Here is a 112,586-nt window from a genome sequence, read left to right as displayed (position 1 = left end):
TAGTGGCGATCCTGGTGATTGCCTACATGTACGGCAAGCGCGAACGTGCCCGCCTGGGTGAGCTGCACCTGCAAGGCGATGAAATCGACCACAGCGAGATCAGCGTGTCGCAATTCCCGGACGCCCGCCGTCCAAAGCTGATCTGGTTCAACGGCGCCCTGACCTTCGCCCTGATGTGCACCCTGATCGCCGGCCTGTTGCCGCTGCCAGTGCTGTTCATGGTGGCGTTCAGTATCGCGATGATCGTCAACTACCCGTGCCTGCAACAGCAGAAAGACCGCGTCGCCGCCCACGCCGGCAGCGTGCTGGCAGTCGTCGGGCTCATCTTCGCCGCGGGCATCTTCACCGGCATTCTGTCCGGTACCGGCATGGTTGATGCCATGTCCAAGAGCTTGCTGGCGGTTATCCCGGAAGCGCTGGGCCCGTACCTCGCAGTGATCACCGCGCTGGTAAGCATGCCGTTTACGTTCTTCATGTCCAACGACGCGTTCTACTACGGCGTACTGCCAGTACTCGCCGAAGCGGCCAGCCATTACGGCATCACCGCCGTTGAAATGGCCCGCGCCTCGATCGTTGGCCAACCCGTGCACTTGCTCAGCCCGCTGGTACCTTCGACCTACCTGTTGGTGGCCCTGGCCGGCATCGAATTCGGCGACCACCAACGCTTTACCCTCAAGTGGGCAGTACTGGTGTGCCTGTGCATAATGTTCGCGGCTCTGCTGATGGGGATTTTTCCGCTATTCAGCACTCTATAATCTTACCGACCTAACCGCGCGGCGCTGCAGCTTGCGCGGTTTCACACTAGCTCAAAGGAATACACATGGAATGGCTGACCAATCCGGAAATCTGGATTGCCTTCTTCACCCTGACGGCCCTCGAGATCGTCCTGGGCATCGATAACATCATCATGATTTCGATCCTGGTCAGCCGCATGCCCAAGCATATGCAGGCGCGCACCCGGATCTTCGGCCTGGCCCTGGCCATGGTGACGCGAATCCTGTTGCTGCTGTCGATTACGTGGGTCATGCAATTGACCGCCGACCTGTTCGTGGTCTTCGGCCAAGGCATTTCCGGGCGCGACCTGATTCTGTTCTTCGGCGGCCTGTTCCTGCTGTGGAAAAGCTCCCAGGAGATGTATCACGCACTGGAAGGTGAAGACGAAACCCACGATGAGCCGAAGGGCGCCGGTGGCAAGTTCATCTACACCATCATCCAGATCGCGATCATCGACATCGTGTTTTCCCTGGACTCGGTCATCACCGCGGTGGGCATGGTTTCCCATGTACCCGTCATGGTCGCCGCGATCATCGTCGCCGTACTGGTGATGATGCTGGCTGCCGGCACCATCAGCGAATTCATCGATAAGCACCCGTCGCTGAAAATGCTCGCGCTGTCGTTCCTGCTCGTAGTGGGTACCGTGCTCATCGCCGAATCCTTCGGCGTACACGTGCCAAAAGGCTACGTCTACTTCGCCATGGCGTTCTCGCTCGCGGTGGAAGCGGTCAACATCAAGATGCGCACCTCGATTGCGAAGAAGAAGAAACAACAGGACCCGGTGAAACTGCGCAAGGACATTCCGGGTCAATAAACCCGAGCCAGACAAAAAGGGGCTTCTATAAGCCCCTTTTTTTCATCCGCAAAAAGCTGATTTCATGACAGTTTTGTTTCAATACCTTCTTTAGCTATGCGATGCTGGCGCAGAGCGTATCCGCCAACTACAGCTTAAGTACAAGACGTAGAACGGCACGCGGAAACTTTCCTTCGCCCCAATTGGGCGCACCTACACGGGGGGGCCGAGCATGCTGACCTTGCTCAATCTGCTTTCCGCCGTGACCCTGCTTATCTGGGGCACGCACATTGTCCGTACCGGCATCTTGCGGGTTTACGGTTCCAACTTGCGCCAAGTCATCGGGCAGAACATGTCCAAGCGCTGGCTGGCTTTCGTCGCCGGTATTCTGGTGACGGCCATGGTGCAGAGCAGCAACGCCACGGCAATGCTGGTGACCTCGTTTGTCGGCCAGGGCCTGATGGGCCTCACGCCCGCGCTTGCGACCATGCTTGGCGCCGACGTCGGTACGGCATTGATGGCGCGGGTGCTGACCTTCGACTTGTCCTGGCTGTCACCGCTGCTGATCTTTCTGGGGGTGATTTTCTTCCTGTCGCGCAAACAGACGCGAGCGGGCCAGATGGGACGGGTCGGGATCGGCCTGGGCCTGATCATTCTCGCCCTGCAACTGATCGTCGAAGCCGCCGGGCCGATTACCCATGCCCAAGGCGTCAAAGTCATCTTCGCCTCGCTGACTGGCGACATCTTGCTGGACGCCTTGGTCGGCGCGTTGTTCGCAATGATTTCCTACTCCAGCCTGGCCGCCGTATTGCTGACGGCAACGTTGGCCGGCGCCGGAGTGATCGGCCTGCACGTGGCCATCGGCCTGGTGATCGGCGCCAACATCGGCAGTGGCGTGCTGGCCTTCCTCAGCACCAGCATGCAAAACGCCGCCGGTCGCCAGGTCGCGCTGGGCAGCCTGCTGTACAAACTGATCGGCCTGCTGCTGATCATCCCCGTACTCGACCCGCTCGTGCGCTGGATGGACGGTCTGGACTACAGCGCCCAAGGCATGGTCATCACCTTCCATCTGCTCTACAACACCATCCGCTGCCTGATCCTGCTGCCGAGCATCAGCCCGATGGCACGCCTGTGCGCCTGGTTACTGCCGGAACAAGCAGAGGTCAACGGCAAAGCCAAGCCGCGCCACCTGGACTTGGCCTCACTTGCCACGCCAAGCCTTGCGTTGGCCAACGCCGCCCGCGAAACCCTGCGTTTGGGCGACCTGATCGACAACATGCTCACCGCCATGCTCGAAGTGCTGCGCGGCAAGCAAACGGCTATTACCCAGGAAATGCGCAGCCTCAGCGATGACGTCGAGGCACTCTACAGCGCGATCAAGCTCTACCTCGCGCAAATGCCCCGCGAAGACCTCAGTGAACAAGACAGCCGCCGTTGGGCCGAGATCATCGAGCTATCAATCAACCTGAAACTGGCTGGCGACCTGATCGAGCGCATGCTGCGCAAGGTCCAGCAGCAGAAAACGTCACAGCGTCGCCAGTTTTCTGAAGTGGGCCTGGAAGAACTGGCCGGCCTGCATACACAGTTGATTGCCAACCTGCGCCTGGGCCTGTCGGTGTTCCTCAGCGCCGACCCCGAAAGCGCCCGCCAATTGCTGCGCGAGAAGCGCCGCTTTCGCGCCCAGGAACGCCGCCTGGCGCATGCTCACGTCAGCCGTCTGCAACGCAAAATCGTACAGAGCCTGGAGACCAGCTCCTTGCATCTTGAGCTGATTGCCGACATGAAACGTCTCAACTCACTGTTCTGCAGCAGCGCCTATGTGGTGCTCGAAACCTCCGATACCGGCGCACTCTCCGCTGAAGATATTGCTGACATCACCCATTCGCCCTGAACGTACGGGCGACTGCACAGTCAGTAAAAAATGGACTTAAAACCAAACCGGCAATGTGGGAGCGGGCTTACTCGCGAAAAAAGCCGTGTGTCAGTCTACGATTCAGCCGACTGAACCACCGCCTTCACGAGCAAGCCCGCTCCCACAGTCATTCGCCAGGAAGCTTGTTATGCGTCGCCTGTTATTCGCCTGCCTGCTGTGGGGCTCTGCACACGCCTTTGCCTTTGATCGTCTGCAAGTCGAGGGTTACACCCTGCCCAACGGCCTGCAATTACTGCTCAAACCGGGCACCGAGCGCGGGCACGTGGCTATCCGCCTGGTCGTAGGCGTAGGCCTGGATGACTTCCGTTGTGAAGAAAAGGAGTTGCCGCACCTGCTCGAACACCTGTTGTTCAGCGGCATCGACGGCGGCGGTGAAGGCGACCTGGAAGACCGCATGCAAGCCCTCGGCGGTGAGTGGAACGCCTACACCAGCAACGCCGACACGACCTTTGTGATCGAAGCGCCCGCGCAGAACCAACGCAAGGTACTCGACTTGCTGCTGGCAATCGTCACCCGCACTGAACTGACCGATGCCAACATCAACGCAGCCAAGCAGGTGGTCGAACGCGAAGATGGCGGCCACTACTCACACCTGCAACGCCTGCTCGACCGCCAGGACCTTGGCCACACCGCCAGCAACCAACTGGCCGTCGAACTGGGGCTCAAATGCGCCGAACGTGCGCAAGTCGACCACCTGACCCGCGATCAATTGGAGTCCCTGCGCAAGCATTGGTATGCGCCCAACAACATGACCCTGATTATCGTCGGCGACCTCGACAAACTGCTGCCGGCGTACCTGGAGCGCACCTACGGCCAACTCGACCCGGTCGAGCCGAGCGAGCATTTGCCGCTACCGGAAATCCAGCATGCCGCGGCCAGTTACCGTGATCTCGTCCACGGCTGGGTCGGTGACAGCGCCAAGCTGCACTGGCTGTTCCCGGAACCGGTACTCGACGACCAACATGATGAAACCTACGACTTGCTCAAGGACTACCTGGACTGGGCGCTCTACCGTCAACTGCGCCTCAAGCACGGTTTGTCCTACGGCCCATGGAGCGAGCGTGAAGTGCTCGGCGGCGTGGGTTTCCTGAGCCTGAATGCCGACCTTGAGCGAGACAAGCTGCCTGAAGCCGAACAGGTGCTGCAAAATCTCAAGGCGCACCTGCTTAAAGACGGCCTCGACCCGGCGACATTCGCCCGCCTGCAGCAAGCTGCCATCGCCCGCCAAGCCTGGGCAGTGCAAGGCAACAGCGCCCTGGCCGACTATTACTGGAGTGCCTCCGGCGACTACAACGACGGCCATTTCAGTGACCCGGTGAAGCGGATCAAGGCCGTGACCCTGGCACAGACCAACCAGGCCATGCGCCAGGTGTTCGACCAACCGGGCTATTGGCGCGTGGAAAAACCGCTGCTCAGCTATGACACGCTGGCCTGGATCGGCGTCGGTGCGCTTGGGCTGATTGCCAGCGGGTTGATCGGCGTTCGTCTTTATCGCAAACGGATCGCGTAATGAAGCACCGAGCCCAGGACTAAGACGTTATTCTGTCGGGGTTTTTTCCTACATACACTGTGAACTGCCCATGCCAAACCTGCCGCCCCTCATCCAGCGCATCCTCGTACTGATCAAGCGCTACCCAGGGGTGATCGCACTCGGCGGTTTTATCTCGGGTGTGTCCAGCTTCATTCTGGTGGATCGCCAGCAAGGCATGGCCAGCTGGATCGCCGTGATTATGCTGGTGAGCTGGCTGTGGCTGATGCTGGAAAACAGCTTTACCCAGCTGTTCGCCAAAGTCTTCAAGCGGGAAATCCCGGAACCGCTGCTGCGCTATGCCACCCAGATGATCCACCAGGAAAGTCTGTTTTTTGTATTACCGTTCTTTTTCATCACAACCACCTGGAACAGTGGCCAATCGATTTTCACTGGCCTGCTCGGTGCGGCGGCGCTTGTGTCGATTACCGACCCGCTGTACTACAAATGGCTGGCTCCCAAGCGCTCATTGTTCCTGGCGCTGCACACCCTGACCCTGTTCGCGGCGCTGCTCACCGCGCTGCCGATTATCCTGCACCTGACCACCGCCGAAAGTTACAAGCTCGCGCTGGGCGTCGCCATGGCATTGTCGATCCCGAGCCTGGCCACAAGCCTGCCGCTGCGCAGTATCAAAGGCTGGGCGATGCTGCTGGGAGTCACCGCCGCCATTGGTTGCGCCGGTTGGTTCCTGCGCAGCTGGGTACCGCCGGCCACGTTATGGATGACCGAAGTCGCGATCAGCACCCAGTTGCAAGACCGCACGCCAGGCGACGACCTCAAGGAAGTCAGCGCCGCCCAACTGCGCAGTGGCGGGCTGTACGCCTATACCGCGATCAATGCCCCGCGCGGGCTGGATGAGCGGATTTACCATGTGTGGAAATTCAACGGCCAAGAGGTCGACCGCATCGCCCTGGATATCCACGGTGGGCGCAAGGAAGGCTACCGCGCCTGGACCCACAAACAGAATTTCCCAGCCGATGCGGTTGGGCGCTGGCAGGTGCGGGTGTTGACGGAAGACGGGCAGGTCATCGGCGTACTGCGCTTCAAAGTCACTGACACAGCACAAACGGACACGCCAAAGTAGGCCGGATCGTGCTATTACGTAGGGATTGTGGATAGCCAAACAAGCTCGGAGCTTATGACCACTCGTACGACGGCCGGCGCAGCCCACCTCGATTCGTCTACTGTTCCCCCGTTACTCAGGATTACAGGGGACTGGACGCTTGCCCACTATGCAAACCTGAAGAAGCTGTCGGACAAACTCGATGGCCAATACGACGCCGGTGCCCGCATTGACCTCAATGGCCTCGGCGCCCTGGACACTGCCGGCGCGTCGCTGTTGGTCGAGTTGCTGGGCCCCGACCGCATCGAGCAATCTGCCGAGCAAACCGACTGCAGCCTGTCCGCCCCCGACCGCGCGTTGCTCAAGACCGTCTACCGCTCCCTGAATGATTTTTGTGTGCCGGACAAGGCCCCCGAGGAAACCGCCGGCATCCAGGTGCTGGCACGCATCGGCCGGGCGGTGGACACCGTCTGGCAGGACAGTAATCAGCTGCTGGGCTTTATCGGGGTGATCCTCGAAACCTTCGCCCGCGGCATTTTCCGCCCCAAGCGCTGGCGTATCACGCCCATGGTCGCGCATATCGAACAAACCGGCCTCGACGCCGCGCCCATCGTGGCACTGCTGACGTTTCTGGTTGGCGCGGTCGTCGCGTTTCTCGGCGCCACGGTGCTCAAGAGTTTCGGCGCGACCATTTTCACCGTGGACTTGGTGGCGTTCTCTTTCCTGCGTGAATTTGGTGTATTGCTCACCGCCATCCTGATCGCCGGGCGCACCGCCAGCGCGTTTACAGCGCAAATCGGCTCAATGAAAGCCAACGAAGAAATCGACGCCATCCGTACCCTGGGCCTGGACCCGATGGAGTTGCTGGTTCTGCCGCGCGTAATGGCGCTGCTGGTGTCGCTGCCGATGCTGACCTTCCTGGCAATGCTCTCGGGGATTATCGGCGGCGGCGTGGTGTGCGCCGTCACGCTGGATATTTCGCCGGCAATGTTTCTCTCGCTGTTGCAATCGGACATCGGCGTACAGCATTTCCTGGTCGGCATGGTGAAAGCCCCCTTCTTCGCCTTCCTGATCGCGGCGATCGGCTGCCTCGAAGGCTTCAAAGTCAGCGGCAGTGCCGAGTCGGTCGGCGCCCACACCACCTCCAGCGTGGTGCAATCGATCTTTGTGGTCATTGTGCTGGATGCGGTCGCCGCGCTGTTCTTCATGGAGATGGGCTGGTGAGTCGTCTACGCCGTGCGCCCTCCGAGGCGGTGATCGAAGTGCGCGGCCTGTGCAACCGCTTTGGCAGCCAGAGCGTGCACGAGAACCTCGATCTGGATTTGTATAAAGGCGAGATCCTCGCAGTGGTCGGCGGCTCCGGCAGCGGCAAGTCCGTGCTGTTGCGCAGCATCGTCGGCTTGCGCCGCCCCAGCGAAGGCGACGTGCGGGTGTTCGGCAAGAACCTGCCGAGCCTGCCGGAACATGAACGCTCGCTGGTGGAACGGCGCTTTGGCGTGCTGTTTCAGAAGGGCGCGCTGTTTTCCTCACTGACTGTGACCGAAAACGTCGCCCTGCCATTGATAGAGCACGCGGGCCTCAGCCGTGCCGACGCCGAGCACCTGGCCGCGGTCAAACTGGCGTTGGCCGGGCTGCCTCTTTCAGCTGCCGACAAGTACCCGGCGTCACTCTCCGGCGGCATGATCAAGCGCGCGGCATTGGCACGCGCCTTGGCGTTGGACCCGGACATCCTGTTCCTCGATGAACCCACCGCCGGCCTCGATCCGATTGGCGCGGCGCAGTTCGACCAACTGATCCTGACCCTGCGTGATGCGCTGGGCCTGAGCGTGTTCCTGGTCACCCACGACCTCGACACGCTGTACACCATCACCGACCGCGTCGCCGTGCTGGCGCAGAAGAAAGTGCTGGTGGCCGGCGCCATCGATGTTGTCTCGGAAACGGACGACGCGTGGATTCACGAGTATTTCCACGGCCCCCGAGGCCGCGCGGCATTGACTGCCGCTCAATCGTTCAACGAGGTATGACATGGAAACCCGAGCCCATCATGTGATGATCGGTCTGTTCAGCGTGATCGTAGTGGTTGGCGCCATGCTGTTCGGCCTGTGGCTGGCCAAGTCCAGCGTGGACAGCGCCTTCCAGGAATACGAGGTGGTGTTCAACGAGGCGGTCAGCGGCCTGTCCCAGGGCAGCTCGGTGCAATACAGCGGGATCAAGGTAGGCGATGTCACCAGCCTGCGCCTGGACCCGAAAGACCCGCGCCGTGTGCTCGCACGTATCCGCCTGGCCGGGCAAACGCCGATCAAGGAAGACACCCAGGCCAAACTGGCACTGACCGGTATTACCGGCACTTCGATCATCCAGCTCAGCGGCGGTACCCCGCAAAGTCCTGAACTCAAGGGCAAGGACGGCAACCTGCCGGAAATCATCGCGTCACCATCGCCGATCGCACGCCTGCTCAATAACAGCAACGACCTGATGACCAGCATCAACCTGCTGCTGCACAACGCCAACCACATGTTCTCCCGGGAGAACGTCGAGCGCCTGAGCAATACGCTGGACAACCTGCAGCAGACCACCGGCGCCATCGCCGAACAGCGCGGCGATATCAAGGTGGTGATGCAGCAACTGATGCAAGTCAGCAAACAGGCGACTGCGGCACTGGAGCAAACCACTGTGCTGATGCGCAATGCCAACGGCCTGCTCAACGAGCAAGGCAAACAGGCCTTCGGCAGCGCCGAACAGGCAATGAAATCCCTGGAGCAAAGCACCGCGACCATCAACACCTTGCTGACCAACAACAAGGACTCGGTGAACAGCGGCATGCAGGGCCTCAACGAATTGGCGCCCGCCGTGCGCGAACTGCGCGAAACCTTGGGTTCGCTGCGCGCCATCTCCCGCCGCCTCGAAGCCAACCCCAGTGGTTACCTGCTGGGCAGCGACAAGAACAAGGAGTTCACGCCATGAAGCGTGCTTACCAAATGATCGCCCCTCTGGCCCTGGCCCTGATCAGCGCGTGCTCGATCTTGCCCAAGCCGGACCCGTCGGATGTCTACCGCCTGGCTTCAGCACACACCAGCACCCAAGGCACGCCGGTCAGTTGGTCACTGCGTGTGTCTAAGCCCCAGAGCAGCGAGTTTCTCGACAGCCCGCGCATTGCCGTGGTGCCCAACGGCGACCTGATCAGCAGCTACGCGAACTCACGCTGGAGCGACCCGAGCCCGGTGCTGCTGCGCAATCGGTTCATGGACGGTTTCCAGCGCGATGGGCGGGTAACGCTACTGAGCACCGACGAGACCAACTTGCAGGCCGACTATGAGCTGGGCGGCCAGTTGCAGGCTTTCCAGAGTGAATACCGGGGCAATCAGGTGGACGTGGTGATTCGACTTGACGCACGGTTGGTGCGCGCAAGTGATCAGCGGATTATTGCCAGCCGTCGGTTTGAGGTGAGGCAGGCTGCGGGCGATACCAAGGTGCCGGCGGTGGTCGCCGCGTTTGGGCAGGCCGGGGATCAGCTGAATAAGCAGGTGGTGGATTGGGTGGTGCAGCAGGGCAATGCCGTTGCGAAACGCTGACGGCCTCTTCGCGAGCAAGCCCGTTCCCACATTTTGAATGTATTCATCGTTCAAAATTGGAAGCGGGCTTGCTCGCGATAGCTATTCAAGCCTTAACCAAAGAACCAGTAGCACACCGCAATCGCCGCCACGACGCCGGCAAACTCCGCCAGCAACGCACACCCCACCGCATGCCGCGCCCGCTGTATTCCTACCGAACCGAAGTACACCGCCAACACATAAAAGGTAGTTTCCGTGCTGCCCTGAATGGTCGCTGCCACCAGCGCAGGGAAGCTGTCTACGCCCTTGGTTTGCATGGTCTCGATCAACAGCGCGCGTGCGGCACTGCCGGAAAACGGCTTGACCATCGCCGTCGGCAGCGCGTCGACAAAACGCGTGTCCATGCCGCTCCAGGCCACCACATGGCGAATGCCCTCCAGGCCGAAGTCCAACGCCCCGGAGGCGCGCAACACACCCACGGCACACAGCATCGCCACCAGGTACGGCAGCAGGTTCTTGGCAACGTCGAAGCCCTCTTTGGCACCTTCGACAAATGCCTCATAAACCTTCACCTTGCGCAGCGCGCCGATCACCAGGAACAGCATGATCAACCCAAACAGCGTGAGGTTACCGAGTATCGAAGAAAGGCCGGCCAGGGCCGTGGCGGACAGGGTCGCCAGCAGCGCCATAAAACCACCCAACACCAGTGCACCGGGAATCAGGTAGGCCAGCACCACCGGGTCCCACAGGCGCAAGCGTTGCATCACGGCCACCGAGAGCAGGCCGACCAGGGTCGAGGCACTGGTCGCCAGCAGGATCGGCAGGAACACCAACGTCGGGTCCGCGGCACCTTGCTGGGCGCGGTACATGAAGATCGTCACCGGCAACAGCGTCAGCGAAGAGGCGTTAAGCACCAGGAACAGAATCTGCGCGTTGCTCGCAACGTTCGGGATGGGGTTGAGTTCCTGCAACGCCTTCATGGCTTTCAGGCCGATAGGCGTCGCGGCGTTGTCCAGGCCCAGACCGTTGGCGGCGAAGTTGAGGGTGATCAAGCCGATAGCGGGATGGCCGGCGGGCACTTCCGGCATCAGCCGGCGAAACAGCGGCCCGAGCGCCTTGGCCAGCCAATCGACGATCCCGGCCTTTTCGGCGATGCGTAAAAAGCCCAGCCATAAGGTCAGGGTGCCGAACAGCAGCACCATCACTTCCACTGACAATTTGGCCATGGCGAAAATACTTTCGACCATCGCCGCAAAAATCCCGGCATTACCGCCAACCAGCCACTGCACCAGTGCTGACACCATTGCCACGACAAAGAAGCCAAGCCACAGGCCATTGAGCATCAGTTGAATCCCCCGAAAGATGGAGCGAATGATAACGGGGCTGGCAGAAACGACAAACCCCGGATTTCCCGGGGTTTGTTTCACATCACTCGCGCATCAGCCGCGGCTGGCCTCGCCGGCCGGCAGCGCTTCTTTACTGCGCCAGTGCGGCAGGGAATTCCAGTAGCGCTCGCCCTTGGCGTCGTCGTACATGCCTTCCCAACGGGAGATGACCAGTACGGCCAAGGCATTGCCGATCACGTTCAGTGCGGTACGTGCCATGTCCATCACACGGTCGACACCGGCGATGAACGCCAAGCCTTCCAGCGGAATGCCCACGCTGCCCAATGTGGCCAGCAGCACCACGAAGGACACGCCCGGCACGCCGGCGATACCTTTGGAGGTGACCATCAGGGTCAGCACCAGCATCAGTTGCTGGCCGATCGACAGGTCGATGCCATACAGCTGGGCGATAAAGATTGCAGCAATGCTCTGGTACAGGGTCGAACCGTCGAGGTTAAACGAGTAGCCGGTCGGCACCACGAAGCTGCAGATGGCCTTTGGCGCACCGTACGCCTCCATCTTCTCGATCACCCGAGGCAGCACGGTTTCCGAGCTGGCGGTCGAGTAGGCCAGTACCAATTCGTCCTTGAAGATACGCATCAACTTGAGGATCGAGAAGCCAAACAGGCGTGCGATCAGGCCCAGTACCGCAAAGGCGAAGAACAGGATGGCCACGTAAACCAGGATCACCAGCTTGGCCAGCGGCAGCAAGGAAGCGAAGCCGAAATTGGCAACGGTCACCGCGATCAGGGCAAAGACACCGATAGGGGCGTACTTCATGATCATGTGGGTGACTTTGAACATGCTCTCCGACACGCCCTGGAACATGGTCACCAGCGGCTCGCGCAGCTCAGGCTTGAGGCTCGACAAGCCCAGGCCGAACAGCACCGAGAAGAAGATGATCGGCAACATATCGCCGCGTGCGACCGCCGCGAAAATGTTCGACGGGATCAGGTTGAGGATCGTCTCGATGAACGCATGCTCATGCTGCACTTCGGCGGCGGTGGCGGTGTATTTGGAGATGTCGACGGTACCCAGGGTACTCATGTCGATGCCAGCGCCCGGGTGGAACAGGTTGGCAAGCAGCAGGCCGACCACAATGGCGATGGTGGTGACCACTTCGAAGTAAAGGATGGTTTTGACACCGATTCGGCCGAGCTTCTTCGCGTCCCCCACACCGGCGATGCCCACGATCAACGAGGAAATCACAATCGGGATCACGATCATCTTGATCAGACGGATAAAGATATCGCCCGCTGGCTGCAACACATTGCTGATCCACCAGGCTTTTTCAGCACTGAAATGGTTGAGCACTGCACCGATTGCGATCCCCAATACCAAACCGATGAGGATCTGCCAGGCGAGGCTTAGCTTTGCCTTCTTCATGTCATTACCCTTACTTCAAGTGGACTTAAGGCGGATGCGCCATCTGGAACGCTCGGAAGCGAAAAAGTGTGTGCATCTGCCTCCGTAGAAGGTCACCGCAGCGTGGCCGAAATGGCTTACTGGCAGGCGAAAAAAGGCGCAACTATTCCCATGCAAGGGAGCGACGTCTAATGCCGTAAACGCCTACCCTATGCCGAATCGGCATGGCTTTTTATGAAAATAACTGTCCGAACGGTCAGTTCAAATACGCCAATTCAGCAGGTGAATATGCCGTTAACCGGCCAATACAGGCTCGCTCAGAGATGTTGGACGACCTCAGGTCACTGGCAGAAATGCCTGGGATTTGATGAGCTTGGCGTCGGAGAAGTCCTATAGCGTGCGGAAAATTTTCTAGATAGAAGGTCGCTCCGACACACCAAGTAATGGTTGAGCGGAAGCACAAAAGAAAATAACGGCTATAGACGACATACAAGATGGGCAATGAGAGTCATAAGCCCGCCGCAAGTTCAGCAAGCTTGAGGACTTGTGAACTTGCGTCGCAGCTTTTCACCTGACCCGGCCCTTGCGCAGGCACTCCCTGTACCCGTAGGTCACGCCGATCTCGATTGATCAGAGCAACCCGGCCCCCTGGTCAAGCACCGCCTTTGGCGAGCGGTGCAAGTGGAAGGAAGCAAAGTGGCCTCTTTCCATGGACGCCGGCTCCGTAGACGGCAGATGCGTCAGACGGAACCTAGTACCAATTCGGATCTTTCTTGAGCTGCTCCATCAGCAGCTTCTGCATGCCTTCGTCCGGCTTACCGAGGAAACGGTAGTCAGCGTGCCGCGTCGGTGACTTGTCTGCCGGCAGACCTGCCGGGACCTGTACCAACATGGCGTAGGCATGTTTCTTGTTGTAGCTGAAGGCAACGACCAGACGCTTGTTCAGGCACGTGTCTGCTGTCTCGCAGAGCGGCCCGACCAGGTACTTGTCGCCATCTTCTTCCACGGCATTCATTTGTTCGGCCGTACCGGAGAGGTTCATCACCCATTCCGGCAGCCGCTCTTCTTTCTTCACAACGCCTTGCCAGGTCTCACGAAACTGTGGATCGGAGCTGAGCAGTTCGTTGGCCCGGGTCTGACCGTCATTGGCGGCCATTACCAGGCCGCTGCCGCCCAAGAGCAGGGCGGCAGCTAGCGCTTTGAGAGACAAAGTGGTCATTTTCAGCCTCGGCCGCGACGACCAAAGAAGAACGAAGCGATGAACATCACCAGGAAGACCACAAACAGAATTTTTGCGATACCCGTGGCAGTGCCCGCGATGCCGCCGAAGCCCAGGACTGCAGCCACAATGGCGATGATCAGAAATGTGATTGCCCAACTCAACATGGTGATTCTCCTTACGCTTTTATAGGGGTAACAGCGGTAGTGCGGTGCAGCCGCTCAACTCAGCGACGTTTTGTTGCCTAGAACACCCAACGCTCCTGAGTTGGCAATTCACCCAGGGTGGAATCCTGGTCAGCCACTCTCAATTGCGGGGCGGTTACGTCGGCGGTAGCGCTGCCAACGGAACGGAAATGGGTCTGGGTCATGAGCGGGCGTTCAAACTGCGGGGTTTGTTGCTGACTCTGTTGCCGATGCTGCAACTGCTGGCCGGCGATCAACGTGACCATCAAGGCCAGGCTGGCGAACAGACCTTGCTGCAAACGCACTGGCGATACACGCAATTGGCTGCTGAGGCTTTGGCGAGTCATGCTGCATTTCTCCCGCATTCTGGTTATTCGTTCATGACGCTGTCAGGAGAGGTATTGCAGGGTGCATGCCAGATTTTTTACAAAATAAATCCCAATAAAATCAGCATGTTATGAATTAGCGACGGTTATAGAGGCCAGCATCCTGCACGATGCCTCTGTCCAGGCCGTGCGAAATGCACGACGGCCAATGGTCGGATCAACGGATCGAAAGCAGCAGTTGAGTTGCCGAAGTGGCAAGAAGGGATGAAAACGCTATCAAACGGCGTGTTTGTAGGAGAGCGTGAAGATACCTGCGCGCGGACGCCGTTTATCAATCAGAATAAACCATGCAACTTGCCCGATTATTCCGGGACTAATCAGCATCATTTATAGTTAAGGAGCGCGGGACAGATGGAATCAGCCAAGGAACTTCAAGGCCGCATTCTTTTAGTGGATGACGAATCCGCGATCCTTCGCACCTTCCGCTACTGCCTGGAAGATGAAGGCTACAACGTAGCGACCGCCAACAGCGCCGCCCAAGCCGATGCCCTGATGCAACGCCAGGTGTTTGACCTGTGCTTCCTGGATTTGCGCCTGGGCGAAGATAACGGCCTGGATGTATTGGCGCAGATGCGTATCCAGGCGCCGTGGATGCGCGTGGTCATTGTTACCGCGCATTCCGCCGTAGACACCGCAGTCGATGCGATCCAGGCCGGCGCCGCCGACTACCTGGTCAAACCGTGCAGCCCTGACCAATTACGGCTGGCCACCGCCAAGCAGTTGGAAGTGCGCCAACTGTCCGCCCGCCTGGAAGCGCTGGAAGGCGAAGTACGCCAGCCCAAGGACGGGCTCGACTCCCACAGCCCGGCGATGATGGTGGTACTGGAAACCGCACGCCAAGTTGCCGGGACTGACGCCAATATCCTGATTCTGGGCGAGTCCGGCACCGGTAAAGGCGAGTTGGCGCGGGCCATTCACGGCTGGAGCAAACGTTCGAAAAAATCCTGCGTGACCATCAACTGCCCGTCACTGACCGCGGAACTGATGGAAAGCGAATTGTTCGGCCACAGCCGCGGCGCGTTTACCGGTGCCAGTGAGAGCACATTGGGCCGCGTCAACCAGGCCGACGGTGGCACGCTGTTTCTCGACGAAATCGGCGACTTCCCCCTCACTTTGCAACCCAAATTGCTGCGTTTTATCCAAGACAAGGAATATGAGCGCGTAGGCGACCCGGTCACCCGGCGCGCCGATGTGCGCATCCTGGCGGCCACCAACCTGAACCTGGAAGACATGGTGCGCGACGGCCGCTTCCGGGAAGACTTGCTCTACCGCCTCAATGTCATCACCTTGCACCTGCCGCCGCTGCGTGAACGCAGTGAGGACATCCTGACCCTTGCCGACCGCTTCCTGGCACGCTTCGTCAAGGAATACGCCCGACCGGCACGCGGTTTCAGCGACAGCGCGCGTGAAGCGCTGCTCAACTACCGATGGCCAGGCAATATCCGCGAACTGCGGAACGTGGTGGAACGCGCCAGCATCATCTGCCCACAGGAAAAGGTTGAAATCAGCCACCTCGGGATGGCCGAACAACCGACCAACAATGCCCCGCGCATCGGCGCAGCACTGAGCCTGGATGAGCTGGAGAAAGCGCATATCGGTGCAGTACTCGCCACCAGCGACACGTTGGATCAAGCGGCACGCACCCTCGGCATCGACGCATCGACCCTTTATCGCAAACGCAAACAGTACAATTTATGAGCTGTACTTTATGAAGCTTGCGATGAAACTGCGCACTCGGTTATTCCTGAGTATCTCAGCGCTGATTACCGTCGCCCTGCTGGGACTGATTCTGGGACTGGTCAGCGTCATGCAAATGGCCAAGAGCCAGGAGTCGCTGATTCGCAGCAACTTCATCACCCTGGACCTGGGCCTCAAGCTGCGCCAGAGCTTGGGCGATCAGTTGATCCTGATGCTGGAGGATCGACCGGACCCCGCAGCCCTGCAAACCTCCAAAGAGCAATATTTCGCCCTGCTGGATCAAGGTATCGCCCACGAACAGCAAGACGGCAGACTCAGCGGCTTCGCCCAGGCACGTGCCGACTACCTGAACTTCCTCAAGGCGTTTGACGAGGCCCAGCAAAGCTCGCAGGCGAACAATAAAAACCAGAAACTGACCGAAACCTTCAATGTATTGCGCAATGGCCTGATCGCCGAACACAAACAAGCGCTGGAGAATATCAACACCAGCGAATACAAATCGCGAGACCGAGCATTGCTGATTGCCGGCCTTTTAGGGTTGGTTGGCCTCGCGGTACTGATCATCGGCTTCGTCACTGCACACGGCATCGCACGGCGGTTTGGCGGGCCGATCGAAGCCTTGGCCAAAGCCGCTGACAAGATCGGGCAGGGTGATTTCGAAGTGACGCTGCCCCTCTCGTCGGCAGCGGAAATGAATCAACTGACGCGTCGCTTTGGCATCATGGCCGAAGCGCTGCGCCAGCATCAGGCGACCAATGTCGACGAATTGCTGGCCGGCCAGCAGCGCCTGCAAGCGGTGCTCGACAGCATCGACGATGGCTTGCTGATGATCGACCGCCAGGGCCGCCTGGAACACCTCAACCCAGTGGCGCAGCGCCAACTGGGCTGGGACGAGGCGCGTTTAGGCCAGGGCCTGGGCGAAGCACTGGGCCGCCCGGAAATGGATGAACAACTTCAGTTGGTACTGCGTGGCGGCAACCTGGAGCGCGCGCCGGAAGACCTGGAAGTGGAAGTCGAAGGCGAATTACGCCTGCTGACCTACAGCCTGACGCCCGTCAGCCATACCCAAGGGCATATTCTGGGCGCGGTGATGGTGCTGCATGACGTCACAGAACAACGCGCTTTCGAACGGGTGCGTAGCGAATTTGTGTTGCGCGCTTCCCACGAGTTACGCACACCGGTGACCGGCATGCACATGGCCTTCGGGCTGTTCCGTGAGCGGGCAAAGTTCCCTGCGGACTCGCGTGAAGCGGACCTGCTGGATACGGTCAATGAAGAAATGCAGCGCTTGATGCAGCTGATCAATGACCTGCTCAACTTTTCACGCTACCAGAATGGCCTGCAAAAGCTCACGCTCGGGCCGTGTAATGTCACCGACCTGCTGGAGCACGCACGGGCCCGATTCACTGAGCCAGCGAATGCACAGAACATCGAGTTATTGGTGGAGGCCCAAGCAGAGTTGCCCAGGCTGTATGCCGACCAGGCGCAGTTGGAGCGCGTGCTCGATAACCTATTAGGCAACGCGTTGCGGCACACTGCGCAAGGCGGCCAGATTCGTCTCCAGGCGCGCCGTCATGGCGAGCGGGTAATTATCAGCGTCGAAGATAACGGCGAAGGTATTGCTTACGGCCAACAAGGGCGGATCTTCGAACCCTTCGTCCAGGTGGGCCGCAAGAAAGGCGGCGCCGGCCTGGGGTTGGCACTTTGCAAAGAGATCGTGCAATTGCACGGCGGCCGCATGGGCGTGTATTCGCGGCCGGGGCAAGGCACGCAGTTCTACATGGCGCTGCCGCTGTAATCTGACTGCTCGGGTTGCCTTGTCACAGCGACAAGGACCTGAAAGCCCCCCCATCAAACTACCGACGCACAGGTGAAAACCCGAGAGCGGGTTTGCTCGCGAAGGCGCTTTCAAAGCCAACATTGCTGCCGCCGGACATTCCGCTTTCGCAAGCCAACCCTTGCGATACACGCTTAGCTGCGGTTCAACGCGCGCAAGATCGCAGCACTTTCGGCATCCGGCGTGCCATCGAACAGTGATGGACGGAAGTGCATCTGGAAGGCCGCGATCACATGCCGTGTGGCTACATCCAGCTCACCCGTCTGCGGCGTTTGGTAGCCGAGTCGTGCCAGCTCTTCCTGGAACCAGGTAATACTCGGCAGGGCAGCGCTGTATTGCTGCTGGAATCGGGCGACTGCCTGTGCATCCGGCCACATCCCCAAACCTTCAGCGGCTAAACGCTTCCACGGGAACAGGGGGCCCGGGTCGAGCTTGCGCAGCGGCGCGATGTCGCTGTGACCGATGATATTCCGGGGGTTGATGCCATTGCGCTTGCTGATGTCCTTGAGCAACACCACCAGCGACTGCACCTGTGCTTCGGAGTATGGGTACCACACACGGCCCGTTGGCGTGTCGCGATACCCTGGGTTGACGATCTCGATGCCAATGGAGCTGGAGTTGAGCCAGGTGCGGCCCATCCACTCGCTTTCCCCGGCGTGCCAGGCACGCTGGCTCTCATCCACCAGTTTGAAGATGGTGCCTGAAGCGTCGTCGCCGATCAGGTAATGGCTGCTGACCTGGCCGTGCGTCAACAGCGCCAGGGAGCGTTCAAGGCCGGTAGAGGTGTAATGAACAATGACGAACTGCACGCGGTTATCGTGGTTCATCGAAGGGTGATTGGTGTCCAGGCGCGGGCCGCTGGCGCAGCCGGCGAGGAGCAAAAACACAAAAGCGACGTACAAGGATTTCATGGCAAAGGCATTACACTGAAGACAATAATGCAATAGTGTAACGTAACGTTTGAGGCTCGGCGGTCAAATCCGGGCTTTTAAACAAAATGGAACATTTTTCAGGCCGCCTGTACCCGGTTACGCCCGGCAGCCTTGGCCCGGTATAACGCCTCATCGGCGCGCTTGAGCGCCAAGTCACTGCGCTCACCTGGCTGAAACTGCGCCAGGCCCATGGACATCGTGATCGTCACCGGCTCGCCCTTGAAGTGGAACGGGCACGCTTCAATCGCTGCACGCAGCCCTTCACCCACGGCCAAGGCCTCCTCCAAGGCGGAGTCAGGCATCAGCAACACAAACTCCTCACCGCCAAAGCGCGCGATAAAGTCGTTGGGGCGCAGGTATTTGCGCAACACGTTGGCGATGATTTTCAGCACCTTGTCACCGGCCAGGTGACCGTAGCCATCGTTGATCCGCTTGAAGTGGTCCAGATCCAGCATGGCCAGGGACAAGCTATTGCCGCGCTGGTGCCAGGTATTCACTTCATGATCCAGACGCTCACTCCACGCCGCACGATTGGGCAGGCCGGTGAGCGGGTCGATCAAGGCCTTCTGGCGTTGTACCTCCAAATGCTCGCGGTAACCCTGGGCTTCCTTTTCCATGTTTGCGACACGTTCAGCCAAGCCCTTCAGCCGCGCCGCTACCTCCTGCTCGCGCTGGTCACGCTGCTGCTGGTGTTCATCCATAGTGCCGAGCAGGCCTTCAAGATGGCTTTCCAGCACCTGCTTGAGGCTGTCCAGGTCAGCCGCTTCCTGCACACTGCTTTGCAGGCCGTCGACCTGCTCACGGATCTGTGTATCCAGTTCCCGCGCGGCCGAACGGCTGTCGGCGTGGCCGTCACTGGCTACCTGCAGATGACCCTGGAATGCCTCGAGGCGCTCGTTGAGCTGCTTGAGATAGGCTTCGAACTCGTGCTGGCCGCTGTCGGTGATCGCCAGCATCAGCACTGCAAGGTCATCAAGGATCGGTAGCAATTCGTACCAGTTCAAGCCGTGGGCCAGGCGTTCGCGCATGGCTTCGGCTTGGGGCCGGTGGCGCTCGGGCAGCGACAGATCATCCAGCAAGCCGAGCAAGGTGCCTTCGATATGGCTGGCGACCGAACTATAAGACGGCTCGGGCGAATCGGGCAGCGCGTAAACGCCGTCCGATTGCAGCATATCCGGGTCGGGCTCGGGGCTTTCCATCACAGGAGGTAGCGACAGGCTGCCGATGACGGTTTCATCCGGCGTAGCCACCTCAGCCTGCGGGACCTCGATAAACGCAGCGAGGGCGCTCTCGGGAACGGTTTCCTCTGCCTCGGGTTCAGACGTCGCGGCAGGCGCAGTGGTGGGCGTAGCGATCGGCGCCGCTGGCGCCGGGGCCTCAAAGACAAACGTTTCGGCGGCGACCTCTGTAGCTTGCACCGGCGTGATCGGCTCAGGCTGTGCCTCGACCGGGGTCTGCGGCAACGGCGCAAAGGCGCGCAAGGCGTGTGTCAGCTCTTCGGATTGCGCGGGCTCCTGAGGCTCGGGCTTGGGCGCGGCGGGGACGGGTTTCGGCGCAGCCAGCGCCGGTACAGGCAGTGGCGTCGATTGGGCCACCGGCACTTCATTCGAAACCTCTTTCGCGCCAAACAGACGTTGCAGCAGGCCCGGCCCAGTGCGCGTGGTTTCGCCATCCGGCTCCAGGTTACTCAACGCCTGCTCTTGCAGGCTGCTCAACTCACTGAGCAACAGCGGGATCTCACGCGCCTGCCCGACCCGGCCGTCCAGCTGCTTGGCGAAGGTTTTCAGCGGGCGGGCCACCTCACGCGGCAGTGGCAACTTCTGCAATTGCACGACCAGCGCGGTGAGCGCGGTGCTGATCTGGTCGACCCGGGTTTCGCGGCGCTGCTCCGAGTCGAGCACGGCTTTTTCCAGGCGAGGCAACAAGGCGGCGAGAGCGGCGTCCATGTCGTCCGTACGCACCACGTCGCGCATCTCTTTCATGCATTGATCAACCGCGCGGTCGGTCCCTTCAGCCGCCAGCGTGCTGCGCACCAGCCCTCGCCGCAACAGGTCAAGGCGGGCGGCCCAGCGACGTTCGAGCTTGTCTTGCTGCTCGACACTTTTCAGGTATTTCTCTTTCCAGCGCTGGGCGTCGTCGCTCATGCAAGGGGTCCGCGAGGGCCGGGGCTCAACGCGGGTAATGCATCAGCCGTGAGCGAACCCGGCAGACGAATCTCTACCGCGACCGGCAGGTGATCGGAGATGGGCTGCGCCAACACCTGCACGCTTTCGAGCGTAAGGGTCGGGCTAAGCAGGATATGGTCCAGGCAGCGCTGCGGGCGCCAACTGGGAAACGTGGCTTCGACTTGCGGCGCCAGTAACCCGAGGTCGCGCAACGGGGAATTCTGCAACAGGTCGTTGGCATGGGTATTCATGTCACCCATCAGTACCTGGTGCTTATAGTTGCTAATCATTTCACGCACATAGGCAAGCTGCAGGTTGCGCGCACGCCCCCCGAGCGCCAGGTGCATCATGACCACCACCAGGGCTTCCGGGCCTTCGCCGAATCGCACGAGGATCGCCCCACGCCCCTTGGGACCTGGCAAGGGGTGATCTTCGATGGCGGTGGGTTTCAAGCGACTGAGCACGCCATTGCTGTGCTGCGCCAGACGCCCCAGGTTGCGGTTGAGTTGCTGATACCAGTAGGGGAACGCGCCGAGTTGAGCCAGGTGTTCCACTTGGTTGATGTAGCCAGAGCGCATGCTGCCGCCATCAGCTTCCTGCAGGGCGACCAAATCGAAGTCGTTCAGCAGGTTGCCGATTTTTTGCAGGTTAACGGCCCGCCCGGTGTGCGGCAGCAGGTGCTGCCAGCCCCGGGTGAGGTAGTGCCGGTACTTCTCGGTGCTGATGCCCACCTGGATATTGAAGCTGAGCAGGCGCAAGCGGCTGTCTGCCGGCAGGCCCGTGGACTCCAGATGATGTTCGTTGACCTGCGGATCATGCAGGCCAACCACACGTTCAGTACCCCAGCGGCGCATGGTAGGCCCCTTACTTGGCTGCGCGCTCTTTGGCGATCAGTTGGTCGGCAACATTGAGAGTCTGCTCAGGACCACCGGTCGTGCCCAGGTCGAAACGGTATTTACCGTTGACGATCATGGTCGGTACGCCTTGCACGCCATACTTCTGGGCCAGCTCTTTGTATTGAGCCATTTTGCCCTTGACGGCGAACGAGTTGAAGGTCTCGAGGAACTTGGCTTTGTCGACGCCTTGGGTAGCAACGAAATCAGCCATGTCTTCCGGCTTGGTCAGACGCTTGCCTTCTTTTTGGATAGCGTTGAAGACGGCGTTATGAACCTTGTGCTCAACGCCCATGGTGTCCAGGGTGATGAAGAGCTGACCATGGGCATCCCATGGGCCACCGAACAGCGCAGGGATACGCTTGAAGTTCACGTCGGCCGGGAGTTTCTCAGCCCACGGATTGATGGTCGGCTCAAAGGCGTAGCAATGCGGGCAGCCATACCAGAACAGCTCCACCACTTCGATCTTGCCAGGCTCCGAAACGGGGACCGGGTTGGCCAGTTCTACGTAGGTTTTACCGGCTTCAAGCGGCACGTCGGCAGCTTGTGCGGTCATGCCGAAAAGACTGGCAGTGACGAGAGCGGCGCTGAGGATCAGATTACGCATGCTTTACTCCTGGACAAATAAAGTCGCCTCACGCGACCTTTAGGTGTGACAGGTCTGCGCGGGCATGAGTTCGTTAGTGTAACGGCACCGGCCACAAAAAAGGGCGGCCTAAGCCACCCTTTTTATGCTTGCATCGACGGATTAATCGAGCGTTAACGTACCGCCTGAATCAGTGCAGGCCCTGGATATACTGGGAAACCGCTTCGATATCCTTGTTGCTCAACTTGCCGGCAATACTTTGCATAATTTTGGTATCGCCATCGTTGGTGCGATTACCCTCACGGAAGTCCGTCAGTTGCTTGGTGATGTACTGGGCATGCTGGCCGCTCAGGTGCGGGAAACCGGCAGCAGCAAGGCCGGCGCCGTTAGGCGAATGGCAACCGAGGCAGGAAGGCATGCCTTTTTCCAGGTTTCCACCCCGGAACAGTTCTTCGCCGTGAGCCACCAGCTTTGGATCGGCAGCTCCCACACTGCCTCTCTGGCTGGCAAAATACGCAGCGATGTCTGCCAGGTCCTGATCGCTGAGATTAGTCAGCAAGCCGGTCATTTCGAGCACCGTGCGCTTGCCGTCCTTGATGTCGTGCATCTGCTTGGTCAGGTAACGTTCACCCTGGCCTGCCAGTTTAGGGAAGTTTGGCGCCGGGCTATTGCCGTCCGGTCCGTGGCAAGCACCACACACGGCGGCTTTCGCCTGGCCCGCTGTAGCGTCGCCTGCAGCATGGGCAACACCGGTGATGCCCAAGGTCAACAGCAGACTCACGATCAGTTTGTTCATCAGCTAATCCAACTACGGCTAAGGGTTTAAGAGTTATCTACCGGGTTTACTCACCATCAACTCAATGATGGCCTGGTAATCCTCAGTACTGCAGTCCATGCACAAACCACGCGGCGGCATTGCCTTGAAACCCTGGGTCACGTGTTGCACCAGCGTGTCCATACCTTGCGCCAGTCTGGGCGCCCAAGCTACCTGATCACCCCGTTTGGGGGCGTTGGGCAGTTGGCCGGCATGGCAAGCCACGCAAACTCGGTTGTACACCGCCTCCGGATCCTGTGTAGCCTGAGCGCCGTAAAGCGGAACCAGGACACCAAAAGCGAGCAACCATCGGGTCATACATCGACCTTTTCAGGGTTTGAGAGCGTTTTGCGTTCTAATGCGCAATGAAGGTCTTTCGCTCCCGTGAACTTCATCCTTCGCTGGGACAAAGCACACACAAAATCTGCGGCATTATATACTGGCGCTACTGAAACGGAAACGACACCGCTTGCCGCACCCTTTTTCGGCACCGCCCACATCGGAAATCTCATGCAACTCAAGAATCCCATCCTCGGTCTGTGCCAACAGTCCACATTCATGCTCAGCGCCGCCAAAGTTGACCAATGCCCCGATGACGAAGGCTTTGAAGTCGCCTTTGCCGGTCGTTCCAACGCTGGCAAATCCAGCGCACTGAACACCCTGACTCACGCCAGCCTGGCGCGCACCTCGAAAACCCCGGGCCGCACGCAACTTCTCAATTTCTTCAAGCTAGACGATGATCGGCGTCTGGTCGACCTGCCGGGCTACGGATATGCAAAAGTACCTATCCCGCTGAAGCTGCACTGGCAGCGTCACCTGGAGGCTTACCTGGGTGGCCGGGAGAGTTTGAAAGGGTTGATTCTGATGATGGACATCCGTCATCCAATGACCGACTTCGACCTGCTGATGCTTGATTGGGCTGTCGCCAGCGGCATGCCGATGCACATCCTGCTGACCAAGGCCGACAAGCTGACCTACGGTGCCGCCAAGAACACCCTGCTCAAAGTGCAGTCCGACATTCGCAAAGGCTGGGGGGATGCGATCACCATCCAGTTGTTCTCTGCACCGAAGCGGATGGGCCTGGAAGACGCCTACACCGTGCTGGCAGGCTGGATGGAATTGGCCGACAAGGGCACTGAAATCGCGGAATAACTTTTCTGCGGGCAAAAAAAACCCCGGACTTCGTATGGGGAGGGGAAGTTCGGGGTTCAAGTTCCGGACCGCTAGGGCGGGGTCCAGATATCTGCCAACACTTAACACAACATAGGAGCATTGAAGGGCTTCACCACCCATTCAGTAACTCTGAGTAGCAATTCACGGGTTAAGTTCCGGCAGGTTCAAAAAACTATTGGAAATAGCCGGCGGCGATTTTTGATCTAAAGCACTCTGCCACCGCCCTCGCAAGTGGCAGAGCCGCAAAATCAGTGCGCCTCGTCCCAGTTATCGCCCACACCCACATCCACCACCAGTGGCACGTCCAACTGAGCCGCCGCGCTCATGTGCTCGCGGATCTTCTCGCTGACTTGCGCCACCAGGTCCTCACGCACCTCGAGCACCAGTTCATCGTGCACCTGCAGGATGACCTTGGCATCCAGGCCCGATTCAGTCAGCCAGTTATCCACCAACACCATGGCTTTCTTGATGATGTCTGCCGCCGTGCCCTGCATGGGCGCGTTGATTGCCGTGCGCTCGGCCGCCGCTCGTTCCTGAGGCTTATTGGAATTGATATCCGGCAAATACAGCCGACGCCCGAAGAAGGTTTCTACATAGCCTTGATCAGCCGCCTGGGCACGCGTGCGCTCCATGTACTCGCGAACACCTGGGTAGCGCGCGAAGTACACATCGATGTACGCCTTGGCAGTCTTGGTATCGACGCCAATATCTTTGCCCAACTTCTGCGCGCCCATGCCGTAGATCAGGCCAAAGTTAATCGCCTTGGCACTGCGGCGCTGATTGGACGTGACCTCAGACAATTCAACCTTGAACACCTCGGCCGCCGTAGCGGTGTGCACGTCCAAGTCATTGCGAAACGCATTCATCAAGCCCTCGTCCTTGGACAAGTGCGCCATGATCCGCAGCTCGATCTGCGAATAGTCCGCCGCCAGCAGCTTGTAGCCCTTGGGCGCGATAAACGCCTGGCGGATCCGCCGCCCTTCGGCGGTGCGCACCGGGATGTTCTGCAGGTTCGGGTCGCTGGACGACAAGCGCCCGGTAGCTGCCACAGCCTGATGATAGGACGTGTGAATGCGCCCGGTGCGCGGGTTGATCTGCTCCGGCAGGCGGTCGGTGTAGGTGCTTTTCAATTTGCTCATGCTGCGGTACTGCATCAGCACCTTGGGCAACAGGAAGTCATCTTCGGCCAACTTGGCCAGCACTTCTTCGGCCGTGGACGCCTGCCCCTTGCCGGTCTTTTTCAGGACCGGCAGGCCCAGCTTCTCGTAGAGAATGGCTCCGAGCTGCTTGGGCGAGCCCAGGTTGAACGCCTCACCGGCGATCTCGAACGCCTGGCGTTCCAGCTCCACCATCTTGTTGCCCAGCTCGATGCTCTGGATACCCAACAGGTCCTTATCCACCAGCGCACCCTGGCGCTCAATACGCGCCAACACCGGCACCAAAGGTATTTCGATATCGGTCAGCACACTGGCCAGGCTCGGGATGGCCGCGAGTTGTGCGTGCAGTGCCTGATGCAGACGCAGCGTCACGTCGGCATCTTCGGCCGCGTAAGGGCCGGCTTGCTCAAGCGGGATCTGGTCGAACGTCAGCTGCTTGGCGCCCTTGCCGGCGATGTCCTGGAAGCTGACGGTGTCGTAGTCCAGGTACTTCTTCGCCAGGCTGTCCATGTCGTGCCGGGTGGCGGTGGAGTTCAGCACATAGGATTCGAGCATGGTGTCGAAGGCGATACCGCGCACGGTAATGCCCTGTTCAAAGTCACCACCGATGGCACAGTTGGCCAGGATGTTCATGTCGAACTTGGCGTGCTGGCCAACCTTGAGCTTGGTCGGGTCTTCCAGTAATGGCTTGAGGGCCAGCAACACGGTGTCACGATCCAGCTGCTGCGGCGCACCGATATAAGAGTGGGTCAGCGGTATGTAGGCCGCTTCGTGAGGCTGCACGGCAAAGGAAACCCCGACCAACTGCGCCTGTTGGGCGTCAATCCCAGTGGTTTCCGTGTCAAACGCGAACAACTTCGCGTCATTAAGCTTCTTCAGCCAACGGTCGAATGTCGCTTGGTCGAGGACAGTGGTGTAGGACGTCTCCACGGGCGCGGAGGCAATCACCTCAACCGCTTCTTCGGTGGCCGGAGCAGCTTGCGCCGAGGCCTTCAACTCGACACGCTTGGCGTCGCGCTGAATCTCATCGAACCAGCTCTTGAACTCCAGCAGCGTGTACAGCTCCAGCAGCTTTTCGCGATCCGGTTCGATCAGGTGCAAATCATCCAGGCCCACGTCCAGCGGCACGTCGATCTTGATCGTCGCCAGCTGATAGGACAGGAACGCCATTTCCTTATGCTCTTCCAGCTTGGCCGGCAGGTTCTTGGCGCCCCGAATCGGCAGGGTCGGCACAATATCCAACTGCTCATAAAGCTCTTTGAGGCCGCCGTTCACGCCCACCAACAGGCCGGAAGCAGTCTTCGGACCAATGCCCGGAACGCCCGGGATGTTGTCGGAGGAATCGCCCATCAACGCCAGGTAATCGATGATCTGCTCGGGAGCGACACCGAATTTCTCCTTCACGCCCTCGATGTCCATCGCGCTACCGGTCATGGTGTTGACCAAGGTAATGTGCCCGTCGACCAGTTGCGCCATGTCCTTGTCGCCCGTGGAAATCACCACCGGTCGGTCGGCGGCCGCACTGCTGCGGGCCAGGGTGCCGATCACGTCATCGGCCTCGACGCCTTCAACGCACAGCAGCGGGAAGCCCAGCGCGATCACGCTTTGGTGCAGCGGCTCGATCTGCAGGCGCATGTCATCAGGCATGCTGGGGCGGTTAGCCTTGTATTCAGCGTACATGTCATCGCGAAAGGTCCCACCCTTGGCGTCGAACACGACCGCGAACGGGCTGTCCGGGTACTGCTTGCGCAGGCTTTTGAGCATGTTCAACACGCCCTTGACCGCACCGGTCGGCAGGCCTTTGGACGTAGTCAGCGGTGGCAGCGCGTGAAAGGCGCGGTACAGGTAAGACGAACCGTCCACCAGGACGAGGGGGGCTTGGCTCATGAGCAGGATCAACCTTTTCGGCGGGTCAGGCGCTAGAATAGCCGGACCAATGACGACAAAGGGACAAGGTTATCATGCGTACAGTAAATCGCTTGTTGTTGACCGGCTTGATTGCACTCACTCCGATGGTGGCCATGGCGGCAGATAGTGCGCCTTCAGGCGACCCGGAAGTCACCATTCGCACGGAAGGCGACAAGACCATTCAGGAATACCGCCAAAATGGCTTCCTGTACGCGATCAAGGTGACCCAGAAAGGCTTTCCGCCGTATTTCCTGGTGCGCGCGGACGGAACCGATGCGAATTTCATCCGTTCTGACCAACCGGATATGCTGATCCCGTCATGGAAGATCTTCGAATGGAAATGATTTCTTAACTTAAATTGGCGCCGCGCACTGCGGCGCCCGTACTGGCAGTTTTAACCATGTCTGTGTTTACCCCCCTGGCTCGGCCCGAGCTGGAAACTTTTCTCGCCCCTTACGGGCTCGGCCGCCTGCTTGATTTCCAGGGGATTGCCGCCGGTAGCGAAAACACCAATTTCTTCATCAGCCTGGAACAGGGCGAGTTCGTCCTGACCCTGGTTGAGCGCGGCCCCGTTGCAGAAATGCCGTTCTTCATCGAACTGCTCGACGTGCTTCACGACGCCGACCTGCCGGTGCCTTACGCCCTGCGGACCACCGATGGCGTGGCCCTGCGCGAACTTGCCGGCAAACCCGCGCTGCTACAACCGCGCCTGGCCGGCAAGCACATCAAGGACGCCAATGCGCAGCATTGCGCCCAGGTCGGCGACCTGCTCGGCCACCTTCACTTGGCGACTCAAGGCGAGAAGGTGCTGGAACGCAAGACTGATCGCGGGCTGGATTGGATGCTCCGCGAAGGGGCGCAGCTGATTTCGCACCTGAACGACGCACAGCAGCGCCTGCTGCAAGATGCACTGGCCGAAATAGACGCTCACAAAGCCGAGATCCTCGCCCTGCCGCGCGCCAACGTTCACGCTGACTTGTTCCGCGACAACGCGATGTTCGAAGGCACCCACCTGACTGGGTTGATCGACTTCTACAACGCCTGCTCAGGCCCGATGCTGTACGACGTGGCGATCGCGCTGAATGACTGGTGCTCGGACGCCGATGGCGTGATCGATGGCCAACGCGCCCGCGCGCTGCTGGGCGCCTACGCAGGGCTGCGCCCGTTCACTGCCAAGGAAGCGCAATGGTGGCCGACAATGTTGCGCATAGCGTGCGTGCGCTTCTGGCTGTCACGCCTGATCGCCGCGGAGTCGTTTGCCGGGCAGGACGTGTTGATCCATGACCCGGCAGAGTTCGAGCACCGGCTCGCGCAGCGTCAACAGGTTAACGTGCACCTGCCGTTCGCACTCTAAAGACCTGCTCGGTAAATATGTGGGAGCTGGCTTGCCTGCGATAGCGGTGTCGACTGACACATCGCCATCGCGGGCAAGCCCGCTCCCACATGGGTTACGCGGCGGCGGTTAGAGCGATTCCAGGCACCCGGCCAGGTCATTTCCCAACTTCTCCAGCACCTGCTCATAACCCTGCGCCGTAGCCGGCGTGTAACCGCCCAACGCATCCAGCTCCGCCAATTTCACCGGCAAACCGGCGACCAGCGTCTCGGCCAGGCGCGGGCGCAAGGGCGGCTCGCTGAACACGCAGGTCTTACCCACTTCCTGCAACCGCGTACGCATCGCCGCCACATGCTGGGCGCCTGGCTGTACTTCGGCGGCGACGCTGAACACGCCAGTGTGCTTGAGCCCGTAAGCGTCTTCGAAGTAATCAAAGGCCTCGTGGAAGACGAAGTAAGGCTTGTCCCCCACACTCGCCAAACGAGCCTTCAGGCGCGCATCCAATGCATCCAGACGCTCATCGAACGCCTTCACGTTGCTCTGATAGCGCGCGGCATTGGCCGGGTCGGCCGTGCTGAGGTCAGCCGCCATGCGCGCCGCGATGACGCGAGCGTTCACGGTCGACAGCCACAAATGCGCATCCAGGCTGCCTGGGCGGTGATCGTGATCATGCTCGTCGGCATCCTCGGCATGCGAGTGGCTATCTTCGGCGAAACGGCGCAACTTCATGCCCGCAAGGTCCTGCACCGCCACGGTCGGCAGGCTACGCCCCTTGAGCACGCGCGGCAGGAAGCTCTCCATGTCCGGACCGATCCAATACAACAGGTCCACCGACTGCACACGCCGTACGTCGGATGGGCGCAAGGCATAGTTGTGCGGTGAAGCGCCGGGCGGCAATAACACCTCCGGAATGGCCACACCGTCCTGCACCGCCGCGGCGATCAACTGCAACGGCTTGATGCTGGTCAGCACCTTGACCTCGGCTTGAGCAGCCCCGGCGATGAACAAACTGGTGACAAATACGACAAAAACGGGAAAAAGTCGGGACACGATGACCACTCAATGGCGTAGGAACGGGTAACATAATAACGTCTCTATCAAATGTCTGTCGCCGCTCATGCCTATTACACCGCTTGCCAGCCGTCCCCACGACCACTCTCACTGCGTGCATACCGCGCTGTCGGAGGCTGATACCCTGTGCGCACGCCAAGGCCTGCGCCTGACTGCGCTGCGTCGCCGCGTGCTGGAGTTGGTGTGGCAGAGCCACAAGCCGCTGGGCGCCTACGACATTCTTGGCGTGCTCAGCGAGCAGGATGGCCGCCGCGCCGCGCCGCCGACGGTGTACCGCGCGCTGGATTTCCTGTTGGAAAACGGCCTGGTGCACCGCATCGCCTCACTCAACGCCTTTGTCGGCTGCAACCACCCGGAACACGCGCATCAGGGCCAGTTCCTGATCTGCCGCGAGTGCCACGCGGCCATCGAGCTTGAACAAAAAAGCATCAGCGACGCCATCATCAAGAGCTCTGCCGAGGTTGGCTTCAAAGTTGAAGGGCAAACGGTCGAAGTGGTCGGGCTTTGCTCGGGCTGCCAGGGGGCTTGATGAGCAACGCGTTAATCCGCCTGGAACAGGTCGGGGTCACGTTCGCCGGCCAAGCCGTGCTCGATAACATCGCACTGAGCGTGGAACCGGGGCAGATCGTCACCCTGATCGGCCCCAACGGCGCCGGCAAGACCACGCTGGTTCGCGCCGTGCTCGGCCTGCTCAAGCCCGACACCGGCAGCGTGTGGCGCAAGCCCAAGCTACGCGTCGGCTACATGCCGCAAAAACTGCACGTCGACCCAACACTGCCATTGTCGGTGCTGCGCTTCCTGCGCCTGGTGCCAGGCGTAGACCGCGCCCGCGCGCAGGAAGCGCTCAAAGAAGTCGGCGCCGAACAGGTCATCGACAGCCCGGTGCAAAGCATCTCGGGCGGCGAAATGCAGCGCGTCCTGCTGGCCCGCGCCTTGTTGCGCGAGCCGCAATTACTGGTGCTCGATGAGCCCGTGCAAGGCGTCGACGTGGCCGGCCAGGCCGAGCTGTACAGCCTGATCACCCGCCTGCGCGACCGGCATGGCTGCGGCGTGCTGATGGTCTCCCACGACCTGCACCTGGTCATGAGCACCACTGACCAAGTGGTGTGCCTCAACCGCCACGTCTGCTGCTCCGGCCACCCGGAACAGGTCAGTGGCGACCCGGCGTTCGTCGAGCTGTTCGGCAAAAACGCCCAAAGCCTGGCGATCTATCACCACCATCACGACCACGCCCACGATCTGCACGGCGCTGTCGTCGACGACCCCGCTACATCCCACACCCACGTTCATGGAGATAGCTGCAAGCATGGCTGATTTTCTGCTCTACGCCCTGCTGGCAGGCTTGGCTTTGGCACTGGTGGCGGGCCCATTGGGCTCGTTCGTGGTTTGGCGGCGCATGGCCTATTTTGGCGACACGTTGTCGCACGCCGCGCTGCTGGGCGTGGCCATGGGCTTTTTGCTGGATGTGAGCCCGACCATCGCCGTGACGGTGGGCTGCCTGCTGCTGGCGGTGCTGCTGGTGACCCTGCAACAGCGCCAGCCGCTGGCCTCCGACACCCTGCTCGGCATCCTCGCGCCGAGCACCTTGTCCCTGGGCCTGGTGGTGCTGAGCTTCATGCATGAAGTGCGCATCGACCTGATGGCCTACCTGTTCGGCGACCTGCTGGCGATCAGCCCGACTGACCTTGCCTGGATCCTCGGCGGCAGCGCCGCCGTGCTGGTGTTGCTGGTAGCGCTGTGGCGCCCATTGCTGGCGATTACCGTGCATGAAGAGCTGGCCACCGTGGAAGGTTTGCCCGTACCGGCCCTGCGCATGACCCTGATGCTATTGATCGCAGTGGTGATCGCTGTCGCGATGAAGATTGTCGGCGTATTGTTGATCACGTCGCTGCTGATCATTCCCGCAGCCGCTGCCCAGCGCCACGCTCGCTCACCCGAGCAGATGGCGATCGGCGCCAGCCTGCTGGGGATGCTTGCGGTGTGCGGGGGCCTGGCGCTGTCCTGGTTCAAGGACACGCCGGCCGGGCCGTCGATTGTAGTCACGGCGGCCGCCCTCTTTCTGCTGAGTTTTGTCCTGCCCCGTCGAGGGGTGTAGACTTGCTCGCTTTTTGCGCAAATAGAGAGTCGCAGGAATGAAGCCGTTCAACGTCCGTTATCTGCTCCTTGCCGCATTTTCCCTGCTGCTGGGCGCCTGTCAAAGCACACCGCCCGCTGCCACCGAGGTACCGGACACACGCGCTGCGGCAATCGCGCAGCTGGAGCAAAACCTGGCCAGCAGCGAACTGGCGACCGCCGAAGACGAGCTTGCCGCCTTGCAGGCCCAATCGCCTAACGACCCGACCCTGGAGCCTTACCAGCGCCAATTGGCCGAAGCCTACCTGCAGCGCAGCCAGATCGTGCTGCAAAAAGGTGACGTCAACGCTGCCGCGACCGCCCTGAGCCGTGCCCGCGCGCTGATGCCCAAGGCCCCGGCGCTCACCGGCGGCGTGAACAGTGCCATCAGCCACGCCCGCAAAGTCGAGCTGGATAAAGCCGAAGCCGCCCTGAAAGCGGCCGAAGCCAAGCCAGCGGCCAAGGTCATCGACCCTGCCGCGCAAAGCACCACCGTCGCGCTGAACCTCACTGACATCGAAGAACTTCGCCATCAGTTGGATGCGATCGCCACCGACGTGGTGAATTACCAGTGCGACGTGAGCATCCAGGCGCCGCGCACGCAGGATTACCCATGGCTGGCCACGTTGCTGACCAAACGGGTGAAGCGAATTGATTCGGGGTATGACCTGAAGATTCACCGGCAGATCTTGAAACGTATTCCGGCGCAGATTGTGCTGATACCGCGCAAGGCGCAATAAAGCTATCGGGAGCAAGCCCCCTCCCACATTTGAAATGCATTCCAAATGTGGGAGGGGGCTTGCTCCCGATAGAGGTCTAACAAACAACCAAAAGCTTAAGCCGGGATCGCCTTGGCCTTAGGCTCACGGTCCCAGACCCGGTGCTGCGCAATCGCCGCAAAGAATGCCTTGAACGCTTTGGCATCCGACCCCACGATCAACCCCGCATCCGCCTCAAGCTTGAGCTGATCCAGCAGCGGCTTGGCATCGCTGGCAACCGTGATCGCCTTCAGATGCTTGTACGCCTCCAACAGGAAGTGCAACGCCACGCCATCGCCGCTCAACGCCTTGATCGACTCCTTGCCACCCGGTACGAACACCGCGTCAAACGCAATCGACGGCATGCCTTCCATCGACGCATCCACCGCCAGGCTCTTGCCATCTGCGGTCTTCACCGGTGCCGACGTCGGCCCCAGCAGTTTGGCGTGCGCCCCTTCGGCTTCCAGCGCCTTCTTGATTGCATCAATCGCCGCACCGTCCACGCCATTCGCCGCAAGGATCGCGACTTTGCGTGTCTTGATATCGCCCGACAGCAAGTTCACCTGGCTCAACGCCGGCGACGCTTTCAGCGAGGTCTTACGCGGCGGTACGGTGCCTTTGGTCGGCGCCGGCAAGCCGAGGTTTTGCGCAACGCGCTTGGCCAGCTCCAGGTCGATATTGGCCAGGATCTCGTTGACCTGACGGGCGCGGATAAACTCGCGTTCCACCTTGCCCAACTCGAAGCTGTAGGCCGCGATGATGTGCTCTTTCTCGTGGTGGCTCATGCTGTGGAAAAACAGCGTGGCCTGGGAGAAGTGGTCCCCGAACGACTCACTGCGTTCACGCACCTTATTGGCATCGACACGCTCGTAGTAGGTCTCGAACCCGCCATCCTGAGCAGCCGGTGGCGTCTCTTTCGGCCAACCGCCGTCAATCGAGTTCGGCTCGTAGGCCGCACGGCCCTTGTCGATCACCGTGCGGTGCTGGGCGTCGCGCTGGCCGTTATGGAACGGCGTGACCGGCCGGTTGATCGGCAACTCATGAAAGTTAGGGCCACCGAGACGGCTGATCTGGGTATCGGTGTAGGAAAACAGGCGGCCTTGCAGCAAGGGGTCGTTGGTGAAATCGATACCCGGCACGATGTGGCCTGGGCAAAACGCGACCTGCTCGACTTCGGCGAAGAAGTTGTCCGGGTTACGGTTAAGCACCATCTTGCCCAACGGGGTAATCGGCACCAGTTCCTCGGGGATGATTTTGGTCGGGTCGAGCAGGTCGAAGTCGAACTTGTGCTCGTCTTCTTCGGCCACGATTTGCACACCCAATTCCCACTCAGGGTAGTCGCCGCTCTCAATCGCTTCCCACAGGTCACGACGGTGGTAATCGGTATCTTTACCGGCAAGCTTCTGCGCCTCGTCCCACACCAGGGAGCAGGTGCCGACTTTTGGGTGCCAGTGGAATTTGACGAAGCTCGACTTACCTTCGGTATTGATCAGGCGGAAGGTGTGGATGCCAAAGCCCTGCATGGCGCGCAGGCTTTTTGGGATGGCACGGTCGGACATCGCCCACAGCACCATGTGCGCCGATTCCGGCTGCAGCGAGACGAAATCCCAGAACGTGTCATGGGCCGAGCCGCCGGTAGGAATCTCGTTATGTGGCTCTGGTTTTACCGCGTGCACGAAGTCCGGAAACTTGATCGCGTCCTGAATGAAAAACACTGGCATGTTGTTGCCCACCAAGTCGAAGTTGCCTTCGTCGGTGAAAAACTTCACGGCAAAACCGCGCACGTCACGCACGGTATCGCCCGAACCACGCGGGCCCTGCACCGTAGAGAAGCGCACGAACACCGGGGTTTTATGCTCGGGGTTACGCAGGAAACCGGCCTTGCTCAGCGCCGAATGGTTCTCGTAAGTCTGGAAATAACCATGGGCGCCGGTACCACGGGCATGCACGATGCGCTCCGGAATACGCTCATGGTCAAAGTGCGTGATTTTTTCACGCATGATGAAGTCTTCCAGCAGCGAAGGGCCACGGGCACCGACTTTCAGGGTGTTCTGGTTATCGGCAATCTTGACGCCTTGGTTGGTGCGCAGCGCCTGGCCGGTTGCATCTGAGCGGAACTCCTCCAGGGCCTGCAACTTGGCGTTGGTGTTGCCACGGTCCAGGGTATCGGTGCCCGCGAGCTCACTCTTCGGCGGGGTAGCTGGCTTCTTGGTACTCATCAGACAAAACTCCTTATTCAAAGTAGCCAGAGCGGTCCCCGGCGCGTTTGAGCAAAAAACCCCAGGCACGGCACCTGGGAAATCGAGTTGCTTAAGTAGTGACTGACGCGGTTTTGCACCGTTCCTTTTTTATGACCTTTGATCGCGTTATTGCCAAATCGCTGGTTGAATGCGAAATAAATGCTAAGAAACGCTATACGGACAGGCTAAAATGCGCGCCCGGCTAACCGCTGATCCCTTTTCCATGCGCCCCACAAGGTTCGCTACGTGATCGAGTTTCATAACGTCCATAAAACCTACCGCGTCGCCGGTAAGGAAATCCCCGCGCTGCATCCCACCAGCCTGCGTGTCGAAAACGGCCAGGTGTTCGGCCTGATTGGCCACTCCGGCGCGGGAAAAAGTACCCTGCTGCGTCTGATCAACCGCCTGGAGCAACCCAGCGGTGGCCAGATCAACGTCGACGGCGAAGAAGTCACTGCCCTGGACGCCAATGGCCTGCGCCGTTTCCGCCAGCAAGTCGGGATGATCTTCCAGCACTTCAACCTGCTCGCGTCCAAGACCGTTGCCGACAACGTCGCACTGCCACTGACCCTGGCCGGCGAATTGTCGCGCAAGGAAATCGACGTACGCGTGGCTGAATTGCTCGCCCGTGTCGGCCTGTCGGACCACGCCAAGAAGTACCCGGCGCAGTTGTCCGGCGGCCAGAAGCAGCGCGTCGGCATCGCCCGCGCCCTGGCGACCAAGCCGAAGATCCTGCTGTGCGACGAAGCCACCAGCGCCCTCGACCCGCAGACCACCGCCTCGGTGTTGCAACTGTTGGCCGAGATCAACCGCGAGCTGAAGCTGACCATCGTGTTGATCACCCATGAGATGGACGTGATCCGCCGCGTCTGCGACCAAGTGGCCGTGATGGACGCAGGCGTGATTGTCGAGCAAGGCTCGGTGGCCGATGTGTTCCTGCACCCCAAGCACCCGACCACCAAGCGCTTCGTGCAAGAAGCCGATCAAATCGACGAAAGCGAACAGCGCGATGACTTCGCGCATGTGCCGGGCCGCATCGTGCGCCTGACTTTCCAGGGCGAAGCGACCTACGCGCCGCTGCTGGGCACCGTCGCCCGCGAAACGGGTGTGGACTACAGCATCCTCGCCGGTCGTATCGACCGCATTAAAGATATTCCTTACGGCCAACTGACCCTCGCCGTGACCGGTGGGGACATGGAAGCCGCCTTCGCCCGCTTTACCGCGGCAGACGTCCACATGGAGGTTCTGCGCTAATGGAAGTCCTGTTGAGTTTCTTCGCCAATATCGACTGGTCGGAAATCTGGCTCGCCACCGGCGACACCATGACCATGCTGTTCGGCTCGCTGTTCTTTACCGTACTGCTCGGCCTGCCGCTGGGCGTGCTGCTGTTCCTGTGCAGCCCGCGCCAACTGTTCGAACAAAAAGGCCTGTACGCGCTGCTGTCGCTGATCGTGAACATCCTGCGCTCGCTGCCGTTTATCATCCTGCTGATCGTGATGATTCCGTTCACCGTACTGATCACGGGCACCTCGCTGGGTGTCGCCGGTGCGATTCCGCCGCTGGTCGTGGGCGCAACACCGTTCTTCGCGCGCCTGGTGGAAACCGCCTTGCGTGAAGTGGACCGCGGCATCATCGAAGCCACGCAGTCCATGGGCGCGAGCACGCGCCAGATCATCACCAACGCCCTGTTGCCCGAAGCACGCCCCGGCATTTTCGCGGCGATTACGGTCACGGCGATTACACTGGTTTCCTACACGGCAATGGCCGGTGTCGTAGGCGCCGGTGGCCTGGGTGACCTGGCGATCCGTTTCGGTTACCAGCGTTTCCAGACCGATGTGATGGTGGTCACCGTGGTGATGCTGTTGATCCTGGTGCAAATTCTGCAAACCGTCGGCGACAAGCTGGTGGTGCACTTTTCTCGAAAATAACGGCCATTGCCGGCCAAAAAGCCGGCAAATGCCCGAACAAGGAGCTTGTTGGATGAAAAAACTACTGGTTGCTTTCGCCGCCGTTGCCGCGTTTTCCGCTCACGCCGCCGAGACCCTCAAGGTTGCCGCGTCGCCGGTGCCCCACGCCGAAATCCTGGAGTTCGTGAAGCCTGCACTCGCCAAAGAGGGCGTAGATCTGCAGGTTAAAGTCTTCACCGACTACGTACAGCCGAACGTACAGGTCGCCGAAAAGCGCCTGGACGCCAACTTCTTCCAGCACCAGCCGTACCTGGACGAGTTCAATAAAGCCAAGGGCACTCACCTGGTGAGCGTCGGCGCTGTGCACCTGGAGCCGCTGGGCGCCTACTCCAGCAAATACAAAAAACTTGAAGATCTGCCTGACGGCGCCAACGTGGTGATTCCAAACGACGCCACCAATGGCGGCCGCGCCCTGTTGCTGCTGGCCAAGCACAACCTGATCACCCTGAAGGACCCGACCAACACCCTGTCGACCATCAAGGACATCACCGGCAACCCTAAAAGCCTGAAATTCCGCGAACTGGAAGCCGCCACCCTGCCGCGCGTGCTGACCCAGGTCGACCTGGCACTGATCAACACCAACTACGCTCTGGAAGCCAAGCTGGACCCTTCCAAGGATGCCCTGGTGATCGAAGGCAACGACTCGCCTTACGTGAACATCCTGGTGACGCGCGACGACAACAAGGATTCGGACGCGGTGAAGAAGCTGGTTGCAGCCCTGCACACCCCGGAAGTGAAGAAATTCATCCAGGAGAAGTACAAAGGCGCGATTCTGCCGGCGTTCTGATCAAACCCGATCTTCACAACACCGAAGATCAAAAAATGTGGGAGCGGGCTTGCTCGCGAAGGCGGTGGTTCAGTCACTTATTAGTCGACTGACACTGCGCATTCGCGAGCAAGCCCGCTCCCACATTTGTTTCGTGTGGCTTTTGCTATCAGCGCAGGGCTGGCACCACCTCATGGGTCAGCCATTGGCGCAGGCACCGATTCTCCGGGTAGTAGTGGTAGATAAGCAGCGCGTAGACGCCAGACTCACTGACCATCAACGTCGGCGCACAGTGGCCATGAGTGATCAGGGGCCGGGTGTGTTGCTGGTCGGGATCGAGCTTGCGCAGTAGCGCAGGGTTCAGGTGCAAGCCCATCAGGTGGCCGATGTCGGAGGCGCTGAACCAAGGTTGGTTGTTTATCAGCACGGCGTGCAGCTGGTGATGGTGGCGGATGAAGACTTTGGGGGTGATCGGTGGATCAGGGGTAAGTGATTGCATTGGGACAACTCCGGGTATGAACAGGAGCTGCCAACAGCCTTCCTACGGGCTTGGGTGGCAGCCATACGCGGGGTAGGAACCGAGTACCCAGGGATCTCAGCCACGTCGAAACGTGCCCGCGCATAGCCGCCGCGACTGATATTACGGGCACAAAAAAAACGCCGCAATCAGACGGTGGCGTTATGACGCCGAGGGTACACAAAAGGGTTCCTACGCTCTGTCACTGAATTTGCAGCGACGGCACAAAGACTAGCCACCCCAACCGCACCCAACAAGTTCACGCACAGCGCCACAACGTGCAGGAAATGTCCGACGACTCGCTATTCAACCCGTGCACAAAACCCAATGTGGGAGCGGGCTTGCTCGCGAAAGCGGAGTGTCAGTCACCGAATCTGTCGACTGAACCACCGTCTTCGCGAGCCAGCCCGCTCCCACATTTGTTTTGTGTTGTTGGCTAGATCAGGCCAACACACCTGCCTGCTGTTTACCGCGCAAGGCCGGTACCACCGCATGGGTCAGCCATTGGCGCAGGCACCGATTCTCCGGGTAGTAGTGGTAGATAAGCAGCGCGTAGACGCCAGACTCACTGACCATCAACGTCGGCGCACAGTGGCCATGAGTGATCAGGGGCAGGGTGTGTTGCTGGTCGGGATCGAGTTTGCGCAGTAACGCCGGATTGAGGTGCAGGCCCATCAAGTGGCCGATGTCAGCGGCGCTGAACCAGGGTTGGCTGTCGATCAGCACGGCGTGCAGTTGGTGATGGTGGCGGGTGAAGACTTCGGGGGTGACGGGTGGGTCGGGGGTAAGTGTTTGCATAGTCTGGCTCCTAACGTATCAAGGGGACCGCCAAGCACTACTTCCACGTAATGGGTGGCGGCTGTACGCAGGTGTGGAAGACCGGGACGTTAGGCACCCGGCGCACTCGAAAGCGCCCCGCGCACAGCCACCATAAAACACAGACAAGAAAAAGCGCCTGACACATGGTGGCGCTTTGTGCGCCTAACGATATAAGGGCTTCCACACCCTGTCACTGAATTTGCAGCGACAGCACAAAGACTAGCCACCCCAACCGCACCCAACAAGTTCACGCACAGCGCCACAACGTGCAGGAAATGTCCGACGACTCGCTATTCAACCCGTGCACAAAACCCAATGTGGGAGCGGGCTGGCTCGCGAAAGCGGAGTGTCAGTCACCGAATCTGTCGACTGAACCACCGTCTTCGCGAGCAAGCCCGCTCCCACATTTGTTTTGTGTTGCCTGAAAGATCAGTGCAACACACTTGCGTTCAACCCTTGCACAACACCACTGTGGGAGCTGGCTTGCCTGCGATGGCGGTGGGTCAGCAAGTGGGATGCAAGCAGGCCCATCGCTATCGCAGGCAAGCCAGCTCCCACAGGTGATTTGTGTTGTTGGCTGGGTCGGTGACCGGCTTATTTACGCTGCAACAACCCCGGCAACTGTGCCACCAGCTTCTGGTTGTTCAACGGCGCACGGATAAACCCGCGCTGCGTGCCATCCGGGCCGATCAGCGCCAGGTTGCCGCTGTGGTCGACGGTGTAGTTGGGCTTGCTGGTGTCCGCTGGAATAAACGGAATGCTCACCGCATTCGACACCTTCTGCACATCCTCCACATTCGCGCCGGTCAGGCCTTCGAATTGCGGGTCGAAGTAGCCCAGGTATTGCTTGAGCTGAGTCGGCGTGTCGCGGTTCGGGTCAACGCTGACCAGGATCACCTGCAACTTATCCACCGCCTCTTTAGGCAGCTCGCTCTTGATCTGGCGCAGTTGGGCGAGCGTGGTCGGGCAGATGTCCGGGCAGAAGGTGTAGCCGAAGAACAGCAGGCTCCACTTGCCTTTCAACGCGTTGACCACCACCGGTTGGCCGTCTTGGTTGGTCATGGTCACCGGCGGCAACTGGCGGCTTTGCGGCAGCAGGATGATACCGGCGTCGATCAGCGCGGTAGGGTCGCCCTGGCCTTTGCCGCTGAGCACTTTGTTGACGGTCAGGCCCATGATCAACGCGACGATGGCCACCAGGATGAAGACGGTTTTTTGAGTTCGAGTCATAGGTTCAACAATAGGTAGTGGTCGACGAGCAGCGCGATAAACAGCAGCAGCAAGTACCAGATAGAGTACTTGAACGTGTTGATCGCCGCGTGCGGCTTGCTGCCACGGTACAGCACCCAGGCCCATTGCAGAAAGCGCCCGCCCAAGACCAGCGCACACGCCAGGTACAGCAGGCCGCTCATGTGGATCACATAGGGCATGAAGCTCACCGCCAGTAGGGCGAAGGTGTAAAGCAGGATATGCACCTTGGTGTAGTGCTCGCCGTGGGTAACCGGCAGCATCGGAATGTCGGCCTTGGCGTATTCCTCTTTGCGGTGAATGGCCAGGGCCCAGAAGTGCGGCGGGGTCCAGGCGAAGATGATCAACACCAGCAGCAGCGGCTCGGCGCTGACATGCCCGGTGACAGCAACCCACCCCAGCAGCGGCGGCGCGGCGCCCGCGAGGCCACCGATGACAATGTTTTGCGGGGTCGCACGCTTGAGAAAGCCGGTGTAGATCACCGCATAGCCGAGCAGCGAGGCCAGCGTGAGCCAGGCCGCCAGAGGGTTGGTGAACGCCAGTAACAAGGCCAACCCCGCAACGGCTAGAAACAATGCAAAGGCCAATGCCGCAATCGGCGATACCCGCCCTTCTGCCATCGGCCGTTTATGCGTGCGCGCCATCACCGCATCGATCCGCCTTTCCACCACATGGTTGACCGCCGCCGCGCCACCGGCACACAGGGCGATGCCCAGGTTGCCGAACACCAGCACCGTCCACGGCACCCCGGCGCGGGTCGCGAGGAACATGCCCACCAAGGACGTGATGAGCATCAGCACCACGACTTTCGGCTTGGTCAGCTCCAGGTAATCGCGCCAGATCGCCTGATCGCGACGTGCGCCGATCAAGGTCGCCATGGCATCTCTCCTTTAAGGGTGATAAGGCCCGATACGTGTTTGCGTGGGATAAAACGCCAGCCGAACGGCAGCTGATTACGCACCCGGACCAGGCTGGTGCGCGCGTGATAATTGACCAGCACCAGCGTCAGCAACAACGCCGCGCCACCGGCGTTATGGCCGACCGCAACCGGCAGCGGCAGATGGAAGTACACGTTGCTCAGGCCCAAGCCGATTTGCGCCGCCAGGGCGATCAGCAACAGGCCCGCAAGCCGGGTCATGCCGACTGCGCGTAACTGCCAGGCCAGGCCCAACAGCACCAGCGTGACCAGCATCGCACCCGCACGATGGGTGAGGTGAATGGCCGTGCGCGCCTCGCTATCAAGCTGGCCACCGAGGTAATTGGGGCCGATGTGCTGGGTGAGGTGAAAACCGTTGGCAAAGTCGGCTGCCGGCCACCACTCGCCATGGCAGGTGGGCAGGTCGATACAGGCCACCGCCGCGTAGTTGGAACTGACCCAGCCGCCCAGCGCAATTTGCCCGATCACCAGCACCAAACCGGCGGTCGCCCAATATTGCAGGCGTTTGGGCACGATCAACGCCGGCAGCACGCCGGACAGGCGCAACGTCAGCAAAAACAGCAGGCTCAAGGTGGCAAACCCACCGAGCAGATGGCCGGTCACCACTTGCGGCCACAGTTTCAACGTCACCGTCCACATGCCAAACGCCGCCTGGGCGAACACCACCGCCAACAGGAACAGCGGCAGCTTCACCGGCTGGCCAGGGTCACGCCGATGGCTCCACGAGCGCGCCGCCAGCAGCACGATCAACACGCCCAAGGTGCCGGCAAAATACCGATGCGTCATCTCGGCCCACCCTTTGTCGGCCTCCACTGGCGTGTCGGGAAAATGCAGCTCGGCATGGGCCAGTTGGGCTGCGCTTTGCGGCACGCTGATAAAGCCGTAGCAGCCCGGCCAGTCCGGGCAACCGAGGCCGGCATGGGTCAGCCGGGTGTAGGCGCCGAGCAGCACGACGATCAGCGCCAATAACGTGGCAAACAACGCGAGGCGAAATCCAGGTTTGGCCATGACGATGCCCTTATCCGATGTTCGACAGTTTCAGCAGCAGGCGCAGGTCGTTGAGCAGGTCCTTGCCCTTGACCTTGGCGTCGTAGCGCAGCACCAGGTTGCCGTGGGGGTCGACGATCCACAGTTGCGCATCACCGGGCACGGCGGCGTCCTTGGTGAAGGTCGACAGGTCCAACGGATAGCGTTGCAGTTGCGGGTACTCGGCGTTGAGCTTGGCGTCATACTCGGTGCTCACCGACTGTGCGCTGGCCAGCGCATGGCTGGCGCGGGAGGCATCGCGGCCCAGGCTGATTTGCAGCTGGCGCGCCAGGTACACCAGTTGCTGGCACTCGGCAGCGCAGGCGGTGGGTGCGGTGACCAACAGTTGCCAACGATCCTCGTCGGCCTGTACGCCAATGTCGGCGCGGGTCTGGCCGTTGCCGATCATCTCGCCGTGGTAGCTGCGGCTGTCGGGCACCCAGAACTGCAACTTGTACATGAAGGTGGCCAGCGCCATCGGGCCGATCACCATCATCAGGATCAGGATCAGCTGCCAGCGGCCTTTGCGTCGGTCGGGCGCCTCAGACGTGCTGGGTGGATTCATGGCCGCTCCCATGGGGTTTCTCCTTTTTGTTGTGCCATCCGAGGTAGAGGTAAAGCGCCAGCAGCGCCAACGACATGGCGAACCACTGCACGGCGTAGCCCAAGTGTTTTTCCGGGCCCATGGCGACGACCGGCCAGGTGGTGTCGTAGGTTCCGGGGCCGGGTTCGGCGCGCAACTCAAAGGCAAAACCGCTGCGACCCAACTCAGCCCACAGCGCGGCGGGATGCAGCGCAGTCAGCAAGCGCGGCCATTGCGTGGTGGCTGGGTCGGCGTGCAGCTGGAAGGTTTCGCCGGGCGCGACGTACACCCAGGCATCCAGATTCAATGGTTGTTCAGGCGTGGTGAACACGGGCGGTGTGCGCCGGTCCGGCCAGGGCAGCCAGCCGCGATTGAGCAACAGCCATTCGCCGCTGGCCTGGTCGTGAAAGGGCTGCAACAGTTCAACACCCGGCTTGCCTTCGCGCATGCGGTTGTCGAGCAGCACGCTGTGCTCGGCATCGAACTGGCCGCGCAGACGCACACGGCGGAAGGCCGGGTCCGCCATGCCCTGCAGCTGCACGCTGCTGATCGGCTCAGCCACGCGCCGTTCGGCATAGCTGTCCACCAGCAACTGTTTTTCATGCCCGCGAGCCAGTTGCCAGAACCCCAGGCCCACCATCAACGGCAGTAGCACCAGCACCACCAGCGTGGGTGCGAACCCTGGGCGAAAGTCTTTTATGGCGCTGGCTATACTTGTTTTCATTGCCCGCCCATCCGAATGGAACCTGACCATGCTCAAAGCAGCCATTGCCCTGATGCTGATCGCGACTGTCGTGAGCCTGTTCAGTGGCTTGTTCTTTCTGGTCAAGGACGAGGGCAACTCCAACCGCCTCGTCACTGCCTTGACCGTGCGTGTCGTACTGGCCGCGATCACCGTGGGGTTAATCGCCTGGGGCTTTTTCAGCGGCCAGCTGGTTTCTCATGCACCGTGGTAAGGCGCCTCACAGCACATAAACGAAGAAAAACAGGCCGATCCACACCACATCCACAAAGTGCCAGTACCAACTGGCCGCCTCGAAACCGAACTGGTGCTCGGCGTTGAAGTGCCCCTTGAGGATGCGCATCAGCATCACAAACAAAATGATGGTGCCGATGGTCACGTGGGCGCCGTGAAAGCCGGTGAGCATGAAGAAGGTCGCGCCGTACACGCCCGAGCCGAGGGTCAGGCCGAGCTCTTTGTAAGCGTGCATGTACTCCTCGGCCTGAAAGCCCAAAAAGGCCCAACCCAGCAGCACCGTCAGCGCCAACCAGATTTTCAGCGCGCCGCGATGGCCCTTGCGCAAGGCATGGTGAGCAAGGGTGATGGTCACGCTGGAGCTGACCAGCAAGATCGTATTGACCAGCGGCAAGCCCCACGGGCTGATGGTGCCTTCGGGCGGCGGGTACATTTTCGGGTCAGGGTTGTTGAGCAACGGCCAGGCAAATTCGAAGTTCGGCCACAGCATGTGCGCGACGCCCTTGGAGCCTTCACCCGCCAGCCACGGCGCGGACATATGCCGCACATAAAACAGCGCGCCGAAGAACGCGATAAAGAACATCACCTCGGAAAAGATGAACCAGGTCATGCCCCAGCGAAACGAGCGGTCCATCTGCGGGCTGTACAAACCCGCGCGGCTTTCCTTGATCACCGCACCGAACCAACCGAACAGCATGTAGGCCAGCAACAGGCCGCCGACAAAAAAGATCCACGGCCCGTGGGATTCCGGGCGCGCCGCCTTGAGGTCGTTGAACCACACGCCCAGGCCGTACACGGTGATCAACATGCCAAACGTGGCAATTATGGGCCATTTGCTTTGCGCTGGTACGTAGTACGTATCATGAGACGACATGTATTCGCTCTCCTGATTGAGGGGGCAAACAGTAGCTAGCCGCCGGTATGGACGGCCACCGGCGGTTGGCGCGCAGTGATGTCAAACAGCGTGTATGCCAGGGTCAAATGCTTCACATCCTTGGGCATGGCGCGATCGACGATAAAGCGCACCGGCATTTCAATGCGCTGACCTGGCTGCAGCACTTGCTGGGTGAAGCAAAAACATTCGGTCTTGTGGAAATACATCGCCGCTTCGGCCGGGGAAATACTCGGTACGGCCTGGGCGGTCATGGGTTTATCAGTGGGGTTGTAGGCCACGAACAGCATCTCGGTGACCGCACCGGGGTTGACCACCACCTCGTCAGCCTTGGAGTGGAATTCCCAGACCATGTCGATGGCATTGGTGGACATAAACTGCACGCGCACTTGGCGCGTGGGGTCGACCATCTGCTCACCCTCGTACTGCCCGGCGGTCTTGCCATTGATGCCGAACGCCTTGCACATCACGTCGTAGATCGGCACCAGGGCGAAGCCGAAGGCGAACATCGCCACCACCAGGATCAGCAGGCGGGTGACCAGGCGTTTGATGGGCACGGATTCAAGCATGGCGCTCACCCAAGGCGAATGCGGTCAATGTGGGAGCGGGCTTGCTCGCGAAGGCGGTAGGCCAGACAACTTTTGCGGCGACTGACACACCGCTTTCGCGAGCAAGCCCGCTCCCACACTGACGGTGTTCACCGCGCGACAAAGCGTTCACTTGACCTCCGGCGGCGTCGTAAACGTGTGATACGGCGCGGGCGAAGGAACGCTCCATTCCAGGCCTTCGGCGCCATCCCACGGCTTGGCCGGCGCCGGCGGGCCGCCACGGATGCACTTGATCACGATGAACAGGAAAAAGATCTGTGTAGCGCCGAACATGAACGCGCCAATCGAGGAGACCATGTTGAAGTCGGCGAACTGCAGGTTGTAGTCCGGCACCCGGCGCGGCATGCCGGCCAACCCCACGAAGTGCATCGGGAAGAACGCCATGTTCATGCCCACGAAAGACAGCCAGAAGTGCAGCTTGCCGAGGGTTTCGTCGTACATGTGGCCGGTCCATTTCGGCAGCCAGTAGTAGGCCGAGGCGAAGATGCCGAAGATCGCGCCGGGCACCAGTACGTAATGGAAGTGCGCCACCACAAAGTAGGTGTCGTGGTACTGGAAGTCCGCCGGGGCGATCGCCAGCATCAGCCCGGAGAAGCCGCCGATGGTGAACAGAATCACGAAGGCCACGGCAAACAGCATCGGCGTCTCGAAGGTCAGCGAGCCTTGCCACATCGTGCTGACCCAGTTGAATACCTTCACACCGGTCGGCACCGCGATCAGCAGCGTGGCGTACATGAAGAACAACTCGCCCACCAGCGGAATGCCGACCACAAACATGTGGTGCGCCCAGACGATGAACGACAGGAACGCGATGCTCGCGGTCGCGTAGACCATTGAGGTGTAGCCGAACAGCGGCTTGCGCGAGAAGGTCGGGATGATCGAGCTGACGGCGCCGAAGGCCGGCAGGATCATGATGTACACCTCGGGGTGTCCGAAAAACCAGAATACGTGCTGGAACAGCACCGGGTCACCGCCGCCGGCCGCACTGAAGAAGCTGGTGCCGAAGTGAATGTCCATCAGCATCATGGTCACGCACCCGGCCAGCACCGGCATCACCGCGATCAGCAGGAACGCGGTGATCAGCCAGGTCCAGACGAACAGCGGCATTTTCATCAGGGTCATGCCGGGTGCGCGCAGGTTGAGGATGGTGGCGACCACGTTGATCGCGCCCATGATCGAACTGATGCCCATCAGGTGAATGGCAAAGATGAAGAACGTCACGCTTTCCGGCGCGTAGGTGGTGGAAAGCGGGGCATAGAAGGTCCAGCCGAAATTCGGCCCGCCGCCCGGCGTGAACAGGGTCGAGACCAGCAGCAGGAACGCCGCCGGCAGCAGCCAGAAGCTGAAGTTGTTCATGCGCGGCAGGGCCATGTCCGGCGCGCCGATCATCAGCGGGATCATCCAGTTGGCCAGGCCGACGAAGGCCGGCATGACCGCACCGAACACCATGATCAGGCCGTGCATGGTGGTCATCTGGTTGAAGAACGCCGGTTGCACGATTTGCAGGCCGGGCTGGAACAGTTCGGCGCGGATCACCATGGCGAACGAGCCACCGAGCAGGAACATGGTGAAGGCGAACCACAGATACAGGGTGCCGATGTCTTTGTGGTTGGTGGTCAGCACCCAGCGCATCAGGCCTTTGGCGGGGCCGTGGGCATGGTCGGCATGACCATGGTCGATCACAGTGCTCATGGCCGTTCTCCTGCAAAGGAATGGGCTGTGCGGTTCAGGGCATACGCAGTTGAGGCCGTCATTTGCTTTCCGCCTGTTTCAGAGCCAGCACGTCTTTGGGCGTGACCATGTCGCCTTTGTTGTTGCCCCAGGCGTTGCGCTCGTAGGTGACCACCGCGGCGATATCGACTTCCGACAGCTGTTTGCCGAATGCCGCCATGGCGGTGCCGGGCTTGCCGAAGTACACGCGGTGCAGGTGGTCTTCTTTGGCGCCGGTGGCAATTGGCGAGCCTTTGAGTGCCGGGAACATCGGCGGCAGGCCCTGGCCCTCGGCCTGGTGACAGGCCACGCAGGCGGTGTGGTAGACCTTGTCGCCACGGGCCACCAGCTCTTCGAGCGTCCACTCTTTGGAAGTCAATTCCTTGAGCTTGGCGGCGTCTGCCTTGCGCTCGCCGAGCCAGGCGTCGTAGTCGGCCTTGGATTTGACCTCGACCACGATGGGCATGAACCCATGGTCCTTACCGCACAGCTCAGCGCACTGGCCACGGTAGATGCCAGGCTTCTCGACCCGGGTCCAGGCCTCGTTGACGAAACCGGGGATGGCGTCGCGTTTGACTGCAAAGGCCGGCACCCACCAGGAGTGGATCACATCAGCGGCCGTCACCAGGAAACGCACCTTGGCGCCCACCGGAAGCACCAGTGGCTGGTCGACTTCGAGCAAATAGTGCTCGCCCTTGGTGGCCTGGTTATGGATTTGCTCGGCGGGCGTGGCCAGGTTGCTGAAGAACTCCACGTCCTGACCCAGGTACTTGTAATGCCACTTCCACTGGTAGCCGGTGACCTGGATATCGATATCCGACTCAGTGCTGTCGTAGATATTGATCAGGGTCTTGGTCGCCGGAATGGCCATCGCCACCAGAATCAGCAGGGGCACCACGGTCCAGAGGATTTCCACGGTCGTGCTCTCGTGGAACTTGGCCGCCACCTGGCCCGTGGACCGGCGGTGCAGGATCATCGACCAGAACATCGCGCCAAACACGACAATGCCGATCACCACACAGATCCAGAAAATGGTCATGTGCAGGTCAAACACGGCGTGACTGACTTCAGTAGCCCCTGGCGCCATATTCGTTGTCCAGGCGGCTTGCGCCTGGCCGAATACTGACCACAACAGTAGGCCCATCCAAACATGTGGATGTCGCGTCATTGCGGGTTCCCCTTTATGTTTCTTGTTATCCCGCCGGTTTGCACCTGCGGCGAAGGGAGCGGCTTCCATACTGCTTACAACCGCCAAGCCTTGCCTGCTTCATGCAGTTGGGCGTCATCAGCTAATTGCGTACAAAACCGAGTATAGACAGCCGCACCAACCCCGCAATGTGTAGGGGCAAATGAGCAAAAACAGACGGGCGGGGCTAATAAAATCGGGGGCGGAAACGTTTATCCGACGAGCGATGGCAATTCAATATAACGCCTGCGCATAACCATGAAATAATTATGACAAATGCGTCTTAGGTGCTCGTATAAACGAGCTACCTTATCTTCTCCCTTTTCCTACGCCTGCTTCACTGGAGCTTTCATGAACACCGCCGCATTGCGCGAGCAGATTTCCCGTGCCCATCAACACGAAGCCAGCACTGGCCAGCTTGCCCAGCAACTGGAAAAACAATTGCCGCACCTGCATTCGGCCATCTCCCTGGCTGACGGTGATCGCAACATTGTCATGACCCGTTTTGTCACCGCCTACATCGAGCTCGTCCCGGACTTGCTGGAAGCTGCCAACGACGTGGCCCGCGAAGCCGGGATCGAAAGCCAGATCAAGCCGGTACTGAAGATCGCCGAGCATTTCTTCCTGCAACCGCCGGCGATTCTGGCCGGCCATGAAGGCCTCGACGGTCTGCTGGACGAGGCCTACCTGGCCCATCGTTTGGTGGAAGAGGTCAACGACCTGTATATCAAGCATTTCGGCCAACCGCTGATTCCGGCGGATACCACCGTGGCCAATTTGATCGCCCACCAACTGATCGGCGAGCAGTTTGCCAATCAGCTGGATGAAGCGGTGCATTTGGCGGTGGATGAAATGCTCAACGAAGAAAGCTTTGCGCTGGAGTCGGTCGAGGCGTATCGCGACCAGCTGAAAAGCCCGGAAACGGAAGCCGCGTGGAAGCGCTGGCCGTGCCTTTCGCGGCAGTTGGGCGTTGAGTTGGCGCTGGATCAGCCGGCTTAAACTGCCGACCTGATAACGATCCAATGTGGGAGCGGGCTTGCCCGGCTCCCACAGTGTTTTGTGGGGTTCAGGCAGGTGCCGAACCGATTCCCACCGTCGTGCGCACCCGGCCTTCCAACCGGCGCTTCAACCCGCGCGCCTCGATCACCAGCGTCGAGCCCTTGGCCGCATTCGCCCGGCCCCATTCCTCAAGCAACTCCAGGCACGAATGGTCGATGTAACTCAGGTTACTCAGCGGCACGTGCAAGGTGGTCCCCGCAGGCACCGTCGACAGCACCTGAGTCAGCGCCGGGACTTTCAAAAAGGTCGCCGCACCGGTCAAGCGCAACTCCATCTCACGGTCCTGGGGCAGGTCGATCAGGCTGACTTTCAGTCGCGAAGCCTTGAAGGCCAGCTTCAGCAATGTCAGCCCGAAGCCCACCAGCACGCCGGTGAGCAGGTCGGTAAAGATGATCGCCAGCGCCGTCGCGGCATAGGTGAACATCGGCATCCGCCCATAGCGGCCCAACGCCCGGAACGCCTTCACGTCCACCAGCTTGATCCCGGTGTACACCAGCACACCCGCCAGGCTCGCCACCGGAATGCTTTGCAGCACGCTCGACAGCAACAGCACGAACCCCAGCAGCCACAGGCCATGGAACATCGCCGACAACCGCGTGGTAGCGCCGGCCTGCACGTTGGCCGAGCTGCGCACGATCACGCCGGTCATCGGCAGGGCGCCCACCAAGCCGCAGAGCATGTTGCCCACACCTTGAGCAGACAATTCCTTGTCGAAATCAGAACGCTGACCGCTGTGCATACGGTCGACTGCAGCGGCAGACAGCAGGGTTTCCGCGCTGGCAATAAACGCCACGGCGAACGCGGCGATCAACAGCTGTGGATCAGCCAGGTTGAGGAGGTCACTGGGGCGCAACCAGTCGATCGCGTCAGCGAGGTTTTCCGGGACTTCCACGCGCTTGACCTGCAACGCCAGCACCAGGCTGGTGACGGTCGCCAGGCCCACGCCCAACAAGGCACCCGGCACGAACCGCAGTGCGTGGGGACGGAATTTGTCCCACAGGTACATCACCAGCATCGTCGACAGCCCCAGTAAACCGGCCTGCCAGCCAAGGCCACCGCCGAGGGTCGGAATGGCTTCAGCCACTGCGGCGGGGAAGCCTGCCAGGTTATCCAGCCCGGAAGGTTTGGGGGCGCCATCGAGCATCACATGCACCTGGGACAGCACAATCAGCACGCCGATCCCCGCCAGCATGCCGTACACCACGGCCGGGGCCGTGACCCGGAACCAGCAGCCCAGGCGCAAGCGCCCCGCCACCAATTGCAGGAAACCCGCCAGCAGCAGGATCGGTCCGAGCATCATCATGCCGTGCTGGCGCACCAACTCGAACACCAACACCGCCAGGCCCGCTGCCGGGCCGCTGACCTGCAGCGGCGAACCCGCCAACCAGCCCACTACCAGGCCACCGATAATCCCGGTGATCAGCCCTTTGGCCGGGGGCATACCGGAAGCAATCGCGATGCCCATGCACAAGGGCAGGGCGACCAGAAACACCACCACGGAGGCCAGCAGCTCCCGTGGCAAAACAGCTTTCAATTGAGCAGCACGCATGATGACTCTCCCGAGGCATTCGCCGGGCGCGGTAAAGCCTGGCTGCATCCATGGCAGCCACCGCTTTACCCGGCAGGGAAGTGTTTTAGAAGCGCGCTTTAGGCGTCGCGCAAGGGATTGGCCCGTCGCCGCCCAGCGGTCGGAACGCCGCCTGGTCTGCGTCGTATGCGCGAATTTCGCTGGTCTCGATGTTGTAGATCCAACCATGGATAAACAACTGACCATTGGCCATGCGCGAAGCCACGGAAGGGTGGGTGCGCAAATGTTGCAACTGGGCGATGACGTTTTCTTCGGTCAGCACCTTCATGCTTTCGCCTTCATTGGCGCAGTCGCAGTTGTCCTCGACCATGGACTTGGCGACCTCGGCATGGCGCAACCAGGCCCTTACCGTCGGCATCTTTTCCAGGCTCTGGGGGTTGAGCACTGCGCGCATGGCGCCGCAATCGGAATGCCCGCACACAATGATGTGCTGCACGCCCAGGGCCAATACCGCGTACTCGATGGCGGTGGAAACACCACCGTTCATCTGGCCGTAGGGCGGCACCACGTTACCTACGTTACGGGTCACGAACAGGTCGCCGGGCGAGCTTTGGGTAATCAGCTCGGGCACGATGCGTGAGTCGGCGCAGGTAATGAACATTGCGCGCGGGCTCTGGGCCGTGGCGAGTTTCTTGAAGAGCTCTTCCTGCTGAGGGAAGACGTCGTGATGGAAATGCAAAAAGCCGTCAACGATGTGCTTTAGCGCTGCATCGGCGGTTTCCGCCACCTGAGGGGCTGAAGCCGACGCAGCCAACGGCTGTTTATCCTTGTCACTCATGATTCATCCTCTTGATTAATGCAGGGTGAGTGTTCAGGTCTATTCGACGCCCAGGCTGTGAAATAGTTGGAAAACCACACAAACCGAGGCTCCGACTCATCAGTCACTCGCTGAACAAGGTAACCGTCGAAACTTAACTCAAACTGAATGAACCGCTCTAGATCGTGGGTTTCATTGATGTCAAAACGCGACTATTCCTACAGAAACAATGCGTTCTTCCTCGTCAGTCTACAACAATGCCATTTGCCTGCCAGGCGGGCAAAACGCCGAACAATCCAGGTTAAACCCCTCCCGGCGATTGAGCCCCAGCCGCTTGATCGCCTTGCTGAAGCGCTGCGCCAACAAATCAGCAAACGGCCCCTCGCCGCGCATGCGCACACCAAAGCGGCTGTCGTACACCTCACCCCCACGCACCTGGCGCACCAGGCTCATCACATGGGCCGCCCGCTGCGGGTAATGCGCCGCCAGCCACTCCTCGAATAACGGCGCCACTTCCAATGGCAAGCGCAGCATCATATACGCGGCGCTCTGCGCCCCGGCCGCGTGAGCTTCGGTCAGCAGGCTTTCCAGTTCACTGTCGTTGATCATCGGAATCATCGGCGAGCACAGCACCCCCACCGGGATACCGGCCTCACGCATCACTCGAATCGCCCGCAATCGCGCCTTGGGCGCCGCCGTGCGCGGTTCCAGGATGCGCTTGAGCTCGTCGTCCAGGCTGGTGAGGCTGATCATCACCGCCACCAGGCGTTGGCGCGCCAGTTCAGTGAGCACATCGAGATCGCGCAGGATCAGCGAACCCTTGGTGATGATCGTCACCGGGTGCCGATAACGCAGCAGCACTTCGAGGGTTTGCCGGGTGATTTTGTATTCGCGCTCGATAGGCTGGTACGGGTCGGTATTGGAGCCCAGATTGATCGGCGCGCACACATAGCCCGGCTTCGACAGCTGTTGTTCGAGCACGTCGGCGGCATTGGTTTTGGCGATCAGTTTGGTTTCGAAATCCAGCCCCGGCGACAGGTCCCAATAGGCATGGCTGGGCCGCGCATAGCAGTAGATGCAGCTATACTCACTTATAAGAACCAATGCAGGGTGAGCACAGTGTCAGGGAAAGTCTATTCATACATGCGGTGGAGTACAGACCGACAGTCAGACGGATCTACCGAAACCCGCCAGCGTGAGGCACAGGAAGCGTTCTGTAAGCATTACCACATGACATTAGTGGAAGAGATTGCTGACCCCGGCATGTCCAGCTTTCGCGGGAAGAACGCCCATGAAGGCAAGCTACGTGAATTCATCGACCGTGCAAAACGCAGCGAGATTCCACCCGGTAGCCTCCTCCTTTTTGAAAACGCAGACCGTATGTCACGGATGCAACTTGCCCACGCTGTGCCCCTGTTCTTTGAGATTCTTGGTGCTGGCTTGAGGATTGGTATTGCCGACCGCCTACAGGTGTATACGCCAGGAACACTCGACCTCGGTGGGCTCATGACCATTCTTGTCGATATGGAACGCGCCAACGCTGAGTCAAAACGGAAAAGTGATTTTGGTCGTGCTGGTTGGGCGAAGGCACATGCACGCATGGAAGCAGGTGATGTAACGACAGACAAGGTGGCTCAATGGCTTGAGGTTGAGCGGGTTGATAATGAACGCCGCTTCAAAGTGAAGGAGGACATTGCCACCCAGATACGGGCCTTGTTCACCGCGTCCCTTCAATACGGTGTGGCAGAGTCATGCCGAAGAATAAACGAACAATACGGCTCGAGCTGGAAGATTCACCAAGTGCAATACCTGTTGAAGAATCGTCGCCTGATCGGTGAACACACCATCACCAATTTCAACGAACAGGCAGGGAAGAACATCCCATCCGACCGTGTCTTGATCGACTATTACCCCGTGATCGTAGACAAAAATCTGTTCGCCGAGGTGCAAGCTGTCATTAGCCAGCGTAAGCCATTCGCCGGTAAGCAGGACGCCAGCAACCTCAACATCTACCGAGGCTTGGTGAAGTGTGCCGCTTGCGGTGGTAGCGTTCGATTCATGTTCAAAACACAGAAAGAATATTTCATGTGTACCAACAGTATGAGCAACAGTTGCACTGGAGTGGGCATCCGTTCCGTTCGAGGCGAGCACTTACGGCGCCTACTGTTCAAGTTTGAACACTGGACGAACCTCCGCACCTACTTCATGGAAGCCAGCGAAGACTTGAAAACCCTTCGTCGTGAGCGTGACGCGTTGGTAGCACTGATAGAGAAGATCGCCACACGGACCAGCCAGACACAGCAGCGGCTCATGGATGAAGACGATACAGACCGACAAACAGTGCTGCTAGACATGCTCACCAAGGCCAAGGGAGACGACAGGCATGCACGGGCCAATCTAGCAATAGCTGAGACGTCGCTGGTTGAGTTGGAGGACGCATTCACCATTGCCGGGTTGGACGTTGGCAATCGCGTGGAGTGGATGTTGAACGACCGTAGTGAGGCGGCAGCACTGGAGCGTGCGAGGATCAATCGCTACCTGTCTAACATCTTTGAAACGCTGGAAATTGACTTCGAGGGAAAGACTCTCAGCACGGTGGTTAAGCCAGTATTCAAGGGTAAAGTTACGGAGTTCCAAGCTACCATCACCAGTCCACCAGATAAACGCTTCAAAGTTGCTGAGGGGACTATCAGGATTGCAGGTAAGAGACGCAGAATTCAACCAACAATGCCCGACGTCTTTACTCCCGAAGAACTCGAAACACTCAAGGGAGTGCAGTGGAAAGCACCTATATCGCTGTTGTCGCCTGCGGTGAAGAAGCCTTTGCAGTGATGTGCCAATAACCTATCTGAAACGCTCATAAACCCATACAAAATATATGGTTTTTTTGACCGTAGCGAAGAGTGACGTCTTAAGGGAAGCCCTATTCCCGGGGCGATTGCTTGACCGGGGCTTGATTGCGATACGGTTTTGAATTTACCGCACTACTAATGCATAATCTCAGTCGATTCATGCTCGCGAAAGACTCTATCCGATCTCAACTTCAACCAATGCTGACAATGATTGCATTGTATATGGACCTGCTGGTTCCGGCGTTCTATCAACCAACCAGTATAGGAGGGGAACTCCAAGTATGTTCATCAATAGAGGAGGTGTAGCCGTATGAGTGAATCCAGCGAAGCTAAGACAAAAAGAAAATATCTTGTTGTACTCCGATCCAACCAATGGCCCTATCAACATTCCATCTTCTACGATGACCCCGAACAGAGTCATGCCCTACTCGAACACATGGTCAAATTCAAACAAACACTCCGTAGGCGCTGTCCTGACCAACCATTTCTCGTCAGGGTTCAAACACTTAAGAAAGGGGGCGACCCGTTACAAGCCTACCTGACCATCTTCACAACGAAGAAAGTCGAGGACCTTCGTGAGATCGCGAACAAAGTCTTTCCTACTGTCATGAATGCCTTGGGCAAGAGACTCTCCATCGAAAAGCTGGATCAGATTGCAAGGTCAATTGAGAAACAGAAACCACATGACCTTTCCAAGCTCTTTGGCAAGCAGGGAGTCAATCGGTGGTCTGTGCTTAACAAGCATTTGTTGCTCCCGCCTGGAACAGCTATCTGAAGTAGAAGAACAGGAACACTATGACCAGAATCACGAATATCACCCGCCCCTGAAGCACCTCGGAATTCAGTTCGTCGTTCTTTATCTGCTTGTAAGTCTCGGTATCGCTCAGACCTTGCGTTTTGTAGAGCATGATCTGATTGATTTGCTTGTCGAGCTTCCTGTTGTGGGCGTCATTGCTACGCATGGTGATACCCCATACCAACAACCAAAGACCTCCCGTCAGCACTGTCATGATGACGTGCAGGATGTGATTCGTTTTCTTCTTCTGGGTCGTCAGTACAAACAGTTTTTCGTTCATGGGGCTCCCTGTCAGGTGCTAGCTAGATGAGCGACGAGGATACCAATGTATCAGTTAGTGTGTCATCAAATGGTGTGTTCACGATTGGGGTTCATCCGACCATCATTCGCGAATGCAACCAAATCAGAATCTGAGAAAGGGTTTCGGCCAACGAATCCGAGAGCTACGCACCAGTCAGGGCTTCAGTCAGGAGGCTTTCGCTGATCGGTGCGGGTTCGTTCGAACGTATATGTCGCGAATTGAGACGGGCACAGCCAACCCCAGCCTAGATGCTGCAAAGGTGCTGGCTGATGGACTGGGAATGACCTTGTCAGAGCTGCTACAAGGGCTCTGACGACCTTCAAAGACAATCTCAAGGATGGACCGTGCCAGATAACACAGAAGCCCATGTAGCTACAGCAGACGTCCTAACCCTCCTCCTTCACAACCAGCACGCGCTTGCAGCAGCGATTGAAGAAGTGGCCCTGTGGGCTAAAACCTGTGGATCAAACGAAATCCATGAGAACGCCGTCACCGCATTGCAGACTCTCGATGCGAACGCATCTGCCATCACCGCTGGAATTCTTAAGCTTCGCCAATAGTCACGACCATGAAAGTCGAAGTGCTGCAAGAAATGGCGTCGACTCAAAAGGAAAAGTTGTTTTTTTCGTGCTCCTCAACGTCATGCTCATCGACCCGGACAGTTTCCAGGTAGAGACGGACGGGGGGCTTATGGTCATGCTCAAAAACGCTGTAGTTCTCGGTCCTCCACTCGGTAACATCAGTTTTTCGATAACCCTTGGCTATCAGATCTGCTTGTGCAGCAACGAGTGCGTGTGACCCCAGCTTGTATTCCAGCACATAGCAGCCCATGTCTCCGCTCATTTGCAGAGGCAGAGAATCGCCATCGCGCTTTCGCCAAGATTGCTGTTGGAGCTCTTGAAGCTCAAAAAGCGCAAGCTCGAGCAACTTCTTCAGATGCTCAGCAGACTTCCCTTCAACGTTTATCGTCAGCGAATGAATCTTGCTCATGGTCAGCTCCTGATTGAGGAATGTGCATGTTAAACAGTTCACTTACTCAGAAACCATATGCATTCAACTGGGTACACCCTATTGACCACTAGTCGGGTGAATACAGTTTCTTGGGCTCTAGCGTTGTTTTGAGCGGAAGAAAGGGACAAAATGACAACGTCTAGACCCAGATGAATACAGGAGTAAAATAAATGGCAGATGTCGGCTACAAACGAGTTTCAACGGCGGACCAGACCAACGCTCGCCAATTAGACGGCATGACCTTCGCCCAGGTGTTTGAAGACAAGGTATCAGGCTCTACTACAGAGCGCCCAGCCCTACAGGAAATGCTTCGATACGTTCGCGAGGGCGACACGATCCATGTCCACTCGATTGACCGGCTGGCACGTAGCTTGGTTGATTTACTGGGGCTTGTCAGTGATCTAAAAGCCCGTGGCGTAAACATCCAGTTCCACAAGGAAAGCCTTCTATTCACCAGCGAACAGAACGCCAACCAAGATCTGATGCTCAGCCTGATGGGTGCAGTTGCTCAGTTTGAGCGTTCAATGATTCGTGAACGCCAGCGGGAGGGGATCGCCACGGCCAAGGCAAGAGGGGTCTACAAAGGTGGTGTAAAGACAACCAATGCTGAAGCAATCCGCAATCACATCGCCAATGGATCGTCCTACAGAGACACTGCCAAAGCACTTGGTGTCAGTCTCTCCACCGTTCAGCGAGCAATGAAAGCCCCCTAGAGCCGCATTAAGCGGGCGCCCTTACGCCTGCTACAAGGGCCCAGCGTTCTACGCCAGCCAGAGACGAGCTTGGCGCCTCTCCGCTCCATACTTATTTCTATATCGTTCGAGCTTTCGACAAACCCTATCGCAGCCTGCTTAACAGCTCAGGCAAGTCATCATGCCCTGTCGATTATTTTCCAGCCAGGGCAGTTCGGACGCCCATGATTTGCGACCTTGTTTGAGCGGCGGGGCCTTGATTAGTGATTGGGCATACACGGGTACGAGTCAAGAAGAGCAAATACCACGAGACTGCTGCCATCTTGGTGGAGCTTCGAGGGGTTTTCTTTCAGATACTTCACGGTAATGCGGGCGGCCTGCTCATTGGTCATCCCCTTAGGGGCACAAACCTGCTTTTCAGGCTTAAGGATTGGGTTTATCACAACCATCATTTCCCCTACCGTTTGCAATACACCAAAGCAGTAGCCAGATGAGAACTCGTCGTCCATTACTCGAGTGTCACTGAACCTGACAGCGCCCTGGCAAGCCTTTAGGAGGCCGTTTCCATCCATGGCCAATGCGTTACCGCTAACGGCGAAGATCAGTAGACCCGTGCCTATTGTCCAAGCTTTCATCGCCAATCCTTTCCATGATTAAGGCAATACTACCGACTAGACCGGCACTCTACCTTAGACATAGTTCATATAAGCAATGGATAACGTGAAATCTATAGAGGGGCGTACGTCGACTACTCAAACCCAATCGATAGGTTTTAACTATCACTATTGCTGGAGCGATAGGCAAAAAGACGATGGCGGGGATGTACTTGGGGAGGCGCCAGGATAAACCGGAAGGTCGAAGGCGTTTCGAGTTGCGAAGTGTTCGATGGTAGAGGAACTACCGTAGGAAGCCACCAAATCAGCAAGAGCTTGGTGGCGACTTTCACGTCTTAACGCGGTGGGCTACGACGGTGGTGGCAGACATCCTCCCATTCACCGAAGCGGAACCGACGATATTGACGAACCGGCACCGTTTTGGCGCCGATAGTGGTGTTGCGGGTGAATCCAATCGACATGTCCATTTGGGCAGTCTCCAGCAGGGTTTAAGTTAATCGCACCTGTCTGGAGACGACCACCGATCAATCACCGATTGACGCAATTGCATCAATTGGCTTTTAATGGCGTCCTTCTTTCGACAGTGCTGAAACGCATTAGCCGAAGGGTACGAGTAGTCGCGTCATGTTTTAGCGGACCTGAACGCGACTGCTCGTAGACATCTTCTGCTTAGACCCCATTAATTTGGGGTTTTTGCGTTTGTGTGGCCACTATATAGTCATCTACCTGCCTCTGCAAGCCCCCAGGGGCCTCTCTACGCCACTTTATTCTCTCCGCCATCAAACACGATGCCTAATAACGCATTTGCGCTTCCTGAGGGCCTCAGGAGGGCCTAATAAGGGCCTGTGCTGCCACCTTTCAGCCACCATTAATCCGTGCGTCATGGGGGTCATCTACAGAAACTTTCGGCACTTTCTCAATGGCGAACACTACATGTAGGGGGTGTCGGAGAGGCGGGGTACAAGATAATGCGTTTTTGGGGGCTTATCAACGCACTACCTGTGGATAACGTTGTGGGTAAAATGTGTATGAAACGCGGTATATCCGTGTAGGCCGCACTGCTGCTGGATTGCACCGTTTGTCACAGAATATTCCAAGGGCGAAACGCCTCAACACGCGATAGCTCAACTCTCTTCTATATATGCCGCGAAATAGCTCTGCATTCATATGTACCAATCACACACTACAGTCAGCCATGCTCACAGCCGCGATAAGGGTTGATCGAGCGATCGAAGGGCAAGTCCGGCGAATTGTTGCGGGTGATGATGCTCTTGGCCGTCTCGATCCGCACTTCGGTGCCCTGGGTCGGCGGCACTTCCTGAAACCAGCCGTCGTCCTCGACCACGCTGGCAGTCGGCGCAAAACGGTTGTGCAGGTTGGTGGCCGTGCCCCGGCCACGGGGCGGCAACGGAGTAGACATGAAAACGCCTCGATACTGTTTTTATATACAGTATCGAGGCGCGAGGGTTCTGACCAGTGCCGTTTGGCGGTCAGGCCAGGATCAGTGCTTTTGCGTTACCTGCCCCAGGTCATCGCCTGAGGTGGTGCGCATGTCACTCTTGCGCAGGTCGGCCACGTCACTGGCTGTCACGGGCGCGCCTTTGTTACCCCAGCTGCCGCGAACGAAACTGACGACATCCGCCACTTCCTGGTCCGACAAACGCCAGGCAAAAGCCGGCATGGTGAATGTCGACGGCGCCGTATGAGTTGCCGGCAAGGTTCCACCGTTCAACACAATGTTGATCAACGACGTGGCATCCGCCGTCTGCAACACCGGGTTACCCGCCAGTGCCGGGAACACCCGCGTATAACCATGGCCGTCCGTACGGTGGCAGGCGGCGCAGTTGTCGATATACACCGACGCGCCCGGTTTGCTGTCATCGCCTTTCCACAGCGCGTCGGCCACCTGTTTATCGTACTGATGCGGCTGATCCTTGGGATCGACCGCCGGCAGGCTTTTGAGGTAACGGGCGATAGCGGTCAGGTCGTCCTGCGACATGTACTGCATGCTGTGCACGACAACATCACTCATGCCGCCAAACACCGCGCTGCGGTCACTGCGACCGGTCTTGAGGAACTGCACCAGTTGCTCCTCGCTCCAACTGCCGAGGCCGTCCTTGTGGTCGCCACGCAGGCTTTTCGCGATCCAGCCTTCCAACGGCGCGCTGCCGGACAGGAAGGCAGCGCCGTCCGCGGCACTCAGGGCTTTTTCCTGCATGGTCAGCGCGCGCGGCGTATGGCAGGCGCCACAGTGGCCGAGGCCTTCAACCAGGTAGGCGCCACGGCTGATCACCGGGTCGGCGGCGACCTGTGCCGGATGCTCCTCAACCGTCGGGGCAAACATCCAGCGCCAGGCCGCCAACGGCCAGCGCATGCTCAAGGGCCACGGAATGTCACTGTCCTTGTTCGCTTGGGCGACCGGCTCAACCCCTTTCATGAAATACGCATACAACGCCTGCATATCGCTGTCGCTGACGCGTGCGTAGGACGGATACGGCATCGCCGGGTAAAGCGTACTACCGTTCTTGGCGACACCATGGCGCACGGCCTTGTCGAAGTCTTCGAAGCTGTAGTTGCCCAGGCCCGTGTTGTCCGGGGTGATGTTGGTGGAATAGATCACGCCGATGGGCGTTTCCATCGGCAGGCCGCCAGCGAACGGCTTGCCGCCCTTGGCAGTGTGGCAGGCCACACAGTCACCCGCGCGAGCCAGGTATTCGCCCTGCTTGATCAAGTCGGTTTCGGCGGCGCTTACCGAGCAGCTGCTGAGCAACGCCAGGGAGGCGATAACGAGTGCTTTCATGGTCATCGCTCCTTATGCCTGAACCAGTGGGCCGGGATTCTTGAGGTACTGCTCGCGGATCGCCCGCGCCGACCAGTAGGTCAACGCCGCCACCAGGCCGGTAGGGTTGTAACCCAAGCCTTGTGGGAAAGCGGATGCGCCCGGGACAAATACGTTGTGCACATCCCAACTCTGCAGGTAGCGGTTCAGCGCGCTGGTTTTCGGGTCGGTGCCCATGATCGCGCCACCGTTGAGGTGAGTGGTCTGGTAGGACGCCGTGTTGAAATGCTCGCCGACCTTTTTGCCCAGCACGGCAATGGCCTTGGGGTTCATCGCTTCAGCAACCTTGCCCATTTTTTCCATCATGAAACGGTTCATCTTGATGTCGTTTTCCTGCCAGTCGAACGTCATCCGCAGCAATGGCAAACCGTAGGCATCGCGGTACACCGGGTCGAGGTCCAGGTAGTTGGCTCGGTAGGATTGATGCGCGCCGTGGGAGTCCATCGACACCTGGTGGGTGTAGTAATCGGCGGTGGCACGTTTCCAGGCACTGCCCCACGCCGGGGTGCCCGGCGGGTTGGACGTACCGGCAATCGGCCGGCTGCCGGCCTGGTTGACCCACATCGGCGAGCCTCCCACAAAGCCGTGCGGCCCGTGGTCGAAGTTATCCGCGTTGAAGTCATCAATGGCCACGCCATTGCCGCCCGCACCGATGAAGTTGTTGGTGTGGGTGTCCTTGTCGAAGAAGGCCTTGATGGTGCCCATGTTCTGGTAGGCGAAGTTCCTGCCTACCACACCCTCATTGGTAATCGGGTCGTAGGGTTTGCCGATACCCGAGAGCAACATCAGACGTACGTTGTTGAACTGGAAGGAGCCGATGATCACCAGATCCGCCGGTTGCTCGCATTCCCGACCCTGGCCGTCGATATAGGTCACGCCGGTGGCCTTGCTCTTGGTGCTGTCGAGGTTGACCTTGAGTACGTGGGAATTGGGCCGCAGCTCAAAGTTCGGCACCTGGCGCAGTGCTGGCAGGATGTTTACGTTTGGCGAGGCCTTGGAATACATGTAGCACACGTAACCGCTGCAGAACCCGCAGAAGTTGCACGGGCCCATCTGCGCGCCGTAGGGGTTGGTGTACGGCCCCGAGGTATTGGCCGACGGCAGGTTGTAGGGTTTGTAACCGACCTCGGCAGCCGCCTTCTGAAACAGCTGTGCGGACACGGTGTTTTTCTGCGACTCCAGCGGGAACGGGTTGGAACGATCCGGTGCGTATGGGTTGCCGCCACGCCCTTCGCCCACCACCTGACCTTTTACGGTCCAGGCCTGACCGGAGGTGCCGAAGACTTTTTCCGCGTAGTCGAAAAACGGCTCCAATTCTTCGTAGCTCACGCCGAAGTCCTGGATGGTCATGTCTTTGGGAATGAAATTTTTGCCGTAGCGCTCTTCATAGTGGCTACGCATGCGCAGTTCGATAGGGTCGACGCGAAAATGCACGCCCGACCAGTGCAAACCCGCGCCGCCCACGCCATTGCCGGGCAGGAACGCGCCCAACTGGCGGTTGGGCAAGGCGACGTCATTCACGCTATGGCGAATGGTCACCGTTTCCTTGGAGATGTCCTGGAAGAGTTTTTTACGCACGCTGTAGGTCAGTTCGTCGATGACCTGCGGATAGTTGCCGTCCGGATAGGTGTCCTGCATCGGGCCGCGCTCCAGCGCAACCACATTGAGGCCTGCCTCGGTCAATTCCTTGGCCATGATCGCGCCGGTCCAGCCGAAGCCCACGATCACCGCGTCCACTTTCTTCATGATGGTCGCCACGTTTATGCCCTCTCGCCGCGAATGGAAACAGCCGGGAAGGGGTATTGCTCGTTGCGTTCAACCCAGTCCATGAAATCGGCGCGCGCGCCGGGGAAGCCGATCATTGTCCAGCCGACCATGCCTTTATTGCCGCCGTGGACCGGGTCGCAGAAGAACCCTTCCTTGGTGTTTTGCAGCAGCAGGTTGAAAAACATCTTCGCGGGCACGGCTTCGAAATGCGCCGTCATTTCACTGCCGCCAGCCTCCATGCGCCGTAGCATGTCGTCCTGGGTAGCGCTGTCTTGCGCAGCAAAAGCTTTGCCATTGAACGCCTTCGACCATGCATCCGTCGCGGCAATGCCCAGGCGATAGATGTCCTTGGGCACCAGTTTGCTCTGCCAGCCCATCTCCGGCGCCGCATCGGCGTTGAACGGGCCTTGCATGAACCACAGGGCGCCGGCGGCATACGGCGTGTTCATCTGGCGGTCGATGTATTCCGGCGCGCCGGCTTCCAGGGCGCCAGGGCCTTGGGCGTCAGCGGGAATCAGGCGGGCGACGGCCGCGTTGATGAACGCCCATTCTTCGGCGGTGAAGTAGCTCGGTTCATAGGCTTTGTCGCTGGCGGGCGGCTTGGCCGGAGCGGCCTGGGCCGGCTCCGGCGTGGCCATCAACATCGAGCCGCCAAGGCCGGTGCTGGCAACCGTGACCACCGGGATCAAGGTCAAGGATTTGCGCAAAAAATCACGCCGGGGGTTGTCTTGATCTTGATCAGACATGGGTGCACCTCATCATGTGGTCACGGATTGATCAGCCGCTTCTGGGAGCAGCGTGAAGGTTTGCCGAGCAACTAGGAGCCAATGAGCTAGAGCAGGCTCGCAAACAATAGTTACAAATGATAGCAGGCTAAGAATTGAGAAGAATCGATTAACCGAGAAAAACAGCGGATCAGGTCGGGTCTTCACGATTCTTTGACGAGTACCTCACGCCATGTTGACCCCGCGCAGGCGAATCTGTGGCCTATCAGCCCTTCCTATTCGGTCCCAACGCGCATGTTCACAATCCGTTTGCTGCCTGCCCTCGGCCTGGCGTTCATGGCTCTGCTCAGCACACTGCAGGCTCAAGCCGACGAGGCCACGTCCCTGCGCTCAGCGGAGTGGGCCCAGCCTGTGGGCGGCCAATTCAACCTGCACCAGATGACGCCCACCCTGTATCGCAGCGCATTGCCGGACAGCAGCGCCGTGCCCGTACTGGAAAAACTCAAGATCGGCACGGTGATCAACTTTTTGCCGGAATCTGATGCGTCGTGGCTGAAGACATCTGATATCAAACAGGTGCAGCTGACTTATCGCACCAACCACGTCGACGATTCCGACGTGCTGGCGGCGCTCAGGGCCATCCAGCAAGCAGAAGTTAACGGCCCCGTGCTGATGCACTGCAAACACGGCTCTGACCGCACAGGCCTGATGGCCGCGATGTATCGCGTGGTGATCCAGGGGTGGAGCAAAGAAGACGCGCTGAACGAGATGACCTTGGGCGGTTTCGGCACCAGTAACGGCTTCAAGGACGGCGTTCGCTACATGATGAAGGCCGATATCGACAAGTTGCGTACAGCCTTGGCGAATGGCGATTGCAGCACCAGCGCGTTTGCCCTGTGCTCGATGAACAGTTGGCTCAACACGGCCAGCAGCAGCCGTGTGGAGCCAAAGAAAGACACTGATTGGGTACGCACACCCTAAGCGGGCATCAATCCTTTTTCAGCTTGGGATTGGGGAAAAACTGCACGGCCTGCACCTTCGGGTCCGGCGCCTTCAGCGCCGATGTATTCACCCGCGTGCCCAATTCCTTGGGCACCGACAAGCCTTGATCATTCAGCGTGTCGGTATAACCGCAGGCCACACACTCACGGTGCGGCACGCTGTCTTCAGTCCACATCTTCAACTTGTCCGGCTCGCTGCACGCCGGGCAGACCGCCCCGGCGATAAATTGCTTTTTGGTTATCACAGGCCCTTCGCTCATGCTGCCGCGTCCTCACTCAGGCCGCTGTGACGCAAGAGTGCGTCAATCGACGGCGCCCGTCCGCGGAAGTCGACGAACAGCACCATCGGCGCCTGGGAACCGCCCCGCGCCAGAATCGCTTCGCGGAAGGCGCGACCGGTTTCCGCGTTGAGCACACCCTCTTCCTCGAACTTGGAGAAGGCATCCGCCGACAACACTTCCGCCCACTTGTAGCTGTAATAGCCCGCCGCGTAACCGCCGGCAAAGATGTGCGCAAAGCTGTTAGGGAAGCGGTTGTAGGCCGGTGGGCGCATGACCGAGACCTCATCGCGCACGCCTTCAAGCACCTGCGCCACGGTGCGACCATCGCCATGGGTGGCGTGCAGCTCGAAGTCGAACAACGAGAATTCCAGTTGGCGCACCATCATCAGGCCGGACTGGAAGTTCTTCGCCGCCAGCATTTTTTCCAGCAGGTCCTGAGGCAGCGGCTCACCGGTTTCATAGTGGCCGGAGATCAGCGCCAGGCCTTCCGGCTCCCAGCACCAGTTCTCCATGAACTGGCTCGGCAACTCCACCGCATCCCAGGCCACACCGTTGATGCCGGACACGCCAGCGTGTTCAACGCGGGTCAGCAGGTGGTGCAAGCCGTGGCCGAATTCGTGGAACAGCGTGGTGACTTCATCGTGGGTCAGCAGCGCAGGCTTGCCGCTGTCGGCCGGGGTGAAGTTGCACACCAGGTTGGCCACCGGGCTTTGCAATACGCCGTCGATCGTGCGGCGACGGTCGCGCGCGCCATCCATCCAGGCACCGCCCCGCTTGTTGGCGCGGGCGTACAGGTCGAAGAAGAAACGCCCGACGTGCTGGCCGTTTTCCTTGATTTCAAACAGGCGAACATCCGGGTGCCAGGTGTCGAAGCCTTTTTGCTCGGCGATTTCGATGCCGTACAGGCGCTGGACGATGGCAAACAGCCCGCTGAGCACTTTGTCGATCGGGAAGTAGGCGCGCAGGGCTTCCTGGGAAACGCTGTAGCGCTGCTCGCGCAGTTTTTCACCGTAGAAACCGCTGTCCCAGCTTTGCAGGTCGGCGCAGCCTTGTTCGGCGGCGTAGGCCTTGAGCTGTTGCAGGTCCTGGGCGGCAAACGGCTTGCTGCGCTTGGCCAGGTCACGCAGGAAGCTCAGCACCTGGTCGCTGGATTCAGCCATTTTGGTGGCCAGGCTCAGCTCGGAGAAGGACGCATAACCCAACAGCGTGGCCAGCTCCTGACGCAGGTCGAGGATCTGTTCCATCACCGGGCCGTTATCGTTCTGACCGGCATTCGGGCCTTGGTCCGACGCACGGGTGCAGTAGGCCGCGTAGACTTCTTCACGCAGGGCGCGGTCCTGGGCGTAGGTCATCACCGCGTAGTAGCTCGGAAATTCAAGGGTGATCAGCCAGCCGTCGAGGCCTTTGGCCTGGGCGGCAGCCGCCATTTGCGCCTTGGCGGAGTCGGTCAGGCCGGCGAGAGTGGCTTCACCGGTGACGTGTTTGGTCCAGGCCTGAGTAGCATCCAGCAGTTGGTTGGAAAATTTGCTGCCCAGCTCGGACAGCTTGCTCTGCACCTCGGCGTAACGTTTTTGCTGCTCAGGCGGCAAATCGATACCCGAGAGGCGGAAGTCGCGCAGGGAATGTTCCAGGATGGTTTTTTGCGCCACATCGAAGCCGGCCGCTTCGGGGCTGTTGGCCAGGGCCTCGAAGGCCTGGAACAGTGCGCGGTTCTGGCCCATCTCGGTGGAGTAGGCGCTCAATGCTGGCAGGCAGCCTTCGTAAGCTTCGCGCAGCTCGGCACTGTTACACACGGCGTTGAGGTGGCTGACCGGGCTCCAGGCGGCGCCCAGGCGGTCATTCAGCTCGTCCATGGCCAGTATCAGACCGGCCCATGTCGGATTTTTGCCCTGGCTTTGCAGGATGCCTTCGATGGCAACGCGGTTGTCGGCGAGGATCTGTTCGATGGCCGGCTGAACGTGCTCGGCACGGATCGCCGAGAACGGCGGCAGGTCGTAGGACTGCAGAAGAGGGTTGTTCGCGCTCACGGTTGGCACCTTGGCTGAAGAAACATGTAAGAACAAAGATGGGGCCATCTTAATTACAATCAACGCCCACCGCAGCTATCAGCAGAAGAGAGAGAGGCTATCGTGACCCTTCGCACCTATCAGAACCACACGCCAACCCTGGGCGCCGGGGCTTTTGTCGATATTTCGGCGGTGGTGATCGGCGATGTCGAAATCGGCGCCGACAGCTCGGTTTGGCCGCTGACCGTGATTCGCGGCGACATGCACCGCATCCGCATCGGTGCGCGCACCAGCGTGCAGGACGGCTGTGTGCTGCACATCACTCACGCCGGGCCGTTCAACCCGGATGGCTTCCCGCTGCTGATCGGCGATGACGTGACCATCGCCCACAAGGTCATGCTGCATGGCTGCACCGTGGGCAATCGGATCTTGATCGGCATGGGCAGCATCGTGATGGACGGCGCCGTGGTCGAAGACGACGTCATCATCGGCGCCGGCAGCCTGGTGCCACCGGGCAAGACACTCGACAGCGGCTTTTTGTATGTGGGCAGCCCGGTTAAACAAATCCGTCCGTTGACTGACAAGGAACGCGCGTTCTTCACCTACAGCGCAGCAAACTACGTGAAGCTCAAAGACCTGCACTTGGCGGAAGGATTCGATCAATGACCCTGCATTACCCAACCGTCCTGTTCGACCTGGACGGCACCCTGACCGATCCGCGCGAAGGCATCACCCGCTCGATCCAGTATGCCCTCGGCAAACTGGGTATCGACGAGCCGGACCTGACCAAGCTGGAGCACTTTATCGGCCCGCCGTTGCTGCAAGCCTTCATGCAGTTCTATGGCTTCGATGAAGCCAAGGCCTGGGAGGCGGTGAATTTCTATCGCGAGCGTTTCAAGGTCACCGGCCTGTATGAAAACCGCGTGTTCGACGGCGTCATGCCGTTACTGGAAACGCTGAACGGCCAGGGCCGTCAGCTGTATGTGGCCACGTCCAAGCCGTGGGTGTTCGCCCGCGAGATCGCCCGGCATTTCGATTTTGCCAAGCACTTCAAAGTCATCTACGGCAGCGAGCTGGATGGGACGCGCACGCATAAAGTCGAGCTGATTGCTCACTTGATGAGCGAAGAAGGCCTGGACCCGGCGACCACCTTGATGATTGGTGATCGCAAGCACGACCTGATCGGAGCACGCAGCAATGGCCTGGATTCGGCGGCGGTGGGGTATGGGTTCGGCAGTTTTGAAGAGTTGAATGCCGAGGCGCCGACTTGGCATTTTGCGACGTTGGATGAGATGCATCAGGCGTTTTTGCAGCGCGCTTGAGACCGTTATCGCAGGCAAGCCAGCTCCCACAGTTGACCGCATTCCAAGTTTGGAAATCGATCAACTGTGGGAGCTGGCTTGCCTGCGAAGAGGCCCTAATGGCCACCACTCTCCAATTGCCTTAACGCCGCCTTACGCTGCGCCACCGGCAACCCACCCAATTTTTCAACCGCCGCAAAAAACTTCACCCAATCCCCGCCTTCCTGCGCAAACAACGCCGCGAATGCCGGCACCCATTGGTCATACAGCCCGAACGGCAACAGCCGCGCATTGTTCATCGGCTGGTTGACCCACACGTCGTAACGTTTATCCCCGCCCCATTGGCTATCGCGCATGTGCTGATACGCTGTGCGCAAGCGCTCGAACTCTGCGGCTTTGGCCTGGCGCATTACATCCGTCGCCAGCGGTTGGGCGTAGAGTTGTTCCAAGCGCTTGCGGGTATCAAGTACCAGCCGAATAAACTGATCGCGTTGCTGCAACGCCGCATTGCTCAATGGCGCCAAGCCACGCGCCGCACGCCATTGGCGGGTGCCTTCCTGCTCGACGAAGTTGGCATAAGACTCGTTGAACTCGGTGTCATCCTTCACATAAAAACGCTGATGCGCCAATTCATGAAAAATCAGCGTGGCCAGGCGCTCATCGCCCCAGTGCATCATCGAACTCATGATCGGGTCGTTGAACCAACCCAGCGTGGAATAGGCCTCGACACCGCCAATCGACACGTCCATGCCCCGTTGCTGCAGCACCGCCGCCTCGCCGCGCGCAGCGCCCTGGTTGTAGTAGCCGCGATAAGCGACGCAGCCGGCGATTGGAAAGCAATGGGTTTGCGGGGATAGAGAGAATTCCGGCGTGGCGAATACATTCCAGACCACATAGGGTCGGCCAATGTCGGCGTATAACCGGTAACTCTGGTTGTCAGGCAAGTGCAGGTGCTCGCTGGCAAAGGTACGTGCCTTCTGCGATTGCGCCAGGTGATCGCGCAGCGCCTGTGGCCGAGAGGGATCGGCGATGACCTCGGCAACCGGCTCGCGGGCCCTCAGCAATTGCCATTGGCCGTCAGCCAACTGGGCGTAATAACTGACGCTGGAACAGCCGCTGAGCAACACGACGATTAGCCCTGGAAGAAAACGCCTCAACATGCTCCGACCGCTCCTGGGTGACTGGCTCGCCAGACTATCCTGCCGGCGCGGAATTTTTCCATGCCGTGACGTGTTTATACTCATAGAGAGTTTGCCGCCTTGTGCGCCCGGCTCAATTCTTTCCTTCCGTTGAGTGCCTGCCATGCGCCAGCTCTTGCTTCCCGTCACCGCCTTGTTCCTCAGCGCCTGTGCTTCGACGCCATTGCCACCGGTCGATCCGCACCAGGCATGGGTCGATTTCGCCACCCCGACCCCGGGCGCCAAACTGGTGATGGCCCAGCGCCTGGACGGCAAGAACCTCAACGACGGGCGTTTCTTTCAGGTGCCACCCGGCAGCCACGAACTGATGGTGCGCTTTGATTTCGAGGTGCCAACAGGGGGCAGTTTGGGCGGGTTGTCGCAGACCCAGGACCGGACCTGCTTCATGACCTTGCAGTACAACAGTTTCCAGGCAGGCCAGCGCTATGTGCTGGAGGGCCGCTCGCTGGGCTACACGCCGAACATCCGGCTGTACAACACAGCGCGGCAGTTGCTGGCGCAAGAACGCAGCGTCAACTGCATCTGATCAGTCGTTGTTCTTTTGGTAGACGATAGCTTTGGTACCGTTCTCACAGCTGCCGACGACCATGGCAACGTCGTGCTTGTCGGCTTCTTCCTTGCTGACGATTTCCAAGGTGTAGGACGGCACTGCATTAGCCTGGATTTTGACCTCGATCTCTTTCCTGAGCTCTTCACAATCTTTTGGCGCGGCCACGGCCGACGTGGCCAAAACAGCGCAGATGATCGCCAAGGCAAAACGTTTCATGTGTGTAGCTCCCTGAATGCATGCGCACGGGTGTGCGCCTAAGTTGCATAGCGTATAGGACCACATCTGGGAAACACGAGTTCTGATTTAACGCACAACTAAATGTGGGAACGGGCTTGCTCGCGAATGCGGTGGGTCAGTCACAGTGATATTGACTGGTCCACCCCGTTCGCGAGCAAGCCCGCTCCCACATTGGAAGATGCTTTATCAGTTAACCAGCGTCGCATCCAGGCTGATGTTCGCATTCAGTACCTTGGATACCGGGCACCCTTCCTTGGCTTTCTTGCTCAGTTCGTCGAACTGGGCCTGGCTTGCGCCTGGAATCTTGGCCTTGAGGATCAGGTGCACGGCGGTGATTGCAAAGCCACCTTCCACTTGGTCCAGCGTCACTTCAGCCTGGGTGTCAATGCTGTCGGCCTTGAGGCCGGCGTCGCCGAGAATCATCGAAAACGCCATGGAGAAACAGCCGGCGTGGGCCGCACCGATCAATTCTTCAGGGTTGGTGCCCTTGCCTCCTTCGAAACGGGCCTTGAAGCCGTAAGGCGCTTCACGCAGCACGCCGGTTTCGGTGGAAATGGAACCCAGCCCAGTCTTCAGATCACCTTCCCAATGCGCGGATGCTTTTTTAACGATACTCATAGCGGTCTCCTCGAACGGTGGTTTTGCTTCAGTAAGGGTTCTGAGGATAGATGCGCGGGCAAAGTTCATCTTGTCGGAAAAACCTAGTTATTTAGTAGGAAATCTCTCCACCTCTATTGAATCTCGGGTATATGCCCTCATTGCATAGAACATGCACATGAAGCGGCAGGTTTTGGTTCGTCTATAAGCCTGCGCACCTAATGGAGAAGCAGGCTTATGAAATCGCTGTCCGACGTGAAGTTCTCGACCCTCGACCTCGTGCCCGTGCGCGCCAACGGGAGCATCGCGCAATCGTTGCGCAACTCTCTGGACCTCGCCCAGCACGTGGAAAAGTTCGGCTACAACCGTTTTTGGGTGGCCGAACACCACAACATGGACGGCATCGCCAGCTCGGCCACCTCGGTGTTGCTGGGCTATCTGGCCGGTGGCACCTCGACCATCCGCGTCGGCTCCGGCGGCGTCATGCTGCCCAACCACGCGCCCTTGGTCATTGCCGAGCAGTTCGGCACGCTGGAAAGCCTGTACCCCGGCCGTATCGACCTGGGCTTGGGCCGCGCGCCCGGTTCCGACCAGATGACCGCCCGCGCCCTGCGCCGTGAACGCTCGGGCAGCGCCGACGATTTCCCCGAAGACGTGGCCGAACTGATGGCCTACCTCGGCCCACGCACGCCTGACCAACGGGTGATCGCCGTGCCGGGCACTGGCACCAACGTACCGGTCTGGCTGCTGGGTTCCAGCCTGTTCAGCGCGCAGCTTGCGGGAGAGAGGGGTTTGCCCTACGCCTTCGCCTCACATTTCGCACCGCGCTTGATGCACGAGGCGATTCGCGTGTATCGCAATCACTTCAAGCCTTCAGCCGTGCTGGACAAGCCCTACGTGATGCTCGGCATTCCGCTGGTGGCGGCCGATACCGACGAGCAGGCCGATTACCTCGCCACGTCCGTGTACCAACGCATTCTGGCGCTGATGCGCGGGCAAAGCCTGGTGCAGCGCCCACCGGTGAAAAGCATGGACGGCCTGTGGCTACCCCATGAAAAAGACGCCGTCGGCAGCTTCCTCGGCTTGGCCATGGTCGGCGGCCCGGCCAAGATCCGCGCCAAACTGGAAGTGCTGATCGAGCAAACCGGTGCCGATGAGCTGATCTTTACCAGCGACCTCTACGAGCACGCTGACCGGATTCATTCCTACGAGCTGCTGGCACAGCTGATGAAAGGCTGAGCCCGAGGCGAAAAAAAACCGACGCACTCGCGTCGGTTTTTTATGTCTGGAACACGGGATTAACCGCGTTTGTAGACGATTTCCTTGGTGCCGCCTTCGCAGGAGCCAATCACCTTACTTCCATCGGCTGCAGCGCCTTTATCGACAACATCCAGGGAATAATGCTGAACGCCTTTCGCATCAAGCTTTGCTGCGAGTTCACTTTTCAGCTCTTCACAAGGCTTGCCCGCCGCCAGGGCTGTACCCGCGATGCTCAACAAACCTACCGCCAACAGGAACTTCTTCATCCGTTACTTTCCTTGCGCTGATCGAAAAGAGCGTGCCGATGCATTGCATCGGCACCCTAAGGGTGTAGCGCAGGTTATGGCAATCGGCCAGTCGGCAAGTTCAACCGACGTGATCAACTACTGGCAATTCGGAACCCCACCTTCAGCGTGACCTGGAAGTGCGCGGCCTTGCCGTCCTTGATGTGGCCACGGGTTTCGGTCACTTCAAACCACTCCAAGTGCTTGATGCTCTTATGCGCTTCGGCAATCGCGTTGTTGATGGCGTCTTCGATACTGGTCGTCGACGAGCCCACCAGTTCGACTTTCTTGTAAGTGTGATGATCTGACATAGCGTTTCTCCTGAGGTCTCTACTGAGCGTAGCAGTCAATGTTCGTACTGCTTCTGGCGGCTATTCGTAGGTGAAAGTTCAGATTTACTGCACTTTCTGAAAACGCCGTAGTCGGTATCTACACACGCCACTCAATCACTTCAGGAGAGCCCACATGGCCAACACTTCTTTACGCAAAGCGTCGCTGGAAAGCATGGAAGCCGAGATTTCGAGCCTGCTCAAGTCCCTTGAGAGCCTCAAGGATGATGCATCCGATGAGTCGCGCAAAACGCTGAAGGCCCTGAAAAGTAATGCCGAGAATGCTCTCAAGCACTCCCGCCACCTGATCAGCGATGCCTACGAAGAAAGCAAAGTCAAAATCCGCGAAACCGGCGTCGCCACCCGCGACTACGCGCAAGAGCACCCATGGACTACCGCCGGCGTTGCCGTTGGCGCGTTGGGCCTGCTGGCCGCTTACCTGCTGTGCAAACGCGGTGACTGATTGACCGGCTACAGCGGTTGGCGCAGCAGCTCTGCCTTGAGCCACTGCGCCAGCTGACCGGCGCGCCCGTCTGCGGCGCGTTTGGGTAGCCACAACGCCAGGTGCGCCGGGGTTTCACTGAAACCCCACGGCGCCACCAGGCGACCCGCTCGCAGGTCCTCTGCCACCAGCGGTTCAGGTGCAATCGCCACTCCCAGCCCGGCAACAGCCGCCTCCAGCAAATAATACAAATGCTCAAAACCCTGGCCGAGTTTCAGCGCGCCGGGCTCGATGCCGTGTTGCTGCGCCCAACTGGGCCAGGCCTGCGGGCGCGAGGTGGTGTGCAACAGCGCTTCGCCACACAACGCCGAGGCAGGTGCATGACGCAGAGGCTCATAACCGGCGAAGCGCGGGCTCATCACCGGGCCAATCCGCTCGCTGGCCAGTTCGTACACTTGCATATCCACCGGCCACGGCGGTTCGGCGAAAACCAGCAGGGCGTCAAGACCGGGCCGCCGAGGATCAAGGTCGCCGTCACCGGCGGACAGGTGCAGGCGCAGGTCCGGTAAGTCTGCGTTCAAGCGGCCCAGGCGCGGGATCAACCAGCGCGCCAACAAGCTGCCCGAGCAGCCCAGCACGAAGGGCGCATCGGCGCTGGCTTGGGTGAGTTCTGCGCACACGTCCCTCAAGCGCTCGAAGGCTTCGGCACTCGCGTCGCGCAGGCGCACACCGGCATCTGTGAGTTTAAGGCCGCGCCCGTCCTTGACGAACAGGCTGACACCCAAATGCTCTTCCAGCACCTTCAACTGGCGACTGACGGCACCGTGGGTCACATGCAGTTGCTCAGCGGCCTGGCTGACGCTGTTGAGCCGGGCAGTGGCTTCGAACGCGCGCAGGGCATTGAGGGGCGGAAGGTCTCGGCTCATCTGTGAGTTTTCCTGACAGGTTGCGGCGATCTTATCGGTTTTCAGCGCCGGATGTGAGGGGTAGAGTGACCGTCATTGCCTCTCACACGAATTATTTCCTGGAGCGCCCCATGACTCAGTCCCAGACCGACCTGCGCAACGGCCCCGACGCCAACGGCCTCTTTGGCGCGTTCGGCGGCCGCTACGTCGCTGAAACCCTGATGCCGTTGATCCTCGACCTGGCCCGCGAATACGAAGCGGCGAAGATTGATCCGGCTTTCAACGAAGAACTGGCCTACTTCCAGCGCGACTACGTCGGACGCCCAAGCCCGCTGTATTTCGCCGAGCGCCTGACTGAGTTCTGCGGCGGCGCCAAGATCTACCTCAAGCGCGAAGAACTGAACCACACCGGCGCGCACAAGATCAACAACTGCATCGGCCAGATCCTGCTGGCGCGGCGCATGGGCAAAAAACGCATCATCGCCGAGACCGGCGCCGGCATGCACGGCGTGGCAACCGCCACCGTGGCCGCACGCTTTGGCCTCGACTGTGTGATCTACATGGGCACCACCGACATCGAGCGCCAACAGGCCAACGTGTTCCGCATGAAGCTGCTGGGCGCCGAAGTGATCCCGGTGGTCGCCGGCACCGGCACCCTCAAGGACGCGATGAACGAAGCCCTGCGTGACTGGGTGACCAACGTCGACGACACCTTCTACCTGATCGGCACCGTGGCCGGCCCGCACCCGTACCCGGCGATGGTGCGCGACTTCCAGGCCGTGATCGGCAAGGAAACCCGCACCCAGATGCAAGCCCAGGAAGGCCGCTTGCCGGACAGCCTGGTGGCCTGCATCGGCGGTGGCTCCAACGCCATGGGCCTGTTCCACCCGTTCCTGGATGACGCCAGCGTCGAGATTATCGGTGTTGAAGCAGCCGGCTACGGCATCGAAACCGGCAAGCATGCCGCCAGCCTCAACGGCGGCGTACCGGGCGTGCTGCACGGCAACCGCACCTTCCTGCTGCAGGACGACGACGGCCAGATCATCGACGCCCACTCGATTTCCGCCGGCCTCGACTACCCCGGCATCGGCCCTGAGCATGCCTGGTTGCATGATATCGGCCGCGCCCAATACACCTCGGTGACCGACGACGAGGCCCTGATCGCATTCCACAAATGCTGCCGCCTGGAAGGGATTATTCCCGCACTGGAAACCGCCCACGCCTTGGCCGAAGTGTTCAAACGCGCACCGAATCTGCCGAAGGATCACCTGATGGTGGTCAACCTCTCCGGCCGTGGCGACAAAGACATGCAGACCGTGATGCACCACATGGAACAGTCCCAGCAGGAGAAACACTGATGAGCCGCCTGCAAACCCGCTTTGCGCAGCTGAAAGTACAAAACCGCGCGGCCCTGGTGACCTTCGTCACCGCCGGCGACCCGGGTTATGACACCTCGCTGGCGATCCTCAAGGGTTTGCCGGCGGCCGGCGCCGACGTGATCGAGCTGGGCATGCCCTTCACCGACCCGATGGCCGACGGCCCGGCGATTCAACTGGCCAACATCCGCGCGCTGGAAGCCAAGCAGAATCTGGCGAAAACCCTGCAGATGGTTCGCGAGTTCCGCCAGGGCAATAACGACACACCACTGGTGCTGATGGGTTACTTCAACCCGATCCACAAATACGGTGTGCCACAGTTCATCACCGACGCGAAAGAAGCCGGCGTTGATGGCCTGATCGTGGTCGACATGCCGCCTGAGCATAACGGCGAGCTGTGCGACCCGGCCCAGGCAGCAGGCCTCGACTTTATCCGCCTGACCACGCCAACCACCGATGACGTACGCCTGCCGACCGTGCTCAACGGCAGCTCCGGCTTTGTGTATTACGTGTCGGTAGCCGGTGTCACCGGTGCCGGTGCGGCCACCCTGGAACACGTTGAAGAAGCGGTGACCCGCTTGCGCCGCCACACCGACCTGCCCATCAGCATCGGTTTTGGTATCCGCACGCCTGAGCAGGCTGCGGCCATCGCACGCTTGGCTGACGGTGTGGTGGTGGGTTCGGCGCTGATCGACCACATTGCCAATGCCAAAAATGATCAGCAAGCGATTGATGGCGTATTGGGCTTGTGCGCGGCGCTGTCGGAAGGTGTCCGCAACGCCCGTAAGTAAACGCCATGTAGCGGTAGGTAAAGTTCCTGATACAGAGGAATCATACTGTCGAATCAGTACCTAAACTGACAAGACCAAGGGATTTCGAACTCGGTTCGAAATCCCTTTTTTGTTGGTGCAGTACTGAGGAAACACCCCATGAAAATGCCTAAACGCTTGATCGCCGGTCTCGGCGTGCTGATGCTCGGCGCGAGTGCCTTGGTGCAGGCCGCGCCGCCTGACCAACGGGGTGATGGCGACGGCCCCGGCCGTGGCGGCCCGCAAGGCCAGCACGAGCAACGTGGCGACGACCATCGCGGCCCGCCGGACAACCGTCGCGGCGGCCCACCTCAGGACTTCGGCCCGGTGCGGCAGATCATCCACGACAACCACGGCCAATTCTCGCGCGGCGCACCGCCGCCGCCGAATGTACGTCTGGTTCGCGGCCAGCCCCTGCCACGCGGCTATTACGGTGAACGTCTCGACAATCGCGCCCTGGCACGCCTGCCGGTTTACCCAGGGTATGAATGGCGCCGTTCCGGGCCGGACGTGGTGTTGATCGCGGTGGGCACGGGGATCGTCTACGAAATCCTGAACGGCGTGCTCAACTGACCGCAATGCTTGGGTGGCAAGCCGGCTTGTTGAAGCGAGCGGGCTTGCCACAGGGGTCAGCCGCCGCCCTGATAATGGGTTTACAGTTCGATGCGTTCGACTTTGCCCACCAGCAACACGTAGGAAAGCGCCCCGAGCAATGCCAGCACCGCGATGTAGGTAATCGCTGGCGCAAATGAATCACCACTGGCCAGAAAGCCGATCACTATCGGCGTGGTAATCGCCGACAAGTTACCGATAAAGTTAAACACGCCCCCGGTGAGCCCCAACAAACGCGCAGGCGCCAAGGTCGATACCAGCGACCAGGTGATCGACGCCAAGCCATTGCCGAAAAACGCTAGCGCCAGAAACGCAATCACCCACGCTGTCGAGTCCACATAGTTGGCGCCGATGATCGCCGTGGAAATCAGCAGCCCGCCAATGATCGGCAACTTGCGCGCAAAGCCTACCGACGCGCCCCGGCGAATCAGCCAATCAGAAAAAATCCCCGAACACAGCACGCCGACAAATGCGGCGAGAAACGGCAACGACGCCAACAACCCGGACTTGATGAAGTCCATGCCCCGGTATTTCACCAGGTAGGTCGGGAACCACGTCAGGAAGAACCACAGCGTGGAGTTCAGGCAGAACTGCCCCAGGTAGATGCCCCACAACTTGCGCTGGCTCAGCACCACCCTCAGGTCGACCCAACTGAACGGCGCCTTGGCCGTTTGCGCCTGGATATCCACCAGCCCGCCACCGTCGCGGATCAGTTCGATTTCAGCCGCGTTGGCGCCTTTGAAATCCTTCGGCTCGCGGTACACCGCGTACCAGATCAGCGCCCACAGAATGCCCACACCCCCGGTGGCGACGAACACCATGTGCCAGCCAAACGCGTGCTGCAGCCAGGCCAGTACCGGCGTGAGAAAGGCGAGCCCGACAAATTGCCCCGAGGTGTAAACACCAATCGCCGTGGCGCGCTCGCGTTCCGGAAACCAGGTGGTGACCACGCGGCTGTTGATCGGGTAGGCCGGCGCTTCCAGCGCACCCACCGCCATACGCAGCACGAACAGCGCGATAAAGCTGGCGGCGAACCCGAGCAGCACGGTGGCAATCGACCACAGCAGCAGGGCGACGGTGTAGAGAATGCGCGGCGGCACCCGGTCGACCAGCCAGCCGCCGGGGATCTGCATGGCGGCGTAGGTCCAGCCGAAAGCCGAGAAGATCAGCCCGACGTGCACTGGGTCGATCCCCAGCTCGCTGGTCAGCGCCGGGGCGGCAATCGACAGGTTGCTGCGGTCGAGGTAGTTGATCACCACGGTGATAAACAGCAACACCATGATGAAGAAACGCTTTCTGCTGGGCGTGACTAAAGACGCCTGCCCGGTGAAGGATTCAGGGTGCATGGGGGAGTGCCTCTTCTTATGGTTATTGAGGACAAATCTGGCTGAACGAGCGCGGTCAGTGTGGGAGCTGGCTTGCCTGCGATGGCGGTATACCTGCGCCAGAGATGCAAGCTGGCCCACCGATATCGCCGGCAAGCCAGCTCCCACATTGACTGTGTTTCCTCAGGAGGGGCTTACCACTCGGCGAAGCTGCCGTCGGCATGGCGCCAGATCGGGTTGCGCCAGCGGTGGCCGATGGCCGCGCGTTCGATCACATACTCTTCGTTGATCTCGATGCCCAGGCCCGGCCCATTGGGGATCTTCACAAAGCCTTTGTCATAGTCGAACACGCCCGGGTCGCGCACGTAGTCGAGCAAGTCGTTGCTCTCGTTGTAGTGGATGCCCAGGCTTTGCTCCTGGATAAACGCGTTGTAGCAAACCGCGTCCAGTTGCAGGCAGGCCGCCAGGGCAATCGGACCCAGCGGGCAGTGCAGGGCCAGGGCCACGTCGTAGGCTTCGGCCATGTTGGCGATCTTGCGGGTTTCGGTGATGCCGCCGGCGTGGGACGCGTCCGGCTGGATGATGTCGACGTAACCTTCGCTGAGCACACGCTTGAAGTCCCACCGCGAGAACAACCGCTCGCCGAGGGCGATCGGCGTGCTGGTCAGCGGCGCCAGTTCTTTCAGCGCCTCATAGTTTTCACTGAGCACCGGTTCTTCGATAAACATCAGTTTGTACGGGTCCAACTCTTTCATCAGCACCTTGGCCATGGGCTTGTGTACGCGGCCATGGAAGTCGACGCCGATGCCGACGTTAGGGCCGACGGCGTCGCGCACGGCAGCCACGTTGGCCAGGGCCAGGTCAACTTTTTCAAAGCTGTCGACGAACTGCAGTTCTTCAGTGCCGTTCATTTTCACTGCGGTAAAACCACGCGCGACCGCCTCTTTGGCGGCGCGGGCGGTGTCGGCCGGGCGATCGCCGCCGATCCATGAATACACGCGGATCTTGTCGCGCACCTGGCCGCCCAACAGGTCGCTGACCGATACGCCAAGCGCCTTGCCCTTGATATCCCACAGCGCCTGGTCGATACCGGCCAGGGCACTCATGTGCACGGCGCCGCCACGGTAGAAGCCGCCACGGTAGAGCACGGTCCAGATGTCTTCGATATTGCGTGGGTCTTTGCCGATCAGGTAGTCGCTGAGCTCTTCGACGGCAGCCGCCACCGTGTGGGCGCGACCTTCAACCACGGGCTCGCCCCAACCGGTCACGCCCTGGTCGGTTTCAACCTTGAGGAAGCACCAGCGCGGCGGCACGATGAAGGTAGTCAGTTTGGTGATTTTCATCTCTTATCTCTCTTGTCGATGCAGCGCCCAAGGCGCAAAGCTTGCACTCAGTTCAGGGGCATCAGTTAAGCGCGTTCCAGGCCGCAACATAGGCCTGGGCGCTGCTGGCGACTTGCGCCACCGACATACCCGGCTTGAACAACCCGGAACCCAGGCCGAAGCCCTTCGCGCCGGCGTCGAAATACACCTGCATGTTGTCCGGGGTCACACCGCCGACCGGCAGCAGCAACGTGCCCGTCGGCAATACCGCCAGCCACGCCTTGATCACCGCCGGGCCCATTTGCTCGGCCGGGAACAGCTTCAATACGTCGGCACCCTCGGCCAGCGCGGCGAAGGCTTCGGTCGGCGTGGCGACACCCGGCGACAGGTACAGGCCCGCCGCTTTCGCAGCACGTAGCACCTTGGCGTCGCTGTGGGGCATGACAATCACCTGGCCGCCGGCCGCTTTCACCTGCGCCACTTGCTCCGGCGTCAACACCGTACCCGCGCCGATCAGGCAATCGGCGGGCAGGCTGTCGCGCAGCGTACGGATGCTGGTGTAAGGGTCGGGGGAGTTCAGCGGTACTTCAATCACGCGAAAGCCAGCCTGATAGAGCACCTGGCCAACCGCCTCCGCTTCGTCCGGTCGTATACCGCGCAGGATTGCGATCAAACCATTGTGTGCGAGTGCTTGCTTGAGCATGTCAGGCCTCCGATACAGGTTGAGTGAGCCCGGCCGCGACTGCCAGTTGCCACAAGCCGCGCTCGGTGGCTTCCTGCGCCAGGCTGACCGGGGCGAAACCGCACAGCGCGAGGGCGCGTTGGTAGCGGGCGCAGAGCGGTGCGGCGCCGACTAGGACGATGGGTTGGTGTTTCGCCTGGCGCGGCAAACCGGCGAGTTCATGGCCAATGAGCAGGCCGGACAGATAATCCGGTTGCTGTTCGGGTGCCAGTTGCGCGGTCAAGCCCAGGGTGCGCGCGCTGAACAGCGTCGAGAGCACGCCACGTTGGCCATCTGCTGATAACGCCACGTTCACGCCGCGATCAAACGCCTCGGCCTGGAAGTGTTCGGATGTTTTTTGAGTACGCCCGAGGAGGCTGTGCTTGCTCAGCACCGCGAACAGCTCGCCGGTCATGAAGGTGTCGAAATGAGTGATGCAGCCGCCTTTCACCTCGACCCATTTGGAATGACTGCCGGGCAGACCAATCAGGACCTCGGCCTCAAGGCCTTGCAGCACGCCCAGCACTTGGGTTTCTTCGCCGCGCATCACATTGGGCAAGCCGACCTGTTCGATCACGCCAGGCACGATATGCACATCCACCCCGCGCAGGCTGCGCACTGTGTGGAGCGCCTGGCCCAGGCTGGCCACATCGACTGGCGTATTGCGATAGGCCGCCTCGCTCCAACCCTGGGCGCTGCCCACCATGCCGCAGGCGATCACCGGCAAGTTGGGTTCGGCGTCGAGCCAGTCGCCGCAGGCGGCATCGAACGCCAACTCGAAGCCATCGCCGCAGCGAACGCCGGCAATCTCCCGCGGTTCAGTGGGCAGGTGCATGATGCCGAATGCCAGCGAGCGCTGTTCCAGCACCTCGCCGGCCGGCCCGAGTTTATAAGCACGAAGGGAGCTGGTCCCCCAGTCGAGCACGATCAATTGCGCCTGCATCGCTTCACCTGAAATGAGTGGGTGCTGAAAAAAGCAGATGGGCGAATATAAACCTATGGCTGGCGATATCTCAATATATAAATAACAGTCCCATATATTGGGCGGGCATGAAAAAAATCCCGTCGCCTTTGCACAAGGGAACGGGATTTGTTTGGACATTGGTTAAAAAACAGACAGGTCCAGCGCGCGCATTGCGCCCATCCAGATCGCGTAATCGGTGTGGTCCTTCAAGTCATCGCCGGTCTCAGGGTGCAGAAACACCACCAGGCCTTCGCGATGCAGCGCCAGCCACGGCAGCACGACGCCGATGTACTCCGGCTCGAATGCCAGTTGGCAGCTCCAGTCAGGGTGCGGGCCCACTGGCCGTTCGTGCACACGGCCCATGCGCAGCGGGAACAAGCGCGCCGCGTCTTCGCACAGGCTGCGCGCCTGGCCGATAGTGCTGGCGTCGAAGTAGATATGGGCGTGGTAGCCCTTGATACGTTGCATGGAGAAATCCGCATCCAGTAGGCCCCGATCCTAGACCGCAATCGACGGCAGGGCCAGCCCGGTCAACGACTGCGCGCTGCTGGCTTGCTCGGCCACCAGCCAGTCGACAAAGCGCTCGACTAACTGACCGCGGCGCTTTCGCTGGGGCTGCACCACGTAATAGCCAAAACGCGAGATCACCGTGTCGGTGATCGGTCGGCACAGCCAGTTCTGTTCCAGCAGGTTATCAACCAAATGGCGCCAGCCGATGGCCACGCCCTGGCCAGCAATCGCGGCCTGGATCAGCAGGGTGTAGTTGTCGAAGCGTAATTGGCCAGGGGTGGGCACGGCGGTGATGCCCAGCTCGCGAAACACGCCGCTCCAGTCGAACCACTGGCTGTTGTTTTCCTGGCGCAGGTGCAACAGGGGATAGTCCGGCAAGGTCTGCACGGTCAACGCGGTGGCCTGGTCCTTCAGCCATTGCGGGCTGCACACCGGGAACACTTCCTCATTGAACAGCCAAAGACTTTCGCCCTGCTTGAAACGACCGTCGCCGAACAACACTGCCACGTCGATATCGCTGCGCAAGGTGGCGTGGTTGCGCTCGCTGGTGACCAGGCTCACGTCAACGTGTGGGTTGGCCTGGTGGAAGCGATGCAGGCGCGGCATCAGCCAGTAGGCGGCAAAGGCAAAGTCGGTGGCCACTTGCAGCACTTCATGCTGGTCCTGTTGAGTGATCGCGCTGAGGCCCGAATTGATCGCCTGCAAGCCGCCCTGGACGTGCTCGAACAACAGCGCGCCAGCGTCGGTCAGTTCGATGCCGCGGTAGATGCGATCAAACAGGCGGATCGCCAGCTGTTCTTCAAGGCGCTTGATTTGCTGGCTGATGGCCGGCTGAGTGGTGCCCAATTCCATCGCGGCGGCGGTGAAGCTGCGATGGCGTGCCGCCGCTTCGAAAGCGCGCAGCAGGTCGAGGGATAAATCGCCGAGGGCTTCATACATAAGCTGTGCTTATCCTAGACATTGCTTTTCATGGGCTTTACCCCATTTTCCATGGGCTGCATGCTCATTCGCATAAACACCGCCTATGGAATGCCGAAGACTCATGAAGCGCAAGAACATTCTTTTCATCATGGCCGATCAAATGGCCGCGCCGATGCTTCCGTTCTACGGACCTTCCCCGATCAAGCTGCCCAACCTGAGCCGCCTCGCCGAACAGGGCGTGGTGTTCGACGCTGCTTATTGCAACAGCCCGTTGTGTGCGCCGTCGCGTTTCACCCTGGTCAGTGGCCAGTTGCCGAGCAAGATTGGCGCCTACGACAACGCGGCGGATTTCCCCGCCGATGTGCCGACTTACGCCCATTACTTGCGTCGCCTGGGCTACCGCACCGCGTTGTCCGGCAAAATGCACTTTTGCGGGCCAGACCAACTGCACGGTTACGAAGAACGCCTGACCAGTGACATCTACCCCGCCGACTATGGCTGGGCGGTGAATTGGGACGAGCCGGACGTGCGCCCCACCTGGTATCACAACATGTCTTCGGTGCTGCAAGCCGGCCCGTGCGTGCGCACCAACCAGCTGGATTTTGACGAAGAGGTGGTGTTCAAGGCCCAGCAGTATTTGTTCGACCATATTCGTGAAGACGGCGACCAGCCGTTCTGCCTGACCGTGTCGATGACTCACCCACATGACCCGTACACGATTCCCAAACCGTTCTGGGACCTGTACGACGACAGCGACATCCCATTGCCTACGACGCCAGCCCAGGCCGACCTCGACCCGCACTCCCAACGCCTGCTCAAGGTGTATGACCTGTGGGACAAGCCGCTGCCGCTGAACAAGATCCGTGATGCCCGCCGCGCCTACTTCGGCGCATGCAGCTATATCGACAGCAACGTCGGCAAACTCCTGCAAACCCTGCAAGACACCGGGCTGGCCGATGACACCATCATCATCTTCTCCGGCGACCACGGCGACATGCTCGGCGAGCGCGGCCTCTGGTACAAAATGCACTGGTTTGAAATGGCCGCCCGCGTGCCGCTGCTGGTCAGTGCGCCAGGCCAGTTTGCCGCTGGCCGCGTGTCTCAGGCCGTGTCGACGGCCGACCTGTTGCCGACACTGGTGGAACTGGCCGGCGGCGAACTGGACCCGCGTTTACCGCTGGACGGCCGCTCACTGGTCCCGCACTTGCAGCGGCTGGGCGGGCACGACGAAGTGTTCGGTGAATACATGGCCGAAGGCACCATCAGCCCGCTGATGATGATTCGCCGTGGCGCTTACAAGTTCATCTACAGCGAGGACGATCCGTGCCTACTGTTTGATGTACGCAACGACCCGCACGAGCGGGAAGACCTCAGCCAATCACCGGAACACCGGCCACTGTTCGAGGCGTTTTTGCGTGAGGCGCGGGCCAAATGGGACATCCCGGCGATCCACCAGCAGGTGCTCGCCAGCCAACGCCGTCGTCGCCTGGTATTTGAGGCGCTGACCCAGGGCAAGCTGAAGAGCTGGGACCACCAGCCACTGGTAGACGCCAGTCAGCAATACATGCGCAACCATATCGACCTCGACGATCTGGAGCGTAAGGCACGTTATCCAAAACCCTGCCAAAACCAATAAAACTGAGGGGAAGGCCATGCAAAAGTTATCCACCGTGTTGAGCGTTGCACTGCTGGCGTTGAGCAGCGCCGGCGCCTATGCCGACTCAAGCTGCGATACCGTGAAGATGGCCGATCCGGGCTGGAGCGATATCGCCGCCACCAATGCCATCACCGGTTTTCTGTTGAACGGCATGGGCTACAAGGCCAAGGTCGACACCCTGGCGGTGCCGATTACGTTTGGCGGTCTCAAGGACGGCCAGGTGGATGTGTTCCTGGGTAACTGGATGCCGGCGCAGCAGGGCTTCTATGACAAGTTCGTGGCCAATGGCGACGTGGTGCAACTGGCGAAAAACCTCGACGGCACCGAGTTCACCCTCGCCGTCCCGGACTATGTGTGGGACGCCGGGGTGCATGACTTTGCTGACTTGAACAGGTTTGCGGATAAGTTCGACAAAAAGATCTACGGCATCGGCTCCGGCGCGCCGGCGAATATCTCGCTGCAGGAGATCATCAAGAAGAACGACTTCGACCTGGGCCAGTGGAAGCTGATCGAGTCGAGTGAGCAGGCGATGCTGGCTGAGGTGTCGCGCGCGGTGAAGAAACAGCGCTTCGTCACCTTCCTCGGCTGGACACCGCACCCGATGAACGTGCAGTTGAAAATGCATTACCTCAAGGGTGGCGAGAAGTACTTCGGTGACAAAGGCAGCGTGTTTACTCTGACCCGCAAGGGTTATGCACAGGCCTGCCCGAATGTCGGGAAGCTGCTGACCAACCTGAGTTTTACCCAGGACATGGAAAACAGCATCATGGCTGAGGTGGCCAATAACAAGGTCAGCAATGCCGACGCGGCGAAGGCATGGATCAAGGCGAATCCGGCGGTGCTGGATAAATGGCTCGATGGCGTAAAAACCGTGGATGGCCAGGATGCGCTAGCGGCGGTAAAAGCCAAACTCTAATGCCAAACGCTAATCCCTGTGGGAGCTGGCTTGCCTGCGATAGCATCACCGCGGTGTATCGGTATTACCGAGGTGCCTGGATCGCAGGCAAGCCAGCTCCCACACACCCCCGCTCCCACAGGGGTCGGTGTGGACTGATACTCTGAGCCAACCCTTTCGACCGAGTTTGCGATGCCCCGGCTCAACCGCCATACACTCTTGCCCTTCCTCGCCTGGCTACCGCGCCAAACCCGCGCCAGTGTCGGCCGGGATGCGATGGTCGGCCTCAGCGGCGCGGTACTCGCGCTGCCGCAGTCGATTGCCTACGCGCTGATCGCCGGTCTCCCACCCGAATACGGCTTATACGCCGCGATTATTCCGGTGCTGATCGCCTGCCTCTGGGGCTCCTCCTGGCACCTGATCTGTGGCCCGACGGCGGCGATTTCCATCGTGCTCTACGCCAGTATCAGTCCATTGGCCGTGCCGGGGTCGCAGGACTACATCACCTTGATCCTGTTGCTGACCTTCCTCGCCGGCGTTTTCCAGTGGTTGTTGGGCATGCTGCGCTTCGGCGCGCTGGTGAATTTCGTCTCCCATTCCGTGGTGCTGGGTTTCACCCTGGGGGCTGCCGTGGTGATTGCATTGGGGCAGTTACCCAACCTGCTGGGGCTGGAGTTACCAAGCGAGGCCACGGCGATCAATAGCCTGGCGGCGCTGATCAACCATGCTGGCGAGTGGGACCATGCCTCACTCGCCCTTGGCTTGGGCACCTTGCTGGTGGGCGCATTGCTCAAGTACCTGATGCCACGCTGGCCCACGCTATTGATCGCTCTGTCTCTGGGCAGCCTGGCCGCGTGGCTGTGGCCGACGATGTTCGGCCAGGTGGCGCTGGTCAGTTCGTTCGTGGGCAAACTGCCGCCATTCAGCCCATTGCCGATGGACCTGGATATGCTCCTGCGCCTGCTGCCCAGCGCCGTGGCGGTGGGCATGCTGGGGCTGGTGACGAGCCTGTCGATTGCCCGTTCGCTGTCGGCGCGCTCGCAGCAGTTACTCGACGCCAATCAGGAAGTCCGGGCGCAGGGTTTATCCAATATCGTCGGCGGATTTTTCTCTGGCTACTTGTCAGCCGGTTCCTTTACGCGTTCCGGCCTCAGCTACGAGGCAGGCGCGTGTTCGCCCTTGGCAGGTGTGTTTTCCGCCGCGTGGGTGGCGCTGTTTGCGCTGTTCGGCGCGGCGTTGATCGCGCACATTCCGATTCCCAGCATGGCCGCGAGCATCCTGTTGATCTGCTGGGGCCTGGTGGACCACCGCGGCATTCGCGCATTGTTTCGCGTGAGCCGGGCCGAGTTTGTGGTGATGAGCCTGACCTGCGTGGCCACCTTGCTGCTGGAGCTACAAACAGCGATTTACGCGGGGGTGCTGGCGTCGCTGTTTTTCTACCTCAAACGCACGTCGCAACCACGGGTTCAGCAATGGCGTGACGGTGACGAGGATGTATTGCGGGTCGGCGGCTCGATTTTTTTTGGCGCCAGCCATTACCTGCAAGTACGCCTGCAAAGCCTGCAAGGCGAGCGGGTGGTGATCGAGGCGCAACAGATCAACTTTATCGACTATTCCGGGGTGGAAATGTTGCACCAGGAGGCGCGGCGTTTGCACAGAGCGGGACGTAGCCTGACGTTGCGCCGAGCCAGGCCGCAGGTAGTGGAAGAATTAAAGAAATTGGAAGGGGCCGACAACTGCCCCATCCATTTTGAAGAATAAACACGCTTAAAACTGTGGGAGCGGGCTTGCTCGCGAATGCGGTGGCTCAGTTAAGTAATTATTGACTGACACACCGCTTTCGCGAGCAAGCCCGCTCCCACACTGACTGTGCCCACATTCGCTTTGTGTCAGGCCAACTGCCTACGCAACTCAGCCAACACCGGCGCCGAATCCGGGCGCACACCGCGCCACAGGAAAAAGGCTTCTGCGGCCTGCTCCACCAGCATGCCCAAACCGTCCATCGCCACCGCCGCGCCTTGCTCAGCAGCCCAGCGACAGAACGCGGTCGGTTCCTTGGCGTACATCATGTCGTAGCAGAAGGTTTTGCCCGGCTCGATCAGGCTGCCGGCAATCGGCGGTACATCGCCTGACAGGCTGGCGGACGTGGCATTGATGATCACGTCCACCGGCTCACGCAGCCAGTCGAAACCGCTGGCAGACACCGGGCCCAGGTCGTTGAACAGTTCGGCGAGCAACTCGGCTTTTGCCACGGTCCGATTGGCGATGATCAGCGAGGCCGGTTGCTCAGCCAACAACGGCTCCAGCGCCCCACGTACCGCGCCACCGGCGCCCAGCAGCAGGATACGCTTGCCTTTGATGCTCAACCCGGCGTTCACCGTCAGGTCGCGCACAAGGCCCGCGCCATCAGTGTTATCGCCAAGCAGGCTGCCATCGGCCAACTGGCTTAAGGTGTTCACCGCGCCGGCGCGCTGGGCGCGTTCGGTCAGGCTGTTGGCCAGGCGATACGCGTCTTCCTTGAACGGCACGGTGACATTGGCGCCACGGCCTTGTTGAAAAAACTCACGGGCACAGCCGGTGAAATCCTCCAGCGGCGCAAGCAGGGTGCTGTAGTCCAATTGCTCACCGGTTTGCGCGGCGAACATACGGTGAATCAGCGGCGATTTGCTGTGGCCGATGGGGTTGCCGAAGACGACATAACGGTCCATCAGACAGCTGCCTTGGGCGCGGCAATGCCGAGCCAGTCGCGATCTTGCAGGAAGTAATCAGTGAGGCGCGCTTCTTCGCTACCGGCCTCGGCTTTCCAGTCATAGCTCCAGCGCACCTGCGGCGGCAGCGACATCAGGATCGACTCGGTACGGCCGCCCGATTGCAGGCCGAACAGGGTGCCACGGTCATAGACGAGGTTGAACTCGACATAGCGCCCACGGCGGAACTCTTGGAACTGACGCTGCTGCTCGGTGTAGGCGGCGGCCTTGCGGCGCTGCACGATCGGCAGGTAGGCGTCGATGTAGGCGTCGCCGATGGCGCGGATGAAGGCGAAGCAGGTGTCGAAGTCCCACTCGTTCAAATCATCGAAGAACAGGCCGCCAATACCGCGTGGCTCATTGCGATGCTTGATGTGGAAGTAGGTGTCGCACCAGGCCTTGTAGCGCGAGTACACATCCGCGCCGAACGGTGCACAGGCCTGCTCGGCCACGCGGTGCCAATGGATACAGTCTTCTTCATTGCCGTAATACGGCGTGAGGTCGAAGCCGCCACCGAACCACCACACCGGCTCTTCACCTTCTTTTTCGGCGATGAAAAAGCGCACGTTAGCGTGGGACGTCGGCACATGGGGGTTGTGCGGGTGGATCACCAGCGAAACGCCCAGGGCTTCAAACCCACGACCGGCCAGCTCAGGACGATGCGCGCTGGCGGACGGTGGGAGGCCGCTGCCAAACACGTGGGAAAAGTTAACACCGCCTTTTTCGATCACCGAACCGTTTTCGATCACACGGGTGCGACCGCCGCCGCCCGCAGGCCGGGTCCAGGCGTCTTCGATAAAGCGAGTGTCCGTCTCAAAGGTTTCCAGGGCGCTGCAAATACGGTCTTGCAGGTCAAGCAGGTAGGCTTTAACAGCCTCGGTGCGGGTAGTCATGGCATCACCTTGAATCGGGCAAAGCTACGCGAGGCCATTGGGCGTCGGCGGCAAATGGGCGCACAGGATACCACTGCACTCCAGTAAGCCGCAGTTGACGAAGATCAAGCTTAGGAGTCCGATAGAGGGCTACGCAAATGCGACCTCAGGAGAAGTGCAGATGGCCAAACGTATCCAGTTCCGTGCCCATGGCGGCCCCGAAGTACTTGAGTATGTGGACTACACCCCGGCAGAACCAGGCCCTCAGCAGGTTCGCGTGCGTAACGAGGCCATCGGCCTGAATTTTATCGACACCTATTTCCGCAGCGGTCTCTATGCGCCGCCAGCCCTGCCATCGGGCCTGGGTGCAGAAGGCGCCGGTGTGGTGGATGCGGTGGGCAGCGAGGTCACCCAGTTCAAGGTCGGTGACCGCGTGGCCTACGGCAGTGGCCCACTGGGCGCCTACAGCGAGCTGCATGTATTGCCCGCCGCCAACCTGGTGCACTTGCCGGATGACATCAGCTTCGAGCAAGCCGCCGGCGCCATGCTCAAAGGCCTGACCGTGCAGTACCTGCTGCGCCAGACTTACGAACTGAAGGGTGGCGAGACCATTCTGTTCCATGCCGCTGCCGGTGGTGTGGGCTCCCTGGCCTGCCAATGGGCCAAGGCGTTAGGCGTTAAGTTGATCGGTACCGTGAGCTCCCCGGAAAAGGCTGCCCTGGCCAAATCCCTCGGTGCCTGGGAAACCATCGACTACAGCAAGGAAAACGTCGCACAACGCGTACTGGAATTGACCGACGGCAAGAAAGTGCCTGTGGTGTACGACGGCGTCGGCAAGGACACCTGGCTGACCTCGCTGGACAGCGTGGCGCCGCGTGGGCTGGTGGTGAGTTTTGGGAATGCGTCGGGCGCGGTGGACGGGGTGAACCTGGGCATTCTGGCCGCAAAGGGCTCGCTGTACGTCACTCGGCCGACCTTGGCGACCTATGCCAGCAATCCAAAAGACTTGCAGACCATGGCCGATGATCTGTTCTCGATGATCAAGAGCGGCAAGGTGCGCATTGATGTCAACCAGCGGTTTTCGCTGGCCGAGGCGGCGAAGGCGCAGACGGAATTGTCAGGGCGACGCACGACGGGGTCGACCATTCTGTTGCCGTAAGGCGATTGATCTACTGAGGCGGTGAGGGCCTCATCAGCGCCAAGCCCGCTGCCACATTTTGATCGGATTCCAACTGAAGGAACGCGATCGAATGTGGCAGCGGGCTTGCTCGCTAAGGCCGCACCTCAATCTTAAGAAGGCCGCACAACCTCGCCTGTCGCCAAATCGCGAATCAGGCTTGGGTTCTTGCGCCCACCCAGGGCGCCACCCAATACCCGATCAACCTGGCCACGGAAATACTGCTCCACACGAAGCCGCGTGCGCGCTGCCGGGCGGCCCTGCGGGTTGGCCGACGTGGAAATCAGCGGCCCGACCAATGAGCATAAATCCCTTACCAGCGGATGATCGCTGACCCGCAAGGCGACGGTGTCATGCACACCTGTGACCCATTCAGGCAGCAAGTCCTGATGGGGGACCAACCAGGTATTCGGCCCAGGCCAAGTGCTGGCCATGCGCTCGATCCAAGTGTCCGGGAAATCTTCAAAGAGAAAATCGAACTGGCGAATATTGTCCGCCACCAGGATCAGCCCCTTGTCCACTGACCGATTCTTGATCGCCAGCAGCCGGTCCACCGCCTCTTCATTCCACGGGTCGCAGCCAAGGCCCCAGACCGCTTCGGTCGGGTAGGCGATCACCGCGCCTGCGCGAATTTCTCGTGCGGTTTCCAGCACACGCCACCTGTTGACCATTGCTCACTCTCCGAACTAAAGCTCTGCGCAGTTTACCGATGTTCTTTACAAAACCTAGCAGCGCGCAAGCCACCGCCCGCTTTCGCAGATGACCTGGCCTTCGAGCTCCAGCTCGGTAAGGGTCGCCAGCACGTGGGACAAGGGCCGCCCGCTGGCAATCGCCAGGGCCTCGCTGGTGTGAGGCGCGGCATGCAGCAGCGCCACCAGCGGGTGCGTCACCGGCAGCGGTGCCGGGCGAGACAAGGCCTGCCAGCCGCGCAACCCGTCAAGAATATGCTCGATGGATTCCACCAACGTCGCACCATCGCGAATCAACTGATGACAGCCCTTGGCCCCCGGATGATGGATGGAGCCGGGGATCGCGTACACCTCACGCCCCTGCTCGGCAGCGAGCTTTGCTGTGATCAGCGAGCCGCTGGCCATGCTGGCCTCCACCACCAGCACCCCCAGCGACAGGCCACTGATGATCCGGTTGCGCCGGGGAAAGTTAGCGGCCTGGGGCGCGGCGTCCAGTGGAAACTCGGAAACCACCGCACTCCCTTGGGCAATCATCGCGGCTGCGAGCCGCCGGTGGCGCTGTGGATAAAAATTTTCCAGGCCGGTGCCAAGCACGCCGACTGTCTGCCCGCCGACATCCAATGCGGCTTGATGCGCAGCGCCGTCAATGCCCAGGGCCAACCCGCTGGTGATGACAAAACCGGCGCTCGCGAGGCTGCGGGAAAAGGCGGCGGCGGTGTCCAGCCCGGGCCTGGAAGCGCGCCGACTGCCGACCATGGCCAACTGCGGTTTCTCCAGGATTTTGGGGTCGCCGGCGACGAACAATAACGGCGGGGCGTCGTCAATCTGCGCAAGCAAGGCAGGGTAATCAGGTTGGTCCCACATCAGTAAATGCTGGGCGGGATGCTCCAACCACGCGAGCGCGTCACTGGCGCTGTCACGGATTTGCGGGCTGCGTCGGGCATCCGCGCTGGCAGGCGGCAACCCGAGGGAGCGCCAGGCACTGGCAGGCGCGCTGATAGCCTTTGAGGCAGAGCCGAACGCCTCGATCAACACGCGAAAACGCTTGGGACCCAGTTCTGGCAGCCTGTGCAAGCGTAGTCGGGCTTCCAGTTCTGACGGGGAAATTTCATCGCTGTTTGTCGGATACATTTGATCATCCTTGATCGGAACAAGCTGTGGATAACTCTGTTGGTAACTTATTTAGCAGGCTATTTATTGTGTTTGTTGGGCAGTCTCAAAACGGTCCAGCACCGCCAGCGACCTTGAAGCGCTGAGTACCAGGCCATAACTGAGCTTTTCGTAGGTGCGGAACACCTGCAGGGTGCCGGCGCGCTCATCAGGCAGTTTCGTCAAAGCGCCGGTGAAGACATCCCTTACGGTCGCGCCCAGCTTGATCACCGTGAGCAGTTGGCCTTCGACCAGGCCGTCGCGGCGGCCCTTGTTCAAGGTGACGGCGTCCAACACGCCGATCTGGGTCACGCCTTTGGGGACGTCGATGATGTGCCCTTTGATCAGGGCCCCGGGGTGCGGCGGGGTTTGCAGCCGGGCCAGCTCGACGCCAGGTTCGGCGCGCAGCAATCGGTCGCCTGGGCGGACCTCCTGGGTCACTCGTTGTACTGCGAGGGTGCTCAGGTCACCGGCCGTCAAAAAACGTGCGGTGCCGATGTCATCGGCGTTAACCCCCAGCTGCTCCTGGGTGTTCGGGTCGGTGTAAACCTTGCCTCGGCGAAAGATTCCATAATTTGGCTGGGCCGGGTCCAGGTGGCCTCTGGCGTGCACACGTTCGCCACTGGCCCCCAACACTCGACCCGCCTCAGCCGCGACAATATAAGGCGCGTTATCCAGATCCTGAGGGGTATCGAGGATACGGTTATGCAGCAAAAAGCGCTGCATGGCCTGTTGCGCCGCCTGATTCAGGCGCTGTTCGGGCGGTGTCAGCAGCGCCAGGGTGAGCGGCGCCCACAGCAGCAAGACGAGTAGCGATTTCCTCATGGGGTGAATCTCCTTTATTATGTACGTTCGCGTGAAATGCCATAGCCTTCGCGGCTTTCGAACCTTTCACACCGGCTGTCTGGGTCCATCCCAACGCCGATTTGCCTCTACCTCACATGTGCAGCAATTACGCTTATGGCTATTTTGAACATCCTCGAATTCCCCGACTCGCGCCTGCGCACGATCGCCAAACCGGTGGCCGTAGTGGACGACAAGGTTCGTCAGTTGGTCGATGACATGTTTGAAACAATGTATGAAGCTCCGGGCATCGGCCTCGCCGCGACCCAGGTCAACGTGCATCAGCGTGTCGTGGTCATGGACCTGTCAGAAGATCGCAGCGAGCCTCGGGTGTTTATCAACCCCGAGTTCGAACCGCTGACCGACGAGATGGGTGAATACCAGGAGGGCTGCCTCTCGGTGCCGGAGTTCTACGAGAACGTCGAACGCCCGGTGCGCGTGAAGATCAAGGCCCTGGACCGCGACGGCCAGCCCTACGAGCTGATCGCAGAGGGCCTGCTGGCGGTGTGCATTCAGCACGAATGCGACCACCTCAACGGCAAACTGTTTGTCGATTACCTGTCCACGCTTAAACGCGACCGGATCAAGAAGAAGCTGGAAAAAAAGCATCGCCAGCAAGCTTGATGCCCTTCTTCCAAAGGCTTGCTACGGCAAGCCTTTTTCTTTTGTGACTGTTTTTAACCGAGAACTCCGATGACCGAGCCACTGCGCATTGTTTTTGCCGGCACTCCTGAATTTGCCGCCGAACACCTGAAGGCCCTGCTTGCCAGCCCTTATGAGATCGTCGCGGTGTACACCCAGCCGGATCGTCCGGCCGGTCGCGGGCAAAAACTGATGCCAAGCCCGGTCAAGCAGCTGGCGCTTGAGCACAACATTCCGGTGCTGCAACCACCGACCCTGCGCAACACCGATGCCCAGGCGGAACTCGCCGCATTGCAGCCGGACCTGCTGGTGGTCGTGGCCTATGGCTTGATCCTGCCTCAGGCGGTGCTGGATATTCCGCGCCTGGGTTGCATTAACAGCCATGCCTCGCTGCTGCCGCGCTGGCGCGGTGCGGCGCCGATCCAGCGCGCCGTGGAAGCCGGTGACAGTGAAAGCGGCGTGACCGTGATGCGCATGGAGGCAGGTCTGGACACCGGCCCGATGCTGCTCAAAGTCACCACCCCGATCACCCGTGAAGACACCGGCGGCAGCTTGCACGACCGCTTGGCCGAGATGGGCCCGCCCGCCGTGGTACAGGCCATCGCCGGCCTGGCTGCCGGCACTCTGGAAGGCGAAGTGCAGGACGACAGCCTCGCCACCTATGCGCACAAACTGAACAAAGACGAAGCCCGCATCGACTGGAGCCGCCCGGCCGTGGAGCTGGAGCGCCTGGTACGCGCCTTCAACCCGTGGCCAATTTGCCACAGCACCCTTAATGGCGAAGCCTTGAAAGTATTGGCCGCCACCTTGGCTGACGGCAAAGGCGCTCCCGGTGAAGTCATCGGTGCCAGCAAGGAAGGCCTGCTGGTCGTGTGCGGTGAGCAAGCGTTGTGTCTGACGCGTCTGCAATTGCCCGGTGGTAAGGCGCTTAACTTCAGCGATTTGTTCAACAGCCGCCGTGAGAAGTTTGCGCTGGGCACGGTTCTCGGGGCGGTCGCTCAATGAACCCGCGTCTGGCCGCCGCCAAGGCCCTCGCCGCCGTCCTCAACGGCAAGGCTTCGTTGAACAGTTCGCTGCCTACGCAGATGGATAAAGTCGAAGACCGCGATCGCGGCTTCACCCAGGACCTGGCGTTTGGCACGGCCCGCTGGCAGCCACGCTTGTCGGCGCTCGCGGCCAAGCTGCTGCAAAAGCCATTCAAGGCAGCCGATGCCGATGTGGAAGCGCTGCTGCTGGTCGGCCTCTATCAATTGCTCTACACCCGCGTACCGGCCCATGCCGCCATCGGTGAAACCGTCGGTTGCGCCGACAAACTGAAAAAGCCCTGGGCCAAAGCCCTGCTCAATGCCGTGCTACGCCGCGCCCAGCGCGAGAGCGAAGCGCTGCTGGCTGAACTGGAACACGACCCGGTGGTGCGCACTGCCCATCCGCGCTGGCTGCAAAAGTCCTTGAAAGCCTTCTGGCCTGAACAATGGGAAGCCATTTGCGCGGCCAACAATGCACATCCTCCGATGATTTTGCGGGTTAACCGCCGTCATCACAGCCGTGACGCGTACCTGCAATTACTGACTGACGCAGGCATTAATGCCTCGCCGTGTATGTACAGCGTCGATGGCATCGTGCTGGAAGCCGCCGCCGACGTCCGCAGCCTGCCGGGCTTTGCCGAAGGCTGGATCAGCGTGCAGGACGAAGCTGCGCAACTGGCCGCCGACCTGCTCGACCTGGCACCGGGCCAGCGCGTACTCGACGCCTGCTGCGCACCGGGCGGCAAGACCTGTCACATACTGGAGGTCGAAAAAGACCTCGCTGGCGTGGTCGCCGTCGACCTGGAAGCCAAGCGCCTGGTACGCGTGCGCGAAAACCTCGCGCGCCTTGGCCTGAGTGCCGACCTGATCGCCGCCGACGGCCGCGACACGGCCGCCTGGTGGGACGGCAAACCGTTCCAGCGCATCCTGCTGGATGCACCATGCTCCGCCACCGGCGTGATCCGTCGCCACCCGGACATCAAGCTGACCCGTCAGCCCGACGACATCGCCGCCCTGGCGGTGCTGCAAGGCGAGCTGCTCGACGCCTTGTGGCCGACCCTCGACGTTGGCGGCATTCTGCTTTACGCCACCTGTTCCACCTTGCCCACCGAAAACACGCAGGTGATCGAAGCCTTCCTCGCCCGCACCAGCGGCGCGCGCGAGCTGGACCTCGCCACCACGGCCGGCATCAAGCAGCCCCATGGCCGCCAACTGCTTGCACAGGAAGGCGGGCACGATGGCTTCTACTACGCCAAACTGATCAAGATCGCCGCCGCGCGCGGCTGAACGGGTTTAAGGGAGTGACCGGATGAAAATCATCATCCTTGGGGCTGGGCAGGTCGGCGGCACGCTGGCTGAACATTTGGCCAGCGAAGCCAACGACATTACCGTGGTCGACACCGATGCCGAGCGCCTGCGCAACCTGGGTGACCGCCTGGACATCCGCACCGTGCAAGGCCGCGCGTCATTCCCGGCGGTGCTACGCCAGGCCGGTGCCGACGATGCCGACATGCTGGTGGCCGTCACCAACAGCGACGAAACCAACATGGTCGCCTGCCAGGTCGCCCACACTCTGTTCAACACCCCGACCAAGATCGCCCGCGTACGTGAAGGGGCTTATTTGAACCGTGCAGGGCTGTTCGATAACGACGCGATTCCGGTGGACGTGTTGATCAGCCCCGAGCAAGTGGTGACTCACTACATCAAGCGCCTGATCGAAATTCCCGGCGCGTTGCAGGTGATCGACTTTGCCGAGGGCAAGGCGCAACTGGTGGCGGTGAAGGCTTATTACGGCGGTCCGCTGGTGGGCCAGCAACTGCGCCAACTGCGCGAGCACATGCCGAATGTGGAAACCCGCGTAGCGGCGATTTTCCGGCGCGACCGGCCGATTCTGCCCCAGGGCGATACGGTGATCGAAGCCGACGACGAAGTCTTTTTCATCGCCGCCAAAGCCAATATTCGCGCGGTGATGAGCGAAATGCGCCGCCTGGATGAAACCTACAAGCGCATCGTCATCGCCGGCGGCGGGCAGATCGGCGAGCGTTTGGCGGAGGCGATCGAAAGCCGCTACCAGGTCAAGATCATCGAGATGAGCCCGGCACGCTGCCGGCATTTGTCCGACACCCTCGACAGCACCGTCGTACTCCAAGGCAGCGCCTCGGACCGCGACCTGTTGATGGAAGAGAACATCGCCGATGCCGATATCTTCCTGGCCCTGACCAACGATGACGAGGCCAACATCATGTCGTCCCTGCTGGCCAAACGGCTGGGGGCCAAGAAGGTGATGACCATCATCAACAACCCGGCCTATGTCGACCTGATCCAGGGCGGCGATATCGATATCGCTATCAGCCCGCAGCTGGCCACCATCGGCACGTTGCTCACCCACGTGCGCCGCGGCGATATCGTCAGCGTGCACTCCCTGCGCCGAGGCGCGGCGGAAGCCATTGAGGCGATTGCCCACGGCGATTCAAAATCGAGCAAAGTCATCGGCAAGGCCATCCGCGATATCGGCCTGCCGCCGGGCACCACCATCGGCGCAATCATTCGTGACGAAGAGGTGCTGATCGCCCACGACGATACGGTGATCGCCACGGGTGACCATGTGATTCTGTTTCTGGTGGATAAAAAACATATCCGCGATGTGGAGAAACTGTTCCACGTGGGGTTGAGCTTTTTCTGATCAACACACTCAGCGGAGCCTGCCGCCGCCATCGCGGGCAAGCCTCTCCCACAGGTGATCATGATGCTGCTATGGGAGCGGGTTCGCCCGCGATGCGTTATTGAAAACCCTACCTAGCTAAAGGATCCACAGCCATGCTCGAATCCCTCGAAAAAATGCTCGCCAAGGGTGTGGATAATTCACTGCTGCGCTTTGGCTTGGGCAAGGGTTATCTGGACGCAAAGGAAAACGCCAAGGCGGCGGAGCACCTGCAAAAATGCGTCGAGTTCGACCCGAAGTATTCGGCGGCGTGGAAGTTGTTGGGCAAGGCGCAGCAGGGGCTGGGGGATAGTGCAGCAGCACGGCAGGCGTGGGAAAAGGGTATCGAAGCGGCCCTGGCGCATGGCGACAAGCAGGCCGAGAAAGAGATGACGGTGTTTCTGAAAAAACTCGATCGCCAAGCCTAAGCGGATCCAAAATGTGGGAGCGGGCTTGCTCGCGAAGGCGTCGTGTCAGTCACTTAATGTGTGTCTGTTACACCGCATTCGCGAGCAAGCCCGCTCCCACACTAGTTTTGCATCGACCGTAAGTCAGTCGTAAATCAATACCACCGCGCCTCACCGGGCGGGCGTTTCTTGAAGCGTTTCATGCTCCACATGTACTGGCTCGGATACGCGCCGACATAGCGCTCCACCACCTTGCTCATCGCCGCGCAGGAGGTGGCGGTGTCGGTGCTGTACATATCTTCCGGCGCCGCTTCCAAAATCACTTTGTAACCCGAGCCGTCCGGCAGTCGCAGGGCATGCAGGAACACGCCCACGGCTTTGTGGCCCGCGAGCATGTTAGGCACGAACTTGCTGGTCAGCGCCTGGGTCGCAAAGAACGGCACGAAGATGCCTGCGGATTCCGCCGGTTCCGGGTCGGCGGGAATGCCGACCTGGCCACCTTTGCGCACTTCCTTGATGACACTGAGAATGCCTTCCTTGGTCGACGCGGCTACTCGGTTACCCAGCTGAACCCGCTGCTTGCGCAACAATTCGTCGACCGCTTTCAGCTTTGGCGGCCGGTAGAAGATGATCGGTTTGCACTGGCTGCAATAGAAGTGGTTCAACACTTCCCAGTTGCCCAGGTGACTGGTGATGCCGACCACGCCTTTGCCCGAGGCCAATGCTGCATGCAGCACTTCCAGGCCTTCGACTTCACGTACCAGGTCGATGGAGCGCTGGGCGGGCCAGATCCAGGCGCAGGCGCTTTCAGTCAGGGACTTGCCGATATCCATGAGGCTCTGGCCGACCAGGCGCTCACGTGCGACCGGGTCCATGTCCGGGAAGCACTTGGAGAGGTTGATCCGTACCGTGTCGCGGGAACGGTTGGGGGTTTTCCACATGATCCAGCCAATCGCCGTGCCGACCGCTTGAACCGCGCGCCAGGGCAATAGGGCAAACAACCGAAGAGCGCCTACCAGCAAGGCGCCTTTAAACTTTTCCACAGGTCACTCCTGATCGTGTGTGGTGCGCAAAGCCGCCATTCTAACCGGCGTTGGCCAAGTCCGCGTAACGGTCGCAGTCTTGAGTGTGGTCCATGACCATGCCCGAGGCCTGCATACAAGCATAGTCAATTCGCATGGTAGGCACCACTCCGTGCGCCCGATACGCCGCATAGGCGCGGGCGGAGTATCTGGACACGATTAATTCAATTGACCCACAGGGTCAATGGTATGGGTGAATCAGTAAGAGAGAATAGCCAAATCGCTTTTAATAGCTTTTGATTTTCTGCCCCCAACCGGGGGGTATGGGGGGGATTTCACAAAACATAAAAGTAAATTACGGCAGTACCTGCCGCAAACGAAAACAGCTAAAACATTTAAGAACTTTTCAATTTAATAAGAATTTAAAAAATAAAATGCTACTGTTTAGTTAAAGCACTTTTATCTCTAATGTGCATAGTAAATTACCTCCCTCTTAAAGGTCTTATTAAAGTCTTACATCTTAAGAACCTCTCAACACCAATAAAATCAATACTTACAAGAAATAAAAGTTGATAATTTAATCAACCGAAGTTGATTTTTTAATCAACTGCAAGTTGACGATTTTATCAACCAGAGTTGACGATTTTATCAACTATGAAAAATGACTATTTTTCTGAATAGATAAGTTTTGAGAGAGCTTTCTCAAAATAAACAATTATTTCTCACTTACGTCTACTTTTTATCAATTCAAATGATACGCTATTTATATAGACATAATATAGGTGCGTTAATGAATGATTCAATGTGTGGTTTAGAAATAGAAAATGATGATGGAAGTATCGGCGCTTTACAAAAAGAGTGTTTAAAGAAAGAGCTAAATGACAAAACGCTAGAAGCTGTTGATGATTTGCTGGGTGATAAAAAATCTAATATTAACATTGATGTAAATGTAAAAAGAGATAAGCCAAAAGTCATATTAGGGCAGTTTTTCATCGGATTTGCAGAGAATCTATTGCAATTAGACTTAAAACCGACAGAGTTTAAAGTCGTTATATACATATTGAAAATGATGGATTACGGGAATTTGGTAAGTCTTAAACAATCAACAATCGCAAAAGATTTAAAGCTTGATAAAAGTGCTGTTAATAGAGCGTGGAAAGAACTCATTACAAAAAAGGTTTTAGTTGATAACAACGGGCATATCTTTTTTAATTCCAATTTTTGCGCCAAGGGCTTATCAAGCTCATTAGATAAAGAAAGAATTGAGAATCTAAAACGTAGTAATGTTTCTGATGAAAATATAAAGCAAATGTTGAATTTGGACGTAAAGAAAAAATAGAAATGAAGACTATGCCGCAGGTACTGCGGTGTTTTTTATTTGCTTCTGTAATATATGACCGAAGCATAATTATTCTCTTGAAGAACCATAGTTGTGTTCGTTTGCGGCAGGTACTGCCGTTATTTACTTTGTATGTTTGTATTATCCCCCCCAAACCCCCCGGTTGGGGGCCAAAAGCCTTAAAAGCTATTAAAAGCGATTTAGCTATTCTCTCTTACTGATTCATACATAAGATTGACCCTGTGGGTCAATTGGATTAATCGTGTCCAGATACTCCGCCCGAGCCTATGCGGCTTTTCGGGCGTGTTCCAAGTGCATAGATTAGACTTTAAACCTTAAAACAGCAGGTCTCACTCGATGTTCGTCGAGAAATTTATTAATACCTGCCGATATTTGTATCTCCCGCTTGTCGGTATTGATTCTACTCATTTTCTCTCTTACAAAATCACACAGTAAAGAAGCTATGTTTTTTAGACTGTCGTACTTGTCGAATAAAATTTCAATAGCGATAGTTAAACTGTCTTTCTTCTTGTCCAACTCATCGAGAGTATTTTGTTTTGTTATTTTTTCCTGGTCCATCTTATCAAGAGTTTTTTTCTTGGCTGTTTCTTTTTTGTCCAGTTCGACAATGCTGTTTTTTAGCTGATTCTCTTTTTTATCTAAATTTCTAATATTATTCATTTGTTTTTTTATTCGAAGGTTATTGAAATTAAATTGCCTTTCAATTTTTGGTCGTTTTGCGTCTTCTTCAATCACCCTCATACGAGCTTTATTTTCTTCGGTCTTTTCTAGAACTTTCGCATTTAATTTGTATTTCTCATTATTAAGTGTTTCATTAGCGTGAGCATAGAAAAGAACTTGAAAATATTCAGCTTGTAATTTTTTACGTTTATAGCCACTTGGTTCGTTTTTCAAAACTTTCAATCGTTCTTCGTCAATGTTTTTTTCAACGAATTTATATTGTGCTTTTAGTAAGTCGTGCTTGTTAGTTCTTTTGTTCTTGGTAGAAACGAATATGTGAGAATGTTCGTCTGATTCATCGGCGTGAATAGCAATGGCTTTGACTTGATAGTCGGGAAAGTTTTTCTTGTAAAACGATGCTTGAATTTCTACTGTGTCAGTTAAAGAGATTTTAACATCGTTTCTTGATGGAATTTTAAAAACAGCTTCTTGAATAACTGCTTCATTTAGTCCTATGTCCTTTGTGTTTTTTGGGTTTAGCACTTTGTTGTGAAGCTCTATAAATTTCCCGAGGCACTCAACCTTTTGGTTCTTTCTTGTTAATTCAAATTGGCCAAAATGATTTTTTTCTATTTCACTGTCTAATTCAGTTTTTGAGTTTATGATATTGTTAAGATAGTTATATAGCTCTGGATTGTCAGTTGATGCTTTAAGTATTTTGTTAAGTTTTGCTTTATACTTGCCCAAATCATTTTTATTTTCTGTGTCAATTGAGTTGGATTTTTTGTTAACTTTTACCTCGTCTATGATGTTGGAAATTATGTTAACTCGTTCCTCTTGTGATAGAGAATCTAAGTTAAAGACTTTATTTTGTTCGGGCAAATAAATTTGATTATGTGCGGATTTAGAATCGTCCCATTCTAAATTTTTTGTTGGATTGTTGGGCGTAACTCTCAACGAATGTTGCAGTGATTTTTGAAGTGTAGTGATACCCTTTCCGATATTCTTGTAATTCATTTGTCTGTAAAATATTGTTATGTCCTTCATTGTTTTTCTCGGTTGTTATTTTAGTGAAAGTGTTAGAAAAATAATTAGCAGACTGCTAAATTTTTATAACTCGTTTCACTTCTAAACAATCGAAAATAGTATGAGCGATAGCGTTACTGTTTTAGATTTTTTAGTGCCCTTGATTTTGACTTTCGCTTTTTGCTTTTGCCTCTGTCTCAATGACCAATTGCGAGCTAACTATTCCCTCACTTTTGAGCGCAGCGAAAAAAGTGTGGGGATAGTGTAGCGAGTTACTTAATTACTTCGCATTTTACACTTGTACTAATATATTAGCATTTGAATGTCATACTTCAACTTTTAAGCAACTATTTTTTTATAGTGAAGTCCTTTTGCTTGCTTGATTTTAATCAAGCGAGAAAAAGGGCTAGTAACTTCTTCTTATGTGATTAAAAAAGCGAGCCCTTTTATCCTTGGAAATTTTATTGAACTCAACGTCTATATACTCATCTTTTGAGTTGTAGCTAATCTCTAAATCAAGTTCATTGCTTGATACAATATGGATTGTAAAATCAAATGATTTATTAAAGTCAGAGATTGAAATACTGACTGTCTCGCTCTTCAATATTTTATTTATTATGGCTCTTTTATTTTCATCCTTTAATGCTTCATCAAGCTCTGAATAATTAAAATCATTGAGGTGTTTTTGTGCTGTGTCGAGTGCAAGCAATGCTTTCAGCTCGTCAATTTTTTCGTTGAGCTTTTCTGTCTGTTGTTCTAATTCATTAAGACGATTCACAAGCGCTTTATTGACAGTTCCTAACTCAATAGCTTTGATGATATTTTCTTTCTGTTCTTCTATTTTTAAATATTCAGACTGTGCATTTTCCAAAGCTTTAAGATTTGAATTACTGGATTTTTCTTTGAGTAGATTCGCTTTCAAAATGTTCAAATTAAAGTTTGAGAAAAAGGCATTTTCTACATCGTTGTAGTTGTACCACTTTCGTCCAGCGTCTCTACATTGATTTGATTCACTTGCCGTGCAAACGAGATATTTTTTTTCTCCACCAATCCATTTCATATGCGACAAGCGCATAGGCGCATCGCACGCAAAGCAACGCATTACGTTTCTAAATATATTTTTAAAACCTGACACTCGCCCTGCGCTTTTATTTACCGCTGATTTTTTTCGACTTTGAATCTCTGTTCGTAGCTCTTCAAACTCCGAACGACTAATCAGAGCGGGGTAATAGTCATGAATAATTTCATGCTTTACCCTTTTTTGATTTCCGCTTTCGTCATACTCGATTTTGTTTGTTTGTAAATCGCCGCATACCGCCGGGCGATTTAATAAATGCGATACTGTTTCTTTGGTGATTTTTTTTGATGATGTTTGTAGCAAGTTCATTTTTGCCGTAACTGCGTACATACCATACGTTTTAAGCAGTGATAGACATAGTTTAACGTCATTTGCTTCTTCTTCTTTTATCTTCAACCCTTCATCTGTTTTTTCAATCCAAAATGGTAATGAGCCGTAAGCGATTTTTCCTTTCTTTGCATTTTCTCTGCGCTGTTTATGTTGTTCAGTGATGCGATTAGATTTTGTTTTACTTTCATCATATGCCCTATACAAGAGCGTTTGGATTTCAATACCTTCAATAAATTGATTTTCTGAATTAATTGAATATTTTTTAACGGGCGAAAGTGTCGCTATGTCAATGCCGTATTTGATAATATCAAGAATTACAGAATGAGCTATATAACCGCCTTGGCGTGAAATTCGGTCAAAACTCTCGATAATCAGAATTGATCCTTTTTCAATTTCGTTTCGTTTAACTCTTTCAAGAAAGTCTTTAATTGCGCCTTTTTTAACGTTTTTACCATTGAACGACGAAAGTCTATCTAAAAAAACAGGTTCGATTAGTTCGGCATTATTTTCAGTCAAAAAACGCTCAATCTGGGCGAGTTGGCGACGCTCGCTGTCGCCTCGCGCCTGCTCCACGGTACTCATCCGCACATAGGCATAGGCCGGTGTTTTTCGTGTCATAGTCAGTCTCACAAGGCTTCGTAGGCGCATTCTAGCGCTATACGAATAGCTTATGCTTGTATGAACGCGTAGCAAATGGTCGGCCCGACGAACGTGAAACCGGCTTTTTTCAAGGCTTTGCTCATGGCTTCAGCCTCTGGCGTAATGGCCGGGACTTGGCTGCGATCCTTGAAGTGATTGACCTTGGGCGCGCCGCCGACAAACGACCAGAGCACGCCCACCGGGTCTTCAAGGGCCAGCCAGGCTGCGGCGTTGCGGCGGGTGGCGTTGAGCTTCAGGCGGTTACGCACAATGCCAGGGTCGAGCATCAGTGCGTCGATTTCAACATCGGTCAGGCGTGCCAAACGCTGGGCATCAAAGCCGAACAAGACCTTCCGATAATGCTCGCGTTTGCGTAAAACGGTGATCCAGGAAAGGCCCGCCTGGAACCCTTCGAGCAAAAGCAACTCGAACAGACCCTGCGCATCGCGCAGCGGCGTTCCCCACTCCTGATCGTGATAAGCCATGTACAGCGGATCTTCAGAACACCAAAAGCAGCGTGGCATAAGGCTCCAGGGGATGGTGGCGCGGCCGAATCGGGTATACTCCCGCTCTTTAAATCGCAGCCCAAGTAACAGGTGAATTTCGTGAGCCAGCCTACGCCAGCCGTGCGTACCTTCCAAGACTTGATCCTCGCCCTCCAGCAGTACTGGGCCGAGCAAGGTTGTGTGGTACTTCAGCCCTACGATATGGAAGTAGGCGCCGGCACTTTCCACACCGCTACATTCCTGCGGGCCATCGGCCCGGAAACCTGGAACGCCGCTTATGTGCAGCCCAGTCGTCGCCCGACTGACGGCCGCTACGGCGAAAACCCGAACCGTCTGCAGCACTACTACCAGTTCCAGGTGGTATTGAAGCCGAACCCGGACAACTTCCAGGAGCTGTACCTGGGCTCGCTGAAACATGTCGGCCTGGACCCACTGGTGCACGACATCCGTTTCGTCGAAGACAACTGGGAATCGCCAACCCTCGGCGCCTGGGGCCTGGGCTGGGAAGTCTGGCTCAACGGCATGGAAGTGACGCAGTTCACTTACTTCCAGCAAGCCGGCGGCATCGAGTGCTACCCGGTGACCGGCGAGATCACTTACGGTCTTGAGCGCCTGGCCATGTACCTGCAAGGCGTGGACTCGGTCTACGACCTGGTGTGGGCTGACGGCCCGTTCGGCAAAGTGACCTACGGCGACGTGTTCCACCAGAACGAAGTGGAGCAGTCCACTTACAACTTCGAACACGCCAACGTCGAGAAGCTGTTCGAACTGTTCGACTTCTATGAAAGCGAAGCCAAGCGCCTGATCGAACTTGACCAGCCGCTGCCGCTGCCGAGCTATGAAATGGTGTTGAAGGCGTCCCATACCTTCAACCTGCTGGACGCCCGTCGTGCCATTTCGGTAACCGCGCGCCAGCAATACATCCTGCGTGTACGCACCCTGGCGCGTTCCGTCGCCCAAGCCTACCTGATGGCTCGCGCCAAGCTGGGCTTCCCGATGGCTACCCCGGACCTGCGTGATGAAGTGTTGGCTAAGCTGGAGGCTGCACAATGAGTGCTCAAGATTTTCTGGTTGAACTGGGCACCGAAGAGCTGCCTCCCAAGGCACTCAATACCCTGGCCGACGCGTTCCTGGCCGGTATCGAAAAAGGCCTGCAGAGCGCCGGCCTGAAATTCGCCGCAAAAAAAGTCTATGCCGCGCCACGCCGCCTGGCCGTGTTGCTGACCGCGCTGGGAACCCAGCAGCCGGACCGCAGCATCAACCTCGACGGCCCGCCGCGTCAGGCCGCTTTTGACGCTGAAGGTAACCCGACCCAAGCGGCCCTTGGCTTCGCCAAGAAGTGCGGCGTCGAGCTGAGCGAGATCGACCAAAGCGGCCCGAAACTGCGTTTCAGCCAGGTCATCACCGGCAAGCCGACTGCCAGCCTGTTGCCAACGATCGTTGAAGACTCGCTGAACGACCTGCCGATCCCCAAGCGCATGCGCTGGGGTGCACGCAAGGAAGAATTCGTACGCCCGACCCAATGGCTGGTGATGCTGCTCGGTGACCACGTCATCGACTGCACCATCCTCGCCCAAAAGGCCGGTCGTGATTCCCGTGGTCATCGCTTCCACCATCCACACGCCGTGCGCATCACCTCGCCCGCCAACTATGCCGCCGATCTGCGCGCCGCTTATGTACTGGCCGATGCCAATGAGCGTCGTGAGCTGATCAGCAAGCGCACCGAAGAACTGGCGCGCCTGCAGGAAGGCACCGCCATCGTGCCGCCAAGCCTGCTCGACGAAGTGACCGCGCTGGTTGAATGGCCGGTGCCGCTGGTGTGCTCGTTTGAAGAGCGTTTCCTCGATGTGCCGCAAGAAGCCCTGATCACCACCATGCAGGACAACCAGAAGTACTTCTGCCTGCTGGATGTGGACGGTAAGTTGCTGCCGCGCTTTATCACCGTGGCCAACATCGAAAGCAAAGACCCCCAGCAGATCATCGCCGGTAACGAGAAAGTCGTTCGTCCGCGCCTGACGGATGCCGAGTTCTTCTTCAAGCAAGACAAGAAGCAGAAGCTCGAAGACTTCAACCAGCGCCTGCAAAACGTGGTGTTCCAGGAAAAACTCGGCAGCGTCTACGACAAGGCGGTGCGTGTTTCCAAACTGGCCGCGTACATTGCGCCGCGTATCGGCGGTGACGCTGCCTGGGCCGCACGTGCAGGGTTGCTGTCCAAGTGCGACCTGGCCACCGAGATGGTCGGCGAGTTCCCGGAAATGCAAGGTGTGGCCGGTTACTACTACGCCCTCAATGACGGCGAGCCGGACGATGTGGCGCTGGCCCTGAACGAGCAGTACATGCCACGCGGTGCCGGTGCTGAACTGCCGACCACCCTGACCGGTGCGGCGGTGGCCATCGCCGACAAGCTGGACACCCTCGTGGGTATCTTTGGTATCGGCATGCTGCCTACCGGCAGCAAAGACCCGTATGCCCTGCGCCGTGCGGCGCTGGGCGTGCTGCGTATCCTGATCGACAAGAAGCTTGACCTCGACCTGACCCAGGCCGTGGTGTTCGCTGTCGGCCAGTTCGGTGGCAAGGTCAAGCAAGCCGGCCTGGCCGAACAAGTGCTGGAATTCGTGTTCGACCGCTTGCGAGCGCGTTACGAAGACGAAGGCGTGGACGTTTCCGTCTACCTGTCGGTACGTGCCCTGCAGCCAGGTTCGGCGCTGGACTTCGACCAACGCGTACAAGCCGTCCAGGCATTCCGCAAACTGCCGGAAGCCGGGGCCCTGGCCGCGGTGAACAAGCGTGTGTCGAACCTGCTGAGCAAGGCCGACAACCTCGGGAATGCCGAAGTCGACCCAGGCCTGTTTGCCGACGCCAAGGAGTTCTCGCTGAACTCGGCCATCGCCAAGGCAGAAAACGCAGTGAAGCCGCTGCTCGCCGAACGCAACTACGCCGAAGCACTGGCGCGCCTGGCCACCTTGCGTGAGCCGGTGGATGCGTTCTTCGAAGCGGTGATGATCAATGCCGAGGATGCGGGCGTACGGAAAAACCGCTACGCCATGCTGGCGCGTCTGCGTGGCTTGTTCATCAACATCGCTGACATTTCCGTACTGGGCTGATCATGTTGAAACTGCTGATTCTCGATCGGGACGGAGTGATCAATTACGACTCCGACGCTTACATCAAGTCGGTGGCGGAATGGATTCCACTGCCGGGCTCGATCGAGGCCATCGCGCAGTTGAGCAAAGCCGGCTGGACGGTGGCCATCGCCACCAACCAGTCCGGCATCGCCCGCGGTTACTACGACATTGCCACCCTGGACGCCATGCACGCGCGCTTGCGCAGCTTAGTGGCGGCGCAGGGCGGTGAGGTGGGGCTGGTGGTGTACTGCCCCCACGGGCCGGATGAGGGCTGCGAATGCCGCAAACCCAAACCAGGCATGTTGAAAACCATTGCAGAACATTACAACGTGCCCCTGGCTGGGCTATGGTTCGTCGGGGACAGCCTCGGTGACCTGGAGGCTGCCAAAGCCGTCGACTCTCAGCCAGTTTTGGTTAAAACCGGGAAAGGCGAAAAGACCCAGGCGAAAAACCTGCCGGTAGGCACCTTGATTTTTGACGATCTGGCGGCCGTTGCCGCAGAACTTATCAACAACTAGCCGCCCTCGACTTCCTGGCCAAGGACTGTTCGGGCGTGCGCTTTTAACAGGCGGGCCGTGTCCCGCAACGGTAAATGCCGCCATGTCGATTTTGCAGGCCATCAGAACCTTCTTCTTTTACCTGCTGTTGGGCACCAGTTCGTTTCTTTGGTGCACCCTGAGCTTTTTTATCGCGCCATTCCTGCCGTTCAAGGCGCGCTATCGTTTTATCAACGTTTATTGGTGCCGCTGCGCGTTGTGGTTGTCCAAGGTGTTTTTGGGTATTCGCTACGAGATTAAAGGCGCTGAAAACGTCCCGGACCAGCCCTGCGTGATTCTGTCGAACCACCAGAGCACCTGGGAAACCTTTTTCCTTTCGGCCTACTTCTCGCCCCTGAGCCAGGTGCTCAAGCGTGAGCTGCTGTACGTGCCGTTCTTCGGCTGGGCGATGGCCATGTTGCGTCCGATCGCGATCGACCGTGACAACCCGAAGGCTGCACTCAAGCACGTAGCCAAGAAGGGTGACGAGCTGCTCAAGGATGGCGTTTGGGTGCTGATTTTCCCGGAAGGTACCCGGGTGCCGTATGGCACTGTGGGCAAGTTTTCGCGAGGCGGCACCGCGTTGGCGGTCAATGCCAACCTGCCGGTGTTGCCGATTGCACATAATGCCGGCAAGTTCTGGCCGAAGACCGGTTGGGCCAAACGTGCAGGCACCATCACCGTGGTGATCGGCGAGCCGATGTACGCCGAAGGTGAAGGCCCACGTGCCATTGCCGCGCTGAACGACCGTGCCGCCGCATGGAATGAAGCGCAGCAGCGGGCTATGGGTTCGTTGCCTGCACAGGCTGCCGTGGTTGAAACACCTGAGGTTTGAGGATCTGTGGATAACCTGTGTACGGTTTGTTGGCGAATGCGTGTTTTTGATTCATAACAAGCTGATTTACTTACATATTTCTCAAGGTCATAAAATCTCGAAAAACGTGCATAAGTTTTTTTGCGCATTAAAAAACCGGTCCTTGTGACCGGTTTTTTATGCACAGGCAAACAGTCCGTTTTTCACTCGTCAAGCAGCGGCAGTTGCAGGCTGAAGGTTGAGCCTTTACCCAGCTCGCTTTCACACGTGATGCGGCCGCCATGACGCTCCACCACGGCCTTGACCATGGTCAATCCCAACCCCAGCCCCTCAACGCCTTGGGCCGAGTCGAAGCGTCGATACTGGCTAAAGAGTTCGGGCAAGTCTTCTGGCGCAATGCCAGGCCCCTGATCGCTGATGCTGCATTCCAACCACCCTTGCGTACAGCCATGGCTCAACGTCACGGTGGTGCCGGATGGGGAGTATTTAATAGCGTTCTCCAGCATGTTGAACAGCGCCCGAGTCAGCAGTGATTGATCGGCTGAGATCATGCTCTCATCTGCCTCGTCCAGGTCGTGCACCAAGTGAATGCCCTTGAGCTGCGCAATCACCGCCACCTGATCAAAAGCATCCATTACCAGCATGGCAAACAGTGAGGGATGGAAGTGGTAGCCGTCAGCTTCGGCTTTGGCCAACTGCACGAAAGACTCGGTGAGGCTCAAGGCGCGCTTCACCTGTTGTTCGATCTGGGAAAAGATCGGGGACTCACCGTTGTGCACATCCAGCATCGCCAGGATCGCCGAGTGTGGCGCACGCAGGTCGTGGGAAAGGAAGCGCAGCATCGTCTCGCGGTGCAATTGGGCTTCACGCTCCTTGCTCAGGTCCGTCAGGCTCAGCAGCCAGCCGAGGGCGACGTCGCCTTCTGCCGGCAGCAACGGCGCGAGTTCCATGCGCAGGCTGCGTTGGTGGATGTCACGGAACTCTACGAGTTCCAACACTGACAGGGCAGGGCGCACGCCATTGTGCAGCGGTGGATAGCCGAGGTCGGCCAGTTGCTCGAGCAGGTTTTCGCTCACCAGGTCATTACCGAACACCTCACGCGCAATTCGGTTAGCCAGGAGAATGTTGCCTTTTGGGTCTGTGATCAGGGTTGCCACCGGCAAGCATTCCAAACCGTCCGCCATAAACCGTCGGGTGTCGCGTGTACGGCTTACCGCTTGTTCCAGGGCAAAGATCCGCGCTTGCAATACATCACCCTTACTGGCGGGCGCACGGCGACGTTCAGGGAGCACCTTGGGTTCGTTATCCAACCGCGCGAGCTCCCAGCCGAAGTAGGCAAGGATCACGCTGAGGCGGCGCCAATTCCAGATCAGGTAGCTGAGCAGCAACCCAATCAAACACGCAGCAGGCGACCACCAGTAGTCCAGGCGCAACAGCACCCACGCGCCAAGCAACGCCGTCGTCATGCACCCCAGGGTCATCCACAGCGCATAGCGGGGGCGGTATAACAACAGGCCCAGCAGCAGGGCAACCAACGCTGTCGCCATGAGTGCCGACAACCCGCCAGGAAGGTCAACGAGGCTGCGCCCTAGCAAGAGACCATTCAGGACGTTGGCCTGGATCTCAACGCCGGCCGTCGTGCCGACCGTAGAGGAGAGCGGCGTAACGAAGCGATCACCCATACCGGATGCGGTGGAGCCCACCAGGATAAGGCGACCGCGCAGGCGCTCTGGAGGCACTTCACCGCGTAATACGCTGGCGTAGGACACACTGGGAAAGTGGGCACTGGCAGCGACGAAAGGAATACGAATGGCATTCTCCCGGTGCCAATACTGGCTGATCGGCTGCAGGGGCTTTCCAGGCATTTCAGAGACTTGTCCGCTCGCCGTGTAGGCCATCCATGCCAGTTGCGGCGCCATGTTATCGGGCGGGCCTTCGCGCAAAAACAAGCTGCGGACTATGCCGTCGCTGTCCGCTTCGACATTGATATGCCCAAGGCCTTTCGCGCAATCGAGCAACGGCAACATTTTCGCGTCCGGTTGGCTGTAGCTGGTGACTTCTTCACGCAGCAGCGGCAACACAACATTGCCGGCACGACACACGGCTGCTGCGAGGCGTTGGTCGTTGGCGGGTACACCGGGCTCATTGAAAATCACATCGAACAGGATGGCTGACGGTTGCGCAGCACTCAGGCGATCAATCAGGTCCGCGTGCAAATTGCGCGGCCAGGGCCAGCGTCCCAGCTCTTTCAAACTTTGGTCGTCGATGGTCACCAGCAAGATACGTGGATCGACTGGCAGTGGCGCCAAACGTCGAAGGCTGTCGTACAACGGGTTGTTCAACGCCAAGCCCGGGCTCAACGATAGGTAAGCAGTGATAGGTAACAACAGCAGCCCTATCCACAACCACTCGCGAACCAACCCATGGAATAAACGTTGGGCGTGGGTGGGTTGGCGTTTCTCGGCCTTGTGCAAAAACATCATTGGTCAACCGCCGGAGGCCTGGACCTGGGTTGCAGGTGGGTAGTAGAAGATGTCATAGACCCCGGTTTCCCCCTCCAGGCCGTCCGCGTCATAGGCCGACAGGCGCACGTGATAAAACGATGCTTTGAGCCCAGTGAAGCGCATTTTCGGCTCACTGGAAAAGTTTTCCTGCTTGATGTTCAAGAAGGCCGTGTCGGTAGCAACTTGCGCGCGATAACGCTGTGCGCCGGGTAATGGCCGCAGGTACAAACTCCAGATTGGTGCCTCGCCTTTCTGGCCATCCTGACCAATCAACTCAGGCGCAGGGAGAAGGTTCACTGGCTTGAGTTCACCTTGTGCTTTGATCAGCAAACCTTGTCGCGCGTCCACCTTGACCTCACCTTCGACAGGCGTGGTTTTGATTTTGCGATTGACCGCCACCTGTCCATTGAGCACTTCCAGAACCGATTGCTCGCCGTCGCTGCGAACGCGAAAGTGTGTACCTCGCACGCCCAGGACGCCCACCGGTGTCCGTATCTGGAAGCGATCATAGTCACTGGCCCGCTTGATCACATACGTCTCGACTTGGCCTTGCTCCAGAATGACTTGGGGAATCGACTGTTTATCTACCAAGTGCACTCGCACTTGCGAGCTGGAGGGCAGCACCACTCTGGAGCCGTCCCCGAACAGAAGGCTGACAAACGCCGATGTCGATGTCTTAACGCCTTCTTGCTCATCAATGGTCATGCCTTCCTGCAGCGGCTGCGCTTTACCCTTGGCATCGAGCTTCCAGGCTTCCCCGGTCAGATGCTGCACAACCGCCGGCAACGGTTGCGCACGACATAATGATTGATCGTCGATGTAGGCAGCGCGGTGCACCGTAGAAGCCTGCGTAGCGCCTATGACCAAGATCAGTAATGAGGGCAGGGCACGGCATAATCGGTTAGCAGAAAAGGTCATGGCGCTCATCACGTTGGTAGTTCGAGAAGGCAACTGGCATCAAGACGCACATGTTTGCGAAAGCGCATGTGTCGGCTGATCCTTTTCCTCTGGGATGGGAGCCGGTATCTTTCCCACTTAGGTACGGAAGACTTTAAACGGATTAACGGCCCTTTGATATCAGCGTACCGACAGATCCAATGAGGCGTTGAGTCTGGCCACAATTATTCAGATTCACCCACCGACCCTGCGCAGTATGTAGGTGATTGAACAGGCCGTCGGCTGCCGTATTTTTTTGGAAAAGGACCCACCCATGCGTGTCGCAATACTGGACGATGAACCCGCTGAATTGCGTCGGGTTGAACAGACACTGCGACAGATCCCAAGCACCGCAGAGCAACCCTGGTCACTGCATTGCTTTGAGCGCGGTGAAGACCTGTTGCGTCAACTGCGCCGGGAAACGTTTGACCTGTTGATACTCGACTGGCAATTGCCCGATATCACGGGTATCGCACTGCTGCGCTGGACGCGCGAACACATGGATTCACCGCCTGCCGTAATCATGCTCACCAGCCGGGATGCCGAGAGCGATATCGTCACGGCGTTGAACAGCGGGGCGGATGATTACGTCAGTAAACCCTTTCGGCCTAACGAACTTAAAGCTCGGGTCAGTGCCGTCTTACGTCGTCATGGGCTGCAAAAGTCAGCCAGCAATGAGCTGCAAAGCTTCAACGACCTGACCTTTGATGACGCCGAATTGACGGTTACGCGAGCAGGAAAGCCGATCAATTTAACCGAGCGAGAGTATCGATTGGCCAGTTGCTTGTTTGCCAACCTGGCTCGACCACTCTCTCGCGAATACCTGTATGAACGGTTTTGGTCCCATGAGGAAATGGTGTCTTCAAGGCCACTGGACACTCATATCTATCGGTTGCGTAACAAACTGGGATTGACTGCCGACAGAGGCTGGCAACTGCTGATGATCTATGGATACGGCTATCGATTGGAAAGTGTTGCGGCTGCGACCCCAAGCTAAAACAGTGATGTTCCACGTGGAGCATTTGAAAATCAGCTATTCATCACCCAATAAAAAAGGCCAACGCTGAGCGTTGGCCTTTTTGTTTTAGCCGCGTTACCGGTGCAGGTTCCAAAAATAGACGATTCGGGAAGCCCGCTGACCAGGATAGTTTTTTCGCGGATAAACAAAACCCCTACCTGTATGCGCAGGTAGGGGTTTC

General features: G+C 58.8%; 110 protein-coding genes and 3 pseudogenes (1 of these 113 running past the window's edge). 52 read left to right on the top strand and 61 right to left on the bottom strand.

Features of this window, described 5'->3' with window-relative positions:
* The 9 genes from A7D21_RS12320 to A7D21_RS12280 form a co-directional block, all read left to right on the top strand.
* A protein-coding gene (locus A7D21_RS12320) for a CitMHS family transporter (RefSeq protein WP_053253694.1) crosses the window boundary here: on the top strand, positions 1-755 show its 3' portion. 553 nt of this gene lie to the left of the window's left edge; 755 of the gene's 1,308 nt are visible here — the last part of the coding sequence; its start codon lies beyond the left edge, outside the window; its stop codon occupies positions 753-755.
* A 65-nt stretch (positions 756-820) separates the two neighbouring features.
* Positions 821-1,588, top strand: a complete 768-nt coding sequence (locus tag A7D21_RS12315) for a TerC family protein (RefSeq protein WP_053253693.1) — start codon at positions 821-823, stop codon at positions 1,586-1,588.
* 211 nt (positions 1,589-1,799) lie between these two features.
* A complete protein-coding gene (locus tag A7D21_RS12310; RefSeq protein WP_053253692.1) occupies positions 1,800-3,458 on the top strand; it encodes a Na/Pi cotransporter family protein in 1,659 nt (552 codons plus the stop codon).
* A gap of 169 nt (positions 3,459-3,627) precedes the next feature.
* Positions 3,628-5,010 carry a pitrilysin family protein gene (locus tag A7D21_RS12305; RefSeq protein WP_069551812.1) on the top strand — a complete coding sequence of 461 codons (1,383 nt, stop codon included), beginning with the start codon at positions 3,628-3,630 and terminating at the stop codon, positions 5,008-5,010.
* 70 nt (positions 5,011-5,080) lie between these two features.
* Complete coding sequence (locus A7D21_RS12300) at positions 5,081-6,112, top strand: DUF5924 family protein (protein WP_053253690.1); 1,032 nt, start codon at positions 5,081-5,083, stop codon at positions 6,110-6,112.
* Positions 6,113-6,166: 54 nt separating this feature from the next.
* The gene (locus A7D21_RS12295; protein WP_069551811.1) at positions 6,167-7,315 is read left to right on the top strand and encodes an ABC transporter permease; all 1,149 of its coding nucleotides are present in this window, start codon (positions 6,167-6,169) and stop codon (positions 7,313-7,315) included.
* A complete protein-coding gene (locus tag A7D21_RS12290; RefSeq protein WP_053253688.1) occupies positions 7,312-8,115 on the top strand; it encodes an ABC transporter ATP-binding protein in 804 nt (267 codons plus the stop codon). Before A7D21_RS12295 ends, A7D21_RS12290 begins: the two co-directional genes overlap by 4 nt.
* A 1-nt stretch (position 8,116) precedes the next feature.
* On the top strand, positions 8,117-9,055 hold the full coding sequence (locus A7D21_RS12285; RefSeq protein WP_053253687.1) for an MlaD family protein: 939 nt from the start codon (positions 8,117-8,119) through the stop codon (positions 9,053-9,055).
* The gene (locus A7D21_RS12280; RefSeq protein ID WP_053253686.1) at positions 9,052-9,663 is read left to right on the top strand and encodes an ABC-type transport auxiliary lipoprotein family protein; all 612 of its coding nucleotides are present in this window, start codon (positions 9,052-9,054) and stop codon (positions 9,661-9,663) included. The genes A7D21_RS12285 and A7D21_RS12280 overlap by 4 nt, the downstream gene beginning before the upstream one ends.
* A 92-nt stretch (positions 9,664-9,755) precedes the next feature.
* Here the strand turns inward: A7D21_RS12280 and A7D21_RS12275 are convergent, their stop codons facing one another.
* From A7D21_RS12275 to A7D21_RS12255, 5 genes are all read right to left on the bottom strand, one after another.
* Positions 9,756-10,985, bottom strand: coding sequence for a nucleoside recognition domain-containing protein (locus A7D21_RS12275; RefSeq protein ID WP_053253685.1), 1,230 nt, complete (start codon positions 10,983-10,985; stop codon positions 9,756-9,758).
* 96 nt (positions 10,986-11,081) lie between these two features.
* Positions 11,082-12,413, bottom strand: coding sequence for a glutamate/aspartate:proton symporter GltP (gene gltP / locus A7D21_RS12270; RefSeq protein WP_053253684.1), 1,332 nt, complete (start codon positions 12,411-12,413; stop codon positions 11,082-11,084).
* 730 nt (positions 12,414-13,143) lie between these two features.
* On the bottom strand, positions 13,144-13,611 hold the full coding sequence (locus A7D21_RS12265) for an inhibitor of vertebrate lysozyme family protein (RefSeq protein ID WP_053253683.1): 468 nt from the start codon (positions 13,609-13,611) through the stop codon (positions 13,144-13,146).
* Between the two features lie 2 nt (positions 13,612-13,613).
* Complete coding sequence (locus tag A7D21_RS12260; RefSeq protein WP_003170804.1) at positions 13,614-13,778, bottom strand: DUF1328 domain-containing protein; 165 nt, start codon at positions 13,776-13,778, stop codon at positions 13,614-13,616.
* A gap of 77 nt (positions 13,779-13,855) precedes the next feature.
* A complete protein-coding gene (locus A7D21_RS12255) occupies positions 13,856-14,143 on the bottom strand; it encodes a hypothetical protein (RefSeq protein ID WP_069551810.1) in 288 nt (95 codons plus the stop codon).
* A 390-nt stretch (positions 14,144-14,533) separates the two neighbouring features.
* Here A7D21_RS12255 and algB point away from each other — a divergent pair, with 390 nt between their 5' ends.
* Together algB and A7D21_RS12245 are read left to right on the top strand one after the other, a co-directional pair.
* Positions 14,534-15,880: a sigma-54-dependent response regulator transcription factor AlgB gene (gene algB / locus A7D21_RS12250; protein WP_053253681.1), complete on the top strand. Its 1,347-nt coding sequence runs from the start codon at positions 14,534-14,536 to the stop codon at positions 15,878-15,880.
* A 10-nt stretch (positions 15,881-15,890) separates the two neighbouring features.
* Positions 15,891-17,678, top strand: coding sequence for an ATP-binding protein (locus tag A7D21_RS12245; protein ID WP_069551809.1), 1,788 nt, complete (start codon positions 15,891-15,893; stop codon positions 17,676-17,678).
* A 173-nt stretch (positions 17,679-17,851) separates the two neighbouring features.
* Here A7D21_RS12245 and A7D21_RS12240 read toward each other — a convergent pair whose 3' ends face one another.
* The 6 genes from A7D21_RS12240 to A7D21_RS12215 form a co-directional block, all read right to left on the bottom strand.
* Positions 17,852-18,628, bottom strand: coding sequence for an N-acetylmuramoyl-L-alanine amidase (locus A7D21_RS12240; RefSeq protein ID WP_053253679.1), 777 nt, complete (start codon positions 18,626-18,628; stop codon positions 17,852-17,854).
* 98 nt (positions 18,629-18,726) lie between these two features.
* Entirely contained in the window at positions 18,727-20,793 is a 2,067-nt protein-coding gene (locus A7D21_RS12235; RefSeq protein WP_069551808.1) for a GGDEF domain-containing protein, read from the bottom strand.
* Positions 20,790-21,668 carry an endonuclease/exonuclease/phosphatase family protein gene (locus A7D21_RS12230; RefSeq protein ID WP_053253677.1) on the bottom strand — a complete coding sequence of 293 codons (879 nt, stop codon included), beginning with the start codon at positions 21,666-21,668 and terminating at the stop codon, positions 20,790-20,792. The genes A7D21_RS12235 and A7D21_RS12230 overlap by 4 nt, the downstream gene beginning before the upstream one ends.
* A gap of 10 nt (positions 21,669-21,678) precedes the next feature.
* Complete coding sequence (locus tag A7D21_RS12225) at positions 21,679-22,314, bottom strand: thiol:disulfide interchange protein DsbA/DsbL (protein WP_053253676.1); 636 nt, start codon at positions 22,312-22,314, stop codon at positions 21,679-21,681.
* A gap of 169 nt (positions 22,315-22,483) precedes the next feature.
* Positions 22,484-23,089 carry a cytochrome c4 gene (locus tag A7D21_RS12220; protein WP_069551807.1) on the bottom strand — a complete coding sequence of 202 codons (606 nt, stop codon included), beginning with the start codon at positions 23,087-23,089 and terminating at the stop codon, positions 22,484-22,486.
* A gap of 33 nt (positions 23,090-23,122) precedes the next feature.
* On the bottom strand, positions 23,123-23,425 hold the full coding sequence (locus A7D21_RS12215) for a cytochrome c5 family protein (protein ID WP_053253674.1): 303 nt from the start codon (positions 23,423-23,425) through the stop codon (positions 23,123-23,125).
* Between the two features lie 192 nt (positions 23,426-23,617).
* Between A7D21_RS12215 and yihA the strand changes: the two genes are divergently transcribed.
* Positions 23,618-24,259, top strand: a complete 642-nt coding sequence (yihA, locus tag A7D21_RS12210) for a ribosome biogenesis GTP-binding protein YihA/YsxC (RefSeq protein ID WP_053253673.1) — start codon at positions 23,618-23,620, stop codon at positions 24,257-24,259.
* Between the two features lie 269 nt (positions 24,260-24,528).
* Here yihA and polA read toward each other — a convergent pair whose 3' ends face one another.
* Entirely contained in the window at positions 24,529-27,324 is a 2,796-nt protein-coding gene (gene polA, locus A7D21_RS12205; protein ID WP_053253672.1) for a DNA polymerase I, read from the bottom strand.
* A 74-nt stretch (positions 27,325-27,398) separates the two neighbouring features.
* On the opposite strand from polA, the gene A7D21_RS12200 reads away from it, so the two are divergent.
* Together A7D21_RS12200 and A7D21_RS12195 are read left to right on the top strand one after the other, a co-directional pair.
* The gene (locus A7D21_RS12200; RefSeq protein ID WP_053253671.1) at positions 27,399-27,689 is read left to right on the top strand and encodes a DUF2782 domain-containing protein; all 291 of its coding nucleotides are present in this window, start codon (positions 27,399-27,401) and stop codon (positions 27,687-27,689) included.
* Between the two features lie 56 nt (positions 27,690-27,745).
* Entirely contained in the window at positions 27,746-28,699 is a 954-nt protein-coding gene (locus tag A7D21_RS12195) for a homoserine kinase (protein ID WP_069551806.1), read from the top strand.
* Between the two features lie 108 nt (positions 28,700-28,807).
* Here A7D21_RS12195 and A7D21_RS12190 read toward each other — a convergent pair whose 3' ends face one another.
* Positions 28,808-29,737, bottom strand: a complete 930-nt coding sequence (locus tag A7D21_RS12190; protein ID WP_053253669.1) for a zinc ABC transporter substrate-binding protein ZnuA — start codon at positions 29,735-29,737, stop codon at positions 28,808-28,810.
* Positions 29,738-29,795: 58 nt separating this feature from the next.
* Here A7D21_RS12190 and zur point away from each other — a divergent pair, with 58 nt between their 5' ends.
* Genes zur through A7D21_RS12170 form a run of 4 tightly spaced genes read left to right on the top strand, consistent with a single transcriptional unit; the run spans position 29,796 to position 32,601 of the window.
* Positions 29,796-30,278, top strand: a complete 483-nt coding sequence (gene zur / locus A7D21_RS12185) for a zinc uptake transcriptional repressor Zur (protein ID WP_053253668.1) — start codon at positions 29,796-29,798, stop codon at positions 30,276-30,278.
* Positions 30,278-31,063 (top strand): zinc ABC transporter ATP-binding protein ZnuC, encoded by a 786-nt coding sequence (gene znuC / locus A7D21_RS12180; protein ID WP_069551805.1) that lies wholly within the window; start codon positions 30,278-30,280, stop codon positions 31,061-31,063. The genes zur and znuC overlap by 1 nt, the downstream gene beginning before the upstream one ends.
* Entirely contained in the window at positions 31,056-31,844 is a 789-nt protein-coding gene (znuB, locus tag A7D21_RS12175; protein ID WP_017139100.1) for a zinc ABC transporter permease subunit ZnuB, read from the top strand. Before znuC ends, znuB begins: the two co-directional genes overlap by 8 nt.
* 37 nt (positions 31,845-31,881) lie before the next feature.
* Complete coding sequence (locus A7D21_RS12170) at positions 31,882-32,601, top strand: PA5502 family lipoprotein (RefSeq protein WP_069551804.1); 720 nt, start codon at positions 31,882-31,884, stop codon at positions 32,599-32,601.
* 95 nt (positions 32,602-32,696) lie between these two features.
* Here A7D21_RS12170 and katE read toward each other — a convergent pair whose 3' ends face one another.
* Complete coding sequence (gene katE / locus A7D21_RS12165; protein WP_255311522.1) at positions 32,697-34,859, bottom strand: catalase HPII; 2,163 nt, start codon at positions 34,857-34,859, stop codon at positions 32,697-32,699.
* Between the two features lie 246 nt (positions 34,860-35,105).
* Between katE and A7D21_RS12160 the strand changes: the two genes are divergently transcribed.
* The 3 genes from A7D21_RS12160 to A7D21_RS12150 are packed head-to-tail and all read left to right on the top strand — an operon-like array spanning position 35,106 to position 37,613.
* Positions 35,106-36,113 (top strand): methionine ABC transporter ATP-binding protein, encoded by a 1,008-nt coding sequence (locus tag A7D21_RS12160; protein ID WP_053253664.1) that lies wholly within the window; start codon positions 35,106-35,108, stop codon positions 36,111-36,113.
* Positions 36,113-36,787: a methionine ABC transporter permease gene (locus A7D21_RS12155; RefSeq protein WP_064450044.1), complete on the top strand. Its 675-nt coding sequence runs from the start codon at positions 36,113-36,115 to the stop codon at positions 36,785-36,787. Before A7D21_RS12160 ends, A7D21_RS12155 begins: the two co-directional genes overlap by 1 nt.
* A 52-nt stretch (positions 36,788-36,839) precedes the next feature.
* Positions 36,840-37,613, top strand: a complete 774-nt coding sequence (locus A7D21_RS12150; protein ID WP_069551803.1) for a MetQ/NlpA family ABC transporter substrate-binding protein — start codon at positions 36,840-36,842, stop codon at positions 37,611-37,613.
* A gap of 148 nt (positions 37,614-37,761) precedes the next feature.
* Here the strand turns inward: A7D21_RS12150 and A7D21_RS12145 are convergent, their stop codons facing one another.
* From A7D21_RS12145 to A7D21_RS12115, 7 genes are all read right to left on the bottom strand, one after another.
* The gene (locus tag A7D21_RS12145) at positions 37,762-38,091 is read right to left on the bottom strand and encodes a Bro-N domain-containing protein (protein ID WP_069551802.1); all 330 of its coding nucleotides are present in this window, start codon (positions 38,089-38,091) and stop codon (positions 37,762-37,764) included.
* Between the two features lie 459 nt (positions 38,092-38,550).
* Entirely contained in the window at positions 38,551-38,907 is a 357-nt protein-coding gene (locus tag A7D21_RS12140) for a Bro-N domain-containing protein (protein WP_069551801.1), read from the bottom strand.
* 615 nt (positions 38,908-39,522) lie between these two features.
* A complete protein-coding gene (locus A7D21_RS12135) occupies positions 39,523-40,158 on the bottom strand; it encodes an SCO family protein (RefSeq protein ID WP_053253660.1) in 636 nt (211 codons plus the stop codon).
* On the bottom strand, positions 40,155-41,054 hold the full coding sequence (gene cyoE / locus A7D21_RS12130) for a heme o synthase (RefSeq protein ID WP_069551800.1): 900 nt from the start codon (positions 41,052-41,054) through the stop codon (positions 40,155-40,157). Before cyoE ends, A7D21_RS12135 begins: the two co-directional genes overlap by 4 nt.
* Positions 41,042-42,121, bottom strand: coding sequence for a heme A synthase (locus A7D21_RS12125; protein ID WP_053253658.1), 1,080 nt, complete (start codon positions 42,119-42,121; stop codon positions 41,042-41,044). The genes cyoE and A7D21_RS12125 overlap by 13 nt, the downstream gene beginning before the upstream one ends.
* A 10-nt stretch (positions 42,122-42,131) precedes the next feature.
* Complete coding sequence (locus A7D21_RS12120; protein ID WP_069551818.1) at positions 42,132-42,716, bottom strand: hypothetical protein; 585 nt, start codon at positions 42,714-42,716, stop codon at positions 42,132-42,134.
* The gene (locus A7D21_RS12115; RefSeq protein WP_053253657.1) at positions 42,682-43,446 is read right to left on the bottom strand and encodes an SURF1 family protein; all 765 of its coding nucleotides are present in this window, start codon (positions 43,444-43,446) and stop codon (positions 42,682-42,684) included. Before A7D21_RS12115 ends, A7D21_RS12120 begins: the two co-directional genes overlap by 35 nt.
* Before the next feature lie 28 nt (positions 43,447-43,474).
* Here A7D21_RS12115 and A7D21_RS12110 point away from each other — a divergent pair, with 28 nt between their 5' ends.
* Complete coding sequence (locus A7D21_RS12110; protein ID WP_016969525.1) at positions 43,475-43,678, top strand: twin transmembrane helix small protein; 204 nt, start codon at positions 43,475-43,477, stop codon at positions 43,676-43,678.
* A 6-nt stretch (positions 43,679-43,684) separates the two neighbouring features.
* On the opposite strand, the gene A7D21_RS12105 is transcribed toward A7D21_RS12110, so the two are convergent.
* From A7D21_RS12105 to coxB, 4 genes are all read right to left on the bottom strand, one after another.
* The gene (locus A7D21_RS12105) at positions 43,685-44,572 is read right to left on the bottom strand and encodes a cytochrome c oxidase subunit 3 (RefSeq protein ID WP_053253656.1); all 888 of its coding nucleotides are present in this window, start codon (positions 44,570-44,572) and stop codon (positions 43,685-43,687) included.
* 35 nt (positions 44,573-44,607) lie between these two features.
* Positions 44,608-45,159, bottom strand: coding sequence for a cytochrome c oxidase assembly protein (locus A7D21_RS12100; RefSeq protein WP_069551799.1), 552 nt, complete (start codon positions 45,157-45,159; stop codon positions 44,608-44,610).
* A 147-nt stretch (positions 45,160-45,306) separates the two neighbouring features.
* Positions 45,307-46,890, bottom strand: coding sequence for a cytochrome c oxidase subunit I (gene ctaD, locus A7D21_RS12095; RefSeq protein ID WP_053253655.1), 1,584 nt, complete (start codon positions 46,888-46,890; stop codon positions 45,307-45,309).
* Between the two features lie 58 nt (positions 46,891-46,948).
* Positions 46,949-48,076 carry a cytochrome c oxidase subunit II gene (gene coxB, locus A7D21_RS12090; protein ID WP_069551798.1) on the bottom strand — a complete coding sequence of 376 codons (1,128 nt, stop codon included), beginning with the start codon at positions 48,074-48,076 and terminating at the stop codon, positions 46,949-46,951.
* 369 nt (positions 48,077-48,445) lie between these two features.
* On the opposite strand from coxB, the gene A7D21_RS12085 reads away from it, so the two are divergent.
* Positions 48,446-49,093: a hypothetical protein gene (locus A7D21_RS12085; protein WP_053253653.1), complete on the top strand. Its 648-nt coding sequence runs from the start codon at positions 48,446-48,448 to the stop codon at positions 49,091-49,093.
* A gap of 67 nt (positions 49,094-49,160) precedes the next feature.
* Here A7D21_RS12085 and A7D21_RS12080 read toward each other — a convergent pair whose 3' ends face one another.
* The 3 genes and pseudogenes from A7D21_RS12080 to A7D21_RS12070 form a co-directional block, all read right to left on the bottom strand.
* On the bottom strand, positions 49,161-50,702 hold the full coding sequence (locus tag A7D21_RS12080) for a SulP family inorganic anion transporter (protein WP_053253652.1): 1,542 nt from the start codon (positions 50,700-50,702) through the stop codon (positions 49,161-49,163).
* An 85-nt stretch (positions 50,703-50,787) separates the two neighbouring features.
* Positions 50,788-51,519: a carbonic anhydrase gene (locus A7D21_RS12075; protein WP_053253651.1), complete on the bottom strand. Its 732-nt coding sequence runs from the start codon at positions 51,517-51,519 to the stop codon at positions 50,788-50,790.
* A 228-nt stretch (positions 51,520-51,747) separates the two neighbouring features.
* A pseudogene (locus A7D21_RS12070) lies at positions 51,748-52,587 on the bottom strand (PA0069 family radical SAM protein); the annotation flags it as partial.
* Between A7D21_RS12070 and A7D21_RS12065 the strand changes: the two are divergent.
* Positions 52,549-54,330: a recombinase family protein gene (locus tag A7D21_RS12065; RefSeq protein WP_083272187.1), complete on the top strand. Its 1,782-nt coding sequence runs from the start codon at positions 52,549-52,551 to the stop codon at positions 54,328-54,330. The pseudogene A7D21_RS12070 and the gene A7D21_RS12065 overlap by 39 nt on opposite strands.
* 330 nt (positions 54,331-54,660) lie before the next feature.
* Complete coding sequence (locus A7D21_RS12060) at positions 54,661-55,125, top strand: hypothetical protein (RefSeq protein WP_069551796.1); 465 nt, start codon at positions 54,661-54,663, stop codon at positions 55,123-55,125.
* Here A7D21_RS12060 and A7D21_RS12055 read toward each other — a convergent pair.
* Complete coding sequence (locus A7D21_RS12055; protein WP_069551795.1) at positions 55,118-55,426, bottom strand: hypothetical protein; 309 nt, start codon at positions 55,424-55,426, stop codon at positions 55,118-55,120. The genes A7D21_RS12060 and A7D21_RS12055 overlap by 8 nt on opposite strands.
* A 112-nt stretch (positions 55,427-55,538) precedes the next feature.
* On the opposite strand from A7D21_RS12055, the gene A7D21_RS34300 reads away from it, so the two are divergent.
* A complete protein-coding gene (locus A7D21_RS34300; protein ID WP_082149858.1) occupies positions 55,539-55,760 on the top strand; it encodes a helix-turn-helix domain-containing protein in 222 nt (73 codons plus the stop codon).
* 31 nt (positions 55,761-55,791) lie between these two features.
* Positions 55,792-56,007 (top strand): hypothetical protein, encoded by a 216-nt coding sequence (locus A7D21_RS12050; RefSeq protein ID WP_069551794.1) that lies wholly within the window; start codon positions 55,792-55,794, stop codon positions 56,005-56,007.
* 43 nt (positions 56,008-56,050) lie between these two features.
* Here A7D21_RS12050 and A7D21_RS12045 read toward each other — a convergent pair whose 3' ends face one another.
* Complete coding sequence (locus A7D21_RS12045) at positions 56,051-56,437, bottom strand: hypothetical protein (protein WP_069551793.1); 387 nt, start codon at positions 56,435-56,437, stop codon at positions 56,051-56,053.
* A 191-nt stretch (positions 56,438-56,628) separates the two neighbouring features.
* Between A7D21_RS12045 and A7D21_RS12040 the strand changes: the two genes are divergently transcribed.
* Complete coding sequence (locus tag A7D21_RS12040; RefSeq protein WP_069551792.1) at positions 56,629-57,171, top strand: recombinase family protein; 543 nt, start codon at positions 56,629-56,631, stop codon at positions 57,169-57,171.
* Positions 57,172-57,410: 239 nt separating this feature from the next.
* Here A7D21_RS12040 and A7D21_RS12035 read toward each other — a convergent pair whose 3' ends face one another.
* The 5 genes and pseudogenes from A7D21_RS12035 to A7D21_RS12015 all read right to left on the bottom strand — a co-directional run bounded on the left by A7D21_RS12035 (position 57,411) and on the right by A7D21_RS12015 (position 63,116).
* The gene (locus A7D21_RS12035) at positions 57,411-57,785 is read right to left on the bottom strand and encodes a Rap1a/Tai family immunity protein (RefSeq protein WP_069551791.1); all 375 of its coding nucleotides are present in this window, start codon (positions 57,783-57,785) and stop codon (positions 57,411-57,413) included.
* Between the two features lie 1,171 nt (positions 57,786-58,956).
* A pseudogene (locus A7D21_RS12030) lies at positions 58,957-59,184 on the bottom strand (radical SAM protein); the annotation flags it as partial.
* Between the two features lie 81 nt (positions 59,185-59,265).
* Positions 59,266-60,564 (bottom strand): cytochrome c, encoded by a 1,299-nt coding sequence (locus tag A7D21_RS12025; RefSeq protein WP_069551789.1) that lies wholly within the window; start codon positions 60,562-60,564, stop codon positions 59,266-59,268.
* 12 nt (positions 60,565-60,576) lie between these two features.
* The gene (locus A7D21_RS12020; RefSeq protein ID WP_053253648.1) at positions 60,577-62,361 is read right to left on the bottom strand and encodes a GMC family oxidoreductase; all 1,785 of its coding nucleotides are present in this window, start codon (positions 62,359-62,361) and stop codon (positions 60,577-60,579) included.
* A gap of 2 nt (positions 62,362-62,363) precedes the next feature.
* A complete protein-coding gene (locus A7D21_RS12015; protein WP_053253647.1) occupies positions 62,364-63,116 on the bottom strand; it encodes a gluconate 2-dehydrogenase subunit 3 family protein in 753 nt (250 codons plus the stop codon).
* 273 nt (positions 63,117-63,389) lie between these two features.
* Here A7D21_RS12015 and A7D21_RS12010 point away from each other — a divergent pair, with 273 nt between their 5' ends.
* The gene (locus A7D21_RS12010) at positions 63,390-64,076 is read left to right on the top strand and encodes a dual specificity protein phosphatase family protein (RefSeq protein ID WP_053253646.1); all 687 of its coding nucleotides are present in this window, start codon (positions 63,390-63,392) and stop codon (positions 64,074-64,076) included.
* Positions 64,077-64,083: 7 nt separating this feature from the next.
* On the opposite strand, the gene A7D21_RS12005 is transcribed toward A7D21_RS12010, so the two are convergent.
* Both A7D21_RS12005 and prlC read right to left on the bottom strand, forming a co-directional pair.
* On the bottom strand, positions 64,084-64,356 hold the full coding sequence (locus A7D21_RS12005) for a YheV family putative zinc ribbon protein (protein ID WP_027608125.1): 273 nt from the start codon (positions 64,354-64,356) through the stop codon (positions 64,084-64,086).
* Positions 64,353-66,452, bottom strand: coding sequence for an oligopeptidase A (gene prlC / locus A7D21_RS12000; RefSeq protein ID WP_171902612.1), 2,100 nt, complete (start codon positions 66,450-66,452; stop codon positions 64,353-64,355). The genes A7D21_RS12005 and prlC overlap by 4 nt, the downstream gene beginning before the upstream one ends.
* Before the next feature lie 54 nt (positions 66,453-66,506).
* On the opposite strand from prlC, the gene A7D21_RS11995 reads away from it, so the two are divergent.
* The gene (locus tag A7D21_RS11995) at positions 66,507-67,049 is read left to right on the top strand and encodes a gamma carbonic anhydrase family protein (protein ID WP_069551787.1); all 543 of its coding nucleotides are present in this window, start codon (positions 66,507-66,509) and stop codon (positions 67,047-67,049) included.
* A complete protein-coding gene (locus tag A7D21_RS11990; RefSeq protein WP_069551786.1) occupies positions 67,046-67,705 on the top strand; it encodes an HAD family hydrolase in 660 nt (219 codons plus the stop codon). The genes A7D21_RS11995 and A7D21_RS11990 overlap by 4 nt, the downstream gene beginning before the upstream one ends.
* A 95-nt stretch (positions 67,706-67,800) precedes the next feature.
* Here A7D21_RS11990 and A7D21_RS11985 read toward each other — a convergent pair whose 3' ends face one another.
* Positions 67,801-68,844 carry an aminopeptidase gene (locus A7D21_RS11985; RefSeq protein ID WP_069551785.1) on the bottom strand — a complete coding sequence of 348 codons (1,044 nt, stop codon included), beginning with the start codon at positions 68,842-68,844 and terminating at the stop codon, positions 67,801-67,803.
* Between the two features lie 142 nt (positions 68,845-68,986).
* Here A7D21_RS11985 and A7D21_RS11980 point away from each other — a divergent pair, with 142 nt between their 5' ends.
* Complete coding sequence (locus A7D21_RS11980) at positions 68,987-69,409, top strand: hypothetical protein (protein WP_053253641.1); 423 nt, start codon at positions 68,987-68,989, stop codon at positions 69,407-69,409.
* On the opposite strand, the gene A7D21_RS11975 is transcribed toward A7D21_RS11980, so the two are convergent.
* Both A7D21_RS11975 and A7D21_RS11970 read right to left on the bottom strand, forming a co-directional pair.
* On the bottom strand, positions 69,410-69,649 hold the full coding sequence (locus A7D21_RS11975; protein ID WP_069551784.1) for a DUF1161 domain-containing protein: 240 nt from the start codon (positions 69,647-69,649) through the stop codon (positions 69,410-69,412).
* Between the two features lie 207 nt (positions 69,650-69,856).
* Positions 69,857-70,288 (bottom strand): OsmC family protein, encoded by a 432-nt coding sequence (locus A7D21_RS11970; RefSeq protein WP_053253639.1) that lies wholly within the window; start codon positions 70,286-70,288, stop codon positions 69,857-69,859.
* A 216-nt stretch (positions 70,289-70,504) separates the two neighbouring features.
* On the opposite strand from A7D21_RS11970, the gene A7D21_RS11965 reads away from it, so the two are divergent.
* Positions 70,505-71,506 (top strand): LLM class flavin-dependent oxidoreductase, encoded by a 1,002-nt coding sequence (locus A7D21_RS11965; RefSeq protein WP_053253638.1) that lies wholly within the window; start codon positions 70,505-70,507, stop codon positions 71,504-71,506.
* A gap of 59 nt (positions 71,507-71,565) precedes the next feature.
* Here A7D21_RS11965 and A7D21_RS11960 read toward each other — a convergent pair whose 3' ends face one another.
* Together A7D21_RS11960 and A7D21_RS11955 are read right to left on the bottom strand one after the other, a co-directional pair.
* A complete protein-coding gene (locus A7D21_RS11960) occupies positions 71,566-71,793 on the bottom strand; it encodes a DUF1161 domain-containing protein (RefSeq protein ID WP_069551783.1) in 228 nt (75 codons plus the stop codon).
* A 113-nt stretch (positions 71,794-71,906) separates the two neighbouring features.
* On the bottom strand, positions 71,907-72,122 hold the full coding sequence (locus A7D21_RS11955; protein ID WP_016969657.1) for a dodecin: 216 nt from the start codon (positions 72,120-72,122) through the stop codon (positions 71,907-71,909).
* Positions 72,123-72,276: 154 nt separating this feature from the next.
* Here A7D21_RS11955 and A7D21_RS11950 point away from each other — a divergent pair, with 154 nt between their 5' ends.
* Entirely contained in the window at positions 72,277-72,603 is a 327-nt protein-coding gene (locus A7D21_RS11950) for a YqjD family protein (protein WP_003170746.1), read from the top strand.
* An 8-nt stretch (positions 72,604-72,611) separates the two neighbouring features.
* Here the strand turns inward: A7D21_RS11950 and A7D21_RS11945 are convergent, their stop codons facing one another.
* A complete protein-coding gene (locus A7D21_RS11945) occupies positions 72,612-73,508 on the bottom strand; it encodes a LysR family transcriptional regulator (RefSeq protein ID WP_069551782.1) in 897 nt (298 codons plus the stop codon).
* Positions 73,509-73,618: 110 nt separating this feature from the next.
* Here A7D21_RS11945 and trpB point away from each other — a divergent pair, with 110 nt between their 5' ends.
* From trpB to A7D21_RS11930, 3 genes are all read left to right on the top strand, one after another.
* A complete protein-coding gene (gene trpB / locus A7D21_RS11940) occupies positions 73,619-74,845 on the top strand; it encodes a tryptophan synthase subunit beta (protein ID WP_053253635.1) in 1,227 nt (408 codons plus the stop codon).
* The gene (trpA, locus tag A7D21_RS11935; RefSeq protein ID WP_069551781.1) at positions 74,845-75,654 is read left to right on the top strand and encodes a tryptophan synthase subunit alpha; all 810 of its coding nucleotides are present in this window, start codon (positions 74,845-74,847) and stop codon (positions 75,652-75,654) included. The genes trpB and trpA overlap by 1 nt, the downstream gene beginning before the upstream one ends.
* A gap of 138 nt (positions 75,655-75,792) precedes the next feature.
* A complete protein-coding gene (locus tag A7D21_RS11930; RefSeq protein ID WP_053253633.1) occupies positions 75,793-76,245 on the top strand; it encodes an anti-virulence regulator CigR family protein in 453 nt (150 codons plus the stop codon).
* An 80-nt stretch (positions 76,246-76,325) separates the two neighbouring features.
* On the opposite strand, the gene A7D21_RS11925 is transcribed toward A7D21_RS11930, so the two are convergent.
* The 6 genes from A7D21_RS11925 to A7D21_RS11900 form a co-directional block, all read right to left on the bottom strand.
* Positions 76,326-77,630: an MFS transporter gene (locus A7D21_RS11925; protein WP_053253632.1), complete on the bottom strand. Its 1,305-nt coding sequence runs from the start codon at positions 77,628-77,630 to the stop codon at positions 76,326-76,328.
* Between the two features lie 173 nt (positions 77,631-77,803).
* Positions 77,804-78,952: a galactonate dehydratase gene (gene dgoD, locus A7D21_RS11920; RefSeq protein ID WP_017137927.1), complete on the bottom strand. Its 1,149-nt coding sequence runs from the start codon at positions 78,950-78,952 to the stop codon at positions 77,804-77,806.
* Between the two features lie 61 nt (positions 78,953-79,013).
* Positions 79,014-79,634, bottom strand: a complete 621-nt coding sequence (locus A7D21_RS11915) for a 2-dehydro-3-deoxy-6-phosphogalactonate aldolase (protein WP_069551780.1) — start codon at positions 79,632-79,634, stop codon at positions 79,014-79,016.
* Position 79,635: 1 nt separating this feature from the next.
* Positions 79,636-80,595, bottom strand: coding sequence for a 2-dehydro-3-deoxygalactonokinase (locus A7D21_RS11910; protein WP_069551779.1), 960 nt, complete (start codon positions 80,593-80,595; stop codon positions 79,636-79,638).
* Positions 80,596-80,757: 162 nt separating this feature from the next.
* Positions 80,758-81,084: a DOPA 4,5-dioxygenase family protein gene (locus tag A7D21_RS11905; protein ID WP_053253629.1), complete on the bottom strand. Its 327-nt coding sequence runs from the start codon at positions 81,082-81,084 to the stop codon at positions 80,758-80,760.
* A gap of 30 nt (positions 81,085-81,114) precedes the next feature.
* A complete protein-coding gene (locus A7D21_RS11900; protein ID WP_069551778.1) occupies positions 81,115-82,065 on the bottom strand; it encodes a LysR family transcriptional regulator in 951 nt (316 codons plus the stop codon).
* A gap of 103 nt (positions 82,066-82,168) precedes the next feature.
* Here A7D21_RS11900 and betC point away from each other — a divergent pair, with 103 nt between their 5' ends.
* From betC to A7D21_RS11885, 3 genes are all read left to right on the top strand, one after another.
* Positions 82,169-83,683 carry a choline-sulfatase gene (gene betC / locus A7D21_RS11895; RefSeq protein WP_069551777.1) on the top strand — a complete coding sequence of 505 codons (1,515 nt, stop codon included), beginning with the start codon at positions 82,169-82,171 and terminating at the stop codon, positions 83,681-83,683.
* A gap of 16 nt (positions 83,684-83,699) precedes the next feature.
* Positions 83,700-84,620 (top strand): choline ABC transporter substrate-binding protein, encoded by a 921-nt coding sequence (choX, locus tag A7D21_RS11890; RefSeq protein ID WP_053253626.1) that lies wholly within the window; start codon positions 83,700-83,702, stop codon positions 84,618-84,620.
* A gap of 171 nt (positions 84,621-84,791) precedes the next feature.
* The gene (locus A7D21_RS11885; protein ID WP_069551776.1) at positions 84,792-86,360 is read left to right on the top strand and encodes a SulP family inorganic anion transporter; all 1,569 of its coding nucleotides are present in this window, start codon (positions 84,792-84,794) and stop codon (positions 86,358-86,360) included.
* A gap of 128 nt (positions 86,361-86,488) precedes the next feature.
* On the opposite strand, the gene aroE is transcribed toward A7D21_RS11885, so the two are convergent.
* Both aroE and hemF read right to left on the bottom strand, forming a co-directional pair.
* Positions 86,489-87,307, bottom strand: coding sequence for a shikimate dehydrogenase (gene aroE / locus A7D21_RS11880; protein WP_053253624.1), 819 nt, complete (start codon positions 87,305-87,307; stop codon positions 86,489-86,491).
* The gene (gene hemF, locus A7D21_RS11875) at positions 87,307-88,239 is read right to left on the bottom strand and encodes an oxygen-dependent coproporphyrinogen oxidase (protein WP_053253623.1); all 933 of its coding nucleotides are present in this window, start codon (positions 88,237-88,239) and stop codon (positions 87,307-87,309) included. The genes aroE and hemF overlap by 1 nt, the downstream gene beginning before the upstream one ends.
* A 160-nt stretch (positions 88,240-88,399) precedes the next feature.
* Here hemF and A7D21_RS11870 point away from each other — a divergent pair, with 160 nt between their 5' ends.
* Positions 88,400-89,377, top strand: a complete 978-nt coding sequence (locus A7D21_RS11870) for an NADPH:quinone reductase (RefSeq protein ID WP_069551775.1) — start codon at positions 88,400-88,402, stop codon at positions 89,375-89,377.
* 131 nt (positions 89,378-89,508) lie between these two features.
* Here A7D21_RS11870 and A7D21_RS11865 read toward each other — a convergent pair whose 3' ends face one another.
* The 3 genes from A7D21_RS11865 to A7D21_RS11855 form a co-directional block, all read right to left on the bottom strand.
* Positions 89,509-90,066, bottom strand: a complete 558-nt coding sequence (locus tag A7D21_RS11865; protein WP_053253621.1) for an L-threonylcarbamoyladenylate synthase — start codon at positions 90,064-90,066, stop codon at positions 89,509-89,511.
* Between the two features lie 54 nt (positions 90,067-90,120).
* Positions 90,121-91,215 (bottom strand): DNA-processing protein DprA, encoded by a 1,095-nt coding sequence (dprA, locus tag A7D21_RS11860; protein WP_053253620.1) that lies wholly within the window; start codon positions 91,213-91,215, stop codon positions 90,121-90,123.
* Positions 91,216-91,278: 63 nt separating this feature from the next.
* Entirely contained in the window at positions 91,279-92,058 is a 780-nt protein-coding gene (locus A7D21_RS11855) for a peptidoglycan-binding protein (RefSeq protein ID WP_069551774.1), read from the bottom strand.
* 135 nt (positions 92,059-92,193) lie between these two features.
* Between A7D21_RS11855 and def the strand changes: the two genes are divergently transcribed.
* From def to A7D21_RS11830, 5 genes are all read left to right on the top strand, one after another.
* Entirely contained in the window at positions 92,194-92,700 is a 507-nt protein-coding gene (gene def / locus A7D21_RS11850; RefSeq protein ID WP_053253618.1) for a peptide deformylase, read from the top strand.
* A 69-nt stretch (positions 92,701-92,769) separates the two neighbouring features.
* Positions 92,770-93,723, top strand: a complete 954-nt coding sequence (gene fmt / locus A7D21_RS11845) for a methionyl-tRNA formyltransferase (RefSeq protein WP_053253617.1) — start codon at positions 92,770-92,772, stop codon at positions 93,721-93,723.
* Positions 93,720-95,030: a 16S rRNA (cytosine(967)-C(5))-methyltransferase RsmB gene (gene rsmB / locus A7D21_RS11840; RefSeq protein WP_069551773.1), complete on the top strand. Its 1,311-nt coding sequence runs from the start codon at positions 93,720-93,722 to the stop codon at positions 95,028-95,030. The genes fmt and rsmB overlap by 4 nt, the downstream gene beginning before the upstream one ends.
* A 22-nt stretch (positions 95,031-95,052) precedes the next feature.
* Entirely contained in the window at positions 95,053-96,426 is a 1,374-nt protein-coding gene (gene trkA, locus A7D21_RS11835) for a Trk system potassium transporter TrkA (protein WP_053253615.1), read from the top strand.
* 134 nt (positions 96,427-96,560) lie between these two features.
* Positions 96,561-96,872, top strand: a complete 312-nt coding sequence (locus tag A7D21_RS11830; protein ID WP_053253614.1) for a tetratricopeptide repeat protein — start codon at positions 96,561-96,563, stop codon at positions 96,870-96,872.
* A 134-nt stretch (positions 96,873-97,006) separates the two neighbouring features.
* On the opposite strand, the gene A7D21_RS11825 is transcribed toward A7D21_RS11830, so the two are convergent.
* Positions 97,007-97,894, bottom strand: a complete 888-nt coding sequence (locus tag A7D21_RS11825) for a lysophospholipid acyltransferase (protein WP_053253613.1) — start codon at positions 97,892-97,894, stop codon at positions 97,007-97,009.
* Positions 97,895-97,934: 40 nt separating this feature from the next.
* Positions 97,935-98,024: pseudogene (locus A7D21_RS36050) on the bottom strand (DNA-3-methyladenine glycosylase I); the annotation flags it as partial.
* 639 nt (positions 98,025-98,663) lie between these two features.
* Between A7D21_RS36050 and A7D21_RS11820 the strand changes: the two are divergent.
* On the top strand, positions 98,664-99,212 hold the full coding sequence (locus A7D21_RS11820; RefSeq protein WP_169905663.1) for a helix-turn-helix domain-containing protein: 549 nt from the start codon (positions 98,664-98,666) through the stop codon (positions 99,210-99,212).
* A 321-nt stretch (positions 99,213-99,533) separates the two neighbouring features.
* Here the strand turns inward: A7D21_RS11820 and A7D21_RS11815 are convergent, their stop codons facing one another.
* The 3 genes from A7D21_RS11815 to A7D21_RS11805 all read right to left on the bottom strand — a co-directional run bounded on the left by A7D21_RS11815 (position 99,534) and on the right by A7D21_RS11805 (position 103,490).
* Positions 99,534-100,940 (bottom strand): hypothetical protein, encoded by a 1,407-nt coding sequence (locus A7D21_RS11815; protein ID WP_069551771.1) that lies wholly within the window; start codon positions 100,938-100,940, stop codon positions 99,534-99,536.
* A gap of 385 nt (positions 100,941-101,325) precedes the next feature.
* Positions 101,326-102,945, bottom strand: coding sequence for a recombinase family protein (locus A7D21_RS11810; protein WP_171902611.1), 1,620 nt, complete (start codon positions 102,943-102,945; stop codon positions 101,326-101,328).
* Positions 102,946-102,995: 50 nt separating this feature from the next.
* Positions 102,996-103,490 (bottom strand): DNA-3-methyladenine glycosylase I, encoded by a 495-nt coding sequence (locus tag A7D21_RS11805; RefSeq protein ID WP_171902610.1) that lies wholly within the window; start codon positions 103,488-103,490, stop codon positions 102,996-102,998.
* Between the two features lie 81 nt (positions 103,491-103,571).
* Between A7D21_RS11805 and glyQ the strand changes: the two genes are divergently transcribed.
* The 4 genes from glyQ (at position 103,572) to A7D21_RS11785 (ending at position 107,968) form a co-directional block, all read left to right on the top strand.
* Positions 103,572-104,525: a glycine--tRNA ligase subunit alpha gene (gene glyQ, locus A7D21_RS11800; protein ID WP_053253611.1), complete on the top strand. Its 954-nt coding sequence runs from the start codon at positions 103,572-103,574 to the stop codon at positions 104,523-104,525.
* The gene (glyS, locus tag A7D21_RS11795; protein ID WP_069551769.1) at positions 104,522-106,576 is read left to right on the top strand and encodes a glycine--tRNA ligase subunit beta; all 2,055 of its coding nucleotides are present in this window, start codon (positions 104,522-104,524) and stop codon (positions 106,574-106,576) included. Before glyQ ends, glyS begins: the two co-directional genes overlap by 4 nt.
* Positions 106,576-107,115: a D-glycero-beta-D-manno-heptose 1,7-bisphosphate 7-phosphatase gene (gmhB, locus tag A7D21_RS11790; protein ID WP_169876355.1), complete on the top strand. Its 540-nt coding sequence runs from the start codon at positions 106,576-106,578 to the stop codon at positions 107,113-107,115. The genes glyS and gmhB overlap by 1 nt, the downstream gene beginning before the upstream one ends.
* Positions 107,116-107,197: 82 nt before the next feature.
* The gene (locus tag A7D21_RS11785; protein ID WP_053253609.1) at positions 107,198-107,968 is read left to right on the top strand and encodes a 1-acyl-sn-glycerol-3-phosphate acyltransferase; all 771 of its coding nucleotides are present in this window, start codon (positions 107,198-107,200) and stop codon (positions 107,966-107,968) included.
* A gap of 182 nt (positions 107,969-108,150) precedes the next feature.
* On the opposite strand, the gene A7D21_RS11780 is transcribed toward A7D21_RS11785, so the two are convergent.
* A complete protein-coding gene (locus A7D21_RS11780; protein WP_069551768.1) occupies positions 108,151-110,430 on the bottom strand; it encodes a CHASE2 domain-containing protein in 2,280 nt (759 codons plus the stop codon).
* Between the two features lie 3 nt (positions 110,431-110,433).
* Positions 110,434-111,369 carry a FecR domain-containing protein gene (locus tag A7D21_RS11775; protein ID WP_083272185.1) on the bottom strand — a complete coding sequence of 312 codons (936 nt, stop codon included), beginning with the start codon at positions 111,367-111,369 and terminating at the stop codon, positions 110,434-110,436.
* 292 nt (positions 111,370-111,661) lie between these two features.
* On the opposite strand from A7D21_RS11775, the gene A7D21_RS11770 reads away from it, so the two are divergent.
* On the top strand, positions 111,662-112,384 hold the full coding sequence (locus A7D21_RS11770) for a response regulator transcription factor (protein ID WP_069551767.1): 723 nt from the start codon (positions 111,662-111,664) through the stop codon (positions 112,382-112,384).
* Positions 112,385-112,586: the final 202 nt, after the last annotated feature.

The organism is Pseudomonas sp. AP19 (assembly GCF_001728855.1).
Taxonomy (GTDB): domain Bacteria; phylum Pseudomonadota; class Gammaproteobacteria; order Pseudomonadales; family Pseudomonadaceae; genus Aquipseudomonas; species Aquipseudomonas fluorescens.
The sequence above is the reverse complement of the archived record's forward strand: the minus strand, read 5'-3'. Positions and strand labels throughout refer to the sequence as shown.

Bases quoted from the DNA above. Each gene is read 5' to 3' on its own strand.
- A7D21_RS12280 (WP_053253686.1), top strand. From the start codon at position 9,052: ATGAAGCGTGCTTACCAAATGATCGCCCCTCTGGCCCTGGCCCTGATC.
- cyoE (WP_069551800.1), bottom strand. From the start codon at position 41,054: ATGGCGACCTTGATCGGCGCACGTCGCGATCAGGCGATCTGGCGCGAT.
- A7D21_RS12260 (WP_003170804.1), bottom strand. From the start codon at position 13,778: ATGTTGAGTTGGGCAATCACATTTCTGATCATCGCCATTGTGGCTGCA.
- aroE (WP_053253624.1), bottom strand. From the start codon at position 87,307: ATGGACCGTTATGTCGTCTTCGGCAACCCCATCGGCCACAGCAAATCG.
- A7D21_RS12125 (WP_053253658.1), bottom strand. From the start codon at position 42,121: ATGGCCAAACCTGGATTTCGCCTCGCGTTGTTTGCCACGTTATTGGCG.
- ctaD (WP_053253655.1), bottom strand. From the start codon at position 46,890: ATGAGCACTGTGATCGACCATGGTCATGCCGACCATGCCCACGGCCCC.
- A7D21_RS11955 (WP_016969657.1), bottom strand. From the start codon at position 72,122: ATGTCAGATCATCACACTTACAAGAAAGTCGAACTGGTGGGCTCGTCG.
- betC (WP_069551777.1), top strand. From the start codon at position 82,169: ATGAAGCGCAAGAACATTCTTTTCATCATGGCCGATCAAATGGCCGCG.
- A7D21_RS11985 (WP_069551785.1), bottom strand. From the start codon at position 68,844: ATGTTGAGGCGTTTTCTTCCAGGGCTAATCGTCGTGTTGCTCAGCGGC.
- coxB (WP_069551798.1), bottom strand. From the start codon at position 48,076: ATGACGCGACATCCACATGTTTGGATGGGCCTACTGTTGTGGTCAGTA.
- glyS (WP_069551769.1), top strand. From the start codon at position 104,522: ATGAGTGCTCAAGATTTTCTGGTTGAACTGGGCACCGAAGAGCTGCCT.
- A7D21_RS12040 (WP_069551792.1), top strand. From the start codon at position 56,629: ATGGCAGATGTCGGCTACAAACGAGTTTCAACGGCGGACCAGACCAAC.
- A7D21_RS11770 (WP_069551767.1), top strand. From the start codon at position 111,662: ATGCGTGTCGCAATACTGGACGATGAACCCGCTGAATTGCGTCGGGTT.
- polA (WP_053253672.1), bottom strand. From the start codon at position 27,324: ATGAGCCAAGCCCCCCTCGTCCTGGTGGACGGTTCGTCTTACCTGTAC.
- zur (WP_053253668.1), top strand. From the start codon at position 29,796: ATGCCTATTACACCGCTTGCCAGCCGTCCCCACGACCACTCTCACTGC.
- A7D21_RS12035 (WP_069551791.1), bottom strand. From the start codon at position 57,785: ATGAAAGCTTGGACAATAGGCACGGGTCTACTGATCTTCGCCGTTAGC.
- A7D21_RS12285 (WP_053253687.1), top strand. From the start codon at position 8,117: ATGGAAACCCGAGCCCATCATGTGATGATCGGTCTGTTCAGCGTGATC.
- A7D21_RS11980 (WP_053253641.1), top strand. From the start codon at position 68,987: ATGCGCCAGCTCTTGCTTCCCGTCACCGCCTTGTTCCTCAGCGCCTGT.
- A7D21_RS12245 (WP_069551809.1), top strand. From the start codon at position 15,891: ATGAAGCTTGCGATGAAACTGCGCACTCGGTTATTCCTGAGTATCTCA.
- A7D21_RS12315 (WP_053253693.1), top strand. From the start codon at position 821: ATGGAATGGCTGACCAATCCGGAAATCTGGATTGCCTTCTTCACCCTG.
- A7D21_RS12255 (WP_069551810.1), bottom strand. From the start codon at position 14,143: ATGACTCGCCAAAGCCTCAGCAGCCAATTGCGTGTATCGCCAGTGCGT.
- A7D21_RS11970 (WP_053253639.1), bottom strand. From the start codon at position 70,288: ATGAGTATCGTTAAAAAAGCATCCGCGCATTGGGAAGGTGATCTGAAG.
- trpA (WP_069551781.1), top strand. From the start codon at position 74,845: ATGAGCCGCCTGCAAACCCGCTTTGCGCAGCTGAAAGTACAAAACCGC.
- A7D21_RS12120 (WP_069551818.1), bottom strand. From the start codon at position 42,716: ATGGGAGCGGCCATGAATCCACCCAGCACGTCTGAGGCGCCCGACCGA.
- rsmB (WP_069551773.1), top strand. From the start codon at position 93,720: ATGAACCCGCGTCTGGCCGCCGCCAAGGCCCTCGCCGCCGTCCTCAAC.
- A7D21_RS12140 (WP_069551801.1), bottom strand. From the start codon at position 38,907: ATGCAAACACTTACCCCCGACCCACCCGTCACCCCCGAAGTCTTCACC.
- A7D21_RS12005 (WP_027608125.1), bottom strand. From the start codon at position 64,356: ATGAGCGAAGGGCCTGTGATAACCAAAAAGCAATTTATCGCCGGGGCG.
- A7D21_RS12045 (WP_069551793.1), bottom strand. From the start codon at position 56,437: ATGAGCAAGATTCATTCGCTGACGATAAACGTTGAAGGGAAGTCTGCT.
- A7D21_RS11925 (WP_053253632.1), bottom strand. From the start codon at position 77,630: ATGCACCCTGAATCCTTCACCGGGCAGGCGTCTTTAGTCACGCCCAGC.
- A7D21_RS11960 (WP_069551783.1), bottom strand. From the start codon at position 71,793: ATGAAGAAGTTCCTGTTGGCGGTAGGTTTGTTGAGCATCGCGGGTACA.
- dgoD (WP_017137927.1), bottom strand. From the start codon at position 78,952: ATGAAAATCACCAAACTGACTACCTTCATCGTGCCGCCGCGCTGGTGC.
- def (WP_053253618.1), top strand. From the start codon at position 92,194: ATGGCTATTTTGAACATCCTCGAATTCCCCGACTCGCGCCTGCGCACG.
- A7D21_RS12155 (WP_064450044.1), top strand. From the start codon at position 36,113: ATGGAAGTCCTGTTGAGTTTCTTCGCCAATATCGACTGGTCGGAAATC.
- A7D21_RS12025 (WP_069551789.1), bottom strand. From the start codon at position 60,564: ATGAAAGCACTCGTTATCGCCTCCCTGGCGTTGCTCAGCAGCTGCTCG.
- A7D21_RS12230 (WP_053253677.1), bottom strand. From the start codon at position 21,668: ATGCGCCGCTGGGGTACTGAACGTGTGGTTGGCCTGCATGATCCGCAG.
- A7D21_RS12215 (WP_053253674.1), bottom strand. From the start codon at position 23,425: ATGACCCGATGGTTGCTCGCTTTTGGTGTCCTGGTTCCGCTTTACGGC.
- A7D21_RS34300 (WP_082149858.1), top strand. From the start codon at position 55,539: ATGCAACCAAATCAGAATCTGAGAAAGGGTTTCGGCCAACGAATCCGA.
- A7D21_RS12135 (WP_053253660.1), bottom strand. From the start codon at position 40,158: ATGACTCGAACTCAAAAAACCGTCTTCATCCTGGTGGCCATCGTCGCG.
- A7D21_RS12080 (WP_053253652.1), bottom strand. From the start codon at position 50,702: ATGCGTGCTGCTCAATTGAAAGCTGTTTTGCCACGGGAGCTGCTGGCC.
- A7D21_RS11815 (WP_069551771.1), bottom strand. From the start codon at position 100,940: ATGAAGGACATAACAATATTTTACAGACAAATGAATTACAAGAATATC.
- A7D21_RS11965 (WP_053253638.1), top strand. From the start codon at position 70,505: ATGAAATCGCTGTCCGACGTGAAGTTCTCGACCCTCGACCTCGTGCCC.
- A7D21_RS12170 (WP_069551804.1), top strand. From the start codon at position 31,882: ATGAAGCCGTTCAACGTCCGTTATCTGCTCCTTGCCGCATTTTCCCTG.
- yihA (WP_053253673.1), top strand. From the start codon at position 23,618: ATGCAACTCAAGAATCCCATCCTCGGTCTGTGCCAACAGTCCACATTC.
- A7D21_RS12305 (WP_069551812.1), top strand. From the start codon at position 3,628: ATGCGTCGCCTGTTATTCGCCTGCCTGCTGTGGGGCTCTGCACACGCC.
- A7D21_RS11930 (WP_053253633.1), top strand. From the start codon at position 75,793: ATGAAAATGCCTAAACGCTTGATCGCCGGTCTCGGCGTGCTGATGCTC.
- A7D21_RS11830 (WP_053253614.1), top strand. From the start codon at position 96,561: ATGCTCGAATCCCTCGAAAAAATGCTCGCCAAGGGTGTGGATAATTCA.
- A7D21_RS12085 (WP_053253653.1), top strand. From the start codon at position 48,446: ATGAACACCGCCGCATTGCGCGAGCAGATTTCCCGTGCCCATCAACAC.
- A7D21_RS11805 (WP_171902610.1), bottom strand. From the start codon at position 103,490: ATGCCACGCTGCTTTTGGTGTTCTGAAGATCCGCTGTACATGGCTTAT.
- A7D21_RS12310 (WP_053253692.1), top strand. From the start codon at position 1,800: ATGCTGACCTTGCTCAATCTGCTTTCCGCCGTGACCCTGCTTATCTGG.
- A7D21_RS12265 (WP_053253683.1), bottom strand. From the start codon at position 13,611: ATGACCACTTTGTCTCTCAAAGCGCTAGCTGCCGCCCTGCTCTTGGGC.
- A7D21_RS12200 (WP_053253671.1), top strand. From the start codon at position 27,399: ATGCGTACAGTAAATCGCTTGTTGTTGACCGGCTTGATTGCACTCACT.
- A7D21_RS11855 (WP_069551774.1), bottom strand. From the start codon at position 92,058: ATGAGGAAATCGCTACTCGTCTTGCTGCTGTGGGCGCCGCTCACCCTG.
- A7D21_RS11865 (WP_053253621.1), bottom strand. From the start codon at position 90,066: ATGGTCAACAGGTGGCGTGTGCTGGAAACCGCACGAGAAATTCGCGCA.
- trpB (WP_053253635.1), top strand. From the start codon at position 73,619: ATGACTCAGTCCCAGACCGACCTGCGCAACGGCCCCGACGCCAACGGC.
- A7D21_RS11975 (WP_069551784.1), bottom strand. From the start codon at position 69,649: ATGAAACGTTTTGCCTTGGCGATCATCTGCGCTGTTTTGGCCACGTCG.
- algB (WP_053253681.1), top strand. From the start codon at position 14,534: ATGGAATCAGCCAAGGAACTTCAAGGCCGCATTCTTTTAGTGGATGAC.
- prlC (WP_171902612.1), bottom strand. From the start codon at position 66,452: ATGGCCCCATCTTTGTTCTTACATGTTTCTTCAGCCAAGGTGCCAACC.
- A7D21_RS11990 (WP_069551786.1), top strand. From the start codon at position 67,046: ATGACCCTGCATTACCCAACCGTCCTGTTCGACCTGGACGGCACCCTG.
- A7D21_RS11945 (WP_069551782.1), bottom strand. From the start codon at position 73,508: ATGAGCCGAGACCTTCCGCCCCTCAATGCCCTGCGCGCGTTCGAAGCC.
- A7D21_RS12075 (WP_053253651.1), bottom strand. From the start codon at position 51,519: ATGAGTGACAAGGATAAACAGCCGTTGGCTGCGTCGGCTTCAGCCCCT.
- A7D21_RS12295 (WP_069551811.1), top strand. From the start codon at position 6,167: ATGACCACTCGTACGACGGCCGGCGCAGCCCACCTCGATTCGTCTACT.
- A7D21_RS12195 (WP_069551806.1), top strand. From the start codon at position 27,746: ATGTCTGTGTTTACCCCCCTGGCTCGGCCCGAGCTGGAAACTTTTCTC.
- znuB (WP_017139100.1), top strand. From the start codon at position 31,056: ATGGCTGATTTTCTGCTCTACGCCCTGCTGGCAGGCTTGGCTTTGGCA.
- A7D21_RS12100 (WP_069551799.1), bottom strand. From the start codon at position 45,159: ATGCTTGAATCCGTGCCCATCAAACGCCTGGTCACCCGCCTGCTGATC.
- A7D21_RS12150 (WP_069551803.1), top strand. From the start codon at position 36,840: ATGAAAAAACTACTGGTTGCTTTCGCCGCCGTTGCCGCGTTTTCCGCT.
- A7D21_RS12220 (WP_069551807.1), bottom strand. From the start codon at position 23,089: ATGAACAAACTGATCGTGAGTCTGCTGTTGACCTTGGGCATCACCGGT.
- A7D21_RS11780 (WP_069551768.1), bottom strand. From the start codon at position 110,430: ATGATGTTTTTGCACAAGGCCGAGAAACGCCAACCCACCCACGCCCAA.
- A7D21_RS11885 (WP_069551776.1), top strand. From the start codon at position 84,792: ATGCCCCGGCTCAACCGCCATACACTCTTGCCCTTCCTCGCCTGGCTA.
- hemF (WP_053253623.1), bottom strand. From the start codon at position 88,239: ATGACTACCCGCACCGAGGCTGTTAAAGCCTACCTGCTTGACCTGCAA.
- A7D21_RS11910 (WP_069551779.1), bottom strand. From the start codon at position 80,595: ATGCAGGCGCAATTGATCGTGCTCGACTGGGGGACCAGCTCCCTTCGT.
- A7D21_RS12010 (WP_053253646.1), top strand. From the start codon at position 63,390: ATGTTCACAATCCGTTTGCTGCCTGCCCTCGGCCTGGCGTTCATGGCT.
- A7D21_RS11905 (WP_053253629.1), bottom strand. From the start codon at position 81,084: ATGCAACGTATCAAGGGCTACCACGCCCATATCTACTTCGACGCCAGC.
- A7D21_RS11820 (WP_169905663.1), top strand. From the start codon at position 98,664: ATGAATGATTCAATGTGTGGTTTAGAAATAGAAAATGATGATGGAAGT.
- A7D21_RS12105 (WP_053253656.1), bottom strand. From the start codon at position 44,572: ATGTCGTCTCATGATACGTACTACGTACCAGCGCAAAGCAAATGGCCC.
- A7D21_RS12300 (WP_053253690.1), top strand. From the start codon at position 5,081: ATGCCAAACCTGCCGCCCCTCATCCAGCGCATCCTCGTACTGATCAAG.
- A7D21_RS12115 (WP_053253657.1), bottom strand. From the start codon at position 43,446: ATGAAAACAAGTATAGCCAGCGCCATAAAAGACTTTCGCCCAGGGTTC.
- A7D21_RS12145 (WP_069551802.1), bottom strand. From the start codon at position 38,091: ATGCAATCACTTACCCCTGATCCACCGATCACCCCCAAAGTCTTCATC.
- A7D21_RS11870 (WP_069551775.1), top strand. From the start codon at position 88,400: ATGGCCAAACGTATCCAGTTCCGTGCCCATGGCGGCCCCGAAGTACTT.
- A7D21_RS11775 (WP_083272185.1), bottom strand. From the start codon at position 111,369: ATGACCTTTTCTGCTAACCGATTATGCCGTGCCCTGCCCTCATTACTG.
- A7D21_RS12055 (WP_069551795.1), bottom strand. From the start codon at position 55,426: ATGAACGAAAAACTGTTTGTACTGACGACCCAGAAGAAGAAAACGAAT.
- A7D21_RS11900 (WP_069551778.1), bottom strand. From the start codon at position 82,065: ATGTATGAAGCCCTCGGCGATTTATCCCTCGACCTGCTGCGCGCTTTC.
- A7D21_RS12275 (WP_053253685.1), bottom strand. From the start codon at position 10,985: ATGCTCAATGGCCTGTGGCTTGGCTTCTTTGTCGTGGCAATGGTGTCA.
- dprA (WP_053253620.1), bottom strand. From the start codon at position 91,215: ATGTATCCGACAAACAGCGATGAAATTTCCCCGTCAGAACTGGAAGCC.
- A7D21_RS12060 (WP_069551796.1), top strand. From the start codon at position 54,661: ATGAGTGAATCCAGCGAAGCTAAGACAAAAAGAAAATATCTTGTTGTA.
- A7D21_RS12110 (WP_016969525.1), top strand. From the start codon at position 43,475: ATGCTCAAAGCAGCCATTGCCCTGATGCTGATCGCGACTGTCGTGAGC.
- fmt (WP_053253617.1), top strand. From the start codon at position 92,770: ATGACCGAGCCACTGCGCATTGTTTTTGCCGGCACTCCTGAATTTGCC.
- A7D21_RS12015 (WP_053253647.1), bottom strand. From the start codon at position 63,116: ATGTCTGATCAAGATCAAGACAACCCCCGGCGTGATTTTTTGCGCAAA.
- gltP (WP_053253684.1), bottom strand. From the start codon at position 12,413: ATGAAGAAGGCAAAGCTAAGCCTCGCCTGGCAGATCCTCATCGGTTTG.
- A7D21_RS11915 (WP_069551780.1), bottom strand. From the start codon at position 79,634: ATGCTCAAGCAAGCACTCGCACACAATGGTTTGATCGCAATCCTGCGC.
- A7D21_RS12235 (WP_069551808.1), bottom strand. From the start codon at position 20,793: ATGAGCGACGACGCCCAGCGCTGGAAAGAGAAATACCTGAAAAGTGTC.
- A7D21_RS12225 (WP_053253676.1), bottom strand. From the start codon at position 22,314: ATGCGTAATCTGATCCTCAGCGCCGCTCTCGTCACTGCCAGTCTTTTC.
- A7D21_RS12065 (WP_083272187.1), top strand. From the start codon at position 52,549: ATGGCTGGGCCGCGCATAGCAGTAGATGCAGCTATACTCACTTATAAG.
- znuC (WP_069551805.1), top strand. From the start codon at position 30,278: ATGAGCAACGCGTTAATCCGCCTGGAACAGGTCGGGGTCACGTTCGCC.
- A7D21_RS12240 (WP_053253679.1), bottom strand. From the start codon at position 18,628: ATGAAATCCTTGTACGTCGCTTTTGTGTTTTTGCTCCTCGCCGGCTGC.
- A7D21_RS11950 (WP_003170746.1), top strand. From the start codon at position 72,277: ATGGCCAACACTTCTTTACGCAAAGCGTCGCTGGAAAGCATGGAAGCC.
- trkA (WP_053253615.1), top strand. From the start codon at position 95,053: ATGAAAATCATCATCCTTGGGGCTGGGCAGGTCGGCGGCACGCTGGCT.
- A7D21_RS11810 (WP_171902611.1), bottom strand. From the start codon at position 102,945: ATGACACGAAAAACACCGGCCTATGCCTATGTGCGGATGAGTACCGTG.
- choX (WP_053253626.1), top strand. From the start codon at position 83,700: ATGCAAAAGTTATCCACCGTGTTGAGCGTTGCACTGCTGGCGTTGAGC.
- A7D21_RS11785 (WP_053253609.1), top strand. From the start codon at position 107,198: ATGTCGATTTTGCAGGCCATCAGAACCTTCTTCTTTTACCTGCTGTTG.